General features: G+C 40.2%; 102 protein-coding genes and 7 tRNA genes (2 of these 109 cut by a window edge). 59 read left to right on the top strand and 50 right to left on the bottom strand.

Features of this window, described 5'->3' with window-relative positions:
- From FPK91_RS18705 to FPK91_RS18690, 4 genes are all read right to left on the bottom strand, one after another.
- On the bottom strand, positions 1-125 hold the start of the coding sequence (locus FPK91_RS18705; RefSeq protein ID WP_264371797.1) for an ABC transporter transmembrane domain-containing protein. 1600 nt of this gene lie to the left of the window's left edge; the window shows 125 of its 1725 coding nt (coding positions 1-125); it begins with the start codon at positions 123-125; the stop codon falls past the left edge of the window.
- A 250-nt stretch (positions 126-375) separates the two neighbouring features.
- Complete coding sequence (locus FPK91_RS18700) at positions 376-780, bottom strand: hypothetical protein (protein ID WP_144213245.1); 405 nt, start codon at positions 778-780, stop codon at positions 376-378.
- A gap of 117 nt (positions 781-897) precedes the next feature.
- Positions 898-2595 carry an alkaline phosphatase family protein gene (locus FPK91_RS18695; protein ID WP_144213243.1) on the bottom strand — a complete coding sequence of 566 codons (1698 nt, stop codon included), beginning with the start codon at positions 2593-2595 and terminating at the stop codon, positions 898-900.
- A gap of 157 nt (positions 2596-2752) precedes the next feature.
- Complete coding sequence (locus FPK91_RS18690) at positions 2753-3595, bottom strand: formylglycine-generating enzyme family protein (protein ID WP_227006623.1); 843 nt, start codon at positions 3593-3595, stop codon at positions 2753-2755.
- A 226-nt stretch (positions 3596-3821) separates the two neighbouring features.
- Here FPK91_RS18690 and FPK91_RS18685 point away from each other — a divergent pair, with 226 nt between their 5' ends.
- The gene (locus FPK91_RS18685; protein ID WP_144213241.1) at positions 3822-5123 is read left to right on the top strand and encodes an anaerobic sulfatase maturase; all 1302 of its coding nucleotides are present in this window, start codon (positions 3822-3824) and stop codon (positions 5121-5123) included.
- A 132-nt stretch (positions 5124-5255) separates the two neighbouring features.
- On the top strand, positions 5256-6329 hold the full coding sequence (locus FPK91_RS18680; protein ID WP_144213239.1) for a tetratricopeptide repeat protein: 1074 nt from the start codon (positions 5256-5258) through the stop codon (positions 6327-6329).
- Between the two features lie 99 nt (positions 6330-6428).
- Here the strand turns inward: FPK91_RS18680 and FPK91_RS18675 are convergent, their stop codons facing one another.
- From FPK91_RS18675 to FPK91_RS18645, 7 genes are all read right to left on the bottom strand, one after another.
- Entirely contained in the window at positions 6429-7334 is a 906-nt protein-coding gene (locus FPK91_RS18675) for a LysR substrate-binding domain-containing protein (protein WP_144213237.1), read from the bottom strand.
- A gap of 75 nt (positions 7335-7409) precedes the next feature.
- Complete coding sequence (locus tag FPK91_RS18670; RefSeq protein ID WP_144213235.1) at positions 7410-8840, bottom strand: BatD family protein; 1431 nt, start codon at positions 8838-8840, stop codon at positions 7410-7412.
- A 2-nt stretch (positions 8841-8842) separates the two neighbouring features.
- The gene (locus FPK91_RS18665) at positions 8843-10603 is read right to left on the bottom strand and encodes a vWA domain-containing protein (protein ID WP_144213234.1); all 1761 of its coding nucleotides are present in this window, start codon (positions 10601-10603) and stop codon (positions 8843-8845) included.
- Positions 10596-11699: a vWA domain-containing protein gene (locus FPK91_RS18660; protein WP_144213232.1), complete on the bottom strand. Its 1104-nt coding sequence runs from the start codon at positions 11697-11699 to the stop codon at positions 10596-10598. The genes FPK91_RS18665 and FPK91_RS18660 overlap by 8 nt, the downstream gene beginning before the upstream one ends.
- 1 nt (position 11700) lies before the next feature.
- Positions 11701-12303, bottom strand: a complete 603-nt coding sequence (locus tag FPK91_RS18655; RefSeq protein ID WP_144213229.1) for a DUF4381 domain-containing protein — start codon at positions 12301-12303, stop codon at positions 11701-11703.
- A 1-nt stretch (position 12304) separates the two neighbouring features.
- On the bottom strand, positions 12305-13252 hold the full coding sequence (locus tag FPK91_RS18650; protein ID WP_144213227.1) for a DUF58 domain-containing protein: 948 nt from the start codon (positions 13250-13252) through the stop codon (positions 12305-12307).
- Positions 13253-13258: 6 nt separating this feature from the next.
- On the bottom strand, positions 13259-14239 hold the full coding sequence (locus FPK91_RS18645) for an AAA family ATPase (protein WP_144213226.1): 981 nt from the start codon (positions 14237-14239) through the stop codon (positions 13259-13261).
- 205 nt (positions 14240-14444) lie between these two features.
- On the opposite strand from FPK91_RS18645, the gene FPK91_RS18640 reads away from it, so the two are divergent.
- Together FPK91_RS18640 and FPK91_RS18635 are read left to right on the top strand one after the other, a co-directional pair.
- The gene (locus FPK91_RS18640; RefSeq protein ID WP_144213224.1) at positions 14445-16016 is read left to right on the top strand and encodes an arylsulfatase; all 1572 of its coding nucleotides are present in this window, start codon (positions 14445-14447) and stop codon (positions 16014-16016) included.
- A gap of 177 nt (positions 16017-16193) precedes the next feature.
- A complete protein-coding gene (locus FPK91_RS18635; RefSeq protein ID WP_144213222.1) occupies positions 16194-17330 on the top strand; it encodes a methyltransferase in 1137 nt (378 codons plus the stop codon).
- An 837-nt stretch (positions 17331-18167) separates the two neighbouring features.
- On the opposite strand, the gene FPK91_RS18630 is transcribed toward FPK91_RS18635, so the two are convergent.
- Complete coding sequence (locus FPK91_RS18630; protein WP_144213220.1) at positions 18168-18908, bottom strand: FadR/GntR family transcriptional regulator; 741 nt, start codon at positions 18906-18908, stop codon at positions 18168-18170.
- A 529-nt stretch (positions 18909-19437) separates the two neighbouring features.
- Between FPK91_RS18630 and FPK91_RS18625 the strand changes: the two genes are divergently transcribed.
- The 3 genes from FPK91_RS18625 (at position 19438) to FPK91_RS18615 (ending at position 25138) form a co-directional block, all read left to right on the top strand.
- Positions 19438-21750 (top strand): polysaccharide lyase 6 family protein, encoded by a 2313-nt coding sequence (locus FPK91_RS18625; RefSeq protein WP_227006622.1) that lies wholly within the window; start codon positions 19438-19440, stop codon positions 21748-21750.
- Between the two features lie 2 nt (positions 21751-21752).
- Positions 21753-24029, top strand: coding sequence for a heparinase II/III domain-containing protein (locus tag FPK91_RS18620; RefSeq protein ID WP_144213218.1), 2277 nt, complete (start codon positions 21753-21755; stop codon positions 24027-24029).
- Between the two features lie 170 nt (positions 24030-24199).
- On the top strand, positions 24200-25138 hold the full coding sequence (locus tag FPK91_RS18615) for a sugar kinase (protein WP_144213216.1): 939 nt from the start codon (positions 24200-24202) through the stop codon (positions 25136-25138).
- 244 nt (positions 25139-25382) lie between these two features.
- On the opposite strand, the gene FPK91_RS18610 is transcribed toward FPK91_RS18615, so the two are convergent.
- Together FPK91_RS18610 and FPK91_RS18605 are read right to left on the bottom strand one after the other, a co-directional pair.
- Entirely contained in the window at positions 25383-26255 is an 873-nt protein-coding gene (locus FPK91_RS18610; protein WP_144213214.1) for a sterol desaturase family protein, read from the bottom strand.
- A 65-nt stretch (positions 26256-26320) separates the two neighbouring features.
- Positions 26321-27346 carry a DUF2804 domain-containing protein gene (locus FPK91_RS18605; protein WP_144213212.1) on the bottom strand — a complete coding sequence of 342 codons (1026 nt, stop codon included), beginning with the start codon at positions 27344-27346 and terminating at the stop codon, positions 26321-26323.
- A 238-nt stretch (positions 27347-27584) separates the two neighbouring features.
- Here FPK91_RS18605 and FPK91_RS18600 point away from each other — a divergent pair, with 238 nt between their 5' ends.
- The 4 genes from FPK91_RS18600 to FPK91_RS18585 all read left to right on the top strand — a co-directional run bounded on the left by FPK91_RS18600 (position 27585) and on the right by FPK91_RS18585 (position 30946).
- Positions 27585-28151 carry a YajG family lipoprotein gene (locus FPK91_RS18600; protein ID WP_144213210.1) on the top strand — a complete coding sequence of 189 codons (567 nt, stop codon included), beginning with the start codon at positions 27585-27587 and terminating at the stop codon, positions 28149-28151.
- A 14-nt stretch (positions 28152-28165) separates the two neighbouring features.
- Positions 28166-28750, top strand: coding sequence for a peptidylprolyl isomerase (locus FPK91_RS18595; RefSeq protein ID WP_144213208.1), 585 nt, complete (start codon positions 28166-28168; stop codon positions 28748-28750).
- Between the two features lie 332 nt (positions 28751-29082).
- Positions 29083-29421, top strand: coding sequence for a hypothetical protein (locus FPK91_RS18590; protein ID WP_144214580.1), 339 nt, complete (start codon positions 29083-29085; stop codon positions 29419-29421).
- A gap of 118 nt (positions 29422-29539) precedes the next feature.
- On the top strand, positions 29540-30946 hold the full coding sequence (locus FPK91_RS18585; RefSeq protein ID WP_144213206.1) for an AmpG family muropeptide MFS transporter: 1407 nt from the start codon (positions 29540-29542) through the stop codon (positions 30944-30946).
- A 124-nt stretch (positions 30947-31070) separates the two neighbouring features.
- Here FPK91_RS18585 and FPK91_RS18580 read toward each other — a convergent pair whose 3' ends face one another.
- Positions 31071-31556, bottom strand: a complete 486-nt coding sequence (locus FPK91_RS18580; RefSeq protein WP_144213204.1) for a YajQ family cyclic di-GMP-binding protein — start codon at positions 31554-31556, stop codon at positions 31071-31073.
- Between the two features lie 123 nt (positions 31557-31679).
- On the opposite strand from FPK91_RS18580, the gene FPK91_RS18575 reads away from it, so the two are divergent.
- The 3 genes from FPK91_RS18575 to FPK91_RS18565 are packed head-to-tail and all read left to right on the top strand — an operon-like array spanning position 31680 to position 33881.
- Positions 31680-32123 (top strand): VanZ family protein, encoded by a 444-nt coding sequence (locus FPK91_RS18575; RefSeq protein ID WP_264371796.1) that lies wholly within the window; start codon positions 31680-31682, stop codon positions 32121-32123.
- A 1-nt stretch (position 32124) separates the two neighbouring features.
- Positions 32125-33159, top strand: a complete 1035-nt coding sequence (locus FPK91_RS18570; RefSeq protein ID WP_144213200.1) for a ketopantoate reductase family protein — start codon at positions 32125-32127, stop codon at positions 33157-33159.
- Positions 33160-33203: 44 nt separating this feature from the next.
- The gene (locus FPK91_RS18565; RefSeq protein WP_227006621.1) at positions 33204-33881 is read left to right on the top strand and encodes a phosphatase PAP2 family protein; all 678 of its coding nucleotides are present in this window, start codon (positions 33204-33206) and stop codon (positions 33879-33881) included.
- A 173-nt stretch (positions 33882-34054) separates the two neighbouring features.
- On the opposite strand, the gene FPK91_RS18560 is transcribed toward FPK91_RS18565, so the two are convergent.
- From FPK91_RS18560 to FPK91_RS18550, 3 genes are all read right to left on the bottom strand, one after another.
- Entirely contained in the window at positions 34055-35200 is a 1146-nt protein-coding gene (locus FPK91_RS18560; protein ID WP_227006620.1) for a DUF481 domain-containing protein, read from the bottom strand.
- A gap of 115 nt (positions 35201-35315) precedes the next feature.
- Complete coding sequence (locus FPK91_RS18555) at positions 35316-36212, bottom strand: DMT family transporter (protein WP_144213198.1); 897 nt, start codon at positions 36210-36212, stop codon at positions 35316-35318.
- Positions 36213-36475: 263 nt separating this feature from the next.
- Positions 36476-36886 carry a hypothetical protein gene (locus tag FPK91_RS18550; protein WP_144213196.1) on the bottom strand — a complete coding sequence of 137 codons (411 nt, stop codon included), beginning with the start codon at positions 36884-36886 and terminating at the stop codon, positions 36476-36478.
- Between the two features lie 548 nt (positions 36887-37434).
- On the opposite strand from FPK91_RS18550, the gene FPK91_RS18545 reads away from it, so the two are divergent.
- A complete protein-coding gene (locus FPK91_RS18545) occupies positions 37435-37968 on the top strand; it encodes a hypothetical protein (protein ID WP_144213194.1) in 534 nt (177 codons plus the stop codon).
- Between the two features lie 541 nt (positions 37969-38509).
- Entirely contained in the window at positions 38510-38770 is a 261-nt protein-coding gene (locus FPK91_RS18540; RefSeq protein ID WP_144213192.1) for a hypothetical protein, read from the top strand.
- Between the two features lie 170 nt (positions 38771-38940).
- On the opposite strand, the gene kdsA is transcribed toward FPK91_RS18540, so the two are convergent.
- The 7 genes from kdsA to hemA form a co-directional block, all read right to left on the bottom strand.
- Positions 38941-39789 (bottom strand): 3-deoxy-8-phosphooctulonate synthase, encoded by an 849-nt coding sequence (gene kdsA, locus FPK91_RS18535; RefSeq protein ID WP_144213190.1) that lies wholly within the window; start codon positions 39787-39789, stop codon positions 38941-38943.
- Between the two features lie 53 nt (positions 39790-39842).
- Positions 39843-41096: a DUF819 family protein gene (locus FPK91_RS18530; protein WP_144213188.1), complete on the bottom strand. Its 1254-nt coding sequence runs from the start codon at positions 41094-41096 to the stop codon at positions 39843-39845.
- Between the two features lie 205 nt (positions 41097-41301).
- Positions 41302-42090 (bottom strand): SirB1 family protein, encoded by a 789-nt coding sequence (locus tag FPK91_RS18525; protein WP_144213185.1) that lies wholly within the window; start codon positions 42088-42090, stop codon positions 41302-41304.
- Between the two features lie 8 nt (positions 42091-42098).
- On the bottom strand, positions 42099-42494 hold the full coding sequence (locus tag FPK91_RS18520) for a SirB2 family protein (protein WP_144213183.1): 396 nt from the start codon (positions 42492-42494) through the stop codon (positions 42099-42101).
- A gap of 115 nt (positions 42495-42609) precedes the next feature.
- Positions 42610-43470: a peptide chain release factor N(5)-glutamine methyltransferase gene (prmC, locus tag FPK91_RS18515; RefSeq protein ID WP_144213181.1), complete on the bottom strand. Its 861-nt coding sequence runs from the start codon at positions 43468-43470 to the stop codon at positions 42610-42612.
- A 9-nt stretch (positions 43471-43479) separates the two neighbouring features.
- Positions 43480-44565 (bottom strand): peptide chain release factor 1, encoded by a 1086-nt coding sequence (prfA, locus tag FPK91_RS18510; RefSeq protein ID WP_144213179.1) that lies wholly within the window; start codon positions 44563-44565, stop codon positions 43480-43482.
- Between the two features lie 14 nt (positions 44566-44579).
- Positions 44580-45830, bottom strand: a complete 1251-nt coding sequence (hemA, locus tag FPK91_RS18505; RefSeq protein WP_144213177.1) for a glutamyl-tRNA reductase — start codon at positions 45828-45830, stop codon at positions 44580-44582.
- Positions 45831-46144: 314 nt separating this feature from the next.
- Between hemA and lolB the strand changes: the two genes are divergently transcribed.
- The 3 genes from lolB (at position 46145) to FPK91_RS18490 (ending at position 48942) form a co-directional block, all read left to right on the top strand.
- A complete protein-coding gene (gene lolB / locus FPK91_RS18500; protein ID WP_144213176.1) occupies positions 46145-46813 on the top strand; it encodes a lipoprotein insertase outer membrane protein LolB in 669 nt (222 codons plus the stop codon).
- A 224-nt stretch (positions 46814-47037) separates the two neighbouring features.
- Positions 47038-47892 (top strand): 4-(cytidine 5'-diphospho)-2-C-methyl-D-erythritol kinase, encoded by an 855-nt coding sequence (ispE, locus tag FPK91_RS18495; protein WP_144214574.1) that lies wholly within the window; start codon positions 47038-47040, stop codon positions 47890-47892.
- A gap of 102 nt (positions 47893-47994) precedes the next feature.
- Positions 47995-48942, top strand: coding sequence for a ribose-phosphate pyrophosphokinase (locus tag FPK91_RS18490; protein ID WP_144214572.1), 948 nt, complete (start codon positions 47995-47997; stop codon positions 48940-48942).
- A gap of 687 nt (positions 48943-49629) precedes the next feature.
- Here FPK91_RS18490 and FPK91_RS18485 read toward each other — a convergent pair.
- From FPK91_RS18485 to FPK91_RS18440, 10 genes are all read right to left on the bottom strand, one after another.
- Positions 49630-49704 (bottom strand) — tRNA-Gln (locus tag FPK91_RS18485).
- Between the two features lie 57 nt (positions 49705-49761).
- A tRNA-Leu gene (locus FPK91_RS18480) sits at positions 49762-49846 on the bottom strand.
- Between the two features lie 107 nt (positions 49847-49953).
- Positions 49954-50030: transfer RNA gene (locus tag FPK91_RS18475), tRNA-Met, on the bottom strand.
- Positions 50031-50036: 6 nt separating this feature from the next.
- A tRNA-Gln gene (locus FPK91_RS18470) sits at positions 50037-50111 on the bottom strand.
- 25 nt (positions 50112-50136) lie between these two features.
- Positions 50137-50211, bottom strand: a tRNA-Gln gene (locus FPK91_RS18465).
- Positions 50212-50259: 48 nt separating this feature from the next.
- Positions 50260-50344, bottom strand: a tRNA-Leu gene (locus FPK91_RS18460).
- 123 nt (positions 50345-50467) lie between these two features.
- Positions 50468-50544, bottom strand: a tRNA-Met gene (locus FPK91_RS18455).
- Positions 50545-50747: 203 nt separating this feature from the next.
- Positions 50748-51839, bottom strand: a complete 1092-nt coding sequence (gene ychF / locus FPK91_RS18450; RefSeq protein WP_144213174.1) for a redox-regulated ATPase YchF — start codon at positions 51837-51839, stop codon at positions 50748-50750.
- A gap of 74 nt (positions 51840-51913) precedes the next feature.
- Positions 51914-52501, bottom strand: a complete 588-nt coding sequence (gene pth, locus FPK91_RS18445; protein ID WP_144213172.1) for an aminoacyl-tRNA hydrolase — start codon at positions 52499-52501, stop codon at positions 51914-51916.
- Between the two features lie 272 nt (positions 52502-52773).
- Positions 52774-54015 (bottom strand): FAD-dependent monooxygenase, encoded by a 1242-nt coding sequence (locus tag FPK91_RS18440; RefSeq protein ID WP_144213170.1) that lies wholly within the window; start codon positions 54013-54015, stop codon positions 52774-52776.
- Between the two features lie 282 nt (positions 54016-54297).
- Between FPK91_RS18440 and FPK91_RS18435 the strand changes: the two genes are divergently transcribed.
- The 6 genes from FPK91_RS18435 (at position 54298) to lnt (ending at position 60501) form a co-directional block, all read left to right on the top strand.
- Complete coding sequence (locus FPK91_RS18435; protein ID WP_144213168.1) at positions 54298-54726, top strand: hypothetical protein; 429 nt, start codon at positions 54298-54300, stop codon at positions 54724-54726.
- A 92-nt stretch (positions 54727-54818) separates the two neighbouring features.
- The gene (gene miaB / locus FPK91_RS18430) at positions 54819-56249 is read left to right on the top strand and encodes a tRNA (N6-isopentenyl adenosine(37)-C2)-methylthiotransferase MiaB (protein WP_144213166.1); all 1431 of its coding nucleotides are present in this window, start codon (positions 54819-54821) and stop codon (positions 56247-56249) included.
- Positions 56250-56393: 144 nt separating this feature from the next.
- Positions 56394-57545, top strand: coding sequence for a PhoH family protein (locus FPK91_RS18425; protein ID WP_144213164.1), 1152 nt, complete (start codon positions 56394-56396; stop codon positions 57543-57545).
- Entirely contained in the window at positions 57535-57999 is a 465-nt protein-coding gene (gene ybeY / locus FPK91_RS18420; protein WP_144213162.1) for an rRNA maturation RNase YbeY, read from the top strand. The genes FPK91_RS18425 and ybeY overlap by 11 nt, the downstream gene beginning before the upstream one ends.
- 50 nt (positions 58000-58049) lie before the next feature.
- Positions 58050-58928 carry a CNNM family magnesium/cobalt transport protein CorC gene (gene corC / locus FPK91_RS18415; RefSeq protein WP_144213160.1) on the top strand — a complete coding sequence of 293 codons (879 nt, stop codon included), beginning with the start codon at positions 58050-58052 and terminating at the stop codon, positions 58926-58928.
- A 25-nt stretch (positions 58929-58953) separates the two neighbouring features.
- Positions 58954-60501, top strand: coding sequence for an apolipoprotein N-acyltransferase (gene lnt / locus FPK91_RS18410; RefSeq protein ID WP_144213158.1), 1548 nt, complete (start codon positions 58954-58956; stop codon positions 60499-60501).
- Between the two features lie 117 nt (positions 60502-60618).
- Here the strand turns inward: lnt and FPK91_RS18405 are convergent, their stop codons facing one another.
- Positions 60619-61119 carry a zinc ribbon-containing protein gene (locus tag FPK91_RS18405; RefSeq protein WP_144213156.1) on the bottom strand — a complete coding sequence of 167 codons (501 nt, stop codon included), beginning with the start codon at positions 61117-61119 and terminating at the stop codon, positions 60619-60621.
- Between the two features lie 120 nt (positions 61120-61239).
- Here FPK91_RS18405 and leuS point away from each other — a divergent pair, with 120 nt between their 5' ends.
- From leuS to lipA, 14 genes are all read left to right on the top strand, one after another.
- The gene (leuS, locus tag FPK91_RS18400) at positions 61240-63819 is read left to right on the top strand and encodes a leucine--tRNA ligase (protein ID WP_144213154.1); all 2580 of its coding nucleotides are present in this window, start codon (positions 61240-61242) and stop codon (positions 63817-63819) included.
- A 198-nt stretch (positions 63820-64017) separates the two neighbouring features.
- Positions 64018-64512 (top strand): LPS-assembly lipoprotein LptE, encoded by a 495-nt coding sequence (locus FPK91_RS18395; RefSeq protein WP_144214570.1) that lies wholly within the window; start codon positions 64018-64020, stop codon positions 64510-64512.
- The gene (holA, locus tag FPK91_RS18390) at positions 64512-65543 is read left to right on the top strand and encodes a DNA polymerase III subunit delta (RefSeq protein ID WP_144213152.1); all 1032 of its coding nucleotides are present in this window, start codon (positions 64512-64514) and stop codon (positions 65541-65543) included. Before FPK91_RS18395 ends, holA begins: the two co-directional genes overlap by 1 nt.
- Positions 65540-66271, top strand: a complete 732-nt coding sequence (nadD, locus tag FPK91_RS18385) for a nicotinate-nucleotide adenylyltransferase (RefSeq protein ID WP_144213150.1) — start codon at positions 65540-65542, stop codon at positions 66269-66271. The genes holA and nadD overlap by 4 nt, the downstream gene beginning before the upstream one ends.
- 119 nt (positions 66272-66390) lie before the next feature.
- Positions 66391-66720, top strand: coding sequence for a ribosome silencing factor (rsfS, locus tag FPK91_RS18380; RefSeq protein WP_144213148.1), 330 nt, complete (start codon positions 66391-66393; stop codon positions 66718-66720).
- Entirely contained in the window at positions 66720-67190 is a 471-nt protein-coding gene (gene rlmH / locus FPK91_RS18375) for a 23S rRNA (pseudouridine(1915)-N(3))-methyltransferase RlmH (RefSeq protein ID WP_144213146.1), read from the top strand. Before rsfS ends, rlmH begins: the two co-directional genes overlap by 1 nt.
- Before the next feature lie 99 nt (positions 67191-67289).
- Entirely contained in the window at positions 67290-69146 is a 1857-nt protein-coding gene (gene mrdA, locus FPK91_RS18370) for a penicillin-binding protein 2 (protein WP_144213144.1), read from the top strand.
- Positions 69143-70255: a rod shape-determining protein RodA gene (gene rodA / locus FPK91_RS18365; protein ID WP_144213142.1), complete on the top strand. Its 1113-nt coding sequence runs from the start codon at positions 69143-69145 to the stop codon at positions 70253-70255. Before mrdA ends, rodA begins: the two co-directional genes overlap by 4 nt.
- A 174-nt stretch (positions 70256-70429) precedes the next feature.
- Positions 70430-71434, top strand: a complete 1005-nt coding sequence (gene mltB, locus FPK91_RS18360; protein WP_144213140.1) for a lytic murein transglycosylase B — start codon at positions 70430-70432, stop codon at positions 71432-71434.
- 1 nt (position 71435) lies between these two features.
- Positions 71436-72263: a septal ring lytic transglycosylase RlpA family protein gene (locus FPK91_RS18355; RefSeq protein ID WP_405127373.1), complete on the top strand. Its 828-nt coding sequence runs from the start codon at positions 71436-71438 to the stop codon at positions 72261-72263.
- Positions 72264-72517: 254 nt separating this feature from the next.
- A complete protein-coding gene (locus tag FPK91_RS18350) occupies positions 72518-73708 on the top strand; it encodes a serine hydrolase (RefSeq protein WP_144213138.1) in 1191 nt (396 codons plus the stop codon).
- Positions 73709-73954: 246 nt separating this feature from the next.
- On the top strand, positions 73955-74221 hold the full coding sequence (gene ybeD, locus FPK91_RS18345) for a DUF493 family protein YbeD (protein ID WP_144213136.1): 267 nt from the start codon (positions 73955-73957) through the stop codon (positions 74219-74221).
- 102 nt (positions 74222-74323) lie between these two features.
- Entirely contained in the window at positions 74324-74974 is a 651-nt protein-coding gene (gene lipB / locus FPK91_RS18340) for a lipoyl(octanoyl) transferase LipB (RefSeq protein WP_144213134.1), read from the top strand.
- 1 nt (position 74975) lies between these two features.
- Positions 74976-75941, top strand: a complete 966-nt coding sequence (gene lipA / locus FPK91_RS18335) for a lipoyl synthase (protein WP_144213132.1) — start codon at positions 74976-74978, stop codon at positions 75939-75941.
- A 114-nt stretch (positions 75942-76055) separates the two neighbouring features.
- Here lipA and rimI read toward each other — a convergent pair whose 3' ends face one another.
- From rimI to FPK91_RS18320, 3 genes are all read right to left on the bottom strand, one after another.
- On the bottom strand, positions 76056-76541 hold the full coding sequence (rimI, locus tag FPK91_RS18330; RefSeq protein ID WP_144213130.1) for a ribosomal protein S18-alanine N-acetyltransferase: 486 nt from the start codon (positions 76539-76541) through the stop codon (positions 76056-76058).
- A 137-nt stretch (positions 76542-76678) separates the two neighbouring features.
- Positions 76679-77044 (bottom strand): hypothetical protein, encoded by a 366-nt coding sequence (locus FPK91_RS18325; RefSeq protein WP_144213128.1) that lies wholly within the window; start codon positions 77042-77044, stop codon positions 76679-76681.
- A gap of 72 nt (positions 77045-77116) precedes the next feature.
- Entirely contained in the window at positions 77117-77974 is an 858-nt protein-coding gene (locus FPK91_RS18320; RefSeq protein ID WP_144213126.1) for a GGDEF domain-containing protein, read from the bottom strand.
- Between the two features lie 237 nt (positions 77975-78211).
- On the opposite strand from FPK91_RS18320, the gene FPK91_RS18315 reads away from it, so the two are divergent.
- The 6 genes from FPK91_RS18315 (at position 78212) to FPK91_RS18290 (ending at position 88323) form a co-directional block, all read left to right on the top strand.
- Positions 78212-79918 (top strand): amidohydrolase, encoded by a 1707-nt coding sequence (locus FPK91_RS18315; protein WP_227006619.1) that lies wholly within the window; start codon positions 78212-78214, stop codon positions 79916-79918.
- Between the two features lie 281 nt (positions 79919-80199).
- Positions 80200-80904 carry an oxidative stress defense protein gene (locus FPK91_RS18310; protein WP_144214565.1) on the top strand — a complete coding sequence of 235 codons (705 nt, stop codon included), beginning with the start codon at positions 80200-80202 and terminating at the stop codon, positions 80902-80904.
- A 328-nt stretch (positions 80905-81232) separates the two neighbouring features.
- The gene (locus FPK91_RS18305; protein WP_144213124.1) at positions 81233-82165 is read left to right on the top strand and encodes a dihydroorotate oxidase; all 933 of its coding nucleotides are present in this window, start codon (positions 81233-81235) and stop codon (positions 82163-82165) included.
- A gap of 254 nt (positions 82166-82419) precedes the next feature.
- Positions 82420-84591 carry a cation:dicarboxylate symporter family transporter gene (locus FPK91_RS18300; protein ID WP_144213122.1) on the top strand — a complete coding sequence of 724 codons (2172 nt, stop codon included), beginning with the start codon at positions 82420-82422 and terminating at the stop codon, positions 84589-84591.
- 281 nt (positions 84592-84872) lie between these two features.
- A complete protein-coding gene (gene bshA, locus FPK91_RS18295) occupies positions 84873-86030 on the top strand; it encodes an N-acetyl-alpha-D-glucosaminyl L-malate synthase BshA (protein WP_144213120.1) in 1158 nt (385 codons plus the stop codon).
- A 73-nt stretch (positions 86031-86103) separates the two neighbouring features.
- A complete protein-coding gene (locus FPK91_RS18290; protein ID WP_144213118.1) occupies positions 86104-88323 on the top strand; it encodes a cation:dicarboxylate symporter family transporter in 2220 nt (739 codons plus the stop codon).
- A 113-nt stretch (positions 88324-88436) separates the two neighbouring features.
- Here FPK91_RS18290 and FPK91_RS18285 read toward each other — a convergent pair whose 3' ends face one another.
- From FPK91_RS18285 to FPK91_RS18275, 3 genes are read right to left on the bottom strand one after another with little or no spacing between them, the layout of a single operon-like run.
- Entirely contained in the window at positions 88437-88847 is a 411-nt protein-coding gene (locus FPK91_RS18285) for a GtrA family protein (protein WP_144213116.1), read from the bottom strand.
- Between the two features lie 28 nt (positions 88848-88875).
- Complete coding sequence (locus FPK91_RS18280; RefSeq protein ID WP_144213114.1) at positions 88876-90348, bottom strand: ArnT family glycosyltransferase; 1473 nt, start codon at positions 90346-90348, stop codon at positions 88876-88878.
- Positions 90345-91559, bottom strand: coding sequence for a glycosyltransferase family 2 protein (locus FPK91_RS18275; protein ID WP_144213112.1), 1215 nt, complete (start codon positions 91557-91559; stop codon positions 90345-90347). Before FPK91_RS18275 ends, FPK91_RS18280 begins: the two co-directional genes overlap by 4 nt.
- A gap of 123 nt (positions 91560-91682) precedes the next feature.
- Here FPK91_RS18275 and FPK91_RS18270 point away from each other — a divergent pair, with 123 nt between their 5' ends.
- Together FPK91_RS18270 and FPK91_RS18265 are read left to right on the top strand one after the other, a co-directional pair.
- Positions 91683-92366 (top strand): response regulator transcription factor, encoded by a 684-nt coding sequence (locus FPK91_RS18270; RefSeq protein ID WP_144213110.1) that lies wholly within the window; start codon positions 91683-91685, stop codon positions 92364-92366.
- Positions 92367-92452: 86 nt separating this feature from the next.
- Positions 92453-93763 carry a sensor histidine kinase gene (locus tag FPK91_RS18265; protein WP_144213108.1) on the top strand — a complete coding sequence of 437 codons (1311 nt, stop codon included), beginning with the start codon at positions 92453-92455 and terminating at the stop codon, positions 93761-93763.
- 44 nt (positions 93764-93807) lie between these two features.
- Here the strand turns inward: FPK91_RS18265 and FPK91_RS18260 are convergent, their stop codons facing one another.
- Entirely contained in the window at positions 93808-95166 is a 1359-nt protein-coding gene (locus FPK91_RS18260; protein ID WP_144213106.1) for a metal-dependent hydrolase family protein, read from the bottom strand.
- Positions 95167-95452: 286 nt separating this feature from the next.
- Between FPK91_RS18260 and FPK91_RS20955 the strand changes: the two genes are divergently transcribed.
- Both FPK91_RS20955 and FPK91_RS18250 read left to right on the top strand, forming a co-directional pair.
- The gene (locus FPK91_RS20955) at positions 95453-95755 is read left to right on the top strand and encodes an NINE protein (protein ID WP_157936144.1); all 303 of its coding nucleotides are present in this window, start codon (positions 95453-95455) and stop codon (positions 95753-95755) included.
- Between the two features lie 15 nt (positions 95756-95770).
- Entirely contained in the window at positions 95771-96016 is a 246-nt protein-coding gene (locus tag FPK91_RS18250; RefSeq protein ID WP_102477078.1) for a TM2 domain-containing protein, read from the top strand.
- Between the two features lie 82 nt (positions 96017-96098).
- Here the strand turns inward: FPK91_RS18250 and FPK91_RS18245 are convergent, their stop codons facing one another.
- Together FPK91_RS18245 and FPK91_RS18240 are read right to left on the bottom strand one after the other, a co-directional pair.
- Positions 96099-96692, bottom strand: coding sequence for an outer membrane beta-barrel protein (locus FPK91_RS18245; protein WP_144213102.1), 594 nt, complete (start codon positions 96690-96692; stop codon positions 96099-96101).
- Positions 96693-96923: 231 nt separating this feature from the next.
- Positions 96924-99161, bottom strand: a complete 2238-nt coding sequence (locus tag FPK91_RS18240) for an acyl-CoA dehydrogenase (protein WP_144213100.1) — start codon at positions 99159-99161, stop codon at positions 96924-96926.
- A 306-nt stretch (positions 99162-99467) separates the two neighbouring features.
- Here FPK91_RS18240 and FPK91_RS18235 point away from each other — a divergent pair, with 306 nt between their 5' ends.
- The 4 genes from FPK91_RS18235 to FPK91_RS18220 all read left to right on the top strand — a co-directional run bounded on the left by FPK91_RS18235 (position 99468) and on the right by FPK91_RS18220 (position 101871).
- Positions 99468-100064, top strand: coding sequence for an SOS response-associated peptidase (locus tag FPK91_RS18235; RefSeq protein ID WP_144213098.1), 597 nt, complete (start codon positions 99468-99470; stop codon positions 100062-100064).
- 378 nt (positions 100065-100442) lie between these two features.
- The gene (locus tag FPK91_RS18230; protein ID WP_144213096.1) at positions 100443-100673 is read left to right on the top strand and encodes a cytochrome c3 family protein; all 231 of its coding nucleotides are present in this window, start codon (positions 100443-100445) and stop codon (positions 100671-100673) included.
- A 484-nt stretch (positions 100674-101157) separates the two neighbouring features.
- Positions 101158-101508: a putative quinol monooxygenase gene (locus tag FPK91_RS18225; protein ID WP_144213094.1), complete on the top strand. Its 351-nt coding sequence runs from the start codon at positions 101158-101160 to the stop codon at positions 101506-101508.
- 57 nt (positions 101509-101565) lie between these two features.
- Positions 101566-101871 (top strand): DUF1330 domain-containing protein, encoded by a 306-nt coding sequence (locus FPK91_RS18220; RefSeq protein WP_144213092.1) that lies wholly within the window; start codon positions 101566-101568, stop codon positions 101869-101871.
- Between the two features lie 76 nt (positions 101872-101947).
- On the opposite strand, the gene FPK91_RS18215 is transcribed toward FPK91_RS18220, so the two are convergent.
- On the bottom strand, positions 101948-102592 hold the full coding sequence (locus tag FPK91_RS18215) for a DsbA family protein (protein WP_144213090.1): 645 nt from the start codon (positions 102590-102592) through the stop codon (positions 101948-101950).
- A 150-nt stretch (positions 102593-102742) separates the two neighbouring features.
- Here FPK91_RS18215 and FPK91_RS18210 point away from each other — a divergent pair, with 150 nt between their 5' ends.
- The 4 genes from FPK91_RS18210 (at position 102743) to FPK91_RS18195 (ending at position 107427) form a co-directional block, all read left to right on the top strand.
- Positions 102743-103021 (top strand): peptidylprolyl isomerase, encoded by a 279-nt coding sequence (locus tag FPK91_RS18210; RefSeq protein WP_144213088.1) that lies wholly within the window; start codon positions 102743-102745, stop codon positions 103019-103021.
- Between the two features lie 331 nt (positions 103022-103352).
- Positions 103353-104009, top strand: coding sequence for a sulfotransferase family protein (locus FPK91_RS18205; protein ID WP_144213086.1), 657 nt, complete (start codon positions 103353-103355; stop codon positions 104007-104009).
- A 138-nt stretch (positions 104010-104147) separates the two neighbouring features.
- On the top strand, positions 104148-104867 hold the full coding sequence (locus FPK91_RS18200; RefSeq protein WP_144213084.1) for a YccT family protein: 720 nt from the start codon (positions 104148-104150) through the stop codon (positions 104865-104867).
- 208 nt (positions 104868-105075) lie between these two features.
- The gene (locus FPK91_RS18195) at positions 105076-107427 is read left to right on the top strand and encodes a penicillin acylase family protein (RefSeq protein WP_144213082.1); all 2352 of its coding nucleotides are present in this window, start codon (positions 105076-105078) and stop codon (positions 107425-107427) included.
- Positions 107428-107553: 126 nt separating this feature from the next.
- Here the strand turns inward: FPK91_RS18195 and FPK91_RS18190 are convergent, their stop codons facing one another.
- The gene (locus tag FPK91_RS18190) at positions 107554-108522 is read right to left on the bottom strand and encodes a TDT family transporter (protein ID WP_144213080.1); all 969 of its coding nucleotides are present in this window, start codon (positions 108520-108522) and stop codon (positions 107554-107556) included.
- A 183-nt stretch (positions 108523-108705) separates the two neighbouring features.
- Between FPK91_RS18190 and FPK91_RS18185 the strand changes: the two genes are divergently transcribed.
- On the top strand, positions 108706-109623 hold the full coding sequence (locus FPK91_RS18185; protein WP_227006618.1) for a LysR substrate-binding domain-containing protein: 918 nt from the start codon (positions 108706-108708) through the stop codon (positions 109621-109623).
- A gap of 11 nt (positions 109624-109634) precedes the next feature.
- On the opposite strand, the gene FPK91_RS18180 is transcribed toward FPK91_RS18185, so the two are convergent.
- Both FPK91_RS18180 and FPK91_RS18175 read right to left on the bottom strand, forming a co-directional pair.
- Positions 109635-110015 (bottom strand): hypothetical protein, encoded by a 381-nt coding sequence (locus FPK91_RS18180; RefSeq protein ID WP_144213076.1) that lies wholly within the window; start codon positions 110013-110015, stop codon positions 109635-109637.
- A gap of 189 nt (positions 110016-110204) precedes the next feature.
- Entirely contained in the window at positions 110205-110996 is a 792-nt protein-coding gene (locus FPK91_RS18175) for an alpha/beta fold hydrolase (protein ID WP_144213074.1), read from the bottom strand.
- A 736-nt stretch (positions 110997-111732) separates the two neighbouring features.
- On the opposite strand from FPK91_RS18175, the gene FPK91_RS18170 reads away from it, so the two are divergent.
- Positions 111733-113655, top strand: a complete 1923-nt coding sequence (locus tag FPK91_RS18170; RefSeq protein WP_227006617.1) for a putative bifunctional diguanylate cyclase/phosphodiesterase — start codon at positions 111733-111735, stop codon at positions 113653-113655.
- A gap of 677 nt (positions 113656-114332) precedes the next feature.
- On the opposite strand, the gene FPK91_RS18165 is transcribed toward FPK91_RS18170, so the two are convergent.
- Positions 114333-115343 carry the 3' portion of a carbon starvation CstA family protein gene (locus FPK91_RS18165; protein WP_144213073.1) on the bottom strand. Its footprint extends 459 nt past the window's final position, so 1011 of the gene's 1470 nt are visible here — the last part of the coding sequence; the start codon falls outside the window, past its right edge; its stop codon occupies positions 114333-114335.

Below are 115343 nucleotides of genomic sequence, written 5' to 3'. Positions count from 1 at the left end.
GCAACAAACCCTTCATCAACCATCAGCTTTACGCCTTGGCCTAATGATAACCACGCAAATGAACCAATGAATAAAAATATAATCGCCGCCACAACCTTCATGCGATAAGGCTTAAGGAAGGTCATAATCCAAGGTAATACTGGAAGTTGTGGTTTAGACGAGGGCTTTTTTTCAAACTGAGCTGAAGACGAGTTAGTTGTCAAAATGGATACCAATAAAAACTAAGTAGCCAAATAGTATCAATAAACAAACAGGTATATGAAGGTAAAAAGGAATTTGTAGCAGATAAATAGTGAAAACAAAAAAGCTAACTCTAAATGAGTTAGCTTTTTGTCACGACAAATTATCTGTCTTTTAGTACGAGCTTTATGGGTGTTAACTTATATTCTTATCAATAGTTTTCAAAGAACGTAAAAATATTCCTATCCCACCGATACTTAATACCAATATAACGATCAAATCAAACGCGCTCATATGGGTAAAGCGGAAATTAATTGAGCTGATAACACCAAAAATAAGCCCCACAAGTGAGCCAAAAGTTAAAATCCAGCCAAAGATGTTTTTAGCGTTATAAAACATTAAACCAATACCGAACATAAATGGAATCATAATCATGCCACTGGTCAAGCTCATTCCGCCCATTCTATAAAGGCTATGACCCATACCAAATGAACTGGTAATTTTAATGGCATTCAGTAGCATGTAAAAGCCACCGCACATCATAATTAAACCAATAAAAAACGAACCAATTCCACCTGATGTACCACCTGCACCTTTCATATCACTCCTTGCATTACTGCTATTACAATATTAGCGCTGATAATTTAAGTCTTTCATTATCAGCTATTAAGTTAATGGTACTTAGGCAATAAGCGAATAGCAATCATCAGCTAATGACTATTTACTGACTTCTTCAAGCACCAGACCTGTAGCGCCACTAGGGAGCGTAATTCGCAATTTATTCGATAGCGTTGGCGCAATATCGTATGGGGTCACTTCACGGTCAATTCGCTGGCCTTTGATATTGTATCCAGCAAAAATAATAGGGACATGAGTATCATAACGCCAAGGAGAGCCATGTTTTGATGCAATGACCAAGCCTTCTAAATCATTAATATATTTACGAGGCGCAAAAACAATATAGACATCACCAGAGCGTTGAGGGTGATGATTATTGATCACTAACTGTCCAACACGGCTGTTAGGCACTCGATTAGACTCGATATCAGTACTGGTAATTGCCATTTCAACGCCTTTCACCTTCATCACTTCTTGAGCAATAGCTGCTTGTACGTCAGCAAGTGATAAATTCTTTTTAGCGATAAGTTCACGATTTAAATAGATGTAAGGATCTGAAAATAATGAGATAGCATCATCGCCCAAACCAAACTCTTGCTTTAAGCGTTTTTTAACCCCTTGGCTCAATAAGTTATCTACCTCAAAATAACCCGCATCTTGATAACCAATGTCATGCACATGCGGCGCGGTTTCAGGAACGCCATGATCGGCAGATAAGACGATTAAGGTGTTTTCTAAACCTACTTGCTTATCGACATGTTTAAATAAACCAGCGAGCGTTTTATCGAGATGCAATAAATTATCTTCGGTTTCCAAACTATTGGAACCAAACATATGCACGACATAATCATTTGAAGAAAAACTCACAGCAAGGAAGTCAGTATGCTTGTCTTGTCCAAGCGTTTCTTTGGTTAACAGTGTTTTAGCAAAATCTGCGGTGATTTCATCGCCAGCTGGACTTAAGGTTAATTTAGTCGTGAAGTACTTACTATCACCCGCGCCATAAGGATGCGGGAATTGATTGTTAAAACCTGCAAGGTCAATTTTATGCGAGGCGGATGAATCAACTAAGGTGTAGTCTTGTTTGGCTAAACTTAGTTGCCAATTTTTGTCTGCATATTGTTGAGGCATCTTACGATCATTCCAATCATTGACCCATTGAGGGTATTCGTCGAAATAATAATTACTGGTTGCAAACTCACCTTGTGCTTTTGAAAACCAAAAAGCTTTACCCATATGGCCAGCAAGTGAAATAGCGCCCCTGTCTTTAATTGACACGGAATAAACTTTTGCTTGGCCATTAGTCGCCAGCATCAATTCATCTGAAAAAGTGGTGCTCAACATAGGTATTGGTGAACGACCATCCATTAATGCTGTCTTTTGTGTCGGATCTATTTCAGTACTTTTATCGATACCAGCGCCAGCTGAGAGCATATGATAATTTTCATCTTCAACATTATAAACAAGGCGATCTAAACTGCGGTCATACCACACATTACCCACCATGCCATGGACACTAGGAGTGGTCCCCGTTGCAAGCGACACATGGCCAACTATCGTTTCAGTATTACTGTGCTGATAATGCGCATTGGTATAATGAGTCCCTTTATTAAGCAGGTAATTAAAGCCATCATCGCCAAAATTGTGCTTATAGCGATCCAGTAAATCGCCACGCAAACCATCGACGGTAATCTGTAAAACTAACTTAGGGGCTTTCTCTGCAGAAAGTACACTCAAAGAAGTGCTCGCACTGATAACACAAGCAACAGTGCATAAAGACAAACTCAATTTATTCATTATCCATTCCTTAAAATTTTGAACATCCACTGTTCAACTGTATTTAACGATATTCAATTTAACGATATTCAGCGAGGCCGACACTCACGCTCTGTAAGCTCAATTAATCCAGTACTTGATCCTAGTAAATAGAAGCGAGTACTAAAACAACTGCAACTTAATTGGCATCTCTAGCTAATCGTAGCCCTAAATCAGACATTAAGATCGATTGACTGGCAAAATCACGACGATAGTTTTCTGATTCATCGGCGTCATAAGCAAAACTACCGCCACGGGTGGTTTTATGGGTTAAATTAATATCTGAATGCTGTGCGTTGCTTGGGTTTTCTTTTGGCGAAACACGATAAAATCGTTCGTCAAATTGATCAATCACAAACTCACCAACATTACCGGTCATATCATAAAGTCCCAATTCATTAGGTTGTTTAAGCCCGACTTGATGTGCACGATTATTGGCATTTTTTGCATACCAGGCAACATCGTCAATATTGTTCGAACCGCTATAGATAAATCCTTTGGATTCATTACCGCCGATTGCAGCAAACTCCCACTCAGCTTCTGTGGGTAAACGATAGTTATCGCCCGTTAACTCATTAAGTTGCTCGACAAAATACACCGCCTGCTGCCAGCTAAGATTATTGACGGGTACTTTGGGATCAACAAAAAAACTATTGGAGCCTCCCATAACCGATGCAAATAGCTCTTGAGTAACTTCAAACTTAGCAATATAAAAGCTACTGACACTCACTTCATGTGCTGGCTGCTCCGCCCTTTTAGCGTCATCGGAATCAGAGCCCATGATAAATGAGCCTCCTTCAACTAACACCATATCGGCCATAATGGCTACAGAAATGGGATGATTTGAATTGGATTGAGTTGTACTGCACCCTGCCAAAAAAGCCAATACTACAGCGCCCAAAAGCCCTAATGAATAAGGTCGAACTAATGAACGCGTATTCATCTGAACACCCTTTGAAGAACTTAAATCGGCTAATTTCATACTTATCCCGTCGATGAATACATTATTTGAATGTTGAGTATATGACCCTTTACGCATTAGGTAACCAAACTAATGGTTATATTAGATATAGCCTAATCGGACTTAAATCAACAATGTTAATCGCTTACAATTTAACTCAGTTAGAACATGTTAGTAAACCAATAAGCTTTACCAGCAAAAACGGCTTAAGAACAAAGTAATAGTGAAACATTTAAGAGGTATTAATATGAACATAATCCAAGGCCCACAATATAACGGCAAGGCATCGAAACGCATGCACGTTATGGCAAAACCTATTGGTGCCGTTTGTAATATTGATTGTGATTACTGCTATTACTTAAGCAAACAAGACTTATTGGAATACAAAAAAGGTTGCTCTCCAGAAATGGATGAAGCCATGCTAGAAAATTATATCCAACAATATATTTCTCAACAGAACACCCCCGAAATAGTTTTCTCATGGCAAGGTGGCGAACCGACGATGCTCGGTTTAGATTACTTCAAAAAAGTGGTTGAATTTCAAAAAAAATATTGTCCTGCAGGGGTCGTTATCGCTAATGACTTACAAACCAACGGTACATTACTAACCGATGACTGGTGTCAGTTTTTTAAAGCTAATAACTTCCTTGTCGGACTAAGCATTGATGGACCTGAATTAATGCATAACACTTATCGGACAAACCGCGCTGGGCGTGGCACATTCAGACAAGTGATGGCTGCTGTGGCATTGCTACATAAATATCAGGTTAGATTTGCAACCTTAACCTGTGTGAATAAAGTCACCAGTCAAAGCCCTGTTGAGGTATACCGATTTTTACGCGATGTTGTTAAGTCACCACAAATGCAGTTTATTCCAATCGTTGAACAAAAAACCTTTCGCACTGACGCGCCGCAAACCAAAGCCGATCAGCTGCAATATCGTCAAGGTGATAAGCGGTTAATTCCAGGTAATAAAAACTCAATCATGGAGCCATGGTGTGTTTCGGATGAAGCATGGGGAAACTTTTTAATCGCCGTATTTAACGAATGGGTAATGAATGATTTTGGCAAAGTCATGGTGCAATACTTTGAAGCCAGTGTTGAGGCATGGATGGGCAATAACAATCCATTATGCACATTAGGACAAGTTTGTGGCAAAGGCTTAGCGTTAGAACCTAATGGCGATGTTTATGCTTGCGACCATTATGTTTATCCTGAATATAAGATTGGCAATATCAGCGAGACACCATTAGCAGAAATGGCTTTTTCTAAAAAACAGCAAGAGTTTGGTTTTGCTAAATCTCGTGGGATTAATACCCAATGCAGTCAGTGCGATTACCAGTTTGCTTGCTACGGTGAATGTCCCAAAAATCGCTTTATTAGTAGTCGAGATGGCGAACCCGGACTTAACTATCTTTGTGCCGGTTGGAAAAAGTTTTTCGCCCATATAGATAAACCACTGGCGTATATTTTACGTAATACAGGTCACCCTGTTGTAAACGGTAAATATAATGACCGTTTAATCATGCAGACAGCTCGTCATAAATAACTATTCGAGTTTATGTGTATTTATGTGATTATATTCATTAAGTTAATGACATAGTATTAGCATAAACCACTTTATAGTTATTCATATTGCGGCTTAGCATTAAGCGTTTTCACTCATTGATAGGTATTAACTATGACACTTCGCCCACTGGCATTCATTACTGGATTAGCTGTTTCACTTTTTATACCCGCTTTAAGCATGAGCTTACCCGCAAGTGCTATGGGAGTGTCAGCTCAAACGACTAAAACAGAAAACAAGGCTGTTGTAACGCCACAAGCAATGGCCTATATCGCCCAGAATATCAATGAACCAGCAGAAAAACGTGCCGAAGCTTTACGCTTTATTAGCCAATACCCAAATGAAAATAGCCTAGTTTCTGTGGCAAGAGCACTTAAAGATAAGAACCCGATTGTCCGTGAAGCTGCGATTGCTGGCGCAATGCCATACCCACTTGAGCATCGATACCGCATGGTCTCGCCTTTGCTACAAGATGATATTGAGGCCGTTCGATTTGCTGCAACAGAGCACCTGGTTAAAGATTTTGAGCAACTTCAAATGGGTCAACAAGCAGAACTTCGTAGCCACGCAGATAAGTTAATTACTCATCTCAATTCTCAGCAACTTGAAGTGCAATCTTCTTCTGCACAGCCCACTGATATACAGCATGTTTATTCACAAAAATTATTGCTAGCCGATCTTTATCGTTGGACGTTGCGCCCAAATATGGCGCAAAACATATACCAAGCGTTATTATCATCAAAAGATAAAACATCAGAATTATATTTAAGTTTATCAAATAATTATTATGCTCAAGGTAAAGATCTGCAAGCATTAGATACCTTAGATAAAGGTCTCGAGTTTGATAGTAGCGATGCTAATCTACACTACTCTAAAGCCTTAACGCTGGTGAGATTAAAGCAAAAAGAGGTTGCCGCAATCTCAATGAATAAAGCCACGGAATTGGCGCCAGAAAACGCCTACTACTGGTATTTGAATGGCGTATTGCAAGAGCCGTTAGATATTGACCTCTCTATCAAGTCATTTGAACAAGCCTATTTGATTTCAGGTTCACCAGAAAACTTATATGCAATGTGCGATATCTATATCCGCAATAATCATAAAAATACCGAAGAGTGTATTTCAGCATTGGCAGAAATAGCACCAGCACAAGTGATTAATGACCTTCGCAGTAAACAATCTCATTAGTCGAAATCCATAAGAGCTAACAATAAAAAACCAGCTAACGCTTATCTAATTTAAGCTTTCGCTGGTTTTTTTAAGTTTTTAATGGCTCAATATTTACATTTAAGTCCCGAACAAAGCCCCTTCTTTGACTAAAAAGTTACGCAACCACACATGCCCAGGATCGGTGTCTCTAGAAGGATGCCAATAAAGCATAATACTCAAGGAGTTTCGCTCAAGAGGCAGCGGAAAAGATTTTACGTTATAAGTCGCACTTTGCTGCGCAACAATGCTTTTGGCACATAAACCAACAATATCGGTTTGAGACACTAAGGGTAAACACTCAGTAATGGTACTGGTGCGGTAGGCAACCTTACGAGACTCAAGCTCAGAAATATGGGCAGAGCTCATAATACTACTGCGAACTTGCCAGCCTGAAACCGTCGTATGTTCCTCAGCTAAAAACTGCTCGAGAGTCATTTCATCATGGATTCGTGGGTGGTCAGCATTCATGACTGCCACCACTTCTTCATCGAATAAATAGTGAGACTTAATAAAGGAAGGCGCAAAATGGTCTGCATCAATAACGAAGTCATAACGCTGCAAACGTAAATCTAACTCGGTGTCTTTAGAAAACTTAGGGTGAACTTCGAAATGTAAATTCGGTGCTAGCTGGCGTAGGTGACTAAAAGCTGACGGTAAAAAAGTATGTCCAAGCCCTGATATTACGGCAAACGAATAAACCCGTTCAGCAGTGGCAGAATCAAAACCACCATTAATGTCGATAGTACTAATGTAATTAGTTAAGGCTGCAGCTAATGCAGGATAAATATCAATAGCGCGCGGTGTCGGCACCATACTACTATTATCACGCAAAAATAACGGGTCGTTATAAATATCCCGTAATCGCTTTAACGCTTTGCTCACCGCAGGCTGAGTAATACTCAAACGATCAGCCGATTTTGACAAGCTGCGCTCTTCATAAATCGCTACAAAGATAGGGATAAGGTTTAAATCTGTATTTTTCATATATCGCAATTATTCGCCTAGCTATTAACCCCTTAAGCATAAACTATTTACTAAGGTTCTCATAACTCGACTTTGTTAACCGCTGTGTTTATAACCTTGCTTTTTATCAATTGTTTTTTCTAATTGTGGCAAGGCTTTAGGGAATATTTTTTGGCTTAGCCGTTTAAATTTTCGTTTAAAAAAATCTTTCTCGCTTTGGCTCTCTTTCTCGCTGACGGCAAACCAGAGTTCATAAGCTAAATGTCGTTTAGGTTTATCTTTTTTAGCCTCTAACTCGTCAGTCTCTTGCTGCATCAATAGTGCTTGTTTCTGGTTCTGAGACTTAATGCCTCTGGCTAAGGTTAAGTGCGCATTGGTTTGGCGAACTTTTTTATAAAGTAACCCGCGTGCTTGTGACCACGATTTTGTTCTAACCGCGTTAATATATCGCCACCACATAGGTTTAGCATGTTGTTGATAGTATTTAACTAAGCAAATAATAACGCCCAATAAGCCTATAAATATCAAAACCAAAATCATGAGTGTATTGCCATAGTAAGTCAGCCATGAAGCTAAAGTATGTTTAACCGTGACGGTCTGTCCCGCTAAAACTTGCTGCTGAAGCTGCTGATTTTTGGTATCCCACCAGCTAACAATGACATCCGGAAAGACTATTTTTCCACCTTGCTGAACAATATAGACTTGTTTATCGATGCGACTTGATAAGTAATCACCACGTTGCTCTGTATCCTGTAACTGAACCGGGTCGCTATAAGCTTGAAATTGTTCACTAGCTGAACCTGATGATTTTTTAGACGACTTATTACTTAAAGTATTTGGTGGTTTACTAGGAAGTGTATTGGGCAACAGCACTGACAAGGTATCCGCGGCATTGGTGGTTATTACCCGCGTTAAACTGTCTCCAACATATAACTCTGGATTTGATTGCTGCCACTGTTGCTCAACACTGACTTCTGATGAACTAAACCAATTATTATCAACCAAGCTAGCATTAGGTAATATTGCATCAAATCGTTGAGTTTGACTCACCATCATACCCGCGACCTTTCCATCACTCGGTGACATGACTTCGATAGAGACATCCAATATGGGGACTTCATAACGTCCAGATGCTTGCGGAAACAAAGATATTTGCCACAACTGAAAAGACCAAGTTTCACCGTTTATTCTTTTCGTCGAATTGACTGAGAATTGTTCTCGCTGTTTGCTCATCACGTTAGGTAATTCAACAGCCGATATTTGAGTCCCTCGGGTAAACCATCGATTAGAGCCCACCTGAATATTTAAGGTGAGCTGTTCGCCCACAGCGACAGTTAACAACGAATTCTCGCCCTCGGATAAACGTCGAGTTGAATTGGTTTCGGTCGATAACCAAGTTTCAATAGATAAGGTTTTCTGCGCTTGTAACTCACCGACTGTCATTGCCAATGCCGACGGCGAAATTCCTATCAAGGCTAATATCATGCAACGGCACATAAATGCCTGTATGCGATAAAATAGAAGCATGGTTACTGCTCCTCTATGGATAATGGTTGTTCTAATTCAGTCTGCTGCTGAAGCTGAAGATAAAACTTAGCTTGTAAAAAGCGTTTAGGGTCTGCTTCAACTCTCGATAACCACTTATTAGCAAGTTCTTCACTACCTAATATTTCTCGCGCATTTAAGGTTTCTTTTCCTAACACTTGTTCGGGTGCTATCTCTTCAAAACCATCTGAACTAATCGGTTCATCCTTCCCCAACTCCATCGACTCTTCAAGACCATCAGTTGTGCCTTTTTGGCTTTCACTATAGCGATTAATGTCATCAATGATGGCTTGTATCGCCGCTAAATTTTGCGCGACATCAGCACGTAATTGCACCTCGGAATCAAGAGGGATCTCTGTCATTTTTAAGGTTAAATCAGCAAGCAAGTTTCGCGCGGCGATATACTCACGCTGTCTTGCTAGTGCACTACTGGCATAAAAAAGACTGAGATGGGTGGGTTGCTGCATGAAACTAATATGCGCAGCTTTATATTGAACCGCATAATAGTAGGCAACGCCCTTCCGCAGAGGGTCTTGGTAATATTGCGCCGCTTGTAAATATTCTTGTGCGTTGAATGCTCTGTCGCCTTGTTGATCAGGCGTGAGCCAGAAATCTAACCAAGCCTGTTGAAACGCTTGCCAAATATCGGTGCTGATGGCTTCGGTTTGCGGATCACCTTCAGTCTCTAATGACGTACCACTCAATGCTAGCTGCTGTTGCACTACACTTGGCTCTTCGGCATAAACCGGTGTTGGTGATATAAGGCTACTGCTGCACATGATTAACACCACGCTCCAATGGACTAGCCAGCCTTTTCTAAACCAAAGTAAAAGCAGTAATGACATAGGGAATAACAAGTAATAGCCCATATCTTGCCAAGGCATGATGCTGTCACTCGATATTTGCATATGTCGATCGATTTGCTTCACTAGCCACTGCACATCTTGATTATCAACGGTCACATATTGCAAACTGCCATTGGTTTTACGGGCGAGACTTTCTAATGCTCTAGTATCCAGTGGAATCGTTGCTTCTCGATTGGAATTTCCAATACCTAATACCAATAATTGATGCGGAGAATCAGCAAAATAATTGTCATAAGCAGCAATAGCATTGGGCACCATGCCATCAGTGACTAAAATAACGCTAGCGCCTAATTCATCAGCTAATAACGTATCGACTAAACTCAGTGCTTGCTGTGCTTGTTTACCTTCAACTGGCATTATTTTTGGGGATAAAGCACTTACAAATGGCGTAAACACTTGCTTATCCTCAGTTAATGGCATCACCACATGAGCCGAACCTGCATAGGCTATAAGCCCCGTTTTACCGCCACTTCGCAATTCAATTAAATCGACTATTTTCTGTTGGGCTCTAATGAGTCGACTCGGTGCAATATCTTTTTCAAGCATCGACTGACTTAAATCAACCAATATCACTAAAGCCGCTTTATCTTCATTAAAAGGTGACTCATAACGCGTCCAGGTTGGCCCTGCACTAATTATAATGCCAATAGTCATCAACACGGTAAGCAGTTTTAATGGTAATAATTTACGCCAGCCCAGCTCTCCCACGGTTAGGGCTTTGCGTAAATGCTCTGGTAATGCTTGTTGTGATTGAGCTGATTCATTTTGCTGCCAGCGGATATAGATGATTAATCCCAGCGGCAATAGTAGTAATAAAGCCCATGGGCGAATAAAGTGAAAGTTAGCCCACAGCAAACTAAAAAAAGAGCTATCAAACATCTTGCTCTCCTTTTAATGGATTCCGTTGTTGGTTTTGTTTGTTAGTTCGCACTTTTACATCACTATCGAGTGACCCTTTTTGAATACTTTGATGCTTAATCGTTTTGAGCAATAGACTGGTGCCAAAAGCAAATAGGTAAAGCAGCACAATAAAGAGCACTAAATAGTGATGTAAGGTATTGGTGATTTGATAGGTGGTACTGTTATATAGCTGTGGCTCTATTACTGATACCGCTTGATATGCTGCATCTAATTGTTGTTTATCTAACGCTTTAAAGGTTTTACCACCCGTTTCAGCAGCAATTCGCTCTATCGTTTTCATATCAAGGGCTTGCTCACCAACTGTCTGTGGATCGCCCATAGCAATCACATGAACACGGATCCCCTTAACTGCTGCGACTTTTGCCGCATCAATGGGAGTAACAAAGCTCCCAGTATCATTGCCATCAGTGAGTATAATGACGACTTTTTCTTTTGCTTGCTCTGTCTCAGCTTTATCTTGCTCTGTTTGCTCAAACACTTTAATCGATAAACCAATAGCATCACCAAGATGGGTACTTTTCCCTGCCATGCCCGTATCTGATTGTGTTAATAAGCTCTGCCAAACTGAAATATCGGCAGTAAAAGGAGTCTGTAAAAAAGCGGCATCAGCAAACAAGATTAAACCAAGGCGATCACCTTCTCTACTCGATGAAAAATCGAGTAGAACTTGCTTAGCAGCTTCAATACGACTGATATTGTTACCTGAATCATCAACAAAATCGGTTTCATTCATCGAACCTGATAAATCTAACGCTACCATGACATCTCGGCCCAATTGCTCCCGTAATAATGGCTCACTTAGCTGGACAGGTTTTGTCATCGCCAGCACTAAGCAGCACCAAGTTAGGATTAATACTATGCGCTGCCATAAACGCGGCGAAAGCATACTTGCCCCTGAACTGGGTTTCTCTCCTAAGGTGTGAATGAGTGTTTGAAAAAAAGGGACTTTTAACGCGGTTTGTTTAGTTTTATAGGCTTTAGAAAAGCGCATAACCAATAGCGGTAGCGGCAGTAATAACAAAAACCATGGATAGACTAATTCGATAGAGGACATACTATTGCCCTCTCACTAATGAACGTATTGCAGAAAATAGCTGAGGCTGAGCACTAAAATGATTTCGATGGTATTTGAGCCAAAAAATTGCCTTACGAGTTAATAATATCAACTCATCATCAGACAAGCGCACATGAGGATTATATAAGCTAGCAATCCAGCGTTGCCCTAATTCACCTTGCCACTGTTCAGTATCATGCTTAGATCTATGATTGATAAGTTTATCTAAATTAATGAGTACAGAAGTATCTGCAAGTTTTGCAGATTGGGGCTCGATATAGATCAGCACTTGTTTGAGAATAAAAAATATCTGTTGAGTATTGTGCTGTAAATACTGAGGTGGTTCTGACTCAGTACCATTTTTGCTATTCGTCTGATAAATCTGCTGACGTATCGCATTAATGGCTTCATTGCGGTAACGGTTTTTCCAAACATAATGTAAGCGAATAATCAGCAGTGTCATTAGTATTAAAACACCAAACACCAACACATACCACCAGCCTGTAGGAAGTAATTCAAATCCCGGCCACCACGATACAGGCTCAACAGTGTTGACATCCACAAGGTCGCGTAAAATATAAGTCGATGGCGGGCTATGCTGCATATTATCCACCAATCGCACGTTTAAGTTGGCTTAAATGGTTGCCATCAGTACTTAACTCAACCAAAGGTAAATTATGCCGCGCCATTAAATCATTGAGTGCTTTGGCATTCTGCGCCGCAGTTGCTGAAAACTGTTGATTCACTTTAGAAATTTGCTGACGTTGATGCAAACTCAATTGATAATTTCCATCTCCCATAACCCACTGTGCATCATCAGGAATAGATTGCTCCATAGGATCTGAAATTCTAACCGCTAATAAATCATTGCTGCGCTGAATTTGTTTTAATTTTCCCACATCATTATCATTTAACGATAAGAAATCACTCAAAATAATAACGGTTGATTGACGTAAATCCCGCTGCGCTAATTTGGTTAACGATTCAGAAAAGCTAATTGAATTTGAAGAATTAACATTAAGTGATTGGTTAGTTTGGCTGAGGGTTTTCAATATATGCAGCACATGATTCTGGCCACGCATCGGCTCTGACCACAAACACGCATCAGGTTTTTTAAGTAACATTCCAATGCGATCACCTTCACGTAATACTCGCCACGAAATTAACGCTGCGACTTCAGCGGCTACCACTGATTTCATCGTGTGGGTTGACGCAAAAAACATATTGGCACCTTGGTCGACCAATATCACCACGTTACGATCTTTCTCTTCGGTATATAGTCGAACATGGGGCTGACCGGTTCTTAGTGTCACCTTCCAGTCTAAACAACGAATATCATCACCGACTTGATAATGCTTTAACTCTTCGAAATTTAATCCCCGACCACGAAACTGGGAATGATGTCTTCCGGCCATTAAACTTTTAGCCTGCCATTGAGGTAAAAGTCGGAATGAATGGCTCAAGGCCTGTAATTTCACTAAATGACGATACTCAACATGCAGTCTTGGATCGCGCAATTCCGATTTGGGTTGACGACGCTCAACACTATTCATCTAGGATTATCCTACTGCCACGATATCCAATAACTCATTAACCACATATTGACCATCAACATTATCAGCCAATGCGTCATAACTTAGCGTTATGCGGTGTGACAACACAGAATGCGCGATGCTCCTAACATCATCAGGTAATACATAATCTCTTCCAGATAGCCACGCTTCTGCTCGAGCACATTTATCTAATGCGATTGATGCTCTGGGACTTGAACCTGTCTTTATCCAAGTTGATAACGGTGAGTTTGGATATCTTTCAGGATGACGAGTTGCCATCACTAAAGCCACCATGTATCGCTCTACAATTTCTGACACTGTGACATCAGATAACTGCTTACGAGCAGCAAGAAAAACCTGCGGATCAACTTTCGATATTGTGTTTTTAGCCGCGGTAACTGAATCACTTTCTTCAGCACGAACTAAACGAATAATATCCAATTCAGCCGCATCATCAGGGTAATCAACATTAATTTTCATCATAAACCGATCCATTTGTGCTTCAGGTAACGGATAAGTTCCTTCTTGCTCAACGGGATTTTGAGTTGCTAAAACCATAAACAATTCATCGAGCTTATGAGTCGTATCTCCCACAGTCACAGTTCCTTCTGCCATGGCCTCTAATAAAGCCGCTTGCACTTTCGCAGGGGCGCGGTTGATTTCATCAGCTAACACTAAATTATGAAACAAAGGTCCTTGCTGAAAAGTTAATAGTGGGCTACCGTTACTATCTTGATACTGAATTGTTCCAGTAATGTCAGAAGGAAGTAAATCAGGGGTGAATTGTACTCGACCAAATGAGGCGTTCATCGTATCGGCAAGGGATTTTACCGAGCGAGTTTTAGCTGTACCCGGTAGCCCTTCTAATAGGACGTGGCCTTTAGTTAATAAACCAATAACTAAAGCTCTAATGACATGGGATTGTCCAATGACAGATTTTTCAACTTCGCTGATTAAAGCGGTAATACTTTGTAAGGTATTGTTCACTCGTCACTCCATATCATTGTTTAGTCCTATCTTATTTAAAATAATCATAAACCATTTTAACAATATAGACGTATAACCAAAGGTTATATTCTGTATTCGGTGATTAATTCTATCTACTCAATATAATTTAAGTTGTTATCAAAATAATAGTTTTTAAAACAGTTTCTTAAATAGTCAAACTAAGCAAAGTATAAACGGAGTCCGTATGACAAGTTTCTTTAGTTCGAGTAAAATCGCTCTTTGCACAGGATTGTTAGCAGCATCGGCTGTTGCAAGCGCTGCAGAAAAACCCAATATTCTCGCCATTTGGGGAGATGATATTGGTATTTTCAATATTAGTGCATACAACAACGGCATGATGGGTTATCAAACACCCAACATCGATCGTATTGCAAATGAAGGAGCATTGTTTACCGATCATTATGCTCAACAATCATGTACCGCTGGACGCGCAGCCTTTTTAACCGGACAAGAACCCTTTCGAACAGGGTTACTCACTATTGGTATGCCTGGCTCTGAAGCGGGTATTCCAGACTGGACTCCGACCATTGCTGATGTGTTAAAAGAGCAAGGTTATATGACCGCGCAGTTTGGTAAAAACCACATGGGCGATCAAGATAAACATCTTCCTACCGCACATGGTTTTGATCAATTCTTTGGTAACCTTTATCACTTAAATGCTGAAGAAGAGCCAGAGACTTATTACTATCCAAAGGATCCTGAATTCCACAAAAAGTACGGTCCTCGTGGCGTGATTCGATCGAGTGCTGACGGTAAAATTGAAGATACTGGCCCAATGACGCGTAAGCGTATGGAGCACGCCGATGAAGAGTTTTTAGAAGAGTCGCTAGCCTTTATGGAAAAAGCGGTAAAAGCTAAAAAACCTTTCTTTATTTGGCATAACACGACTCGTATGCATGTATGGACTCGCTTACAAGAGAAATACCAAGGCGCGTCAGGAATTTCTATCTATGCCGATGGTATGTTAGAGCATGATGACCACGTGGGTATCTTACTGGATAAACTCGACTCATTAGGTGTAGCCGATAACACAATCGTTCTTTACACCACCGATAATGGTGCTGAGACAGTTTCATGGCCTGATGGTGGTGCAACATACTTCCACGGTGAAAAAGGTACAACCTTTGAAGGGGGTATGCGAGTACCTCAGCTAGTTCGCTGGCCTGGAGTCATTAAACCTGGAACCAAAATAAACGACATCATGTCACATAAAGATTGGCTTCCAACCTTTGTTGCTGCTGCTGGTGAAGATGACGTAGTCGAAAAGCTTAAATCTAAAAATGGTGCCCGCTATAACGGTAAGAACTGGCGTGTACATTTAGATGGCTACAACTTTATGCCTTACTTTGAAGGTAAAGTGGATAAAGGACCTCGTGACGGCATGCTTTACTTTTCGGCTAACGCGGAGTTGAACGCGGTTAGAACAGGTGACTTTAAAGTCTCGTTTGCAACGCTTGAAGGTAACATTACTGATGCAGTTCGCTTCCAATCAAACTGGCCTCAAGTCGTTCATTTACGCGCTGACCCATTTGAAAAAGCACCACATGAATCTGGAATGTATTTACGTTGGATGGCAGATAACATGTGGTTATTTGTTCCAGTTGGCGGACAAGTACAAGAGTTTATGGCGACACTTGGTGATTACCCTATGCAAAAAAGCCAAGTGTTAAACCCTGGTAACTTCAATCAAAACACTTATATGCTGCAAGGAAAACTCAAAGAACTTGAGCAAATCCGCCAGAAAGTATTGAAGTAACTTTACAAACGACATTTCGTTATAGCGGTAGTTAACCAAGCCCGCTAAAAAGAAACTTACCAAGCCAGTATCACTCAGATACTGGCTTTTTCTTTATCTGGTTCATATCTTCGATTTCAATCTATGCGTTTAACTGCGATAATTACCGACTTCAGTATTTTTAATAAGGTAATTTTCATGACGGCAAACCAATTCTCTTGTGAAGGAATTGAGTTATCACTTTTTCGCTATCCAAAGCAGCAAGAGTCAAATCTTCAAGCTTGGGATGCTGCCGACGAACACCTTATAAAACATATGTTAGATACTGAACAAAAATCAGTAAACACAGCGATCATTAATGATAGTTTTGGCGCACTACAATGCGGCCTAAGTGCGATTGATGCTTCGTGGCCATTATGTGTAGAAACTGATGCTAAAACCAGTTTACTGGGTGCTGAATTAAATTTAGAAGCTAATCAGTTGGTATCAGACAATATACAACGCTTTCATAGCCGGGAATTATTGCCTGACGACCTCAGTTTAGTCTTGATGAAACTACCAAAAAACCTCAGTTATTTTGCCCATCAATTACAGCGTTTGTCACAAGTTTTACCTGCTGGGACTCAAGTATTAATTGCTGCTAAAGCAAAAACCATTAATAAATCTATCTTGAGTTTAATAGAGAAAAACTTAGGTTCCGCCCAAGCCAGTTTAACTTGGAAGAAAACCCGCGTAATCACTTGTATTGCTGACGGTAATAAGCGCCAACTTCCACAAGCTGTCAACTGGCCTGTTGATGAGTTATCACTTAACATCAGTAATTTAAGCAATGTATTTGCCGCTAACAAACTCGATATAGGCGCACGTATCATGCTAGATAACTTGCCAGAAGGTGAGTTCAATACCGTGATAGATCTGGGTTGTGGTAATGGCATTTTAGGTTTGAGAGCAGGCCAGCTCTATCCACAAGCAAGCATTCATTTTGTAGATGATTCTGAAATGGCCGTTGCATCAAGTCGTCATAATTGGCAGCTCAATGGCTTTTCAGCTGAAAAAGCACAGTTTCACTGGGATGATTGCTTAACCCACTTAGAGCCGGAATTGGTGGCAGATCTAGTGCTATGTAACCCACCGTTTCACCAAGGTGAAGCCATTACTGACCATATCGCTTGGCAAATGTTTGTTGATGCCCGCAAACGTTTAGCCCCAGGTGGAATGCTACAAGTCGTGGGGAATCGCCATTTGGCTTATCATGTCAAATTAAAGCGCTTATTTAATAACTGCAAAACTGTTGCATCAAACGGAAAGTTTGTCATTCTACAAGCGATAAAATAACCCCAAGAATATGAGTAGCCAATAATAAAGCCGGTGTATTTGTCACTGGCTTTACGGCTTATCGTAGCCTTCGAAATGCCCAATACCGATACCGATAACGGTTAATCTGTCATCACTACGATTAAAGCTATACGAATCATGTTAAACCTATGCTCGTAAAAGCAATGTCACTCTAGTAACGAAAGCCAAGACCTAACTTCATATAACACCCCCCCCTCCCCGGCATGACATAACCAACCTCACTACTCGCTACCATAAATTGGTAATACAGAAATTGGTAATACATAAATTTAAATTGGTTGACAAAAAAGGTAGAAAACCGCAATTATTGCTTCAACAAACAAGTTAAATGTTAATTATCCAGCAAAATATAATACCCTAGAACTTTAATAAACAGAATTTCTACAATTATAGATTGTTCGCGACAACTGAATAATATGCTTACCAATTAATTTAAAAATACCTAAGAAATTGTATATTGATGAAGTGTTGGTGAGGTTTATTGCTTCTATTTAGTGGTTATATTTGTGGTTATAGATGTTAACCAGCTAATGCATCCCCCTCTTCATGATTCGTTTTGAGGTATACCAACAAGTCTGCAGTTGTTAGTACTGACTAACTTGATAAACGAAAAAAACAAACGTAAGCAATTGATTTATAGAGATTACCATAACATTTATATAACAAGCCTTTCCCCCAAGCTTGTTATAACTTAAAAAGGCCTCTCATCACGAGAGGCCTTTTTAATACCTTTAAGCAACTTGCACTGACGAAGCGATGACTTATTGAACAGACATAAAAAAGGGCGCTAAGCGCCCTTTAAACTAATCCAAAGCCTTAACCGATCCTATTTACCAAGTTATCAATCGAATACAAATCACGCTTCTCACTATTTTTTCGCTTAACTTCTTCTAATGACTTTGCTTCAACGGTATCGAACAATACATTGATTAATCGATTAAAATGTTGATGCATAGCTAAACGAGCTTCAGATGCATCTGCTGCAGCTAACGCCTCATAAATAGCAGTATGCTCATCAAGGGTCTTTTTATTATCTTTACTACACACGCTGTCATAGTCATCAATTATCTTGGTACTCGAGGCGCGTAATGCCCATAAGTTCTCGAAAGATTTTATTAATGCACCGTTACGAGTAGAGTTAGCGATAATGTTATGGAACATTTGATCCGCTTCTTCAACATATGATTTATTTTCCATCATTATCAATGTTTTATTTAACTCAACCAATTCTTCCTTGGTGATAGTATTTGCAGCTAGCGCAGCAATTTCACCTTCAACTAATGCTCTGGCTTGCGTCAATTCAAAGGCATTGATCTTATCTTTATTACTGTTTTGGTTTACCGAGTGTAAAACATATACCCCTGAACCGGTTTTCACTTCAATTTTTTCACGCACTTCAAGTGCGATTATTGCTTCGCGAATGGTTGGCCTGCTTACATCAAACTTCTCAGCCAACTCCCTTTCTGGTGGCAAACGACTACCGGGTGCATATTCGCCGCTAGCAATAGACGCTTCGATCTCTTCTACGATACGCCAAAACATACGTCTATTTTTCATGTCTGGTCCTTCAATGGTTAAAACCAATTACTTTTCTAATTAGTAACATAATATCTATTTAGTCAATCAACGCAAAGCCTATTTGTAAATTTTTATTGTACTTGAACAATTTTGGCATTAGCTTAGGCCAGGTTAGCAAAATGTTATTGGTAATAACAGTATAGTCAATAAACGATAAAAAAGTAACACACTGGTAACACAAAGTGGTTGACAAGATACCTTACCATTGGTTAGTTTCTATTCAGACGCAAGGTTGTATTTAAAGATCATGTTTAAAGTATTGTGTTCTCATTATTAAAAATGATTATGAACTTGGGGATTCATTAGCGTGGAACTTAACAAAATAAATGCGACTAATTTTCTCTCAAGCACAAAGTATTTCCTTGGTGCAAAAGTTAAGTTTTAACCCGCATGTAAAAACTTAACATTGCAACTCCTGCCTCGTACTTGAGGTAGGAGTTTATTTCTCCAAGGCTTATTTATCTGTGAATTAATAGCCCGCTAAAACTACAATAAAAAGAGAGTCATTATGAGTTACCTGCACACTGATACAAGCAATGACAAGAAGTCCTCTAAAACACATTACACCTTAAACAATATCAAAGTGGCATTCGCCCTTAGCCTTACAGCAAGCGCAATAATGCCATTAATGTCAGCCAATGCGGCTACATACACAGTAAAAAATCCAGTTGAATATAATAAAACTGCCAAGAAATTAGTCGCTGGCGATGAAGTCATTCTGGCGGACGGTGTATGGCAAGATTTTGAAATCAAATTTAAGGGTCAAGGCACAAAAGACGCGCCAATAAAGCTATCTGCACAAACAAAAGGCAAAGTCATACTGTCGGGACAATCTAATCTGCGCTTATCAGGTAAATACCTGGAAGTATCAGGACTCGTATTTAAAAACGGCTATACCCCAAGTAATGAAGTTATCGCTTTCAGAACCAGTAAAAATGATTTAGCCAATCATTCACGTGTCTCTGAAGTGGTTATTGATAATTACAGCAATCCAGATCGCCATGAATCTGATTACTGGGTGTCGTTATACGGAAAAAACAATCAATTTGACCATAACCATTTAGTCGGTAAGCGCAACAAAGGCGTTACCATGGCTGTGCGTTTAAAAGGCGAAGATAGCCAAGAAAATCATCATAAAATTGACCATAACTATTTCGGCCCTCGTCCAATTCTAGGTTCAAACGGTGGTGAAACTTTACGCATCGGTACTAGTCATTATTCAATGTCTGACTCTTTTACTCTGGTTGAAAATAACTACTTCGATCGTTGTGACGGTGAAGTGGAAATCATTTCAGTAAAATCAGGTAAGAATACGCTGCGAAACAATACCTTTTTTGAATCCCGCGGCACTCTCACCATGCGTCATGGCAACGGTAATAAAATTGAAGGCAATGTCTTCTTAGGTAATGGTGTTGATCATACCGGTGGCATTCGAGTCATCAACCGCGATCAAACCATCACTAATAATTATCTTGAAGGCTTAAAAGGTTATCGCTTTGGTAGTGGCTTTACCATTATGAATGGTGTGCCAAACTCTCCGATTAACCGTTACCATCAAGTGGTTAATGCTGATGTAAACCACAATAGCTTTATCGATGTAGAACATATCCATTTAGCTGCTGGTAGTGACCAAGAACGTTCTGCTACGCCGCAAAAATCTACTTTTTCAGACAATCTAGTATTTAATAAAAATCAACAAGCACCCTTTTCACTTTTTGATGATATTTCAGGGATTCAATTTTCAAACAATGTTTCAAATGATTTATCAGATAACAAAATAGAACAAGGTTTCACAGTTGAGCCTATAGCGCTTACTCGCGCTGAAAATGGCCTAATGTATCCAACTGATAAAGCATTACGTCAATATGGTGCTACCACTAAACTTTCGCCAACCACCAAAGCGCAAACGGGTGTGAGCTGGTATCCAAAAGATGAACCTGAAACAACTTTCGGTTCTGGCAACGAAATTAAGGTCTCGTCAACTGAACAACTGATAACGGCTATTGAACAAGCAAACAGTGGCGATACCATTGAACTTGCTGACGGTAGCTATGACATTGAGAAAATTATCTTCATTGATAAAGCTATCACCGTCCAAGCCCTAAATACCAAAAAAGCCAAACTAACCTTTAGCAGACCAACATTGTTCGAAATTCAAAATGGCGGTGCGTTAAAACTAGATGGTTTGATTATTACCGGTGAGAACAGCTTAGATTCATCAGGTAATACAGTTATCAGAACCTCGAAATGGGGCATGTTAACTAACTACCGTTTCAGCATGTTTAATAGTGAAATCAAGCAACTTGATATTAATCACTCGTTTCATTTCTTTGACTCAGGCTCACGTGCCTTTGCCAAAAAAATTGAAATCATAAATAACAACTTTGAAAAAATTAGCGGTGATATTTTCAGACTAAATAAAGAGACTGATGACTTAGGTATTTATAACGCTGAATACTTAATAGTCGAGAATAATCAGTTTAAGAACATTGAAGGTGCTTTAGTTAATTTATACCGTGGCGGTACTGATGAAAGTACTTTTGGCCCCCACTTATCATTCATGCATAACGAGGTTAGCAATGTTGGTCAAGGTAAGCGAAATAAGTCTAAAGCCAGCTTATTCTTACATGGCGTACAAGTGACTGATATTGAGAAAAACAGCTTTAAAGATAGTGCGGTAGTCAAAATTGAGCACACCACTGGTGAGCCAGTGACACAAGTCAGTAATAACCAATTCATTAACGCTGGTAGCCCTTCCGTCCAAGAGCTTTATGCGATAGAAAAAACCACCGCGTCAATCACCAACAATAAAGTGCAGTAATTATGAAGACCTCTTACTTATTAAACATCAAAACGCTCAAACGCGTAGTTTGTCTGGTTGCGTTATCAAGCTTAATGCCGATTCAAGTATTAGCAGTATCAACAGCAACTCAACACCCTACATTGGTGGTGAACCAACAAGATGTTGTCACCATGCGCGCTGCAATTAAACAGCCAGGGTTGTTTAAGCAAGCTTTTACTGAAAAAAAGCAGCATGTCGATCACTATATTAAGCAACCGATTATAGTGCCTATTCCTGTTGATGCTGGCGGTGGTTACACCCATGAGCGCCATAAAAAGAACTATCAGCACATGTATGATGCAGGGATGATGTATCAACTAACTCAATCGCCTGTTTATGCTGACTATGTTCGTGACATGCTTCTACAATATGCAGTGCTATATCCTACTCTGCCACTGCACCCAAAACGTAAAAGCCGTAATGAAGGTAAACTGTTCTGGCAAGGGCTTAATGAAGCGGTATGGATGGTTTATACCATTCAAGCTTATGACTTTATCTATGATTCATTATCAGTAGAGCAACGTAAACAGATTGAGTCAGGCATTATTTTACCTGTCGCAGATTTCCTCTCTGTACAATCCCCTCACACTTTTAATAAAGTTCACAACCACGGCACATGGGCAACTGCAGCTGTTGGTATGACCGGATTTGTGCTCGATAAGCCTGAGCTTGTTGAAGTGGCATTACTTGATTTATCTAAAAGCGGTAAAGGTGGTTTTTTACGCCAATTAGACGAACTATTCTCGCCTGATGGCTACTATAACGAAGGTCCTTATTATCAGCGTTACGCTTTACTGCCTTTTGTGACTTTTGCAAAAGCCATAGAACAAAACCAACCTGAACGTAAGATCTTTGAATACCGTAATGACATATTATTGAAGGCCATTACTAGCACTGTGGAATTAAGCTATAACGGCCTATTCTTTCCATTAAATGATGCGATTAAGAGTAAAGGTATCGATACTGTTGAACTCGTAAGAGCGGTCAGCATAGCTTATGGATTAACCAACAATAACGACTTAATCGATATTGCTAGACAACAAGACCATATCCTACTAACTGGCGATGGATTGAAACTCGCTCAAGCCATTGATCAAAATACCCCAAGCAAATATGCATTTGATTCTAGAGTGTTCCTAGATGGTAAAAATGGTGATGAAGGTGCGTTAGTTGTTATGCGCCAGAACGCGCCAAATGCACAAGCTGTCGTGTTTAAAGCCACTGCACAAGGATTAGGTCATGGTCACTTTGATAAATTAACTTGGCAGTTTTACGATGATGGCGCTGAAATTGTATCTGATTATGGTGCTGCACGTTTTCTCAACATCGAAGCAAAAGCTGGCGGTCGATATTTACCAGAAAATATCACTTGGGCAAAGCAAACTGTTGCGCACAATACCCTTGTTGTAGACGAAACTAGTCACTTTGATGGCGAAGTAAAGCGTGGAAATGCAAATCATCCTGACATGGTGTTTTATCACCACGATGATACTGCAACATTAGCCTCTGCAGTAATTGATACTGCCTATAATAACGTCACGTTTGAACGCACCATGGCTTTAGTTACATTACCAAAAAGCCAAGCGCCATTAGTATTCGATATTGTCGATGTTGATAGCTCTACAGCTCATCAATATGATTTGCCTGTTCACTATCAAGGTCAGTTGATTGATACCAACTTTGCCCGTAATGCTTCAGTAAATACCTTAAAAGCATTGGGTGAAGCAAATGGTTATCAGCACCTTTGGTTACGTGCAACGGCAACACCAAAAGCGGCTAATGACAAGTCATCATCTTTGGCTCAAATTACATGGCTCAATGATAACGGTCGTTTCTATACTCATAGCAGCATAGCTACTTCAGAGCAGCAGTATTTGTTTACGCAGCTAGGTGCTAATGATCCTGACTTCAATCTACGCAATGAAAATAGCTTCATTCAGCGTGTATCTGGTGCTAAACAGCACCAGTTTGTCAGCGTATTGGAACCACATGGCGAATATAACCCTTCAGCGGAATATACGCTGAGCGCCACCAGCAAGCTAACAAGCCTTAATTACCAACGCCAAGATGATATCAGCGTGATCAGTTTTCAAATGAAGACAGCATCTGATACTGACAGCACTTATGTGTTAGCGATTAACCATCAACAAACCAAAATTGATGCTGAAAGAAATAACAAATTAACCAACAGCTTTGCTTATAACAACAAGCAATACAGTTTTAGTGGTAGATACCAGCTATTGGAAATCAATAAGTAAAAAAGCACTAAATATAGAAAGTAGGATATACGCGAGTAACCGCGTCTTACAAATGATTAGGGGTGACCACTACACCCTATTCTTTATTCTTATCGCCTGGTTAGCCCACTAGCATTTTTTCGCTATGGCTTGCAGGCAAAACAGTTCCAGTGACGAGAAAAGGTTAATCCGTGAAAAGTATTTTATTGTTGGGTGAATGTATGGTTGAGCTGCGTAATACAGCTCCGAGTACGCTGCATCAATCCTTCGCTGGCGATGCATTTAATACGGCTGTTTACTTAAAAAGGTTATTTACTGAAACACCTGTAAGCTTTGCTACTGCTATCGGTACAGACAGTTTTAGTCAGGCTATGCGTGAATTGTTCAAACATGAACAAATTAACGATAGCTGGGCATTTACATCAGCATCATTAATCCCTGGCTTATATGCTATTGAAACTGATGATGAGGGTGAAAGAAGCTTCACTTATTGGCGTGAAAATTCTGCAGCAAAACAACTGATGACTTTTATCGATGATAAAACCATTGATGCCCTAAGCCAGCAACATCAGATGGTGTTCTTTTCGGGGATATCTCTAGCCGTTATTCAGCAAGAACAACGTCCACTATTTTGGGACATGATCGATAAAATGAAGGCTAAAGGCTTAACCATCGTCTTTGACCCTAATTACCGACCAAGAATGTGGTCAACCCCTGATGCCGCTAAAATTCAGTTTGAATTAGCTTTTTCAAAAGCTGATATCTTACTACCTGGCATTGATGATTTTGAGCAGCTTTATGGTATTGATAATGCTTCTGCGTTGATTGAATTTTGCAGTAAGTACAACGCCAATGAACTCATCATTAAAAATGGTCCAGAAACCGTCATTTCGGTAACCAATGGTTCAAGTGAAGCATTCCATATCACGCCTGCCGATAATGTTGTCGATACCACATCGGCTGGAGACTCATTTAATGGCGCTTACCTTGGTGCAAGACTCAATGGTCACAGCATCAGTGAAGCGATTGACTTAGGCGCTAAAACAGCGGCTTTTGTCATTCAGCATAAAGGTGCAATTGTTGACGCTGATCAATTTAAAAAGTTTAGCCTTACCTTATCTATTAACTAGTTCAATCGTTTAGATATTTAGACAAATGAATTGTCATCATGTTTTGAGCAAACATGTTGTTAATAGATAACTTTAGCTAGGGCTGAACCCAAATGGCCCATTTTTATTCTGATGAATCTGCTCTTTATGGATTCAAGTAACAATTTGGATTGACCTACTCTCTAATTACTTACCCCTTTCAAGTAGTAATTGAGTAGGTTAATCCTCCCCATTCACCATCTTATTTATCCTACTATCAACCATCTTATTTACTGTCTTTAGTAACGTCCTGTGTTTGAGGTGGTGCAAACAACACCTTAAATCGCTCCATGACGGTTAACTTACTGCCTAAAACTTCCTTCAACATATCCCGCCACTCACTAAAACTCACCACGATTGGGTTAAAGCTATTAATTGGTTTAGTGATTCCATAAATTACTGTTTCGTTTTCAGGTTCGAAAGTGCCAAATAGCTTGTCCCAAATGATCAACACACCAGCATAGTTCTTATCAATGTATTGAGGATTACGGCCGTGATGAACCCGGTGATGGGATGGTGTATTAAAAATAAGCTCTAAAGGCCCTACCGATTTAACTGCCTGTGTATGCACAAAAAACTGCAGTCCTAAATTCAGCAGCACCACAAATACCACCCAATTAGGTTCAAAACCAATGATCACTAATGGCAGCCAGAATAACCACATACCAGCCAACGGGTACATTAGGCTTTGTCTGAAAGCGGTGCTAAAGTTCATGTTCTCTGAACTATGGTGTACAACATGGGCAGCCCACATCCACCGTACTCGATGACTTGCTCGATGAAACCAGTAATAGAAAAAGTCTTGGGCAATCAACAATACGATAAAACTGGTAAAGCCCATCTGAATATCAAACAACTTCCAATCAAAAACAGATAAGTATAATTTTGCAATCAAGAGTCCAGCTAAAATATCCGTTAATTGATGCATACCTGCTAGACAAAAGTTACATGCCACTTCGAAGGGATTATAACTTGCTGATGCCGGTAATTTGTTGCGCTTAGCCCCTAAATACCATTCAAGTAAAATACATAAAAAGAACAGCGGCGCTAAAACAAGTAACAGCACTTCGGGATGATTAATCAGTGTATTCAAATCCATTGAAAACCTTTATTTTTATTATTAATTTTTGACTAGGTTGTTTACTTAGTGATTACTACTCATGGTTACCATTTAGCATAGTGATCTTCAGTCAAGCCTAATTGATTTTGTAGCGTATGAATGCGGCCATTATTATCTGTTAACTCTCCGCTGAAATATCCGATGTTCTGTCTAAAGTTACTTTTAAGAAATCCAAAGTTCTTTTTCTCACTGCGGCAATTGAGTGCTTTAAACGTTAACGCTATTTGGTCATCAGCGCTGTTGATATCCCAATAATCATGACGACTATGTCGATTAAATGAGAACTGCACAGCAGGCATGAAGTGACGTTCACCATTTACCCATAAAACGTTTTCAGTCGTCCCAGTTTCATTAACACCTGCGGCTAAATTCAACCCCAATATCCCACTTTCTATTTGGGTATTAATTGATGCCCAACGCCAACTAGTTTCTCTGCGCATATACCCTGCTGAGAAATCATATCCCCCCAAGGCGAAATTTAATGGTTGAGGTTCATTTTTGATGGTTAAACTGCCCAACACTTTTAAGCCATTATGTTTTTGAGTGTAAGTCCAGCCGCTATAACCAGTAGGCGTGCACAAACTCATTGGTAGGCTCAACACTGGCGGGGTTAATGTCAGCTCAGCTTGAATGTCTTTGGTGGCAATATTAAGTGCCCAAAGTCCATCTTTAATGGAAAATTCAATCACACTTTTACCGTGCTTAATACGGGATGTTCCAGCCATTGGGGAAGCTGTAATAGACATCCCCATAGAGAAGGGTTTTAAAGCTTGGGTTTCAGTGAGGCGATTATTAGCAATATCGTACAAATAACAAAAACTGCTGCCCACATAACGGATATCCGCAATAGCGACACCGATAATGTAACGAGGCGTAGTGATATTAATAAACTGAAACTGCTTGAAGTGAAAATACTTGGCCAGTGATGAATTTGGCTTATCCATTTCATTAAAATAGTTAAATTGTTTAACACCAAGATCGGCGACAGCACCATCAAAATGGCCATAAATAGGCTGACCTTCACTATTCATTAATTGTTCAGGGGCTAACTGCAAGTGAGTTAATGGCATTAAGCGTCCAACTTTTTTAATTATTATTTACCTCTAACTTCTATATTTTCTTAAACAATGTCAACGGTTAGTTATTAAGCTTGGCTGTGGCAGGCGCCATCAATGAATTGTTCAGTGAACATCTCAATGAAGACTTGATTACCTATCGCTAAATTAAACCGTTGCAGCATATTGAATAGACTGGCATAGCAATGAAAATCTGTTATTCTGACATCATCATTTTTTATTATTTTTAGTCATGAAATCATTACCATTATTCTTGTGTGCTTCATTATTTTTATCCGCATGTGCAAGTTATACCCCAACTCATATCGCACTAAATCCCAGCGCACCTCAATCAATTAACCAAATTGATCAATATGCTTCTATTGCAGTCAGTACCATTGATGTTCGTAAAGCCAACTTTATTGTCCGTTTCAACAAAGGTGACGATGCCGCTGAATTAATCAGCCCCAGTGAACCTATAAGACAACAACTGGATAGTGTTTTTAAGCAAGCACTGACTAAAGTTGGCTACCAGGTTAATCCCGCGGCAACTAACTCTGTGCAGTTTCAATTAGATTACTTACTAACAGATGTCACAGAGTCTACTTTTGGCTTCGAAGCTAAAACCGCATTAACCATTAATGTGATCGCTAAAAATGAGCGTCAAGAATTCACTAAAATCTACAATGGTAAAGGCACATTAACAGGGCCATTCAGTCCTGATTACGCCACACTAGAATTAGACATGAATAAGTTAATTGATGAGCTAAATACCAAAATCATTAACGACACTGAACTGCACCAATTTTTACAACAATAAACAAGGATGAAGCCATGCATAAGTGGATTTTAGCTAGCGTACTTGCATTAACAACCATGGCTACCCAAGCAGCCATTGATATTCAACCCGATACGCTATACCCAAAGGTTGAGTTTGATACCACTATGGGAAAAGTCATTGTTGAACTTGATAGAACTCGAGCGCCGTTAACTGTAGATAATTTTTTAACTTACGTCGTTAAAGGCGAGTATGACAATACGATTTTTCATCGTGTCATTGCTGACTTTGTGGTTCAAGGCGGTGGATTAACCTCTAAGCTTGAAGAGCTAGAGTCAATGGACCCTATTGTTAACGAATCAGGTAATGGCTTATCCAACAGCATGGGAACGATTGCGATGGCTCGCGATAATGATCCCCATTCAGCAACACGACAGTTTTACTTTAATGTGGGCGACAATAAAAACCTCAACCCTTCTAAACGCCGCTGGGGTTATGCTGTATTTGGCGAAGTCGTTGAAGGTATGGCAGTGCTTGAAGCTATGTCTTATACCCCAACAGCTCATAATGCCCAACTTAACTGGCCAGATGTACCCATTAAAGAAGTCATGCTGAACAAAGCCACACTGCTAGCGAGATAAAGACAGAACCTAGATGATACCTGCAGCCAAATAATGACAATCTCTAAATAAAAGCATTACTATTGTTAAGGTTATAAAATTCAGTTTTTAGCATAGACAGAAATATCATTCTCATAAAAATTTTGCGGAGTTAAACATTGATTTAACTTCGCTTTTTTATAGTTATTTATTACACCCATCATAAAATATCCAGTCAAAAACTCTGAACTTTCATTTACACTGTAAATTGGAGTAAATATTCAAAAAAGCCAACTATACTTATAGTCATTCGTTCACAATTGCTTTTTAATCATTTATTGGAATATTTAAAGGATGTTTTTATGCCACCTAAAATGACGCCAAATGACTTCATCGAAACAAAAGCCCCGCAATTGGCATACTTTGGCAAAGCCTTTCTGGATAACCAGTTAGAGCACAATGAGATCAAGTTATACATGTGGGATGTATTAGAAGAATGGCAAGCCATCAGTTTAGATCAAACACCAGAAGCTGCGACCCCAACTGATACCGAGAAAGTATTCTGGCATTTACTCCATTGTTTTGATCAATGGCCAGATATGGTCATTCGCGGTAATCAATACTTGCGCCAACAAGTTCACGACTGCTGCGATTACATCAATATTGGTGGCAAAATCCCTGATGGATGTATCGGAGTAAGACCAACAACTTAACGATTCATTACTCCAACTTCAATTCATCTGCTATACCTTAAAATTAGCCACAGGAATGGCTTGAACCATTTAGCTGCGCCCCTTAAGCTAGAGCCATTCTCCTTTACTCTGTTGCCTTATGTCAGAACTGTTAAGCCGAACCCGTGAAGCGTTGTCCGTTTATTACCATAAACGTGTTTTTATCTTATTGTTACTTGGGTTCTCGGCTGGTTTACCATTAATGTTGGTTTTTTCAACCTTAAGCTTTTGGTTAAGGGAAGCCGGTGTTGATCGTGCCGCTATTGGCTATTTTAGCTGGATTGCGCTGACCTATGCTTTTAAGTGGGCTTGGTCACCTTTAGTAGACCGCATGTCACTGCCAATATTTACCCGTTTGTTTGGCCGGCGAAGGGGCTGGATGCTGTTTGCTCAATTGTGCTTAGTTGGTGCCATTATGGGGATGTCTTTCAGTGATCCTTTGGTGGATTTAGAGCGCCTCGCCATTTGTGCTTTTTTGTTGGCTTTAGCTTCAGCCACTCAAGATATTGTGATTGATGCTTTTCGAATTGAATCTGCTCCTGAGAAAATGCAAGCTGCACTCGCTGCTGCGTATCAAGTGGGTTATCGAAGTGCGATGATTGTCGCTACCGCGGGCGCGTTAACCATTGCAGCTTGGGTTGATCCAGGCAATGATGGCTACAACCTTGAATCATGGCAAACTGCTTATTTTGCTATGGCACTGCTGATGTCAGTCGGCATATTAACCACCCTTTTCAGCAAAGAACCTGAAGTCGACACTAAGCAAGCAGAAGAACAAGAATTAGCACTCAAACAACAGTTTTCGGAAAAATACCCAGCTCAAATTGCAGCCCCTTTAGCCTGGTTATATAGTGCTAGCGTGTTACCTTTCATCGACTTTTTTAAACGTTATGGTAAAAGCGCTATTCTGATTTTGTTATTAATTTCCTGCTATCGAATATCCGATATTGTCATGGGAATTATGGCTAATGTGTTTTATGTGGATATGGGGTTCAGCAAAGAAGAAATTGCCTTTGTGAGTAAAGTCTATGGCCTGATAATGACTTTAGTCGGTGCCGCTTTTGGCGGATTATTAATAGTCCGTTATGGCACAATGAAAATACTCTTCCTAGGCGCGTTGTTAGTTGCTATCACTAACTTGTTGTTCGCTTGGCAAGCCTATATTGGCTATAACATGCCATTCTTAACCTTCGCGATATCAGTCGATAACTTTAGTGCTGGTATTGCTACTGCAGCATTCATCGCCTACTTATCCAGCCTCACAAGCAGTGGTTATAGTGCGACTCAATATGCGTTATTGTCCTCTATCATGCTACTGTTCCCTAAGTTTATCGCTGGATTTTCAGGGGTATATGTTGATGCCTATGGTTACGTAAATTTCTTTATCGCAGCCAGCTTAATCGGTTTCCCAGTATTGATATTAATTAGCATGCTACAACGCCTAACACCGCCTGATGATGCTCAAGTTGATACCGAACTATCAGCAGAACCCGATGGCAATAAGTGAACGATTCGGTTAGATAGTGATGTGGGTAACAGGATATAAAAATGCTGTAACAAGGCTTTGTTACAGCATTCAAACTAAACAAAACTTAGTTCCTGAAGCTAGTCTCTAAAACTAGTCTCTAAAACTAGTCTCTAAAGTTATTAAATTGAAACGGCTGGCCTAAGTCAGCTTCTTTCGCTAAACGCATAACAGCTTGTAAGTCATCACGCTTTTTACCAGTCACTCGAACTGAGTCACCTTGGATAGATGATTGCACTTTAATCTTGCTATCTTTAATCGCCTTAACTAACTTCTTGGCGATTAATGTTTCAATGCCTTCTTTAAATTTTACTCTAAGGCTGAATGTTTTACCGCTATGTACACTCTTGTCGTCTACATCCATCGCTGATGGGTCTACATTACGTTTACTGAGCTGAATACGTAAAATATCAACAAGCTGCTGGCACTGGAAATCATCTTCTGCTTTTAATGTTACGACATGATCTTTGTATTCAAAATCAGCTTCTTTACCACGAAAGTCAAAACGTCCTGCAAGTTCACGGCGTGAGTTATCAACGGCATTGCGTAATTCAACTTCATCAACTTCTGATACGACATCCATAGACGGCATAGTCATTCTCCAATAGATTATTTAGGTTTATTTTAACACTCTATCGCAATAGTCAAACCCTCCACAAAAGAGAAAACAATAATTAGATGGAATTTAATGACATTAGTCGCTGCATTTTTTATCATGACCCCACGCAAACACGATTGTAACGGGCTAGATAACCACAGCATGAAATTGAAATTATTTTTTACCGGCGCATTTGCTTTAGCTGTTTTGGTTGTCAGTTATTTAGTTTTCTCCAAGCCCAACTACCCAATCACGTTCTCAAATATGGATAAAGTCGGCCATACGGTTAGTTTTCTTGGCTTAGCATTTTTAGCTTACTTTGCGTTTAAGCCAAAGTGGTATTGGATGTGTTCGGTATTAACCGCTTATGCCATATTGATAGAACTAATCCAATCTCAAATTCCTTATCGAAGTGCATCGGTTGCTGATGTGGTCGCCGATATTCTTGGCATCGTGCTTTTTTATCTATTCTTATTTGTATTCAAAAAGTATCAAGCTGCTAGATTATTCTCTAAAGCATCGCCTTCATTTGGCTCAAATGTGACTAAAAAGAAGCGCTAACATGCCAAGTTCATTTGATAGCCTAGCCCATGTTAAATCCCTACAAAATGGGAGAACCGTATCTGACAAGGCACAAATTAAAAAGACGCAAACAGAGATTAAACACCATCAAGCAAATATCGCCATACTAGGTGCTGGCGCCATCGGGCTACTTATTTATACCCAATTAGCCAAATTCAGAGCGCCGCTATTACTGACAAGAAACACCATTGAATCTAATCGTTATATAACAGTAGAAACCCTTTCAGGTGAAATAAAACAGCAAGCTTGCCTTGAAGCCAATATTGAACAGCTAGAGCAAGCGGATTTAGCCAATATCGAATTGGTGATTATTTGCGTGAAGTCTTATCAAATAGCGGATGCGTTAAGTTCTCTGTTGCCTATCATTCCTAAAGCTTGTCATATATTACTGATACATAACGGCATGGGGCCTCATTTAGAGGCTCAAGCCATGCTAAAACCATATGATAAACTCAACCTTGGGATATCATTAGGCACAACATCACAAGCGTCTTTAAAGCTGTCACAGCGACACATTAGACATACAGGTAAAGGTAAGAGTGTTATAGGTCACTTAACTGGCTCTGCAATGCCAGTAGCGGTAATGAGTCAATTAATGTCATCGATTCCAGACATCAGTATTAAAGATGATATTTTAACGGCGCTGTGGCAAAAGCTTATCGTTAACTGCGCTATTAACCCGCTAACGGCAATCAATCAGTGCCCAAATGGTGAATTAGCTCAACAGATCTATCAACAACAAATACACGCAATAGCACAAGAGTGTATTACTGTCGCTAAAGCTGATGGCGTTAACCTTGATTTAGCCGATTCACTCTCAGTTATAGCAGACGTTATTCATCAGACTGCAGCAAACTCATCATCGATGAAACAAGATATTCAATTGGGCAGAAAAACAGAAATAAAGCAGATAAATGGTTATGTTGTGGCACGAGCCAAGTGCCATCAGCTTGCTGTTCCAGTCAATGAGCATATGCTCTGTAACATTAACGCACTTGAAGCCTTGCAGGGTTAATCTGCTGAATGAAACATTGGTTTTAATACTATCTATAAGCAAAAATGACCCTATTCAAGATGACGCTACAACAATTAATTCCCCCCACAACCAGCAGCATTGCTTTTAGTCATCGCGTTTATAGCTACTACTCTATTGCTATCATATTCATGCTTGTTAGTGTGTTGTTCATCGATCGCGCTTTGGCTGAATACCTTCATCAACTCAAGCCTCATTCTCCTATATTGAACACCTGTTATTTGTTGTTATCAAAAATTCCATTGGCACTTGAAGTGCTAGCCGGGGTCATTATCCTTTCAGGTTTATTCAATCAATACAGAGTAAATGTAAAGCAACTCATTAAGCCGATTATCTATGTCGTCATTGCAGCCTCCGTCATCAGAGTCAGTGCAAAAGTCATCTTTGGACGTACTTGGCCCGAAACCTGGACCAACAATAATCCTTCTTGGATTGAGCATGGTGTTGAAGCATTCTACCCATTTTCAATGTCAGTCAGTTATCACTCTTTTCCATCAGGCCATGCCTTATTTACTTTCGCATTAGCCAGCCTGTTTTGGCACTTTATGCCAAAACTATATTGGCTTTGGATAAGCTTGATGGTCGGTGTAATCATAGGGCAACTTGCTCAGAACTATCATTACTTAGGGGATTTACTTGCGGGAGCAATACTCGGAATACTGATAACTCAACTTGTGGTAAATCTGATTGATAAAAGAAAGTGAGCGAAGTAATTCTTAGCAAACTATACCAATAGAAAACTATACCAATAGAAAACCACCCATAAAAAAGCCATCGATAACAACAGATATTGGCTATCAGTGCAGTTATCAATGGCTTCAAAATTCATAGTGTTGAAGTTGAGCTTTAAACTCGGTTTGTAAACTTAGCCGATAAATTAAATATCAATCCCGAAACCAACCACAAATTGATAATCATCTTGTTTAGGTATATCACCCGAAGAGTCCGCTTGTGGCTTATTGGTGTGATCCCAAATAAACGATAAATCTAAATCAAACATATCAGTTAATTCTATTTCGACAGTCGCTAACGCATGGTGAGTATACCCACCCGATTGGTCATCACCATATTGCACGCGATAGGACGTTACAAAGTCGATATCACTGGTTATCTCAGTATCATAAACCGTTTCAATGACCACTGTTGCTGAGCTACTATTGGTATCCTCACCCGCTTCAACATTATTAAACTCTGTATAGGTATATGCGGGACCACCACTGATACTCCATTCTGTTTTAGCGTTATCAATAATGTTATAACCCAAACCCGAACCGACAGTCAGTTTATACTCAATATTGAGAAATTTATCGGTATAGATTTCGGCAAATACCGGTCGTAAATAAAACTGCTTTGATAAAAACCAATCAAAGTTAGTATTGATACGATTGTTGTTTATCTTCTCTTCACTATCAGACTTAGAATAATTACCAATATAATCAAGATTAAAACGTGACTCAGTGGTTCGTCTAACCGTTTTGGCTATGGCGTTATAATCAATTTGATCGGTATTACCAGAACGTAAATTGGCACCCAATGAAATTTTACTGGACCAATAATTAGACTCAGATTGAGTTCCTGCAATGATGGTCAAAATTTGTGATGTATCAAACTCTTGCCCATCTAAATAACTTTTACCATCTTGAACGACTAATTTACCACTTTGGGTCGATAAATCTAAAAATCCAATACTGACAATACCCGCACTTTGCAGCGCTTTAACATCTTCCCAATCAATATAAACCGTATCCAGTTCATCACTTTCAAATTCAAGTTTATCGTCATAAAGGTTTTTAATTTCGCCTTTGAGCAATTCAAGCGAAGAAAGCTGTAACCAATCGTATTGACTATCTTGAGGCATGACGAGTAATTCAGGCGTAAGCTGTTGAGAAGAAGATTCCTGTGAGGAAGGCTCCTGAGGAGAAGGTTCGGCAATAACGGTGGCACTGTATACAAGAGGACTAAACATTAACGACAAACTAGCGCAGCTTAAAGCTAAGCCATAAGAACGAACAAGGTGCTTCATAAAACTCTCCCTGAAAAGCGATTTCCTGTTTTACTTTAGGCCAGTATAGTATGAAAAAACAACAAATTAAAACCGATAGTCGGGATTATTTTTTTTATCTTTCCAAAGCTCTCTTTTAACTCCACATCACCAAAATTGCGGCTACAGCAATTAACACTAAGCCCAAAACTTCATTAATTCTAATTTTCTGTTTCAGCCAAAAAACACTAATTAACATAGTAAAAAACACTTCTATCTGACCCAACGTTTTTACATAGGGCACAGCTTGCAACGACATAGCACTAAACCAACCAATAGAGGCAATACAACTACACACACTAATGAGTAATGTCAGTTTGGGTCTTTGCCACAATGCCAAAAGTGTCATGCGGTCTTTGAGACCGAGATAGGTTACTAATATCAGCGTTTGTAATCCAATAACTGATACCAGCACCCAAGCCGCACGATGGGTAAATGGAATGGGATCTGACAAAGTAGCATCGGTTATCAACAGTAAACTAGCTTCTCTGACCCACAGTGAAGTAAAAGCAAACGCAACGCCACTGCCAATACCGATCACAATAGTATTAAGCGATAAACGTTTAACCCCGCGCTGGGTGCTCAAAAGCATCACAGCGACCGCGCCAATTATCACTCCAATCCAGCCTAATAAGCTCAGGCTAGTACCAAAAAACAGTACCCCTAAAATAGCCGCAACCAGCGCCTCACTTTTAGCCAGCCCTGCGCCAACGGCATAGTTCTTTAATTGAAATAGTTTAACCATCAAACCCGTAGCTAAGATTTGCATCAAGGATGCACCAATCACAAAGCCATAAAATTGATAGGTAAAGGTAGGAATACTGCTGGGTTGCAGTTGATAAAGACTGAAGAGATATATTGCAGCAATAGGCCCCGCCCAAATAAAACGCGCCAAGGTAACACCACTGACTTTCACTTGCTGACTCAGCTCACTTTGAAAAGCATTGCGCCAAGACTGCATAAAAGCGGCAAGAATAGTAAGTGCTATCCACATAGATATATACCCAATAATTCAGAGGTTTGAGGATTAATCTGATAACTAAATTGATGGCTAATTTAGAGACTATTTTTAAAGGCTATTAAAGTATCACAAACTGAGCAGCGGATTGTTGGTAATTTGTTCTAGCTTAGAATCACGAGATAGTTGGTGGCGAACATTATCATTTGTTCGCTTATACAGTTATTTGAAGGAGATAAATGATTTACGCCCAGACATGTTTCTGGGCAGAAACGAATTTGTAACGCCCTAATAGCTACTTATTCTACAGGCTCATTTTCAGCCTCGATTTCTATAAAGTCTTTTACTACATCATCGCCAATTGAGAAATTTATATTCAATGTAATATCTTGGTTTAGGCTAGGTATTTCAAATACTGAAAATTCACCTGAGATTTTATTTAGGTGAACACTACCAAAATTAAAATTATTTACACTACAACTCAACACTCTTGATAAATTAATATTCATAAATTCAGTTGAAGTGTTTTTTATTAAGTAATTGCAGAACTCCTTACCTTCCTCTGTTTCATTATGTTCACAGCTCTTTGAGAAGTTAGCCCAATCATTAATTAATATAACTTTTAGAGGTTTACCGGCTTTTGATTTACTAGCAAAGGAAATTAAGTGTTCGCACAACTTATTATCTTGCGCTGATGCAATAAATGGCATTCCAATAATTGATATTAATAAAACTTGAAAGTTACACCTAAACACTAGAAGTACCTAACGCTCCCATAAGCCGTGAGCAATGCTGGCGCAATTGGTTGCACCTTTTTTCATTTTTAATCAATGTAGTAGCATTGAGAATGAACAAGTGAGATCAGAGTAAACTTCAAATAAGGGAGTTGATTAGCACATCATTATTGAATGGCTTCATCCCTAAATGGCGCTCTCGATATTCTTATTCGAGATTAGCCAACTCTGCCCTTAAGTGGTTTTACTTTAAACTGATTTGTGGCTTTAATTCAATATTTTACTTAATGTATATTGGCTAGGTTAAAAAAGATTATCACTTCAATCTAACCCATTACCTGCCACAAGAGATATATAGCATATACAAATGTCGCGATCACATGGTCAATGGTGTTCCCGACATCATAATGACATTTCCCATATCCCTATGGGTCAGATATGAAAGAGCGACCTTATGTGCAAACACAACTGTGACCCACTGGAAGCTCCAGTTTTAGGTGAAAATAATAACCAAAATGGATTAAGTGAGTGAAATGATACTAAACAAAGGTAAATGGAAAGGCAAAAAGACTCTAGTTATATTGATTCTAGCTATAGTTCCTAATATTCTGTTTTTTGTCTATAAAGATGCGATTCTTTACGGTTATCTGTTTTATAGTCGCGATTATACAGAGGATAAAAAAAGAATATCACTTTCAGGAGAAATTAGGTCATTAGAGCTAAATGATTACTACATGGTTATTAAAGGGGAACCAGATGTAAAGTATTTTGTTTATGGTAGTTTATCTGCATTTCAAAATGGTGTTATCTTAATTGAGAGCATTACCTTTGATAAGAACAGTCTCATAAGAAAATTACGTTCCCAGCATTACATTAAAGATATTTACGCTACCAATAATTGCTCTGTATTTAAGTTTATTAAACCTTTCGAGGGTGTTGATTATAGTTATCTTGCATCGCTAGAGGGCATTCAAGCGGTAATATCATTTAATAGTAGCGATAAAAAAGGAAGTAGGGTTTCTGAAATATGCAATATTTTTAAACACTTAGATAGTTAGTTTGAATGCCAAAGAAAGCTATTGATAACAAGTGGGGTCAATACAAGCTTTAATAAGGTAGTTGGTTGGCTCATTATTATTGAATAGCTTCATCCCTAAATGGCGTTCTCGATGTTTTTGTTCGGGGTTACCCAACTCTGTCCTTAGGTGGTTCTACTTTAAACTGATTTATAACTTTTATTCATTGTTTAGCTTAATGTTTATTAGCTAGGTTATAGAAGACCATCACTTCAATCTAATCCATTGCCTGCCGCAGGCTTATGTGCAGATACAACTGCGAGACGCTGCAAGTACATCCCTGTAAGCTCTGCCAAAACAAATAACATCCATGTTAAACGGCCAGTTCGGCATCCATGCCTCTCGCTCAGAGCGTTTCACAGTGTGAAACTTCGCCATGTTTTGGAAGCTCGCTGCTGCATCTACACTGGGATTATTATCTCTTCGATTTGACTGTATTTGTGGCGATTAAAAAAGCTAAAAAGACCAAGAATCTAATCTGCTAAAAGACTCAATTTGAATTGAGGATGTTGAAGAAAATAGCGTGAGCCTGACAGGACGTCAGGCTAGCTTTCGTCGGGCCATGGATGGCCCATCGGAAGCGTTAGCATTTTCGAATAAGGCTGAAGCAGTCTACAAGCGAAGTAAGAAGCTGGATCAATCCCCATCGAAAATTATGCGCTTTTCAGCATTTTTCGTTAGGGGCGGCAGGGTGATTCAAGAGGGTATTGCTGTTGATACCCTTTTGGCCGGTGCAGGATGGAATCCTGCGATGTTAATCCAAACGGAGTTTGGAAATACTTAAAGAAAACTTGCGTTCAATACCTAGTATGGGCGAAGCGCCACGACCTTGATCTTATTACCAAGTAAAATACCAATAAACTATTTCTTACCCCATCCAAACAACGTTAAGTTCAAGCCACAAAAAAGCCCTGAACTTAATCATAAGTTCAGGGCTTTTAAAAAATCTCTTATCTACTTACTGGTATCAATTGGCTCAAATGACTTAACCAAATCATCAACCGCTTTCATCTGCTTTAAGTAGTTTTCTAACTGGTTAAGTGGCAATGCACACGGGCCATCGCACTTAGCATTATCAGGATCTGGATGCGCTTCAATGAACAAGCCTGCAATACCTAAAGCCATACCACTGCGAGCAAGTTCAGTTGCTTGAGCGCGGCGACCGCCAGCACTATCAGTACGTCCACCAGGACGCTGCAGCGCATGAGTCGCATCAAAGATTACTGGGTAACCTGATTGCTTCATTTCATCCATACCGAGCATATCAACGACTAGGTTGTTATAACCAAAGCTTGAACCACGTTCACACAATAAAATCTTGTCGTTACCGGCTTCATTAAACTTAGTCACGATATGACGCATTTCATGGGGCGCTAAAAACTGTGGTTTTTTGACATTAATAATGGCGCCAGTTTTAGCCATGGCCACAACTAAGTCAGTTTGGCGCGCTAAAAATGCAGGTAGTTGGATAACATCTACAACTTCAGCCACAGGCTGACACTGGTGGATTTCATGTACATCAGTGATGATTGGTACGTTGAAAGTCGACTTAATTTCTTCAAAAATCTTTAAGCCTTCTTCCATACCTGGGCCACGGTACGAATTTACAGACGAGCGATTGGCTTTATCAAAAGAGGCTTTAAATACATAAGGAATGCCAAGTTTTTGAGTGACTTCGACATAGTGCTCAGCAATTGACATCGCCAAATCGCGAGACTCTAATACGTTCATGCCACCAAATAAAACGAATGGTTTATCATTCGCAATTTCTAATGCATTTAAACCAATGACTTTTTGTTCCATAGTAATATCTCTTTGTAGTGCCAAACATGTGTTTGGCGTCATTCAATAATTTTTTAAACGGCAATAATCTGTAATAACTGCCCACATAGCCATGCCATATAAGTCCCTACAGCATAACCCAATACCGCGAGTAATACGCCAACGGGCGCAAGTGCTGGGTGAAACGCAGCTGCAACCACAGGGGCTGATGCTGCGCCGCCAACGTTTGCTTGGCTACCCACGGCCATATAAAACAGTGGCGCTTTAATCAGTTTAGCAACAATCAGCATAAAGCTCGCATGTACAAGCATCCAGATGATACCAATGGCGAAATACCACAAGTTTTGCTCATCAGCGAGCTTAGATACATCCATATGCAAACCAATGGTCGCGACCAGAATATATAAGAATGCAGTAGCGACTTTAGAGGCACCAGCTGCTTCTATTTTTCTCACTGGACTGAACGATAACGCGAGACCAATGGTTGTCGTAATCACCACTAACCAGAAGAACTTCGAGGTTAAACTGTAATCACGGGTCCAAGGGTAATTCACTTCAAAAAATGGCCCTAAGAAGTCAGCGGCGAAATGCGCTAATCCCGTCACACCAAAACCAATAGCCACAATCAGCATTAAGTCACGCAGCGATGGAATACGGGCATTTTCAGCATGGTACTTTTCAACTTTCGCTTTAAGTGCTTCAAGGGCGGTGGTATCAGCGCCTGTTTTTGCATCTATCTCTTTAGCGCGAGATGCCATTATCAGCAGCACAGCCATCCAAATATTGGCCACGATGACATCAACTGTCACCATCACTGAGAAGATATTACCGCCAGCTTCATATATTTCTTTCATCGACGCTTGGTTAGCGCCGCCACCAATCCAACTGCCAGCAAGCGTTGTCATACCGCGCCATACCGCATCAGGGCCATTGCCACCTAATACATCTGGATTGATTGCTGAGATAATTAATAACGCAATTGGGCCACCAATCACAATCCCCACGGTGCCCGTTAAGAACATGACGATCGCTTTAGGCCCCAAACTTAAAATAGCTTTTAAATCGACACTTAAAATCAATAGCACCAAACACGCAGGTAATAGATAACGTGAGGCAACAAAGTAAAGTTTTGAGGTATCACCATCGACAATACCAAAGGTATTCAATAGCGAAGGTAAGAAGTAACACAGTAATAATGCTGGAATAAATTTATAGAATTTGGTCCAGAATGGGTGTGATGATGAACTGGTATAGAAAACTAAACCGAGGATAACGGCTAACAATCCAAGCGCGGTGGCATCGTTAGTGACCATTGGGGTCGCTGTCATGAAAAATCTCCCTTGCAAATGCATTTCATAGTGAATTTATTATTTTTATAGGTGTACTTTTACGCGTACTTTAAAGTACTTATTATTATGGTTTTTTTATTATTTTTATTGTTTTAAATCATCGATTTATTGTAAAAACATATCGTTTTAAATAAAAAAATCAGGCTCATCAAATGAGCCTGAATTAACATCTATTTAGCGAAACTTAGTGATAAGTCTGTGGTTGTTGACTTAACTCTTTTAACTGCAGCTTTACAATTTCAGTGACAGGATCATGTGGACTACTATCAATAAAGTGCTGTAAGTCAGACATCGCCACTTGAATACACCCTAATTGTTGAGCAATAAAAGCACGCTCACGATTTAGGGTCACATCATCAGGATGCCACTGCAGCAGTAAGTTACAACACTCCATCGCTTGCTCGAATTTATTCGACACTATGCAGCCTGCTTTTAACTCATGCAGCATGCGACTGATTAAGCGCTTTAAGCTGGCCGTCTTTAGGTACTTTGGCTTTAACATTGCCGAGTTACCTAATTCTCCACGTACCAATGCATGTAACTGGTGGCGGCTTAATGACTGACCCGTTAGCGGATCAATATAAACCACTTTGTCGTTTATATTACTTCTCACTACCGTTTGCCCAGGTAACAGCACGGCCTCTAAACTGATATCAAGCTGCTTAGCCAATAGAATCATCACTGTTGCTAGTGTGGTGCTATTGCCTTGACGGCTCATAATACAGCTACCAAGATCGGCGGCTTCTACACTGAAGTAATCTTCACGGACGCAAAAACCTAAGTCGTCATAGAACCAACGTAATAAACCGTCAAAACGCTGTTGTTGATCTTCAACATGCAAGCTCATTACTGAACCCGCTATTTCATACCAAGCCCAGAGCGCTTTTTTTTCTTGTGAGAAACCTAGGTGTTGCGTTATTTCAAATGCTGTCTCAGGTATCTGAACAGCATCTTTCATTTGATGTTTAGCCATGAAACTCATTAACCCATTATTACAACTTGTTTAAAATGAGCCAGCCTGGCAGCCAATACGAGCCATCCGATAGCACCTAAAAAGGCGAATACCTTGAATAAATTGTTACGATTACTTTTAAGCGCCATGACGCCTAAACCGATGTAAGCTAAAACAGCGAGGAATTTTTCGGTCATCCAAGCATCAACAAAAGGATACTGTTTGATCATGAAGCACAACGTCAGTCCTGACAATAATAAGAAGGTATCAATCACGTGCGGCGCAACTTTAACGAATTTCTTATCTAAAATTGGAGATTTGCGCATATGCAGTACAAAGCGAGTGACAAAAAATACCACACTTAAAAGAATGAAAGTTAAGTGCGTGTGCTTAACAGCTGGATATAAACTGTAAAAGGTTTCCATTATTGTTTTTCTCTTTGAGCTACAGATAAAATGGCCGCTAGTTTACTCGATCAAGCGGCTTCATAGCAATGTTATGAAATGAGCCTTAGTAAGGCATTGATTACAGCAAGTTACTTTATTTAATTTGATTCCATTGACCTAACGTACAACGGTCATTACTGCCAAAATCTCTGACTGTGGCGACATTGTCATAACCCAAATCAATCAGTTTTTGCCTGACTGTTAAGGCTTGCTCAAAACCATGCTCGAGCAACAAATATCCACCTTCAGATAAATGCTTTGGTGCATGCTTGGCAATATGAAATAAATCAGCAAACCCTGCTTCGCCAGCCGTTAACGCACTTGATGGTTCAAAGCGCACATCGCCCATTGACAGATGTTCATCTGTTTCATCGATATAAGGAGGATTTGATACGATTAACTGAAATTGTTGTTGTTCAACGGCGCTAAACCAATCAGATTGCAAAATCTCGACCTGAGTGAGGTTTAGGTTTTGACGATTAGCTTTGGCCAACTCCACCGCTTCAGCAACTTTATCAACTGCGGTAACTTGCCATTGGGGTCGCTCAGACGCTAATGACAATGCAATAGCACCGGTTCCGGTACCTAAATCAAGTACGCGAGCGGTTGCAGCCAAAGGTAAATTCAAGGCGGTTTCAACTAATATTTCAGTATCTGGGCGCGGGATCAACGTGGTCGAGTTAACAATAAATGGCAGTGACCAAAATTCGCGTTCGCCAATAATGTGCGCCACTGGCACGCCTTGATTACGCTTTTCAATCATCACTTTATAAGCTTTAAATTGATCAGCGGTAAGCACTCTTTCTGGCCAGGTATAAATGAAACTGCGCTGCTTATTGATGCAGTGCAGAAGCAAAGCTTCTGCATCAACATTGGCCGATTCAGATGAATCGACCAATTGGCTATAAGCCCACTGCAAAGACTCCGCAATGGTAGAGAAAGAAGACTGTGACAAGGTTACTCCTTAGTCGTCAGCTAATGCAGCAAGCAAGTCAGCTTGTTCCTCTTGCATTAATGGTTCGATAATGCCGTTTAAATCGCCTTCCATGATTTCATTTAAGCGATATAAGGTTAAATTGATGCGGTGCTCACTCATACGACCTTGTGGGAAGTTATAAGTACGAATACGTTCAGAGCGATCGCCACTGGCAACAAGATTACGACGAGTAGATTCTTCTTCACTACGACGTTTATCATCTTCAACCGCTTGTAAACGAGCAGAAAGAACACTCATCGCTTGGGCACGGTTTTTATGTTGCGAGCGTTGATCCTGACATTCAACCACAATACCTGACGGTACGTGAGTAATACGAATAGCTGAATCGGTTTTGTTGACGTGCTGTCCACCTGCGCCAGATGCGCGGAAGGTATCGACTTTTAAGTCAGCAGGGTTAATGGAAATCTGTTCAGCTTCTGGGACTTCAGGCAATACAACCACGGTAACCGCTGATGTATGCACCCGACCTTGAGATTCTGTTTCTGGTACACGTTGTACACGGTGTCCGCCAGATTCAAACTTTAATTTACCGTAAACGCCTTCGCCACTGACTTGTACAATCAGTTCTTTAAAGCCACCATGCTCACCTTCGTTGGAGTTCATGATTTCTAGCTGCCACTTATTCGACTCACAATAACGTGAATACATGCGGAATAAATCACCCGCAAAAATAGCGGCTTCATCACCACCCGCGCCGGCGCGGATTTCTATGAAGGCATTGCGATCATCATTTGGATCTTTAGGCAGCAATAAGATTTGTAGTTCATCTTCAAGCGCAGCAATGGCTTTTTTGGCATCTTTGATTTCTTCTTGAGCCATTTCACGCATCTCAGCGTCATCTTCAGTGAGCATTTCTTGTGCTGACTCAAGATCACCTTGTGCTTCTTTAAACTCTTTGAAACTTTTTACAATATCTTCTAACTGAGAATACTCTTTTGATAAGCCGCGAAAGCGGTCTTGATCCGCAATTACTTGTGCATCACTGAGTAATGCCAATACTTCTTCATTACGTTCAAGCAAGCCTTCCAGCTTGTTAATAACCGACTGTTTCATTTAGCTTTATTACCTTAAGTTTTATCTAAACCAAGCGTGACCCGTAATTGGCCTAAGGTATTCAAGTCTCCTTGACGACTAGCAGAGGTTAACGCTTGTGTCGGTGCATGAATTAAGCGATTGGTTAACCTGTTGGCCAACTCTAAAATCACTTGCTCATTGTCACCACCTTGAGTCAATTTATTCAAGGCGCGCTCTACTAATTCATCTTTAATGGCCAAACTCTGGCTTCGGTACTCTCGAATACTATCTACAGACTCTAACGAACGAACCCACTCCATAAAGATATGGGATTGTTCATCGGCAATTACTTCTGCCTGCTCGGCGGCTTCTTTACGTGAAGCCATGTTCTGTTCAATGATGCTGTGTAAATCGTCCACAGTATAAAGGAAAGCATCATCTAATTCGCCAACTTCTGCTTCTATATCTCGAGGAACAGCAATATCAACCAATAGCATTGGTTGGTGACGACGTTGTTTCAGCGCCTTTTCGACCATGCCTTTACCTAATATAGGTAGTGGGCTGGCGGTGGAGGATATCACGATATCAGCTTTAGGTAGATAGTCAGGTATCTCTTGAAGCGTTATGGCTGTTGCATTGAACTCTTCGCACATAGCTTGAGCGCGTTCAATGGTTCGGTTAGCAACGACAATACCGGCCACTTCATTATCTTTTAGATGCTTAGCAACCAGTTCAATGGTTTCACCCGCGCCAATCAATAATACATTGGTGGTGCTAAGTGATGAGAAAATGTGTTTGGCCATGCTGACTGCAGCAAAAGCCACAGAAACGGCAGCGGCGCCAATTTCGGTTTCGGTACGCACCTTTTTAGCCACTGAGAAGGTATTTTGAAATAAGCGGTCGATAGTGACGGCTGTAGTGCCCGCCTCTTTCGCTTTAACAAAAGCTTGTTTCACTTGCCCGAGAATTTGTGGTTCTCCAAGTACCAGTGAATCCAATCCAGAAGATACGCGCATTAAATGTTGAACACATTGTTGATTTTCATAACTATAGATACAAGGTAACAACTCTTCGTGGCTAAGATTATGATAATCCTCAAGCCATTCAATGATGTCTTCCTTGGTTCCATTATTACAGTAGAGTTCTGTGCGATTACATGTAGACACGATCACGGCTTCGCCCGAGCTAGTACGACTAGCCAGACTCTTCATGGCATCATGAATTTTATCCGGTGAAAAGGCGACTTTCTCACGAAGGTCGACTGTGGCGGTTTTATGATTTATTCCGATTGCTACTAGGCTCATGTGACTCGTTTTAAGTTCTTCGCAGGATCATTAATTAGGCTATTCTACTTAATTGGTAAAACTAAAAACACAATTGGCTTAACAAAACCGAATAATTGTTTATTTTTTTTCTAATAATTCTATCTTGTTAACAAAATAGATAATCATTTGACAAAATTCACCAATAAAAAGAGCCCTTACAAGTATCTCTTTTTACAGTCGTTGTCCAGAACATGACATTTAAATCATGATATGGGCATTAATTTGAAAAGCATTTTTACAATCACCTTGCTGACCAGTATCATGAGTTATAACATTTAGCCCAGTGAGTTCCTTTGCGAAATTTAACCCATCACCTAAAACACTTACTGCTTTTGAGCTGTTTATTTTTAACAGCGTGCTCTATCAGTCCACCCCATACATTAACCGAAGTTGATGTCAAAAACCCCCACCAAGCACAAGCTTGGGAATTACAAGGTAAACTCGCCTTTCGCTCTGATAGCGACAAATTTAGTACCAACTTATTCTGGCTTCACGATCAAATAGGTCAGCATGATAGAAATGAATTAAAACTGACTACCATGATTGGCACGACAGTGCTGTCTCTCAAGTCTGAAAATGGTCTCGCCAGTATCGATGTGCAAGATAAGACTTATACAGATAGCAATCCAGAACGACTAATTCAGCGCGTTAGCGGCATGACGATCCCTATCAATAAGTTGCCTCTTTGGATTACCGGTCAAGTCACCGAAGAAGATCAAGTAATAGAATATAATGAAGACGGCAGTATTAAATATTTCATCAGTGCTGAAAATGGTGAAAATTGGCACGTCAAATTTGCCAGCTACCAAACACAAAGTGGTGCTCGGTTACCACGACTATTGCAAATCAATCGCGCTGATGTGCAAATCAAAATTCAGATAAACCAGTGGCAAGCACTCGCCGCACAAGCGCCTGAAACTAATATGGCTTTAGATAGTGAACCACGTGAAGTGACTAATTAGAAGTCAATAGCTAATAAGTGAATAGCTAAGACGGACTTAAAGGTGGACGCGCCACTTTTGCGGCAATAATTATTGGTAACTATGATTATTTGTAACCATGAATACGACCAACACAGCTACTATTACGAATAGCACTACTACTTATTACGACCAGCACTACTACTTATTACGACCAGCACTACTTTAATCAAACTAAAAGATGTTCTTTAATGACAATGAATAATGTGAATACAGCAATTTCAAGCAATTGGCCTGCCCCAGCAAAGCTCAATTTATTTCTGCATATTACTGGTCAGCGCGCTGATGGCTATCATGAGCTGCAAACTCTTTTTCAGTTTATTGACCATTGTGACTACTTAGATTTTCAACCAACCAATAATAAACAGATAAGCTTACATTCTGAATTATCGAAAGTTGTCGCAGAAAAAGATAACTTAATTCTAAAGGCCGCAAAATCTTTACAAGAATATTCCGATTATCAAGGTGGCGCAGAGATTTGGTTGCGTAAAAACCTGCCGATGGGAGGGGGTTTAGGTGGCGGTTCATCCGATGCAGCAACGACATTAGTAGCCTTAAATAAGCTGTGGAAATTGAATTTATCCGCCGATAAACTTGCCCAAATCGGCTTACAACTTGGCGCCGATGTCCCTGTTTTCATTAATGGTTTTGCTGCATTTGCCGAAGGTGTTGGTGAGCAACTCATTAACGTCAAGCCAGCCGAATTATACTACTTGGTGATAGTGCCTAAAGTGCATGTATCAACCCAAGCCATATTCCAAGATCCTAATTTACCGCGTAATACCCCTAAACTGGATATTAATAGTTTAATGCAGCAAAATTGGTCAAATGATTGCCAAAAACTTGTCACACTTAAGCACCCTCAAGTTGCCAATGCATTGGGCTGGCTGGTAGAATATGCGCCGTCAAGAATGACCGGAACAGGCGCATGCGTCTTCGGTGAGTTCAAGCAGCAACAAACAGCCCTGGACGCCTTGGCTCAACTGCCAAGCACCATGAATGGTTTTGTTGCTAAAGGCTTAAATCAGTCACCTTTGATGACAAGATTGAGTCAAAATTAAAAATATTTATCTTCTAGAGACGTGTTTAAGCTTAACAATGACATCATTGCTAAGTTCACATTTTTAGCCACTAACTTAAAGCCAACACCTGAGGTTCATAAAGTGCCCGATATCAAGCTCTTTGCTGGTAACGCTACCCCTAAACTAGCCAAAAAAATAGCCGACCGTTTATTTTGCAAACTTGGCGATGCAGTAGTAGGCCGTTTCAGCGACGGTGAAATCAGTGTTCAAATTAATGAGAACGTACGTGGTGCTGATGTATTCATCATCCAATCGACTTGTGCACCGACAAACGACAACCTAATGGAACTTATCGTTATGGTTGATGCTCTTCGTCGTGCATCTGCTGGCCGTATTACCGCTGTAATTCCTTACTTTGGTTATGCTCGTCAAGATCGTCGTGTAAGAAGTGCTCGTGTTCCAATCACTGCTAAAGTCGTAGCTGACTTCTTATCAAGTGTTGGTGTTGATCGCGTATTAACATGTGATCTTCATGCAGAGCAAATTCAAGGTTTCTTTGATGTGCCTGTTGATAACGTATTCGGTAGCCCAGTGTTACTAGAAGACATGTTAGCGAAGAAATTAGATAACCCTGTTGTCGTTTCTCCTGACATCGGTGGCGTTGTACGTGCTCGTGCTGTTGCCAAGTTACTTGATGATTCTGATTTAGCAATTATTGATAAACGTCGCCCACAAGCGAACGTTGCTCAAGTAATGCATATCATTGGTGATGTTCAAGGTCGCGATTGTATTATCGTTGATGACATGATCGATACTGGCGGTACTTTGTGTAAAGCGGCTGAAGCATTAAAAGAACATGGTGCAAACCGTGTATTTGCTTATGCAACCCACCCAGTATTTTCAGGTAATGCAGCGCAAAATATCGCTGAGTCAGTCATCGATGAAGTTATCGTTACTGATACAGTGCCATTGAGCGATGAAATTGCCAAACTTGATAAAGTGACTCAGCTAACAATGTCAGCTGTACTTGCTGAAGCGATTCGTCGCGTAAGCAACGAAGAGTCAATTTCTGCGATGTTCCGTCACTAATCGCTGATTGGTGTCAATGTCGTAAAAAACGCACTCAATTGAGTGCGTTTTTTTATGCGGCTAAACTTATAACATAAGTTTTTATTCCTCACTTTCTATAGTCACTTTCTATAGTCACTTTCTTTTGCAACTCTCTTTAATCACTCTTGAATCACCCTCTTGAATCACAAAGCATGCCGAGCAAGATTCGTTCATAGCCACATTCGTATTTATTGCCTCTTTGCCATAACAAGTTCAAGCTCACTAACCGTTTTACATGAATAGCTTTTACTCAGTTACATTACCCAATTCCACCCACCTTTATTCAAAAGCACCTTTATTGAGAAGGCACAGAAGCTTGAATAGCGAGCCACATTAGCTATTGGTAACCTAGGCTTATCGCAATGGAGAATAATTGCGCCACCACCTTCTGACTGCCCCTTGTACTATTTAATCCTTTAGCTACAGACGAGTCATGCAAAAATAAACTCTGATTGTTAATCGAGCTGTATGAGGCTTAAGAGAGTGGTAGATGTCAATTAGGCGAGAATATAGGGAAAGGGTAACAATCAGTCGAGCAACACACTCGATCTAGAAAAGTTGAAGATAATGAGAAAGGATTTGCGGGGAAATCTAGTTTTACCAAATTACAGGCAACAAAAAGCCCGTCAAAAGACGGGCTGTTTGCTTGATTGCAATAATCAAATTTGGCTGGGATACCAGGATTCGAACCTGGGGATGCCGAGATCAAAACCCGGTGCCTTACCACTTGGCGATATCCCAAAATTTTTAATATGTATTTATTCAAAAAATAAATCACATATTAATAGAATCATTTGATGGTACGGGAAGAGAGACTTGAACTCTCACACCTTACGGCACCAGAACCTAAATCTGGCGTGTCTACCAATTCCACCACACCCGCATCAAATCATTCTCAGAATAAACTCTATTATATATAGAGTAAACCCTGTTTGTTGCTCTTTTCTAACTAAATAGTATAGGGTTTCCCACTATTCTACCTATAAAACATGGTAGCAATGGCGGGACTTGAACCTGCGACCCCAGCATTATGAATGCTGTGCTCTAACCAGCTGAGCTACATTGCCAAAGATTGGCTGGGATACCAGGATTCGAACCTGGGGATGCCGAGATCAAAACCCGGTGCCTTACCACTTGGCGATATCCCAATAATCTATACTACTTACTTTAAAATGGCTGGGATACCAGGATTCGAACCTGGGGATGCCGAGATCAAAACCCGGTGCCTTACCACTTGGCGATATCCCAATCTAAAGCTTTTACGAAAAACCCGCTAATGCCAGCCTTTCTATATAATGGTACGGGAAGAGAGACTTGAACTCTCACACCTTACGGCACCAGAACCTAAATCTGGCGTGTCTACCAATTCCACCACTCCCGCACTGACTCTGTTTAACATCCAGAACACGATGCTCATTTAACCTTGAGAAGGTAGCTAGTCATATGTCTAAAATCTTACGATTCTAACTAACTAGCGAATCTCTAGTTTGACATCTTGAGAAGATGGTAGCAATGGCGGGACTTGAACCTGCGACCCCAGCATTATGAATGCTGTGCTCTAACCAGCTGAGCTACATTGCCACTATGTTTTTCTTTGCCCTCGTTGTGAGGACGGGGCGTATTATGCTTATTCGAGGTATCGAGGTCAACTGCTTTTTTTAGCTAATTTCATCATTTGCTACTGTTCGGCTATAAGTTCACCAAACTGCATGCCAAATCGACAAAAACCACCACTAAAGTTAACCTCGACTCCTTGAATAGCTAATTATAGCCTGAAAAAACTTTTATACGTTGAACAAGAAATGCATTACATCGCCATCTTTAACGATATAAGTTTTACCTTCTACACGTAATTTACCTGCATCTTTAGCGCCAGCTTCACCTTTAAACTCGATAAAGTCGTCATAAGCCATAACTTGAGCACGAATAAACCCGCGTTCAAAGTCAGTATGGATAACACCAGCAGCTTGTGGCGCACTAGCACCAACAGGCACAGTCCATGCTCTTACTTCTTTAACACCAGCAGTAAAGTAAGTTTGTAAGTCGAGTAACTCATAACCACCACGGATAACGCGATCAAGGCCAGACTCTTCAAGACCAAGGTCAGCCATAAACTCTGTACGCTCTTCAGCGTCCATTTCAGCAAGCTCTGACTCAATAGCAGCACAAACTGGCACAACAACCGCATTTTCTGTCGCAGCAATCGCTTTAACAACATCAAGATGTGGATTATTTTCAAAGCCATCTTCTGCTACGTTAGCAATGTACATAGTTGGCTTTAACGTTAAGAAGTTTAAGTAAGCAATGGCTGCTACTTCTTCTTTGGTTAAATCCATTGAACGTAACATTTGGCCTTGATCTAAGATTGGACGCATTTTTTCGAGTATTTCAACTTCAAACTTAGCATCTTGATCGCCGCCTTTAGCGCGCTTTTGCTGACGGAAGATAGCACGTTCTACGCTATCTAAATCCGCTAAAGCAAGCTCAGTGTTAATCACTTCGATATCGCCAGCTGGGTCAATCTTGTTAGCAACGTGAACAATGTTTTCATCTTCAAAGCAACGTACAACATGACCAATCGCATCAGTTTCACGAATGTTAGCTAAGAATTTATTACCTAAGCCTTCACCTTTAGATGCACCGGCTACTAGACCTGCAATATCAACAAATTCCATTGTCGTTGGTAAAATGCGTTCAGGATTAACAATCGCTGCTAATGCTTCTAGACGAGCATCAGGTACTGGCACTACACCCGTATTTGGCTCAATAGTACAAAACGGGAAGTTAGCAGCTTCAATGCCTGCTTCAGTTAACGCATTAAATAGTGTTGACTTACCAACGTTTGGCAAACCAACAATGCCGCATTTAAAACCCATGATCTTTACCTTTATATAATTAAACTCACCGTAATAGTGGTGAGTGTGTCAATTCAATATCTAAAGCGCGTAAACTATTCCGCTTTAAATGTGTGTAATCTGTTCATCGCTTTCGCCATGTCTTCTTTAAGTAGTATTTCAGTGGATCGCACCGCTTCATCTATCGCTGCATCCATTTTTTCTTGATCGCTTGCCGGCGCTTTACCCAAGACATAACCACTGACGCGATTTTTATCTCCAGGATGACCAATACCAATACGTAATCGGTGAAAGCCTTTTTCATTAGCCAGCTTAGCAATAATATCTTTTAATCCGTTATGACCACCGTGACCGCCACCAAGCTTAAACTTAGCAACGCCCGGTTCCATGTCCAGTTCGTCGTGTGCCACTAATATTTCTTCAGGTAAAATCCGAAAAAAGTTCGCTAGGGCACCGACTGACTTACCACTTAAATTCATAAAAGTAGTAGGAATAAGTAATCGTACATCTTTACCATCAATAGTCACTCTAGCGGTTAAACCAAAGTATTTACTATCAGGCGCTAACGTTGCTCCACATAAACGAGCTAACTCTTGTACATACCATGCACCAGCATTATGACGAGTTTGGGCGTATTCCGCACCAGGGTTGGCAAGGCCGACAATTAGTTTAATTTGACTCATTAGCACTCAATTTCAGTGGTTAAATGACCGCGCAACAGCAATATTTACCCAGACCTATATAAGTAATAGACCAAAAAATAATGATTTGATTGCACGAAAGCGCGGCATTTTAACACTCAAAACAGAACTCAACAAATGCAGAGTGAAAAATAGCGCCAATGGAATTCACTTTGGAACTGTTAATAACAGTAATTGATAAAGTAAATCCCATTAAGCACGGTAATAAAGCAAGGCGTTGGAAAGGAGTTTAGCTAAAACACACTAGAGCAAATTTAAACAAGCCCAAGCGCGTACTTAAGCACTTTTTTCTTGATTGGATTATCGTGATTAGCTAATTTCAACAATCCGTTTCTCAATAGTTTCACAGGCAATAAGTCATTACTAAAGCCAGCATAAAAAGCATCCATTGCTGACATCATCAATAAATTATCGCTATAACGTTTACATTGATATTGCTTCAAACATGATTCTGTCCACCAAGGTTTGTCATTACCTACCGCATCGGCAATCGTCGCTATCAACACATCAACATCTTTAAAACCAATATTGACGCCCTGCCCTGCTAGCGGATTGATGGTGTGCGCAGCATCCCCAAGAATGACAATATTATCTCGGCAATAGTCTTGGGCATGACGTCTTGTCAGCGGAAAACTGCCTCTATCTATAACGGTAAAGTTCGGATCAAGCCTTGATGGAAAGTTAAGCTTAATTTGTTCAGCCAGTTGCTTATGATTAAGCTGCATAAGCTGTTTAATGCGACTATTACTGTCATACCAAACTAAGGAAGCGTTATTGCCCGGTAATGGCAGTAATGAGCGTGGCCCCTGTGGGGTAAACTGTTGCCAAGTGATATCTTGCTGTTCAGTTGCTGTTTCAACATTAATAAGCATGGCTGATTGAGCATAATCCCAACCAGTAATACCAATGCCAGCCCATTGTCTTACTTGTGAATTTGCACCATCAGCGCCCACTAATAATGACGCAGTTAATTCCACACCACTTTTAAGCGTCACTTTAATACCCTGAATACCCTGAATACCCTGAGACAGTGATTTAACGTCACTATTGCTCATTTCAATACGTTCGAACGTAGCAACGCTATCAGGGCAATAGCAATGCACGTTATCCATAGTGTCTATTTGCTGCCAAAGACTGAGTTGAATTAAGCGATTTTCAAAAAAGTAGCCTAAGTGTGATTCGCCGATTTGATCGGCATGAAAGCGGGTAATAAAATCATCCATCTCCCAGGTTTCTAAGCCTTTATAAGCAACATGGCGCATAGTGCGTAATTGCTCCATCACGCCTAAGCGTTCAAGTAATTGCTCAGATGCAACACTGATGGCAGACACTCGAAGATCTAATGGTTGTTCAGGTAAATACGCTTTAGGTTGGTATGCTTCAATCATCGCCACATTTAAACCCAGCTGGCCTAAACCCACTGCCACAGCTGCGCCGACCATGCCACCGCCAACGATGACGACATCATATTCAACTACGTTTGATGTTTGCTGCATTGTATATCTACCTTAATAAGAAGCCGTAAGTCTAAAATCGCAAAACTAGAATAAGTAACTTAAATGACGAAAACCAATAAACTAAAACGAATAAATATGCGTTCAAAATATGTACAAAGATGTCTGTAACTGCTCAATCGTGTCGATATGTTTCTATATAGAGGATGAGCAACACCTGCTTACAATGACGAATCAATAGCCTGTAAATCCCTGCATATACTCTAACTGTCTAATGAAAACACCTTGTACAATATTCCTGATAACAAGGTAAGAGAGGATAGTATGTTGAGTCTTAAAACCTATTTACAATCTAGTTCAATTAGCAACCAGTTAACGTTAAGTCATGAACCAGCACACGGCCTTTTCTACAAAAAGATAAGCCGATATCTTGTTGCTGGCGTTATCACAATAGCCGCTATGGTTCCAATCGCATCACAAGCGCAATCATTAATGCAAAATAAAGCTGAAACGCAATCGATGGAAACCATTACCGTCATTCATCGTTCAGCCTTTGATTATGCCTTATATGAACAAACCACGGAAATGCTTACACACTTTAATCGAGAGCTAGCCCAAAAAATAATTGTTCAAGCAAGGTTTAATAACCTCACTATGGCCAAAGAGTTTGGTTTTTTTGCTAATCAATCAAACGAGTTAGCCCTAATAGATAAATACCCTGAAAATATAGGGGTATTGGAGATTTCAGAATAATGCTGACTTAGTGTGCACAAAGGCTAGCCAGCGAGCCTTTGTGCAGTTAAAATACTCGGCTATTTTTCTGTGGTAATAGAACGGCGTAACTGATGAGTAAAAAACTACACATAAAAACCTGGGGCTGTCAGATGAACGAGTACGATTCATCTAAAATGGCTGACTTGCTGGACGATGCTCAGGGTTATACCTTGACTGAGAATGCTGAAGAAGCAGACGTACTGCTACTTAACACATGCTCAATTCGCGAAAAAGCGCAGGAAAAAGTGTTTCATCAGCTTGGTCGCTGGAAAACCTTAAAAGATAAAAATCCTAATTTAATTATCGGTGTGGGTGGTTGTGTTGCCTCGCAAGAAGGTAAAGCCATTAAAGACCGTGCACAGTGTGTCGATATTATTTTCGGGCCACAAACTCTGCATCGTTTACCAGAAATGATTACTCAAATTAATAATGGCGATAAAGCGGTTATTGATGTGAGTTTCCCTGAAATCGAGAAATTCGATCGTCTACCTGAGCCTAGAGCTGATGGTCCATCTGCATTTGTGTCTATTATGGAAGGTTGCAGTAAGTACTGCTCTTTCTGTGTAGTGCCATATACTCGTGGTGAAGAAGTAAGCCGCCCTGCTGATGATGTCATTTTAGAAATCGCACAACTTGCAGAGCAAGGTGTACGTGAAGTAAACCTTCTTGGTCAAAATGTGAATGCTTTTCGCGGTGCTACCCATGACGATGATATCTGCACATTCGCAGAGTTATTGCGCTTAGTTGCTTCAATCGATGGTATTGACCGCGTTCGCTTTACCACAAGTAACCCGATTGAATTTTCACAAGATATTGTTGATGTGTATGAAGACACGCCAGAATTGGTGAGCTTCTTACATTTACCAGTGCAATCAGGTTCGGATCGCATTCTAACCAATATGAAACGTGGCCACATGGCAATCGAATATAAGTCTATTATTCGCCGCTTACGTAAAGCCCGTCCTGATATCCAAATCAGTTCTGACTTCATTATTGGTTTCCCTGGTGAATCAAATGCTGACTTTGAAGATACGATGAAGTTAATCGAAGACGTAAGCTTTGATCACAGTTTCAGCTTTATCTACAGTGCGCGTCCAGGTACACCAGCAGCTGACTTACCTGATGATGTCACAATGGAAGAGAAGAAAAAGCGTTTAGCGATTCTTCAAGATCGTATTACTCAACAAGCGATGCGCTACAGCCGTCAAATGTTAGGTACAGTTCAACGTATTCTTGTTGAAGGCCCTTCAGTTAAGAATCCAATGGAACTTCGCGGCCGTACTGAAAACAACCGTGTCGTGAATTTTGAAGCTGATCCTAAGTGTATTGGCGGATTTGTTGACGTTGAAATTGTTGACGTTTATACCAACTCGCTACGTGGTACATTTATCCGTGGTGAAGATGAAATGGATTTACGTCGTAGCTTACGACCTTCTGATATCGTAGCAAAACATAAAACTGATGATGAAATCGGCGTGACCCAATTTAACCCAGCGGGTTAATTGTCATTGCAGTGATATCTGTAACAAAGATTATCATTCGTTAATAAAGGCGGCCTCGAGCCGCCTTTATTGTGCTTTTAAGTTAATACCGTGGTATTTTAACAGCCACTTATTTAGCATTCATTTTCTTTTGGAGCATTATTTTTGTCCACTAAAGTCACTACCATGAATTTATATCTCGAGCCTTCAGAGAATCGAAGACTTGCCTCATTATGTGGTCCATATGACGATAACATTAAGCAACTTGAACGCCGTTTAGGTGTTGAGATTATCCACAAGAACAACCATTTCACCATCGTTGGCCTACCTAGGCATGCATTCAACACAAATAACCTACTAAAGCAGCTATATATAGAGACACAAACTGTTAAAGGTAGCACCCCAGATTTAGAACCTGAACGGGTACATTTAGCTATTCAAGAAGTTATCAATCTTGAAGCTCACTCGTCAGCTGAAGATGACACGCTACATATTAAAACCAAGCGCGGCATCATTAAACCACGCAATCCAAATCAGTCGGTTTATGTGGCTAACATGGCTAAGCATGACATCACATTTGGTGTAGGCCCAGCTGGAACAGGTAAAACCTATCTTGCTGTCGCTGCCGCTGTTGATGCACTTGAACGACAAGAAGTTAGACGCATATTACTGACTCGCCCAGCTGTTGAAGCGGGTGAGAAGCTAGGGTTTCTTCCGGGTGATTTAAGTCAAAAAGTCGACCCCTATTTACGCCCTCTTTATGATGCTTTGTTTGAGATGATGGGCTTTGAAAAGGTCGAAAAATTACTTGAGCAAAATGTTATTGAAGTCGCGCCATTAGCCTATATGCGCGGCCGAACCCTTAACGATGCTTTTGTTATTTTAGATGAAAGCCAAAATACCACGGTAGAACAAATGAAAATGTTCTTAACCCGGATTGGTTTTAACTCAAAAGCGGTTATCACTGGTGACATTACCCAGATTGATTTACCTCGCAGTCAAAAGTCAGGTCTTCGCCAAGCTATTGAAGTGTTGAGTGAAGTGGATGACATTAGCTTTAACTTCTTTGTCTCACAAGATGTTGTGCGACACCCTATTGTCGCCAGAATCGTGGAAGCTTATGAAGCATTTGACAGTAAAGAGCTGGCATTAAAGGCTGAAAAAGAGCGTCAATATAAACAACGCCAAAATGCCTTAAATGAACAAATGGCTAATACCACTGCAGAAAAAGCCTCAACTGAAAATGCATCTGCAGGAAATCTCCCTATAAGTCAGATTGAAATAAGCAAAGACGGAGCGATTAACAATGAGTCTTGAGCTTGAATTAGATCTGCAAATTGCTGTGGAAGATACCAGTAAGTTACCCACTCAAGCTGAGTTTGAATTGTGGGTTAGAACAGCGCTTGGCAATACCATGGAGCAAGCTGAACTCACAATCAGAATCGTTGAGAATAGTGAAAGCCAGCAGCTTAACAATACTTACCGTGGTAAAGACAAGCCGACTAATGTATTGTCTTTCCCCTTTGAAGCGCCTCCAGGGATAGAGCTACCGCTATTAGGCGATCTCATCATTAGTGTTGAGGTTGTAGAACTTGAAGCAAATCAACAGAATAAGCCCCTTGTTGCACATTGGGCCCATATGGTCATCCACGGCTGCTTGCATTTGCTAGGTTATGACCATATTATCGACAATGAAGCTGAAGAAATGGAGTCATTAGAGACTCAACTCATTGAAGGCTTAGGTTTTTCAAATCCATATAAGGAAGCGTAAATAAATCACAAGACGGCATAAACATGTTTTCTTTGATTTAGTAAAATATTATGAGTGACGACATCCCCCCGAGTACCAACGCCCGCAAAAAAAACTGGATTGACAAAATTAGTCAGATGTTTCAGGGCGAGCCTCAAAATCGCGAAGATCTTGTAGACGTAATTGCTGGCGCTGAAGAGCGTGATTTAATTACTGAAGACACGCGAGAGATGATGAATGGCGTTTTAGAAGTTTCAGGGTTGCGAGTACGCGACATTATGATCCCTAGAAGCCAAATAGTCACATTGCAAATAGATAGCACCGTTGATGTGTTACTAAAGACAGTTATCGAATCTGCACATTCCCGTTTTCCAGTGGTTAACGAGGATAAAGATCATATTGAAGGTATTTTGCTTGCAAAAGACTTACTTAAATATGGTTTTAAACAATCAGAACAGCCATTCTCCCTACATCAAGTTATTCGACCTGCGGTTGTTGTTCCTGAGAGCAAACGTGTCGATGTACTGCTAAAAGAATTCCGTTCACAGCGATATCATATGGCCATAGTGGTTGATGAATATGGCGGTGTTTCAGGCCTCGTCACCATTGAAGATATCTTGGAAGAAATCGTTGGTGAGATTGAGGACGAATTCGATCACAGCTCAGTAGAAGATACGGAAATCAAAAAGATCAGTAATACCGTGTTTATGATTAAAGCACGCACACCTATTGATGAATTTAATGAAGCTTGTGGTACGCAATTCAGTGATGAAGAGTTTGATACCGTTGGCGGCTTAGTTTCTCACGCATTTGGCCATTTGCCAGAACGTAATGAAAGCGTCGTCATCGACAATATTGAATTTAAAGTGACTAACGCAGATACAAGACGTTTAATTCAGTTAAGTGTGAAGTTACCTGATCCAAAACTTCTAGAAGACAACGACGACTAACTCTGTGCAAATAAAAAATATCTCTATGTCATCACTATTAAAGATGGTGACAGCATTTGTCGCAGGTGCTTCAACCACACTTGCCTTTGCTCCTTACTCTATTTGGGCCTTTTATCCTGCTGCATTGCTATTTGTTTTATGGCAAAGCCGCAGATTATCCCCTAAAGAAAACTTCTTTCATTGGTTAAGTTTCGGATTTGGCTGTTTTGCATTTGGCATTAGCTGGGTGCATGTCAGCATGGATACGTTTGGTGGTTTACCGCTAATCGTATCCATGGGGCTTATGGCTTCACTGGCCTTTTACCTGGCTTTATATCCCGCATTGGCCGGTTACCTCACCGCTAAGTTGACCCATTTTCAGCGCAGTCGAAGTTGGCACGTTTACTTTCGTTATTTAGGTTTATTTCCTGCTCTTTGGGTATTTACCGAGTGGATGCGTGGATGGGTGCTAACAGGTTTCCCTTGGTTATGGGCAGGTTATAGTCAAACTCAAGGGCCGTTATCGGAGCTTGGCAGTGTCATTGGTGCTCTAGGATTGAGCTATGTCATCGCTTTACTTTGCGGCAGTGTAGTCCTGGTTTTATATAAACGTTTTGCTAGCGCCATCATCATACTTAGCTTAGTGTTAATCAGTACCTATTTAGCGCCAAAAATATCTGATATCACCCCGAGAAATGAAACGGTAAAGGTCGCGCTGGTTCAAGGTAATATTGCACAAAGTATGAAGTGGGAGCCTGATGCATTATGGCCAACCTTGCTCAAATACATGGATCTTAGTCGTCCCAATTTTGATGCTGATATCATCATTTGGCCAGAAGCAGCCATACCAGCCCCAGAATCTATGGTAGCCGATTTTTTACATAACACAGATAAAGTCGCCAACTTAAATAATAGTGCCATCATCACCGGTATTATTAGTATGCAAAAGAATGATTTTTATAACTCTCTTATTGTCTTAGGGAATGCTAATCATCCTGAACAATCTGAAGGTGATTATGTGGGAAATGGTATTAATGATTATAAGAAACATCATTTATTACCCGTTGGTGAATTCGTCCCATTTGAAACCATTTTACGCCCATTAGCACCATTTTTTAACTTGCCAATGTCCTCATTTGCTCGTGGTACTTATGAGCAGAAAAACCTCAATGCTCTAGGCTATCAAGTCGCCCCCGCCTTGTGTTACGAAATCGTCTTTCCAGAGCAGTTACGGGCTAACGTGAATAAAGACACTGATTTTTTACTCACTGTGTCTAATGATGCCTGGTTTGGTGACTCAATCGGTCCACTGCAGCATATGGAAATAGCCCAAATGCGCGCAATTGAGTTGGGGCGCCCTTTAGTAAGAGCCACCAACAACGGCGTTACCGCAGTGGTTGATATCAAAGGTCGTATCACTCACCAACTTCCACAGTTTAAAGCGGGAGTACTGGTTGCCGATGTGCCTTTATTTGATGGGGAAACATGGTTTAAGCGTATTGGCCAAACGCCATTATTGATATTATGCAGCTTATTAATATTATTTGGTTTTATTCATAAATATTTATTACGCAAGCGTAAAACAAGCAAATAACCTTGGCTAACACTAGCTCAAATAACTAATGCAAACTACTAATAGCAAGCTCACCAGAGCTTGCTATTTTTTATGTAGGCTAATGCATATACAGCATTCAAAAACGCACTCAACAATCTAAGGTGCTAGTGATTCTCGGGTAAACATCTCGTTATCACACTGCGGACAATCTGGGATTAGGCTCGGAAACTCTATGCTCATTTCGTGATTACATTCAGTACAAATCACTTTACCCTGGTTAATTATTTCACCAGACATATAAAATCCTTGATGCTTAAAATCTTGAGCTATCTCATGCCACTCAACTTGGCTCCTATCGGTAATTTCACCCAGCCAGTGCCATAAGGTGTTTTCAATACCTATTACAGTCGGACTAAAACTGAGGTTATCGGCATTTTCCTCTTTTACGTAGCTGGCAATGTCTCGCTTTAAAAATTCTTCTACTAATGCAAGTTCATCTGCTTCTGCAGTCGACTTCAATTGCAAATAGTCTTTACACTGGGTCACTGAAGCAAAAAGGCTCTTTGCAGTCAATGAGTTATCATCATCAAACTGTTGCTTAACTTGCTCGAAAAGCGTCTGGTAAAGTGCCAATAATGCTGAACTTCGTCCACTCATAGTAAATACTCCTTCATCTGAACCTTTTTAATGCATCACTTCTAGTTTATTCTATGCAGATCTTACTCGCGTTTTTTAGCGCTAGATCAAACAATGGGCGGCATTGGCCGGAATAGAGTGATGCAAGAGCAATATAATCCCTCAGAAATTGAAGCCTTGGTGCAAAAGCACTGGGAAGACAAAAAAACCTTCGAAGTAACTGAAGATGAAGACAAAGAGAAATTTTACTGTCTCTCAATGTTCCCTTATCCATCAGGTCGACTTCACATGGGACACGTACGTAACTACACCATAGGTGATGTTGTCGCTCGTTACCAACGTTTACAAGGTAAAAATGTTCTACAACCTATCGGTTGGGACTCTTTCGGCCTGCCTGCAGAAAATGCCGCTATCAATAATAAGACTGCGCCTGCACCTTGGACTTACGAAAATATCGATTACATGAAGAACCAACTTAAGCTGTTAGGTTTTGGTTATGATTGGAGTCGTGAAATTGCTACCTGTACCCCTGAGTATTACCAGTGGGAACAATGGTTCTTCACCCAGTTATTTGAAAAAGGTTTAGTCTACAAAAAGACTGCCTCAGTTAACTGGTGTCCAAATGATGAAACTGTACTGGCCAATGAGCAAGTACAAGACGGCTGCTGCTGGCGCTGTGATACTGAGGTGGTTCAAAAAGAAATCCCTCAGTGGTTTATTAAAATCACCGATTACGCTGAAGAATTATTAAATGATATTGATAATTTAGATGAGTGGCCAGAGCAAGTTAAAGCGATGCAACGTAACTGGATTGGTCGTAGTGAGGGTATCGAAATGACCTTCCAAGTGGCTAACAGTGACCAAAGCTTTGATATTTATACCACCCGTCCTGACACTGTGATGGGTGTAACCTATGTTGCTATTGCAAGTGGTCATCCACTCGCTGAAGCTGCTGCGCAAAATAACCCTGCGCTTGCTGCATTCATTGAAGAATGCAAAAACGTTGATACCACCGAAGCGGCAATGGCTGCGATGGAAAAGAAAGGCGTTGCTACAGGTCTTAATGCAATCCACCCATTAACGGGCAAAGAAGTGCCTATTTGGGTCGGTAACTTTGTATTAATGAACTACGGTACTGGCGCTGTAATGTCAGTTCCAGCTCATGATCAACGTGATTACGAATTCGCTAAAAAATACGGTTTAACCATTGAAGCCGTTATCAAGCCAGCTGATAGCGACGTCGATGTTAGTGAAGCTGCATTCACTGATAAAGGCGTGCTATTTAATTCTGCTGAGTTTGACGGTTTAGACTTCCAAGCTGCATTCGATGCCATTGATGCCAAACTAACTGCACAAGGCAAAGGTAAGCGTCAAGTGAACTTCCGTCTACGTGACTGGGGTGTATCGCGTCAACGCTACTGGGGCGCTCCTATCCCTATGGTTACGCTTGAAGATGGCACTGTAATGCCAACACCTCCAGAGCAACTTCCGGTAATTTTACCAGAAGATGTGGTTATGGATGGTATTCAAAGCCCGATTAAAGCTGACAAAGAGTGGGCTAAAACCACGGTTAATGGCCAGCCAGCATTACGTGAAACAGATACCTTTGATACCTTCATGGAATCATCTTGGTATTACGCACGTTACTGTAGCCCGCACGCAGATCAAATGCTTGATCCTGCTAAAGCTAACTACTGGTTACCGGTTGATCAATATATTGGTGGTATCGAGCATGCTTGTATGCACCTTTTATATTTCCGTTTCTTCCATAAATTGCTACGTGATATCGGCTTAGTTGACTCAGATGAGCCAGCAAAACGTTTACTTACGCAAGGTATGGTATTAGCAGATGCTTATTACTATAACAATGCAAAAGGCGCCCGTGTTTGGGTTTCTCCAGCTGATGTAACAGTTCAAGAAACTGACGACAAAGGCCGCGTAGTTAAAGCCGTTGACAGTGAAGGTCATGAACTGGTTTATACCGGCATGAGCAAAATGTCTAAATCAAAGAATAACGGTATTGACCCGCAAGAAATGGTTGATAAGTACGGTGCTGACACTGTGCGTTTATTCATGATGTTTGCAGCGCCACCAGAGCTAACACTTGAATGGCAAGAGTCAAGTGTTGAAGGTGCGCATCGTTTCATTAAGCGTTTCTGGAAAACGGCTCATGATCATATCGCTCAAGGTGATGTGGTTGAGCTAGATCCAAAAGCACTTGATAACAATCAAAAAGCGCTTCGCCGTGAATTGCACAAGACGATTGCTAAAGTCAGTGATGATGTTGAACGTCGTCAGATGTTCAATACCGCCATTGCCGCGATTATGGAACTGATGAACAAATTGCAAAAAGCCCCGTCTGCTAATGAGCAAGACAGAGCGCTGATGCAAGAAGCATTATCAGCAGTAACACGTTTACTTTACCCAATCATTCCACATACTTGTTTCAGCATGTGGCATGCATTAGGCAATAGCGCTGATATTGAAGAGTGCTTATGGCCAACAGTTGATGAGTCTGCACTTGTTGAAGACAGCAAACTAATTATCGTTCAGGTTAACGGTAAAGTTCGCGCTAAAATTACTGTAGCGGCTGATGCAGCTAAAGAAGAAGTTGAAGCGCTAGGTTTAGCTGATGAAAATGTACTTAAATTTACCGATGGCGTGACAATACGTAAAGTGATTTATGTACCAGGTAAACTACTAAGTATCGTTGCTAAATAATTTAAGTAGCGATTGTTAGCTAACAAATAGTAAGCACGATAGATTGAAGGTTACTAATCCTTAAATAATTAGTAACCTTCAAATTTTACTCAAGCCGTTTAATGGATTATTTCAGCGACACATTGAGTAAATAACCACTACAGAACAATCATACTTTTGGTAATGAATTCGATAAGTAAAAGGATGTCAAAAACAGTGATGCTAACCAAACGCATTAGCTTGGCCATGTTAGCCCTCGTCATTATGACCAGTGCAGGTTGCGGCTTTAAGTTACAACGTAGTTACTCTATTCCAGCCGAGCTTGAAGAGTTACATTTACGTTCTAATGACCAATACAGTGAACTGACTCGACTCGTTAACGACCGACTACGAATTCACCGTATAACAACCGTGCCAGCATCAGACGAAACACCGACCTTAAGACTCATCAATGACTCTCTAGAGCGTGCAACATTGTCGTTATATCCTACTGGTAACGTTGCTGAGTATGAACTTATCTATGTCGTTAATTACGCCGTGATTTTACCGGGTGATGAACCACAGATTTTCATATCAGAAATTAGACGAGATTATCAAGACGATCCACGCACAGCACTTGCAAAAAGCCGAGAAATGGAAATGCTAGTCAAAGAAATGCGTATTCAAGCTGCAGATAATATTATTCAAACTCTGGCCTCAATCGAGGTGAATTGATGCGGGTTTACCCAGATCAAATAAATCAGCACCTCAAAAATCTGCACGGTAGTTACTTACTTTTTGGTGACGACCCTTGGCTCATTGAAAATTGTAAAGCTCAAGTTCTTAAAGCCGCTAAAAAACAAGGCTTTGATGAGCGAGTTCATTTAACTCAAGACAATACCTTTAGCTGGAATGATTTACTGCAAGAATGGCAATCAATGAGTCTTTTTGCCAGCCGCCGAATTATCGAACTCACTCTCCCGCAAGCGAAACCTGGCACCGAAGGTTCTGCCGCATTCATATCAATGATGCAAAACCCCAATCCAGACATTATCTTGATCATCCATGGGCCAAAGCTATCAGCTGAAACCAAGAGCAAATGGTTTAAGGTGCTCGATAGCGATGGGATTTATTTACCTTGCGCGACACCTGAAGGTAAACAGTTCCAGCGTTGGTTAGATAACCGTATTCATCATTACAAGTTACATGTACAGATGGATGCTAAAGCCATGTTGTTTAACTTATTTGAAGGCAATTTATTAGCCGCCGAACAAGCCTTACAATTATTGCAATTATTGAGTCCTGATGAACCGATCCATAGCGATCACTTAACCGATTATTTTGAAGACCAATCACGTTTTACTGTTTTTCAATTAACCGATGCGCTGTTAAGTAACCATCAAAAACATGCTCAGCATATGTTAGTCCAGCTCAACGCTGAAGGAACGGCCATGCCTATCCTGATGTGGGCATTGTTTAAAGAATTAAACGTATTGCTCAGCTTGAAAATGGCAGTAGAACAAGGCGAACAACTCAATAGCTTATGGCCTAAACATCGTATTTGGGATAAACGAAAACCCTTATACCAGGCAGCATTAACACGGCTTACACTCAATCAAATTGAACACATGTTAGCCTTTGCATCTAAAATAGAGCGAAATCTGAAACAGCAGGGGATAGAAGACTGGACGGCGATGAGCCATTTATGTTTGTTGTTCGACCCGAATGCTCACAGACGACTTGCCCATATTGAGTTGCAAACATGAAGATTGGGATTTTAGGAGGCACCTTTGATCCTATTCATTATGGCCACATCAAACCTGCTATCGAAGTAAAGCAACAACTCGGCTTAGACCAAATTTGGTTAATGCCAAATCATATTCCTCCCCATAAAGAATCAACCCGAGTTAGCAGTAAACATCGATTGGCAATGGCGACGATGGTTTGTCAGCAATATGCCGATTTCGATGTATGCGACATTGAAGTTAATCGCGACACCCCATCTTACACAGCAAAAACCCTTGAATTATTAACTGAGCGCTACCCTGAACATCAGTTTTATTTCATCATGGGCACAGATTCATTTCTTCAATTAGCCTCATGGCATCAATGGCAGAAATTATTTGAACTTTGTCATTTAGTCATTTGCCGTAGACCGGGTTGGTCAGCTAATCGTGATCACCCTATGATGCAATTGTTGATAAAGAATCAATTAGATTTTTCAAAAAGGGTGATCGAAGGAAAAACTGAATTCAAAACAGGGCAAATATTTCCCGTTGATGTCACTGAACAAGATATTTCATCAACCGAAATAAGACAGCAACTAACGCCAACTGCAAAAAGTACTGTTAATTTCCCTCCTAAATCGTCATTGAAAACTGATAATGGAAATTTATTAGTTGAAGGCGCACCTTTAATAACTGAACAGTCTTTAAAAAATAAACTGCCTCCTTGTATCCAAGCCTATATTTTACATCATCAATTATACCAATAGCCCCCTTCAAGTGAGCCCTCAAAAAGATATTCACTTGAAATCAATTTCAGCTTCAATTGCGCTGGCATAGGTATTTTGCGTATAATGCCCCGTTATTTTTATATATCAAGGTAAGTGACGTGCAAAGCACAGAATTAAAAGATTTTGTTGTTGATAAAATCGACGACCTAAAAGCCAAAGACGTTTTTGTTTTAGACGTTTCAGAACAATCTCAAATCACTGATTTTATGGTTGTTTGTACTGGTACATCAAAAACACACGTTCGCGCAATTGCGGAAAACATGGTTGTTGAATCTAAAACTGCTGGCACTCAACCATTAGGTGTTGAAGGTCGCGAAAGTAGTGAATGGGTACTTGTAGATCTAGGTGGTGTAATCTTACATGTGATGCAAGAGCAAACACGTGAGCTTTACGAACTAGAAAAACTATGGTCTGAACACGACGCATAATGAAGTTACAACTGATTGCTGTTGGCACAAAGATGCCAGATTGGGTAACCCGCGGATTTGAAGAATACCAACGTCGTTTTCCTCGTGATATGGCGTTAGAACTGATTGAAATCCCCGCAGGAAAGCGCGGTAAAAATGCTGATATAGCACGCATTCTTCAAAAAGAAGGCGAATTAATGCTAGCAGCAGTACCCAAGGGCAATCACATTGTAAGCCTAGACTTGCCAGGTAAGAATTGGGTCACCCCACAACTTGCCGAGCAACTCAGTAAGTGGCAACTCGACGGCCGTGATGTCAGTTTATTGATTGGCGGTCCTGAAGGTCTTTCTCCTGCATGTAAAGCAGCTGCAAATCAAAGTTGGTGCTTATCAGCACTTACCTTACCCCATCCATTAGTTCGTGTACTGGTTGCCGAAAGTCTTTATCGAGCATGGAGTATAAATAACAACCATCCCTACCATAGAGAATAACCTTATTGGTAAAGCCTCTGGTAAAAGCAAAGCTAATTCAGCTAAGATAGCAAACCGTAATCTTTTATTACTATTCTGAATCTATCGGAGATAGCTTAAGTGTCGCCAAAAAAGCGCATTGCCATGCACGACCACGCTGCCGAGGCGTCGCTATTCAAACGTCGTGCTTTGTTCACTTTCCTGTGCGTGTTTATTCTCATCAGTCTACTGTTGTCCAATTTATATCAACTGCAAGTAGTTTCCTATACTGACTATGAAACCCGCTCTAACGATAACCGTATTCGTGTTGTACCTGTTGCACCAAGCCGTGGTTTAATTTACGACAGACATGGCCAACTACTCGCTGAAAATCAACCTTTTTATACCCTAGAACTCATACCTGAAAAAGCCCAAGATATTACGGCTACATTAGATCGATTAAATGAGGTTATTGAACTCAGTGCAGATGAACGTGAGAATATTACTGAAAGGTTACGCTATCATCGACGCTTTAAGCCGCTAACAATTAAAACCCGCTTAACTGAAGAGCAAGTCGCTATCTTTAGTGTTAATCAGCATCAGTTCCCAGGATTTAGAGTCGAAGCCGGTCTTAAACGCCATTATCCTTACGAAGGCTTGATGACTCACGTGTTGGGTTATGTGGGTAAAATTAATACCCGTGATCGTGCATCATTAGAAAAATCAGGCTCCTGGAAAAACTATGCCGCTACTAATGATATTGGTAAGCAGGGTGTGGAGCGATACTATGAAAGTTTGTTACTCGGCACACCCGGTCACCTAGAAGAAGAGGTAAATAACCGCGGTCGCGTCATTCGTACATTAAAAGTCACCCCGCCAACACCAGGGCAAGATATTTACCTCACTTTAGATTTAAAATTACAGCAAAAAGCCATGGAGTTATTAGATGGCCGCCGTGGATCAGTGGTCGCGATTGACCCAACAGATGGTGGTATCCTGGCTATGGTGTCCAGCCCAAGTTATGACCCAAATTTATTCGTTCACGGAATTAGTAGTAAAGCCTATAACGGCCTGTTAAATGACAAGTCTCGACCGCTCATTAACCGTGCGACACAAGGACAATACTCCCCAGCATCAACTATAAAACCGCATATTGCGCTACTAGGCTTAGAAGAAAAAGCCATTAGCGAAAAGACCCGAATCTGGGACCCAGGTTTTTGGCAAATCCCCAATGTTGAACGTAAGTACCGTGACTGGAAGCGCTGGGGACATGGCTGGGTTGATGTGTACAGTGCAATTATGGACTCCTGTGACACCTTCTTCTATGACCTAGCTTATAAAGTGGGTGTGGATAAAATGGCTGAGTTCATGTCCCAATTTGGCTTTGGTGAATCCAGTGGCATTGATCTATATGAAGAAGCTAATGGCATAATGCCATCCAAAGATTGGAAGCGAATGCGCTACAATCAGCCTTGGTATATTGGTGACACGATCTCAGTGGGAATCGGGCAAGGTTACTGGACCACAACACCATTACAGCTTTCTAATGCCGCTACAATTTTAGCCAATAAAGGCCTGCGTTATACCCCTCATCTCTTAAAATCATTTAAAGATGACACATCTACAATCGATCGCCCCATAGATGAACGGGAACCGATTAAATTAAATGATGACAATAACTGGGAAATCATTAATGAAGCGATGCGTAAAACTGCTGATAAGTCTCGCTTTACCGATGCCACATATACCGCAGCAATGAAAACCGGTACGGCACAAGTATTCAGTGTGGCTCAAGATGAAAAATATGATGCGGATACCGTGTCTGAGTTTTTACGAGATAATGCATTAATCATTGCTTATGCGCCTTACGAAAACCCTAAAATCGTGCTTGCTGTCGTAATTGAAAACGCTGGTTGGGGTGGTGTCAATGCTGGCCCTGTTGCCCGCGCTTTATTGGATGAATACATGTTACGTGATGAATTGAAGGTGACAGAATGAATCCCTCTCACCACTCCCACAGAAAAAATATTTGGCAAAAACTACACATAGACTTACCACTTTTATTAGGCTTGTTAGCCCTAATGATTTTTGGTCTCTTCGTTATCTACTCTGCCAGCGGCGAAGATGCTGCCATGATGGAAAGACAATTTACCCGTCTTGGCCTGTCTTTATTCGTGATGTTCGTGTTTGCTCAAATTAACCCAGAAATACTGAAACGCTGGGCTTTCCCCATTTATATTATGGGGATAATGCTTCTGCTGGGTGTACACTTTTTTGGCACCATCAACAAAGGCGCACAGCGTTGGCTAAACCTCGGTTTTATGGAGTTTCAGCCCTCAGAATTAATCAAACTCGCCTTTCCTATTACTATGGCGTGGTACATCAGTAAGTTCCCTCTCCCACCTAAGAAGCGCCATTTGATGGGCGGTCTAGTCATTTTATTGATACCAACACTGCTCATTGCCAAACAGCCCGATTTAGGAACTTCAATCTTAGTCGCAGCTTCAGGGATATTCGTACTATTTTTATCAGGCATGAGTTGGTTCATTGTTGGCACTTGTGTCGCGGCGGTATTAGCATTACTCCCGATCCTGTGGTACTTCTTAATGCATGATTATCAGCGAACTCGTGTATTGACCTTGTTTGATCCAGAACGTGATCCACTCGGTGCTGGCTACCATATTATTCAATCAAAAATTGCCATTGGCTCCGGTGGGCTTTGGGGCAAAGGCTGGCTTCAGGGTTCTCAATCTCAATTAGAGTTCTTACCCGAACGTCACACCGATTTCATCTTTGCAGTGATTGGTGAAGAGTTTGGTTTGGTCGGTAGCTTGGTGCTGTTGAGTATATACATGTACATTATTGGTCGCGGTTTAGTTATCGCGTCAAGAGCACAAACATCATTCGCTCGTTTATTAGCAGGCAGTATTACCTTAACCTTCTTTGTTTATATTTTCGTTAACATTGGTATGGTGTCAGGCATCCTTCCCGTTGTTGGGGTGCCATTACCGTTAGTGAGTTATGGCGGTACTTCCATGATGACGCTGATGATAGGTTTCGGAATTCTAATGAGTATTCATACTCATAGGCGATTTGTTGATAGATAAATTCTGTCATCATTAGCGCAATCAATGATAAAACAATAACCGTCGTTATATTGATTGATAACAGATACGCTAATACAAAACTATTATTGCTATCAACAATAAAATAATAAGGCAAAAAACTGTCGTTATACTCAAGCTCATAATGCTGACGGCAGTACAAAAACAGGACCTTTAATGCAAATTACAACTAAACTCGCAACTGGACTCGCACTACTACTGAGCGCTACAACACTTTTTGCAGCTCCTAGTCAGCCTACAGAACAAGAAGTGACCGCTCTCAAGCAGGCTTTTATCACTGAACAAGTGAGTAAAGGGTTTACTGAACAAGAAGTGCAACAGTTCCTCTCTTCAGCAAATCATAACCAAGCGGTACTTGATGCGATTTCAAAGCCTTGGGAAGCCAAACCTTGGCACCAGTATTATCCTATATTTTTGACTGAAACCCGTCTTGAAAAAGGCTTAGCGTTTTGGCAAGAAAATGCAGAGACAATCAAACAGGCCTCTGAAAAGTTCCAAGTGGACCCAGAAATCATCGTTGCGATCATAGGGATTGAAACCTTCTACGGTGGCTACATGGGTAACTATAAAGTGCAGGATGCGCTTTATACATTAGGATTTTATTACCCACCGAGAGCCACATTTTTCAGAAAAGAATTTGGCAATCTAATGTCGTTAATCAAAGAAGAGCAATTAGATAACAACAATTTAAAAGGGTCATATGCTGGCGCTATGGGGTTCGGTCAATTTATCCCCTCAAGTTACCGCCATTATGCGGTTGATTTTAGTGGTGATGGTCGTCGTGACTTACTTAATAATAAACAAGATGCGATTGGCAGTGTTGCAAACTACTTCCACCAACATGGTTGGGAAAAAGGCGCACCAGTCACACTTAAACTAAACCACACTGTCGATACAGATCCTAAAGCAGCAGTTTGGGTTAAAGGTAAACCAACCCAAACTGTCGCAGATATTCTTACGCCAAGCTTATCGTTAGCAGTTGCAAAAGATATTGATGTATCGCAATCAGCATTGTTAGTAAAATTAGAGCAACCAGAAGCCAATGAATATTGGTTAGGTCTCAATAACTTTTATGTCATTACTCGTTATAACCGCAGTCCCCTTTACGCCATGGCCGTTTATGAATTTAGCCAACAATTAGCGGCAGCACGTAATGATTAATATGATACAAAACGACATGTTAAAAAAATCACTATTAAGCTTAAGTGCTATCGCTTTATGTGGTGCTCTTAGCGCTTGTTCAAGTTCATCACCCACTAGTCAAGATGACCGTTATCAGCTGAAAGACGACCGCGCACCTAAAAGTGCCCCTGATGTCAGTAAAGTTGAAGACGCACATCCAAAGTATGAACCTTATAGCCGTCAAGGTAACAAGCAAAAATACACTGTGCGCGGAAAATCTTACAATGTGCTTCCTAGTGCCAAAGACTTCAAACAAAGTGGTAATGCTTCTTGGTATGGTTCTAAGTTTCATGGCCACCTCACCTCAAACGGTGAAACCTATGACATGTACTCAATGTCCGCGGCGCATAAAACCTTACCTTTACCCAGCTATGTGCGCGTAACCAATGAAGCGAATAACAAACAAGTGATCGTGCGTGTTAATGATCGCGGTCCATTTCATGAAGGTCGAATCATTGATTTATCCTATGCTGCCGCATACAAAATTGGCATGCTTGACCATGGGACAGCCAAAGTCAGTATCGAAACTATCCATATAGAATCGCCTGAATCGATGGCACTAGATGGTCTTAAAGATACCAGTGAACATGTTATTCAAGTGGTTGCTTCTAAAGATCAAGTGCGTATTAATGTGCTCGCGAAGCAGTTAGAAGCAAAATACCAAGTAACGGCAAGAGTGGAATCCGCCAATGGCTTCTATCGATTGCAGCTAGGCCCTATTGGCCAAAGTTACTTAGCCAATAAACTGTTATTACAGCTTAAACAAGATGGCTACCCAAATAGCTATTTGCTAGCGCCCAAAAAGTAATCAACCTTTTATAAAAATCTAGTCGACCTAACAATTTCCGGATGTTAAGGAACCTTAATGCCAAATTAGGGTCGACTAATGATACAATATATTTAATTGTGTCGTTTACCGATTTAAACCTACTTAAGATGCTTTAGCGATAATAATCTTGCTTGGTTTAATGCGATATTTCATTAATGCTTTTATAAAGCAATTGGGGATTTATCGCCCTAAACGACCTCACCTTTTACATTGACCAGAGATGTGCATTATTAATGATGAATCTTGTTAACACTCCCCTAAAATCGTTGCTGCTGCTTTCTGTAGTATCTTTTTCATCTCAAGCAGCCAACGTAGCTAATGCCCCCATGGTTATGCCTAATGCGCCGACTGTAGCCGCTAAAGCCTATGTTTTAATGGACTACAATTCAGGACGTGTTATTGCTGAAAGCAATGCGTATGAATCATTGAATCCTGCCAGCTTAACTAAGATGATGACCAGTTATGTTATTGGTCACGAAGTTAAAGTGGGCAACATCTCGTTAGAAGACGAAGTGACCATCAGTAAAAAAGCCTGGTCTAAAAACTTCCCTGACTCATCTAAGATGTTTATTGAAGTGGGTAAAAAAGTCACGGTCGAAGATTTAAACCGCGGGATTATTATTCAATCAGGTAACGATGCATGTGTGGCTATGGCTGAACACATTGCAGGCACCGAAGATGGCTTTGTCGACTTAATGAATTCATGGTCAAAGCAACTTGGTATGACACAAAGTTACTTTGAAAACTCTCATGGACTTGATTCTGACAATCACAAAACAACCGCTTATGACATGGCGTTACTTGGCGCAGCGTTAATTCGTGACGTACCGGATGAATACCGTGTTTACTCTGAAAAATCTTTCACTTTTAACGGCATCAAACAATACAACCGAAATGGTTTGTTGTGGGACAACAGCTTAAACGTTGATGGTATCAAAACCGGCCATACATCGGGCGCAGGTTACAACTTAGTGTCTTCAGCGACCAATGACGGCATGCGTTTAATCACTGTTGTGATGGGAACTAACAGCGAAACAGCCCGTAAAGCTGAAAGTAAAAAGCTGCTTAACTACGGTTTCCGTTTCTTTGAATCGATTACTCCGTACAAAGCGGGTGACACTTTTGTTACTCAAAAAATCTGGTATGGCGATCGTGCAACGGTAGATCTCGGTGTAGTAACAGACACGCCTATTACCATCAATCGCGGCCGAGCTAAGAATTTAGAAGCAAACTTTGAACTGACTAAACCATTAACGGCGCCGTTAGCAAAAGGCGAAACTGTAGGACGTATCTTCTTCCAATTAGATGGTAAAGATGTTGCTCAGTTTCCATTAGTGACCTTAAATGAAGTCAATGAAGGCAGCTGGTTTAGTAAATTAATGGATTACTTCAAGCAAATGTTTGAAGGTTGGTTTGGCGAATAACCCGCTAAATTAGATCATTCCATCAAAATAAAGCTACCCTCGGGTAGCTTTATTTTTATCAAACATAACAAGCCTCAATCGGAAAGTTTGGTATTAAATAGCAATAGTGCATTAAAAACGACCAACAAACCCTACCCGCAGACTTGTATTACAGTATAATTACCCCATATAGAACTGATAGCAGCACTAACTCTGTTTATTACCGATTAAGTTGTAATAAACAAGACAACAGTAGAGAGCAAACACATGTTAGAAACAAACTTTGGCGAACTAATGGATTTTCCGAATGCTTGCCCATTCAAAGTCATTGGTACTGCAGATGACACTTTAGCCGACCGCATTGTGGCTGTAGCACAAAAGCTGGCTCCTGGTGATTATGCCCCTACCGTTAAAGCATCAAGCAAAGGCACTTATTACGCAATTTCGATTCGTATTACTGTCACAAGCAAAGAACATATTGAGCAAGTTTATACCGATTTAGCCGCAATTGAAGGCGTAAACCGCGTACTGTAAAACCTCTTAAAGCGTATAAAATGTGATCCACCTATCACTTTGATGTCATTTCGGTGATAGGTGCGTATAATAAGCCAACTTTTTTGAGGGGAGAGGTTGCCCTTGCAAACTCAAACGTTACATATCAGACATCTCGGCCGTCAAGATTACGAGTCGGTGTGGCATGCAATGCAAGCCTATACCGATAATCGTGACAGTGACAGCCATGACGAGCTATGGATAGTAGAACACTCACCCGTATTCACCCAAGGCCAAGCTGGCAAAAGTGAGCATATTCTCAATCCTGGCGATATCCCTGTGATCCAAGTTGATCGCGGCGGACAAGTCACCTATCACGGCCCCGGTCAGCTAGTTGTCTATCCACTTATTGACATAAAACGTAGTAAACTCGGCGTCAGACAATTAGTGAATAACATCGAGCAAAGTATCGTTGATATGTTAGCCATGTACGATGTAAACGCATACGCAAAAGCGGATGCACCCGGTGTATATGTAGACGAACGTAAACTTGCCTCATTAGGATTACGTATTCGTAAAGGCTGCTCATTCCACGGTCTTGCATTAAACGTTGATATGGATTTAGCACCATTCCAGCGCATCAACCCTTGTGGTTATGCAGGGCTTGAAATGGTGCAATGCAAAGCTTTAGGCGGCCCAAAAACTGTCACTGAAGCTGGCGATAAACTGATTCAAACATTAAGCCAAATATTAGGCTACGAAGAACTTGTACATCATCAAGGATTAGCAGAATAAAATGAATAGGCCTGAAAGATTACAACCCGGAGTTAAGTTACGCGATGCTGAAAAATTAGCGCGTATTCCTATTAAAGTGGTTCCATCTGAAAAAGCGACCATGCTGCGTAAGCCCGACTGGCTTCGCGTCAAATTGCCAGCATCTAACCAACGTATTACTGAGATTAAATCAGCACTACGTAAAAATGGTTTGCACTCAGTTTGTGAAGAAGCATCATGCCCTAACTTGGCAGAATGTTTTAACCACGGTACAGCAACCTTTATGATTTTAGGTGCTATCTGTACTCGTCGTTGTCCTTTCTGTGATGTTGCCCATGGTCGCCCACTTAAACCTGACGGTGCAGAGCCAAAGAAATTGGCGCAAACTATTCAAGATATGAAGCTTAAGTATGTGGTTATTACCTCAGTAGATCGTGATGATTTACGTGATGGCGGTGCACAACACTTTGCTGACTGTATTCGTGAAATACGCATATTAAACCCACAAATCAAAATCGAAATTCTCGTTCCTGATTTCCGTGGTCGTATTGATGCAGCATTAGATATCTTGACAACTGAGCCACCAGATGTATTCAATCACAACCTTGAAACAGCGCCAATGCATTACCGCAAAGCGCGTCCAGGTGCTAATTACCAATGGTCATTAGATTTGTTGAAGCGTTTTAAAGAACGTCATCCAAATGTGCCTACCAAGTCTGGTTTAATGATGGGCTTAGGTGAAACTAACGAAGAAATTGCAGACGTATTGCGTGATTTACGCAGCCATAACGTTGAAATGCTAACCCTTGGTCAGTACCTACAACCATCAAAGTTCCATTTACCAGTAGAGCGTTATGTACCGCCAGCTGAATTTGATGAGTTAAAAGCTATCGCTGATGACTTAGGCTTTAGCCACGCAGCATGTGGGCCGCTAGTTCGTTCAAGCTACCACGCGGATTTACAAGCTCAAGGTAAAGAAGTGAAGTAAGCTTTTACTAAACTTTTACTAAAAAAACACAGTAAAAACGGCGCCTAGTGCGCCGTTTTTGTGTCTTACGATGAATAAATTTCAGTCGCCTTCACAAAGGCTGAAATTAAAGGATTAAAGAGAACCAGAACCCGAATTCAATTGTAAATCCATCAAAATGGCATCTTCACGCCCAGCTTCACTAGGGTAATAACCCGTTCGACGGCCCGCTTCAATAAATCCTATTTTTTTATACAAACCAATCGCTGAATGATTAGATGCTCTAACCTCTAACATCACCACTACAGCCTTTTTAACAGCTGCATCATTAACAAGGTGATTCAGTAGCTGTTTACCTAAACCTCTACCTTGCTGACTCGGCGAAATACAAATATCGAATAAAGTCACTTCATCGACAATTTGTTGCACGATAGCAAAACCGATAAGTTCTTCACCATCAAAGGCGCCATACACACTATAAAAGCGTCCAAAACAGCCTTCTAAGCTACTTAAACTGCTAGGGTGAGAATGTGCAGCGGATTCTATAACAAACATCGCCTTAGCACTATCTGGGGTTAATATCGAATAAACTAAATGTGGGAAGGTGTGATGAGAAGTCATAATTTTCTTTATTTGAAAAACTGGGTTTACGCTGAATACATGATTAGTAATACAATTAATTTATAAAGCGATTATTTATAAAGCAATAGGTTACTAGGTAAGGCGATTTTTTAGTGCCAAGATAAATAAGCGCAGCGTTAAGCTGACTTTACTGACTCATTCGAGGCAGATTTATCAATATGCAGGCAGATTTGTTGCCATAATTCTTTCTTACCTTGATGGCCTTGCTCTAAAGCGCTAATAGGGTCGGTAATAATCCACGCCACTCTTGGGCGAACGCGCAGTTTACGCATATCCCAAACCACCTGCATGCCCTTGACCATTTCGGTATCAAATTCACATTGGGATTGATCAATATTTAATAACGCCAACACGCTTTTAACTAGCCCATGCTGGCTAATATCAACATCGTCGTCATGAATAATTAAATAGGGTTTGCCTTGGGTATCAGCACTTCGCCAACGGGTCACACCCATCGCATCTAAAAAAGCTGACTTTTCCATAGTAATTCTCTTAAAAATATCTCGGTATTAGAATAACAGTTCATCGCTAAACATGTGAGAACAAATCGACAGTTAAAACTTAGTATGCTCAGGTTCAAACTCTAAATCAGGAAATGGAGTGGACTGAAGATGAGACTGATAGTACTGATGAGTAATCTCATTCTTTTTAGCATGATACATCGCAATATCGGCGTTTTTAATTAACGATTTTCGGTCTTGTCCATTGTTCGGATATTGAGAAATCCCAATACTCGCACCAATCACAATCATATGACCAGCACAGGGAATATCAATCAATAATGCCTTTTCTATTTTATTCGCAATAATGGAGATATCAGTACCTTCCACATGTGGAACAATAATCGCAAATTCATCTCCACCTATTCTCGCGGCAAGACTTTCATCAGGAATAACCTGCTTAATTCTTTCGGCAATCACTTTAAGTATCCGGTCTCCTTCAGAATGACCAAAGGTATCATTAATCATTTTGAAGTTATTAATATCCAACATCATGCAATAAAAAATAGCTGGCTTTTCAGCTAAAACCTCATCCATATGGCGATAAAAATGCTGGCGATTTGGCAGTGCCGTTAATAAATCATGGTTTGCTTGATGATTTTTTTCTTGGAGGAGGTGATCAATTTCTGAAATAGTCTGCTTACTAAGGTGCGTAACCAAATAGACAAACCAGCCACCAGCAAAAAATATGGCTGCAACAATAAGCTGAATAACATTAAGGTTATCGATGGAAGTCAGCAGCAATGAAAGATAGCTAAGATAACTGACAATAAATAAACCGATGAGTAGTAATAGCGTCAGCCAGCCTTTATTACTGAATTGAGAATAAGCACAAATTGCGTAGGCTGGTCGCAATGATAAAATAAGACCTACTATCCCAAATAAAACCAACACTGAAGCAATATAATCCATAGTATATCCAAGATGTTAGCTGAATAGGTATGTTCCATCGACTTAATTATTTAAGTCTATTGAAACGTACAAAATGACCTAATTCATATTGCGATGAAACACATTGCCCCATCAGGAATAAAGTGTAGCACTTATGGATTAATTTGTGTGTCCAAGTTTTATTCAATTAAGCCCCCTCTTTAGCAACTATCCCTTCCAATAAAAAACAGTTAACATCGACGCAACAAGGTTATCATTATGTCTCGCGATACCCATCAAATAACAACCCGATCATGGATCTGTTCAGTCATGCAAAATAACTATAAAAAACTGCTTATCACTTGTCTTTGTTTTACATCATTTACGGTATTAGCCCAAAGTAAAATCATTAATAATATCCATGGCTACACAGTCAATAATGGCAAACTTGTTGAGTTTAAAGCCTTGCAATTTAATGACGATATAATCGAAAAGATATACATCGAAAATGAACACCTTCCTTACAGTACTGACTCAAATATTGTTCGTATTGATGGCAAAGGGAAAACCTTATTACCAGGACTAATTGATGCCCACGGACATGTATTAAGTTACGGTTTAAGCCTTATGCGAGCGCAATTACGCGGCAGTATGACCGAGCAACAAGCGGTAAACAGCGTCATTAAATTCAGAGAATCACAACCATCCATGCAATGGATCCAGGGGCGTGGCTGGAACCAGGTATTATGGCCACAACAAAACTTCCCTATTGCAGCATCACTGGATAAAGCTTTTCCTGACACACCTGTTTGGTTAGTGAGGATTGATGGCCATGCAGGCTGGGCAAACACTGCCGCGATGAAAATAGCAGGTATTAGCGCAACAACGATCAGCCCTGAAGGTGGAGAGATTATTCGCCAATCTGATGGACGCCCTACTGGTGTATTTATTGATAACGCCATGAATTTAATTACTAATAAAATTCCTCAGCCGTCTATTGATGAACAACAAGCCATATTACTAACGGCGTTAACTTCACTTGCTAAGCAAGGGTTAACCAGTGTCCATGATGCGGGGATCCGCAGTGACACCATCGAAGCATACAAAGCACTGAACTATGCCGATAAATTACCTATTCGCGTCTACGCCATGATTGATGCCGAAGACCCAAACTTTGATAAGATGATGCAAGCAGGCCCGATACGTTTAGGCTCCGACAAACTTAACATTAGTAGTGTTAAAATTTCTGCCGATGGCGCCCTTGGTAGCCGCGGCGCCGCATTAATAGAAGATTACAGTGATTTAGTCGGCCACAAAGGCTTATTGTTATACTCAAAAAAAGCACTTGGCGATACCATCAACCAAGCTATGAAAGCAGGTTTTCAAGTAAACACCCATGCGATTGGGGATCATGCTAATCAGATTGTACTCGATCATTACCAAGCCAATATTGCTAGCAGTAAAACTCGCGATTTACGTCATCGCATTGAGCATGCACAGGTATTGCGCTTGTCTGACATTTCTCGCTTTGCAGAACTTAACGTTATTGCTTCAATGCAAGCAACCCATGCCACCAGCGATAAAAATATGGCATTGGATAGAATTGGTAACGCTCGAATTCAAGGTGCTTATGCATGGCGAAAGTTGCTTACTGCAGGAGCTGTAATTGCTGCGGGTTCTGATTTTCCTATTGAGTCTCCTAACCCATTTTACGGCTTACATGCCTCTGTCACTCGTCAAGACCATGATAACCAGCCAGTTGATGGATGGTATCGACGCGAAAGCATGAATCTGACCGAAGCCCTAGCAACCTTTACCACAAATGCCGCTTATGCCGCTCATCAAGAGAAAATGATTGGCCAGCTTGCGCCAGAAATGAAAGCGGATTTCATTCTGATTGATAAAGATATTTTTAGTGTTAGCCCAGAAGATATTTGGAAAACCACAGTTCATGAAACGTGGGTCAATGGTGAGCGAGTAGAATAACGCCGCAACCATTTTGGATATGCCTAACTTAAAAGCCTAGCGATTAATTTAGCTAGGCTTTTTTACGCCCATATTTAGCATTAAACGCCTAACGCCTAACGCCTAACGCCTAAGAGTGCCTCGTAAAAACTGATTTTTCATCATTAGGTTTTATCTCCTCAAAAATAAAATTCAATAAATTAACCCTTTTCAAATTTGCTCTCGTTTATAGCTATAACAAGGTTACTAACAACCTCATTTATTGTTTGGAGCACGACATGACAACATCAACACATCGCATTATAAAAACAACGTTAATGAATGGCTTGCTAGCAACTGGGCTACTATTTGGTTCGCTGTCTCAACATGCTATTGCTGCTGATTACAATTTCCCACACCTTGAAACTGTTGGGTCGAGTCAGATAAAAATAGCCCCTGATATGGCTGAAATTTCAGTTCAAGTCAGCCTGACTAAAAATGATGCTAAACAAGCGAAAGTCGCTGTTGATCAAGCTGTCGCTAAATTCATCAATCGACTAAAAGATGCAGGTGTTGATAAAAACGCGATATCAAGCGCTAATTTGAGTATTCAACCGCAATACCATTACCCTTCAAAACAACCTAAAGAGTTAGTGGGTTACCGCGCTAGTAGGCAGGTAGTGGTGACGATTAATCAACTCGCAAAACTTAATGACATTCTTGATTCCGCGTTAGAAGAAGGGATTAATCAAGTACAAAATATCAGTTTGAAATCATCAGATGAAACTGCAGCGGTCGAACAAGCAAGACAAGCAGCCATTAAAGATGCCAAACAAAAAGCACAATCCCTTGCCCAAGGGTTTGATCGAAAACTTGATGGCGTGTGGGAGATTAGATATCTGAATCAACGTCCAGTGCAGCCAGTAATGATGCGAATGGAAGCAATGCAAAGCGATGTTGCTGAGAGCTATCAATATGGTCAAGTCAGCGTAGAAGAACGTGTTGAAGTGGTTTATAGATTAAAATAGTACCTATTTAAAGACTGTGCCGCAAAGCAGTCAATATCCGTAATATTCAAACAACAATAAAAACTCAAGGATGAGTTCTTATTAATCCCCTTCGTAACGTCTTCCTTTTGTGCGTTCTAGTTAACACTCCTTATAAATAATTCGATATTTCACTATTTTATTGTTTTTAATCAATACCTCTATTGTCCTGCTGAATAAACTATTGTGCAATTTGCCAGCCTACGATTTTAAGCTGACATAACAGGTCAACATCATTCCAAATTGATGAATACAGGGACTTATTCAATCAACGATTGGTTTATTATTTATACATAAAAGAGGTAGCTTAATGAAAATCGATTTATCCACTCAAATTGCTGGCATTAACTTAGACAGTTATTTGATGAATGCCTCTGGCCCTAAATGTACAACCTGGGATGAATTACATACCATCGCGCAATCTCACTCAGCAGCAGTCGTGACTAAATCTTGTACCCTTGAATTTCGTGAAGGCAATCCAGAACCTCGCTACCAAAATCTCCCTTTAGGCTCGATTCAATCAATGGGCTTACCTAACTTAGGTTACAAGGCCTATCTTGAAATGGTGCCAAAACTTAAAGCGCTTGGTAAACCCGTTGTCGTGAGTATTTCAGGCTTTAGTATTGAAGATAATATTGAGATGGTTACAGCATTTCAAAATAGCGACGTTGACCTAATTGAAGTCAATTTCTCATGCCCTAATATTCCAGGTAAAGCTCAAGTTGCTTATGATTTTGAGCAAACAGACAAATCCTTAGCCGCGCTAACGGCGTTAGGTAATAAGCCCATTGGTATCAAGCTTGCTCCTTATTTTGATATGTCTCACTTCGTTGCTGCTGCTAACGTTATCAAAAAATACCCAGTGAAATTTATTACCTGTATTAACTCTATTGGTAATACTTTGGTCATTGACCCGTATACAGAGCAACCGATCATTAAACCAAAAGGTGGCTTTGGCGGCTTGTGTGGCGACTATATCAAGCCGATAGGGTTAGCCAATGTCCGCGCATTTAGAGAGCTACTGGATGATGACGTACAAATTATTGGTGTTGGCGGAATTAAAACGGGTATCGATGCATTTGAATACTTGTTAGCGGGCGCTGATGCCATTCAAATCGCCACTTGTTTTGAAAAAGAAGGTGAATCTTGCTTCGCCCGTATAGAAGAAGAGCTCGCCGCTTTCATGCAAGTGAAAGGCTATCATTGTATTAATGATGCAAAGGGTAAATTAAAACCTCTTTAATGATTAAACCTTAGTTGCATTCACTTTTAAGCCACTGTATTCACGGTGGCTTTTTATTACCTCTGTAAAACTTGAGCAATAAAAATTATTCATCTAATTATCCCCAATCCAAACCAACACTGTTAATATTAAAGAGTATTAACAGCTTCACAGCATTAACTGCACATTGGAGTAACAGCAAGGTTCTCACCTTACAATAAGAGTTGAGCAAGACTCAGCCTCCGCAGGCATAACATAATAAATGGAACATAACCGTGTTTAAAAAATTACTTGCGATGACCAGTTCAACCCAAATGCTGGTAGCCATGTTTGTTGGCTTTGGTGTGGGTCTATTTTTTGGCGAGTCCGTTGGCTGGCTAAGCACCATTGGTAATAGTGTTATTTTATTAATGCAAATGACGGTATTACCTTACATTGTCGTTTCACTTGTTGGCGGGATAGGCAAGCTTCAAAAAAGCACGGCAATTTTAATTTTCAGTCGAGCCGGCGCCATCATGTTACTGCTTTGGCTGGTTGGTATTGTGCTAACCGCGCTCATGCCGCTGTCGTTTCCATTTATCGAATCAGCATCATTTTTCAGCACCAGTAGTATTGAACCCACAGAGCCGATTAACTACTTCAAACTCTACATCCCATCCAACCCATTTGAGTCTATGGCTGCGGGTTATGTGCCTGCTATGGTGGTGTTTAGTATTGCAATGGGTTTAGCTTTAATTGGTATGGAAGGCGATAACAAGAAACAAGTATTGTCATTCATGCATACCATTACCGAAACATTTTCGCGCATAACTCAAGGACTCGTAAAAGTGTTGCCAATTGGCATTTTTGCTATGTCGGCATCAGCGGCGGGTACCATGGGCGTTGATGAGTTTGCCAGTATGCAGGTTTATTTAATAAGTTATTTTGCGCTGTGTTTATTACTGACATTTGGGGTATTACCTTGGATAGTCTCTTCACTGACGCCCATCACCTATATGCAAGCCATCAATATCAGTAAAGCGAGTTTAGTCACCGCGTTTGCTACAGGTAATATTTTTATTGTCATTCCTGTGATTATTGAAGAATGTAAGCAAATTATGCGTGAGCATAATAATTTAAGCGAAGACGGCTTAACCCTCATTGAGATATTGGTGCCGATTGCATTCACCTTCCCTAACATTGGTAAGTTGACCGTTATTCTATTTGTGTATTTTGCCGGTTGGTTTAATGGCACCCCTGTAGAAGTGACCAGTATGCCGTCATTGTCAGTGAGTGGTTTACTGTCATTATTTGGCAGTGTGTATGTGGCAATTCCGTTCATGTTGGATTTGGTTCACTTGCCTTCTGACCTCTTTCAGCTGTTTGTCATGTCGGGCTTTATCACAGGTAAATTTAACTCTATTGCAGCTGTGATGAATCTGTTTGCCTTAACCTTATTAACGGTTTGTTTATTCCAAGGATCGTTAAAAGCTCGCGCACCGCAATTAATCAAAATGTCTCTTGGATTATTAATCAGCACCGTAGTCACCATTGTTGTTTGCCGTGTGGGTATGGGACTGTTTATACATAGCCCTGATGTGACCAGTGGTGTTATTGCCAATATGAAAGTCGCCGATAAAGTTCCCACTAAAGTACAACGTCAGTTCCCTGAAGTCGGTAAAACCCCATCACAACCCATTGCTGATGTGCAAACCATTAGACAACGTGGCGTGTTGCGTGTGGGCTATATCCCAAGTAACGTGCCTTTTAGCTATTACAATAATTCAGGGCAATTGGTTGGCTTTGATACCGCGATGGCCACCAAACTCGCAGAAGATTTAAAGGTCGAAATAGAGTTTGTGCCATTTCATAAAGATAAACTTGCCGCTTCATTAAAAGCCGGTTTTTTTGATGTCGCTATGTCTGGGCTTTCAATGGATATCAATCAAATGGATAGGCTCAGTTATAGTGACCCAGTGCTTGAACTTAATATTGCTATTGCCACCCAAGACCATCGTGTGAACAGCTTTAAAAGTAATGAATCGATTCTAGAGATGGAAGATGACATCACTATTGCCTATGTTGAACATGATGACAAAATTGCTGACGCTAAGACAAAGTTACCGCATATTAACTTTGTTAAAATTGACGCTTATAAAGATTTCTTTAGACAGAAGAAGGTAAAATATGATGCTGTGGTGATCAGTGCTGAAGCGGGTTCTGCTTGGACGCTATTTTTCCCAGGTTACGGTATCGCTATTTTAGAAGATAAAAACAAATATCCCGTCGCTTATGCCGTAGCCCAAAGTAACCAATCATTATTGAATTATATTAATAACTGGCAAAAGCTACGAAAAGTTGATGGCCACCAACAACAGTTTTATGACTACTGGATGTTGGGTAAAGGAGCGACAACGCCTCAACCGCGTTGGTCAATCATTCGTGATGTGCTGCACTGGGTCGATTAGGCTCTATCACCTTAACAAAACAACATCGCGCCTAAAGTGACAATTAAACTTTAGGCGCATCAATATTATTATCACTAACCACCCCTTTAAAAAACTCACCTTAAATTGTCACAAAGCCCAATTACAGTAGAGTCGCCAATTTTAGTCAGCAAAGTCATTCATTTGTTCGTATTAAAAAATGTCATAGTGCTGCTAACATAAAATCGTTGCAAATTTCATCTAGTTAGCCTAAAAATATAAGTAAGTAGAATCAATTTCATTAGTAAGGAAGCTAGCGAAGAATGATATCGAAATTACGCATAGGTATTGTATGTCACCCTAGTATTGGCGGCTCTGGATTAGTTGCTACCCAGCTAGGTATTGGTTTAGCAAAGCTAGGCCATGAAGTGCATTTCATTGCCAGTAAGCGACCATTTAAATTGGCTAATGAATATAAAAATGTTTTCTTCCATGAAGTTGATGAAGTAAATTATCCCTTATTTGATGGTCCGCTTCATACCTATTCGTTAACGGCAAAAATCATTGAGGTTGCTGAAGAGCATGCACTTGATTTAGTCCACGCTCACTACTCCATCCCCCATAGCTTATGCGCTCATTTAGCCAGTAATATTAGCCAACATTCTTTCCCCGTCATGACCACTATCCATGGTACTGATGTCACCATCGTCGGCCAAGATAAAGCCATTAAACGGCTTAATACTTACAGCATGAACCAATGCGCTTTATTAACAACAGTGTCTGACTTTCAACGAGACTATATTCTTCAAGAATTTGATATCAGACAACCTATTAGCGTCGTGCATAATTTTATTGATTCTGTGGATTTCACCCCAGACTTAGTCGATATCAATCTGCGTCGAACCCTGGCCGAAGATGATGAAAAAATTCTCATGCACGTTTCCAATTTTAGGCCCCTTAAAAATACCCATACTGTCGTTAAAGCTTTTAGCCAACTACAGTGTGATAGTAAAACAAAGTTGGTGTTAGTCGGCTCAGGTCCTGATATCGAAAAAACGAAATTACAATGCCAACAACTCGGCATAGCTGAACGGGTTTGTTTTCTAGGTTCTGTCACCAAAGTGGAGCGCTTTATTGCAAACGCTGATTGTTTAATTCAGCCAAGTTTCAGGGAGTCATTTTGTATGGTAATTCTCGAAGCTATGTCATGTGGCGTACCGACGGTGAGCAGTAATGTAGATGGAATACCTGAAGTGGTTGATAACGGCAAAACGGGGTATATGTATCCCGCAGAAGATGCCCAAAGTATGGCAAGTGCCATTGAACACATATTTTCAGATCCCGCCATTCAACAAGCTTTAGGTCAAGCTGGCCGTCGTCGAGCAATAAATGAATTTAATACCGATGTTAAAATAGATCAGTATATCGATTGTTACCATCACGCTATCGCTTTACACCAACAAAATGCGACTGCTTGCTAGTGCTAAAAGGTGAAGAATCTAAATCATCATGATGATTTAGAGGCGCTCAAAATACACGACATAAAGGATTATTATGACAGCAGTAAAAGAACCTGAAACCAGCAAGCCTGAAAACAATCAACATAAAGCAGCTGTACCAGAAAAGAAAAAAATCAGCATGTCTACATGGGTTCTTCTCTCGTTTGCGGGAGGCATAATCGCGGGATTATTTTTCGGGGAAATGCTCGCCTGGATGTCTGTTATTGGTGATGCCTTTATCAAGCTACTGCAAATGACCATTATCCCTTATATCATTGTGTCACTGATTTCGAGCTTAGGGAGTTTAACCCTAGAGCAAGCTAAATCAATGGGCGTCAAAGTCGGAAAATTAATGCTCGTCATTTGGTTTTTGGGTCTGATCAGTATGTACTTAATAAAATATACTTTTCCTGATTGGCAAGCTGGTGAATTTTTTAGTTTAACCGCTCTGCAAGACCCAAACTCGGTCAACTTATTGGATTTATACATCCCATCAAATCCCTTTTTCTCACTATCAAATAGCTACATCCCCGCCATTGTATTGTTCTGTGTCGCGACGGGTATCGCGCTGATATCGATTAAAGACAAAGAATCCTTGATGCGTCCTTTACAATTATTGGGTGAGTCATTTAATAAAGTCACCCAAAGCATTGTTATGTTGATGCCAATTGGTATTTTTGCCATGACAGCAGCAACTGCAGGCACCATGGATTTTGATGAATTTCAAAAGCTTCAAGTGTATTTTGTTGCTCATGTTGTGATGACTATTATCCTCACTTACTGGGTGTTACCAGCCATTATCATGGTGATTACGCCCTTCTCTTATCGTGATATCACTGGTATTGCCAAAGACGCGATGATTACCGCTTTTGCTGCGGGTAATATTTTTATTATTTTACCTTTGCTCATTCAACGCACTAAAGAATTATTCCATAAATACAATGTAGGTAATGATCAGACTGACGATTATGCCAATATCATTATCCCTGTGGTGTTTAGTTTCCCTAATTTAGGCAAGTTATTAACCATTGTATTTGTATTATTTGCGGCGTGGTTTTCAGGTAAAGATTTAGACTTTATCAGCTACTTCCCTATGTCAGTAAATGGACTTATCAGTTTATTTGGCAGTGTGTATTTAACCATCCCAATGCTATTAGATTCATTAGAACTGTCTTCCGATTTATTCCAGCTATATATGGTTTCAAGCTTATTCACCAGTCGCTTTACCTCCCTATTGGCAGCTATGAACATTTTTATTTTGGCCATTGGCGGTACTGCTATGCTGGCCGGTATAGCTAAAGTCAGTATGAAAAAATTGATCATATGCAGCGCGTTAACGCCTATCATTTTCGGCCTGATACTACTTGGTACGAGTTGGGTATTAAGCAGCATTGTTAATACTGAATATAATATGGACAAAGTCGTTGCGCAGATGAGTTCAGCAGCCGACTTACCTGATGAAGTCACCACCTTTAATCCATCAGAAACACAAGATGTAAATGGACCTCGTACGATAGAACAAATTAAAAAAAGTGGTACATTACGTGTTGGTTATAATCCTGTTCAAGTACCCTTTTCTTATTACAATGCCGAACATGACCTCGTCGGTTTTGATATTGAAATGATGAAAAAGCTGGCGGCTGAACTCGACATCAAAGTCGCATTTATCCCCTACAGTTCAGACAATGTGCTTGATGGCATTAACAGCGGTTTATTTGATATCACTATTTCTGGACTGCAAATGACCACGTTTAGAATTGGACTTGTTGATTTCACAAATCCGGTGCTAGATTTACATTACGCTTTTGTGGTTAAAGATTATCGAGCAGACGAGTTCAAGACGGATGAATTAATCAAAGAAGCTAAAAAAATAACCGTGGCTTCAGTGGGGGACTATTCAATAATTCCACACTTAAAAGAGAAGTTTTCCAATGTTGAATTTGTTTCGATTGATTCTGATAAGCTTTACTTTGAAGACGATGGGAAAACTTATGATGCTTTATTAATTAGCTTAGAGGCAGGTAAAACCTGGACCATTCTGTATCCTGATTACACAACAATGTATAACCGGGAAGAAATTAAATCATTCCCTGCATCTTATGTTGTCGCGAAAGGCAACCAGTCATTACACACCTTCCTAAATAGCTGGTTATCGATTCAACACTCATCAGGTTATGTTGATACGCTTTATAGTTATTGGATATTGGGTGAAAACGCCCAGCCCAAAGAGCCGCGTTGGTCCGTGATTAAAGACGTTCTACATTGGGTTGAGTAATCATATAAAACCCTGAAAGCATTTGTTAAAAGCCTTGATGCAAGTTGCATTAAGGCTTTTTTATTACTTATCCGTCACCTGTTAAATCCACTATTAAATCCACTAACAATAATTCAAGCAGGCAGTGACTTATATGTAATGAGGTTTGAACCTAGCCAATTGACCACGAGTCCTAGTAATACGCCAATCGCTACACTGACCAGCATAAATAGTGGCTGCTTACCTAAGATCTGCGTTATCAGATAAAAACTCGATAAGTTAACCCCTGCAGAGATCGCGGCAATGATAACGACCCACCTAAGTTGCAATAGCGTATTAAGCTGCTTTCGATGTCTAAAGGTGAATAATCGATTACCTATCCAAGTGAGTATTAAACCAACACAAAAACCACACACCCTCGCAAGCATGGGTTGCCACTCTGCATAAACAGACAAAGTCAGAAACACCGAGATATCGACAATAAAGCTGCAACCACCAACGAGCAAAAACGCCAGTAACGAAGAACGCTTTAGTGCTTTGCTCATTGGGCTTATCAATTTTAATACTGCTTGATTAACCTTCATTATGCTTATTCATCAATTGAGTGTTCAGTTTGCTTTCACTGGTTAACTGAGCTTTTGAAAGTGTTAAATCATTACACAGTAACAGAACTTTTTTACGCGTTTGTACCTCGACTTTACATTGAGAAAACGAATTAAAATGCTCAAGTTGCTTTTTTGTCACAACCATATAAAAGGCCTGCTTTTTAAGTGACTGCAATTGTTGTTCATCACTGATTACACTCGCTTTCCCATCACTATAATAGCGCGAAGAAAACGGCTGCTGAAGCCAATAAAAAGTATCAAGACTGTCTACGCGCTGTGCTAATAACCACTTGTCACTTTTATCTTGGCTAACACCAGAATTAAGTACGATTACTGCCATTATCAGTAAGGCTGGAGTCCCCACAGCCATCAGATTAAACTTCAAAATCGGACTATCTTTCCAAGCATGGGCAATTAATAATGCTAATGCGGGTGAAGCGGGCAATACATAGGCAGGTAAAATGTTTCCGGCAAACGTAAATAATAATAGCGGCGCTATCATCCAACAGATTAAAAACTGAGTTAGCGGATCAAATTGTTGTTCACCTTGATAAATTCGATACAAGGCGCGTGGTAAAAATAACGTCCAGGGCAAGCAAGCAACGGCGAAATATAGCCAAATAGTCCCTCTAATTTCATCATGAGCAGAACCATATAAATCACCTTGCCAGCCACTGTCTATAAATCTTAACCAGTGCTCGCCGACAATAAAGTATTGAATAAATCCTGGTGTTGCCTGCTCAGCCATAACATACCAAGGTAAGGTTAAACTGAGCATTAATAGCGAGCCTGAAACTAATGGAACTCGTTGCCATAGTAGCGACCACATTTTTATCGGCCCTACCGACCACAGCATAAATAGAGCCGTCGCAATACCAAATATGACAACGGAGACAGGGCCTTTAGACATCAGTCCAATCGCCAAACCAACAAAGCCAACATAGCCCCAAAAATATTGCCCCTGCCAAGCAAGGTAGAAACTCAACAAAGCAATTGATAGCCCCAGTAATAGTCCCATGTCAGTCATCACAGTGCCGATACAGACATAAAAGACCACTGTCGTGGTTAAAATGATGGCAGCTTTGATCCCGTTAATGGCAAACCTTTTAGCGAAATACATCATCAAAAGCAGAATGGCGATCCCTGCTAAGAAATGTGGTAAACGCAAAAAGAACTCGCTGTTATGAAACAGTTGAATAAAGCTGGCACTCATCCAATTCTGTAGTGGTGGCTTACCCCAAAATGGCACGCCATAATCAAATTGCGGTGTTAACCAATTTGTGGTTTCTACCATCAAACGAGCCATTTCACCATATCGTGCTTCAGTGGTATCCATTAATGGATACAGAGCGAGTGACACTAATCGAACCAATAATGCAGCAACAAGTATTAGAAACAGTTTTGAAGACGTGACCTTTTTAGATAGCGCTAACGATGTCATTTTGCGTGTTCCTGCATTGAGTATTGGCCATTAAAGTATTGAGGGTTTATTTGCTGAAATTGGCGAATAAATGAATCGCTAACATGGGTAATATCAGCTTCATCAGATGCGATATGAGTATTTTTCTGACTGATGTTAGGCACTACTTTAGAAATTGATTCTACAACGGCTAAACGAGCGGATTTATCAGTGTAAGTCGATGCAGTGGAGGCAGAAGTAGGTTTAAATGCAATAACAGAATTAGGCATACCGACTTGATGGTGAACATCTTCGATAATAAATATTGGCCGCTGTTTTACTTCCATAAATACGCGCCCCAAATATTCGCCAATTAAGCCAAGTGCCAGCAATTGAATCCCAGCCAAAAATAATTGTACCGCCATCATTGAAGCGTAGCCTGCGACAGTTTCACCATAAATTAATGTTTTGGCGACAATCCAGCCGCCATAAATTAATGAACTTAGCCCAATCGTTCCCCCAAACCACGTCGCTAATCGCAACGGTTTAAAACTAAAAGATGTAATGCCGTCCATCGCGAGACCCACTAACTTGCCATAGTTCCACTTTGTTTCACCTAAGCTACGAGGATCGCGATCAAACTCTATTGTTGTTTGGGTAAAACCAGGCCAGCTTAATATGCCTTTCATAAATCGATTACGTTCAGGCATGGCATTTATGTGGTCTACAACTTGTCGGCTAAGTAATCTGAAATCACCCACATTTTCAGGGACGGGTGAATCTGACATCCAATTCATTAGTCGATAAAAACACGCCGCAGAAAAGCGTTTAAACCACGTTTCGCCCAAGCGTTTTTTACGGCGCATGTTGACCACTTCAAATCCTGAACGCCAAGCCTCAAGCATTTGTGGTATTAACTCAGGAGGATCTTGTAAATCTGCATCCAACAATATCACCGCTAAACCTCTAGCTTGAGCAAGCCCCGCAGACATCGCAGATTCCTTGCCAAAATTGCGACTTAATTTAATGCATTGATGTTCGCTATGAGTAAACTTGAGTTGTTGCAGCATTTCCCATGTATTATCAGTACTACCGTCATCGATAAACACCAATTCACATCTATCATTGATAGTAGAAAGCACTTTTTCAACTCGGTTCATTAACAAATCAATGCTTTCTGATTCGTTATACATTGGGATGATAATTGAAAGACATATTTCAGTTGGCTGATGTTGAGATTTCAAATGTCTCATGGACTATTCCTAAAGAATAAAATATGCCAACATCGTAAATAGCCTTAGGTGTAAAAAATGTCATTGACATTTTTTCGACAAAAAATTTGAGATGATAAGCCCTTACTATCTCGGAGCATTAAATTGAATAACATTAAGTTACTTATCATCGAAGATAATCACGATGTCGCAGGCATTTTAAGTGATTTTTTTGAAGCACAAGATGCTGAACTTGATTTTGCCGCCAATGGAGAATTAGGCCTAGCATTGGCTCTAGCAGAAGATTTTGATGCTATTATTTTAGACTTAATGTTGCCTAAAATGGATGGGCTGAGTTTATGCCGCGCCTTACGTTCACAAGGCTGTACCACCCCCGTATTAATGCTTACAGCCTTAGATAACAAAGCTGACTTAATGTCAGGTTTTGATAGCGGTGCTGATGACTATTTAGGCAAACCATTCGATTTAGATGAGCTCGACGTTAGGATTAAAGCACTGATTAAACGTCACCGTGGCAATGTGGCTCAGGCATTACTTAAATTTGGTGAACTTGAGCTAAATATTGCTCGTCACCAAGTGAGGCGTAAAGGCATGTTATTACCATTAACGCCCACAACTTACCAAATACTCTTACTGTTAATGAAAAACGCCCCCAATATTGTCACCCGAGAACAATTAATTGAGAGTATCTGGGGACAAAATCCACCAGGCCAAGATATTTTACGAAGCCATGTTTATCAATTACGTAATCAACTAGACAAGCCGTTTGAGCAACCCATGCTAGTTACCGTCCCTAAAGTAGGTCTAAGGCTTCAGCATGGGGAATAATCGACACCTTATCTCATTGGTTGCCTGTAATCAGCTTCGGTCATTGAGTGTATTTGCAAACTTAACACGACAATAAAGACGATATTATGAATCATGAACCTGTGACCACGAGCAATAGCTCAACAAGCTCTTTTGTAGGCCAACTCAGTGTCTACTTTGGCATAATCACCATCGTCACTGCTGCACTTATTTATTTAATGATGCAGTTCATGTTGCAATGGGTTGAGGATGAAGTGAGTTTAAATAACTTACGTGATAGCGCTAAATATGTGATCAGCGAATTTCAAAGTGGCGCTGCAGAACCTCTAGTGCTTCCTCCTAATATCACCGCCTATTATTCAGTCCAATATATTCCAGAAGACTACGGTCAACTACAAAACTACCCACTGGGTTTCAATGCTGAGATAAATGATGATTTCACTGAACTTTTTTTATATCGCGATGAGTTTTTACTTGATGGAAAACTAACCCCGCTTTATATCACCATGCCAGCAGAAAACATTGAGCTATCTCCACAACAATGGCGCAGTATGAGCCTCTTTACTCTAAGCTTTATCATTGGTTTATTCATTTTATTTGGCTACGTTATCACTAAGTTGTTCAGACGTTTAATCGAACCCATTAATCAACTCAGCTTACAAATGAGTCAAGCTACCTGCCCTAAAGAGTTTACCGTCAGCTCAAAGGCTGCCAAAGAATTTGGCATTTTAACCGACAGCTTAAACAGTTATCGTCAGCAAAATGAAACACTGATGAAGCAAGAGCAAGCTTTTGCCCGCTATGCTAGTCACGAACTAAGAACCCCACTGAGTATTGTTTTAGGATCAGTTAAGTTACTTGGTAAAAATGCTGAAACGGAATTTCAACTGCGACAACGAGATCGTATTACTCGCGCAGCACAAGATATGCAGAACACCGTCGATGCGCTACTAAATATTGTAAAACAAGAGAAGTCGGCAGATGAAAACCCGCCTAGAGAACTCAGTGAGCAAGAGCTAGAACAAGCCATTGAAACCTCAATAGCTCAAGCGAAACAACAAGACATTGAATTCATTATTGAGTGGCATCAAACACCTGTAATTCAGCCCAATAACGCGGTGCTAAAAATGCTGCTGACCAATCTCATTAATAATGCGATTAACGCCAGAATAGAACTATTAGATACCAATAAGCAAAGCTATATCAAACTGATTGTCGATGCTGACAGCATTACCCTTGAAGACAATGGCCAAGGCTTATCGATGACAGAAAAAAATACTCAAGGTCATGGATTGGGATTGGTCATTATCGATACATTATGTCAACGTTATCAGTGGCAGTTCTCACTGACAGAGAATAGCCCTAATGGCTGTATTGCTAGGCTAAAACTGCCTAAAAATGTCAAAAACAATCAATAAAAAAGGCTCCCTAAAGAGCCTTTATTGACATAGAAACACCAGTATTACTGTTTATGTACTGAGCCCGATTTCATTACAAAGTGAACATCAAGTAAGGCACTAATATTATCAAGTGGACTGCTTTTCATCGCTATAATATCCGCTTGCTTGCCTTGCTCTAAAGTCCCTAAAGAGGCTGACATATCAATCAGGTCAGCGCCGTTAATGGTGGCACTTACTAGAATATCTTGATTACTCATTCCGCCTTGGCTCATCAAAATAGCCTCTTTGGCATTATCTCCATGATGTGACACACCACTATCAGTACCAAACGCTATTTTAACGCCCGCTTTATAAGCGCTGCTAAAATTATTCTGCATATCATGCCCAACTCGGATGGCTTTCGCCTTAATCGCATCAGACATAAAACCGCCTTCAGCCTTCGCCATTTGCACCACGGTATCGCCGGCCAATAATGTTGGCACTAAATAAGCGCCCGATTTTTTGAATAATTTAATCGACTCTTTATTGGCGTAACTGCCATGTTCGATACTATCAACCCCCGCGCGCAGTGCGGCATTAATTCCTTCTGCAGCATGGGCATGACTAGCAACTTTACGCCCTAGCGCATGTGCAGCATCAATGACTTCTTTTAATTCGTCATTGGCCATTTGTTGGCCAGTACCGGTATTGGTATCTGATAGTACGCCGCCTGTGGACGTTATTTTAATCACATCTGCGCCATACTTAATCGCTCGGCGAGTGGCGCGGCGGCAATCAAATGGCCCATCACAAATGGTTTTAGAGGTGAGCATATCCAGTAGATCTGGGCTTTTACCATCGACATCACCATGACCGCCAGTGACTGATACTCCGCCGGACGCAATGATCCTTGGCCCAGGTATCCAGCCTATATTAACCGCATCTCTGAGTGCATATATCTGTTCAGGCTTGGCGCCTAAATCTCTAACTGTGGTAAAACCAGCTAACAGTGTTTTATTGGCAAAATAAGCACTTTTCATTGCAACATCGGCATCAGACATCCTTAATGACTCACTGTCATTATTAGGCCCTAATTCACCCTGTAGGTGCACATGCATATCCATCAAACCAGACATCACAAAACTGTTTTTAAGGTCAATGTATTCCAGCGTGTCGTTAGCGGTAATTTGATCTGCGGCTAAATCGATATAACCTTTTTTGATCGCAGTGATTTTGCCATCTTTTATCAAAATTGATTGTTGCTTAGTGGATTTTTCACCTGCAATAGAAAGCAATTCTCCTGCGTGGATGACTTTAAAATCTGCAGCTTGTATTGAAGGTAATACGCTACATAAACCAAAAATAATCACTAAGTTAAACGACTTTTTATAACTCAAATAATAATGAAATCGTCTAATTGCTGCTATCGCTAAATTTGACATAAAGTCCTTCTTATATTTTAACTTTTCCCGATGCTTAACATGCCTAACTTAATCATCATTTACAACCTCTGCATATTAGCGTTAGCAGAAACGGGATCGAAAAAACCATTATTGAATGCCCAGCACCTCGGATATAAGTTCTCATTTATTTAGCCTATCGTTATTCAAATTTTTTATTAAACCTAGATTTGTGACACAAATTAACTTATTTGTTAACAACTTTAGATTGATAAAGCTAAGCCTTTGCTATATAAAAGCTTTAAGATTTTCATCAAGGAGGTTGAAAGTGACTGATTCTGTCAAATCAGAAAAAAACTACGCTGTAGCAGTTATCCTATCCGGTATTTTCGGAGTGCTAGGAATTCATCATTTTTACTGCGGCCGTATTAGCCATGGTGTATTTGATTTATCTTTGGCCATTGTAGGGCTAACACTCATGCAGTTTGAAGACGTCACCCTCGCGCTACTTGGTTTAGGTCTCATCGTTATCGATGTTATTCACACTATAGTGGTCACTTTTATGCTTCTAGTTGGAAGCTATAGGGACGGGAAAGGTAAGTTAATTACCTATCCAGGACAAAAATTATAATTAAGGGATTTATTTATGTCAGAAGTACAAACAGCAACTGCAGATGTCCAAGTAAGCGACAAAGGATTCGTACCAACGCTACTATTATGTTTTTTCCTAGGTATGTTCGGTGCACACCGCTTTTATGCAGGTAAAATTGGTACTGGTATCTTAATGCTATTAACTTTAGGTGGTTTTGGGATTTGGACACTAATCGACTTTATTATCATAGCCGTTGGTAGTTTTAAAGATTCTGAAGGCAAGTTTATCAAAGCAAGTTAATTGATAATGGGTTAATAACGTTAACCCACTTAGCTTTAAAGCCGCATCAATTCATTTTGATGTGGCTTTTTATTACGACCGATTAAAAGGTAAAATCAATACCGAAGTATATTTGCTCAGCATCATTAACCGATAAATCAGAGCTGTTGTACTCCATCGAAGAAGTGACATTATGTTTTAAATATCGAAAACCTATTTCAGATGTAAAATCATGCCCCAAATCAAATAGAAAACCCACTTGTCCGCCATAAACATAGCTGCTGCCAGAGTCCTGATAACTTCGATCTAAATCGGTTAATTGAATTTCATTACCGCTAAACCCTGCAGAAGCACCAATAAACCATTTAATATTATGTGTATCATCAACTGAAAAGAGTCGGTCATAGGAGACTAGTAGTCCTTCATGCTGAGTCATATCGTCAGAATTATAGGAATAAGCACCGTATAAACGGTTACTTGGGTTTAAGGTTATTGCGCTTCTATATTGATAATTTATGCCACTTTCTTGGGTATTGGAAAGCCCCGCAGAGGATGCATTATAATTAGCGTAGCCAACTGTACCGCCAATAATAGACTCTGCGGCATGACTCAAATGAGGAACTAAACACATGAACGTTACGTTTGTCACCAAGGCCAGTTTGGTCATATAGAATCGAGTGATTGAAAGTCGAGTCATATTTCCTCCAACGTTAATGACCTTAATTCATTATCATCCTTAATCGCTGAACAAAAACTGAACAAACCTCAAAGTTTTACGATTAATAATTTTACAAAATGCATCTTTAGCCCCATTTCGTGATCAGGTTAAAGTTTAATGATTCGTATATTAGAAAGGCAAAGCTGTAAACGTAAAAAAACCGCTATTAAGCGGCTTTTTTTGTGCAAACTAGATCGAGGTTAATTGATATTAGTTCGCAATTTTCAAATCTGCTTTATCAGAAATTAAGTTCATATCAAAATCGAACTCATCAACACGAATCGCACGTTCACGTTTCAAGTTGTAATCTTGCAGTTGTTGATGCTCATCAGCAGTAATCACTTTAGCTTCGAGTGCTGCATCCAATGTAAGAGAGAATTTAATTCCCGCTTTAAATACTCGCTGTTTAAGTGCTTTTTTCACTTTAGCTAGCATAGGTAAACAAGCCATTTTAGCTAAATATGCTTGCTCATTAATGTAATTACCATCACCTGCTACAGGCTTAACTAAATGGGTTAGCTGCTTTTTAAATGTGGTATCAAGCTGTGCTTGATGCGCAAGTTCTCTAACCAAATCATCGTTCACTTTTAGCATTTTACCAGAGTAAGTCATGGTAATTAAACGCATAAACTGACGTGTAGGCTTAGATGGGAAGTTTTCTAAGAAAGCGAGCAACGCTTCTTCAGCTTTACATAATGCCCAGCGTGTTGCGTAATCAAAATATGGCTTAGCTTGCGTGCGCTCTTCTGCTGATACTTTATTTTCGTAAAAACGAATTGACGCCATAGCAGCATATAAGAAGCTCATCACATCACCTAAGCGCGCTGATAACATTTCAGCTTGCTTAAGTTTGCCCCCAAGTACCAATAGTGAAAAGTCAGCATAAACAGCAAGTTTAGAAGCAAGCTTATGCACTGATTTTTCATAACCGATAACTTCTGGCAACGCAGATGAAGCTGGAGCAGTAAATGGCAATACACCTAATTTAAATGCGCGTAAGCTATTACCAACACTGTAACTTACGGTTTTTCTAAAGATACTGTTGAAGGTTTTGTCAGCATCACTTGCATCGCTATGAATTGATTCAACCATGCTTTGTAAATGTGGATGACAACGCATCACCCCTTGACCAAAGATCATCAAGTTACGGGTTAGAATGTTGGCACCTTCAACGGTGATAGCAATCGGTTGAGCTACATAGCCAGATGCTAAGGTATTCTGTGGTCCGCGCTGAATCGCTTTACCCGCCTGAATATCCATTGCAGAGTTCAACACATCACGTCCAAGCTCTGTCATGTGATACTTAGCAATTGCAGTGACTACAGAAGGTTTTAAACCTAAGCCTAGACCTTCTGTTGTTAGCACACGCATTGCTTCTTGTAAGTAAGTTTTACCCGCAATGTCTGCAAGCTTTTCTTGAATACCTTCAAACTTACCAATTGATAAACCAAACTGCTCACGTACTGCTGCATATTCAGCAGAAGATTTAAATGAACATTGGCTAACTGAAACACCTAAAGCTGGCAGAGAAATACCACGACCAGCGCCTAAACAGCTAACCAGCATTTGCCAACCGCGACCAATTTTTTCTTGTCCGCCGATAATGAAATCCATCGGGATAAATACATTTTCACCACGAGTCGTACCGTTGTAAAAGCGACAACCCATAGGATCATGACGGTTACCTAGTTGTACGCCAGGGTGAGCCTTAGGAATAAGTGCACAGGTAATACCAAGCTGTTCTTTGCCGCCTAATAAACCTTTTGGATCTTCTACTTTAAACGCTAAACCGAGTACAGTAGCGATAGGGGCTAAAGTAATATAACGCTTATCCCATGTTACTGATAAACCCAATACTTGCTCGCCTTGGTACTCACCGATAGTGACAGTACCAATATCAGGGATACCACCAGCATCAGATCCCGCTTCAGGACTTGTTAATGCAAAACATGGAATTTCTAAGCCGTTAGCTAAACGTGGCAACCAAAAATCACGTTGGCTATCTAATCCGTAATGCATTAATAACTCACCTGGGCCTAGGGAGTTAGGAACCATAACAGTCACCGCTACAGCAGAACTTTTAGCTGCGATGGTGGCAACAATCGTTGAGTTTGCATAAGGGCTAAACTCAAGTCCGCCATATGACTTAGGAATAATTAAAGAGAAAAACTTGTTCTCTTTAAGGAAGGTAAGAATATTGTCTGGTAAGTGCTTTTCATTTTGAATGCCAAAATCATCAACCATTTCAATTAATGTTTGAACTGGGCCATCTAAGAAAGCTTGCTCTTCAAGAGTCAGCGCTGCACCTGGAATATCACGTAAGGCAGCAAAATCAGGAATACCTTGATAAATTGATCCCTCTAACCAAACATCTCCAGCGTCTAACGCTTCTTGTTCTGTCGTTGAAATACTTGGCAATACTTTTTTAAATGTTGTTCTTAAGCTCATAGTTTTACACTCATCAGACCAGAATAATAGTGTGCATTACGTCACAAAAATCAAATTAGATCAAATATTCTAATTGTAAAATAAAGCTAATATTTACAGTAACAAAGCAACATATAAAAATAATTTCCAGAATTTCATTAACTTACACGTGTACGCTGAAGGTAAAAATAATTTAAAAATTTATACGCTCGTTTGAATTTTTTGTATTATGAGCAATAATCACACAAGTTTTTTATAAAGATAAGCACTGTGACATCCATAAAAATGCTACTTTAAATTACAGGTCCAGTACTAGAGAGTTGAAACATGTGCGGTAGAATAGAAGTGTTATTTGATAGAATGAAAGCTACGCTTGATAATTTATTCGATATTCCTCTCTCTATACAAACAAACCTAGATTTACGGCCTACAGATCAAATAACGGCTATAACGTCATCCGCAGAAACGCTATCACCACATTGTTCAATAAAAACTGTACCCGCTCTCTGGGGAATTCAGCCAGCTTGGTCAAAGAAAATCATCATCAATGCACAAGCAGAAACGGTTAATGAAAAAGCAACTTTTGCCAGTGCTTTTAGACAACAGCGATGTATTATTCCATGTAGTGGGTGGTTTGAATGGCGTGACGAAGGCCAGGCTAAGAAACAGAAATATCGTTTCAGTCATACGGCTAATAAGCCGTTATTTATGGCAGGGATACTTTATCCTGCTCAGCAATCAGAGCTCCAACAACTAGTGACATTAACAATTGCGCCCAATGATAAGTGCGCCGAATATCATCACCGTATGCCATTGTTTATACCTTCAACTGAAATCAATCCTTGGCTGCATCAAGATGCCGTACAAGTTAAATCACTGCTTACAGCCTTGCCTGATAAATGGATAAATGTGAGTGCGGCATGATTGGTCAAATGGAGACGAGTATTTTCAAATACCTTAAATATAAGCCCTTTGACACATTTAAAATTTTTAGTATTTTATTAAGCAGATCACAACCTTGGCATTTAAATATGCTAGAAAACGCAAAATTGTAGCTTTAAAGCGTATTTTAAGTTTCAATTAACATAAATCGATAAGATGGTATGTAAGTAAGACAGTTAAACCTGTATTACACGTACTAATTTAATAAAGTGCTAACCAATTTTCAGTGTTCTTAGTTTTGAAGTAACGGATTTATTTTCATTAAGAGATTTGTTCATTGAGTATGCGCGATTTGTTAAGGCCATAGTATTTGGTACTTAGCATGGGCGATAAAGCCCCTTAACTGATGATGGAGTTACTATGAAATATTTAGCTATGATTGCTGCCCTTGCTTTTGCTGGTTCTGCTTTTGCTGTTGATTGTGTGGATTGTCACAATACTATCAATGTTGAAGAGCATACTGAAATGGAAGCAAACATCGCAACTTGCGATGATTGTCACGGTTTTACTGACCACCACGAATTAGATACAGACATACACACACCAGACCTAACTATCGCTGAATGTGCTGATTGTCACACTGTAGAATAATCAATTTAGCCTTGATGTAGATTGCCCATAATCCAGATTTGGCCAAGCTAGTGTAAACATCAAAAGTTAAAGACTCTGTAAAGAGAACTAAAAACCAGTTGTCGCTCAACTGGTTTTTTTGTGCCTAAAAATCAATAATCCCCTGATCCCTTAATTAGCTGACGATTCCTTATTAGATCGCAATTACCATCAAGTAATACCTTTCAAAAACAGCATCATTAATTGGCGATTCATCCTACACGCAATACCTCAGTGTTTCTTAGGTCATATCAACTAAAGCTATTATCAATAAAAACTAAAAACTGTTTAGATAAACATCGGTATTATCATTTTTTTATAAATTGTTAATCTATATCCAAGTTGTTGAGCACTGCAGGTTACTAATAACTCACAGTCGCAAATACGGATATACCAAGACGGGTTCTTCTTATATCCATTAAATAAATATCAGAAATTTCTGATAAATATGAAATTGGAGCTGATTATGTTTACTAATATTGGTTGGATTGTTGAAGCAAAATTGAAAGATGGCAAACGTGAAGAGTTTGAAGCTGTCATGAATGAAATTGTTGCTGAAACAGAAAAAGAACCGGGGACAATTAACTATCAATACTATGTTTCAGATGAAGGCGATGTGATGGTGTATGAACGTTTCGCCGATATTGAATCAGCCCATATACATATCACTAACTGGGATAATTTCGCTGAGCGTTGGGTAGCTGCGGCCGAACCGACTCGTATGGTTCATCTTGGTGATTTACCTGACGAATTACGCGCTCGCCATGCCGTATTAGCACCATTATGGCTTAAGCCTTTCGGTGGCTTTGCACGCTAGTTATTAAAGAATCAATCACTTTCATTCTAACGATAAAAATTTTGGAGCATCACTATTATGTCAACTTATTACTCTGTACTTGAAGTGACCCCGACTACCGACACATGGGTAGCCGATTATATTGGACTAGCTAATGAATTAGTTGCTAAATACGGCGGAAAATATCTTGCAAGAACTAATAGCCATGAACGCCTAGAGGGCGTAGGTGAAGATCCAGCCTTACGTATTTTAATTGAATGGCCTTCAAAAGAAGCTGCAATGAACTTTATGAGTGATCCTGGTTATGTACCCCATTTGAAAGCGCGCACAACAGGCTCTGTCAGCCATCATGCGCTCGTTGAAGCAAAGGATGATTTAGCTTAACGCTCAGTTACTCATACAAAAGCCTATAAGAGAGATAACCCGCTGATTTAAAAAAGCCTTACCGTTCACTCATTAGTTAGCGTGTACATAAGGCTTTTTTAATGGCATCCAAACTGGTTTGAAAATTGACATAATCGATAGGAATCGAAAAGTGATTTTGTTCAATACTTAACACCAGCGATGGAAACCCTTGAATGGGTAACGAATGCGTTAATTGCAGTTCTTCTTTAAATTGCTGCTTAGTTGCCAGTGAAGTTAATTGCTCACTAAAGCGCGCCACATCAATACCAAGTTTATTGGCCAGTGCAATTAACGTACTGTCATCTGATGGGTTTTGCGCATCTAAATAATACGCTTGCTGGATAGCAGCATACATTTGTGACTCTAAGCCATATTCCCTAGCAACAAGACATGCCCGACATGCAGGATAAGTCGACCGCCTTGGCTGACATTGCGTCCAAAAATCAAAGTTGAATTGAGTCCCTAATTGATTGGCAATTTTGTGCCATGTTTGCACCAAAAATTGCTGCATCTCCTGTGGCATTGGCACATCAGAGTCTGGGGCTAAACCGCCCAGACGGTAGCAAATATTGACTTGCGGTAATTGCTCTTTAATTTGCTGTTCTAACGCCAGCCAAGTAGGGCGATATCCCCAACACCAACTGCACATTGGATCATAAACATAAGAAAGTTGTATTTGAGTATGTGATACCTGTTGCATGTGCAGTCCTAACAATAAATAGTCTTTGAATTAAACAGTTATAACATCAATTCAATGAGAAACCTGACGGAATTTTCGGCAATTAAATTCGGTTCAAATTTTAACGCTAAACAAGGTATAATCGGCGCATTAATGATCGGAGAGTCCCCCATGGCCAGAACTGCCGCTGCACTGCATATTTTAGTAAAACATAAAACCCAAGCTGAAGACTTAATGAAGCAACTTGCTAACGGCGCTAAGTTTGACGTACTAGCACGAAAGCATTCATCTTGTCCTTCAGGAAAAAGTGGCGGAAATCTTGGTGAGTTTAAAAAAGGCCAAATGGTACCACCGTTTGATCGCGTCTGCTTTACAGGTGAATTACTCACCCCCCATTTAGTTAAAACTAAATTCGGCTGGCATGTGATTAAAGTTTTGTACAGAACATAAATTAGCCAACCAAGTTACTGGCAATGTTTACGTTGCTAAAGTGTTGTACAGAACATAAATCAGCCAACCAAGTTACTGGCAATGATTACGTTGCTAAAGTGTTGTACAGAACATAAATCAGCCAACCAAGTTACTGGCAATGATTACGTTGCTAAAGTGTTGTACAGAACATAAATCAGCCAACCAAGTTACTGGCAATGATTATGTTACTAAAGTGCTTTACCGTACATAAGGTTTTTGCTCACCACTTGAACAAGTCATTTAGCATAACGTTACTTCATCATACCCAAGCCTAACATCAGTGTTTCTTGTGTATTATTTGAGAGAAACAATGAACAAAGTGTTTATTATTGGTTTGCCAAGAACTGGCACCACCAGCATCAGCGTAGCGTTACTTCAACATGGCTTGAAAGTGGCGCATATAGGGTTAACTAAACGCGCATTTGAAGTCGCTGATGTGGTTTCTGACGTGCCCTGCTTTTGTGACTACCCGCAATTAGATGTGTTATTTCCTAATGCCAAGTTTGTCTATATTGACCGCCCGATTGACAGCTGGGTGACATCAATACAAATGTTGCTCACTAAAATGCGCCCAAACCTTGCCGATAAAACAGGGACTTTTCATCCCATCCTCAAGCGCTGCTTTAAACAAGTATTTGGCCCGTTAACGGCTGACAACCTTCTTGATGAAGCGCGCCTAAAACAGTGTTACCTAGACCATCAACAAGCCGTTAATCGTTATTTTGAAAATAGAGACAACTTTTTATCGATCAAGCTAAAAGATGATAATAGCTTGCAAACGCTGCTGGCATTTATTGGTATTGAAGATAGCGACATGACCGAGTTTCCAGTGCTCAATGTCGGCACGCATGTGGCAAGTTGGGGGGAGTATAAACACCCCAATAAAATCAATACCAACCTAGCAGGTCCTGAACACAGAAAGTTCTTCGATTACAAAACACCTTCAATTAAAAATGCCATTTTGTAACTGATTTTTGTAATCGATAGTAGGTTTGCTATAACTTGTTTGCTATAACTTAGATGTGTTGCTCACGCTTTGAAAAGAAGCACCAGCTAATAAGATATTCAACTTTTGCACACCTTTAGAAACGAGACAGGGAATACAATGAAACTAAGACAGCTTTCAATCGGATTACTCACCATTCTGACTACGCCATTTGCATTAGCCGCTGGCGTATTAGACATTCCCAATAGTGTTGAAGTTATTGTATTAAATGGCCAAGAAAAAACATTTGACGATGAAGTACCGCTTGTGGAAGGTGAAAACCAACTGGTCTTTCGTTACCTGACTTATTACCGTGATCATGGCACACAAACCCAATTTAAATCTGAAGCTGTCATCCTAAAGTTTAATGCTCAAGATGAACGCTATGAAATCTCATTACCTAATATTCGCAATAAAAATAATGCCAATAGTTTTAATCAATCTCCCAAATTCACGCTGGTAAATAGCCAAAATAAACCGGTGAATTTTGAACAAGGATTATTAAAAAAAGAAGGCCTGCAACTTGGGCGTGAATACCAGCTAGAGATTAACGAATATAACCTCACTAATCAGCCTGCTGCCATGGCGAGTATTTCAGAAACAGTCATGAAACCATCCTCTGAATCGATAACAACCCCTGTCTCCCAAACAATAACGGCCCCAGCTGCGGTTGCAGCAGCGGTAGTGGCAACCACCTCAACGACTCAGCCTATTGTAAAAGCCCCAAAAACTATCGCTGAAGATCAGGCAGAAATAACTGAAATGCTCGACTATTGGTATAACAAAGCCAACGACGAGACCAAGGCTAAGTTTAAAGCTAAAGTGAATAACAGCCATTAGACAGTTTTTATTTGTGTGAGCAATTAAAACCGCCTCATTCTCAATAGTTAAGCAGTTCAAAGGATTAAAACCACCTGAGCTGCTAACGCATCCTGCAATTCTTCTAATCCTATTCTCTCTTTAAATGTAAACTCTATCCATAAAGTGCTGTTAACAAAGTAGTAACCTTGGTTATGATAGACGGCAATATTCTTTAGGACCGTCAAAAATGTCTATTAGCCTTGCCAAGGTGCTGCAATCAAAAATTACTCAATACACTGTAACCATCATCGTTTTGCTATTCATGCTGACATTGCTGGCTATTTACGCTGTGTTACGTCTAAGTATGCCAGACCTAAATGCTCAGATTAGTAGCAAAGATATCTCTTCTAAAGTCACCATTGAACGTGATCAGCTTGGAAGCGCCATCATCACAGCAAATAGTCGCCTTGATGCATCATATGCGCTTGGGTACGCCCACAGCCAAGATCGTTTCTTTCAAATGGACTTATTACGTCGTAATGCGGCTGGTGAATTATCTGAAATATTTGGCCCTATGGCGCTTGAAAGAGATAAGAGTCGACGTTTCCACCAACTCCGAAAACGATCCCAAACCATTTTTGACGGCTTACCATTAATCGAAAAAAATACGCTTACAGCCTATACCAAAGGGGTGAATGCTGCGTTAAATGATCAAAACTTGTCATCGTTTGAATATTTACTCACTAGCTCAATACCACGTCCTTGGCATGAAACAGACAGTATATTGGTGATTTACAGCATGTACCTTGATTTACAAGGTAATACAATCAAGCGCGATATGGCCTTAACTCAGCTGCAAGATGCTTTTGGACAAGAGATGCTTGAGTTCATTACACAAGCTAGTCATCACCAAGTCTCCCTAGATTACAGCCAAGTACCTTATTACGAGGGCAACATTCCAGAGCTAGAGTCTCAGCTTTTAGCCCAAGCCACTATCACCGAGATCCCTGAACCATTAGAAGTGGGCAGTAATAACTGGGCTGTTACGGGTCAGTTGACGCAATCTGGCCATGCGATGCTATCCGACGATATGCACCTTTCATTTGCAGTGCCGATTATTTGGTATCGAGCTCAACTGAATTACCCTCTTAATACAGACAATACAGATAAAACGCCTTCGAAAAGTAGCATGGCGCAGGTAACAGGCGTCTCCCTGCCAGGTGCACCTGCTATTGTTGTCGGTTCTAATGGCAAGCTGGCTTGGGGTTTCACTAATAGCTATGTCGATACTGCAGACTGGGTGGAGATTGACGATAATACTGAAATTAACATTGAATATGAGCCAATTCAATTACCAGAATCAGAAATTATGCATACTGTGCAAGTCACAGAGTTTGGCCCAATAAAAAGCATTAATAATAAAAATTATGCCCTAGCGTGGGTCGCTCACCAAGATTTTGCCGTTAATATGACGCTGCTGTCGCTTGAACAAGCAACCTCAGTTGATGAAGCTGCCCTACTCGCCAGTAGTATAGGAATACCCGCACAAAACATGCTTATTGTTGATAGTAAGGGCAATGCGGGTTGGAAAATTGCTGGTGCTTTGCCAGCACGTTCCAACCCAGCTAATACCGCACAAGTTCCACAAGAGGTTCAGACCCAAGCGTGGCAGCAGCAAAGAATAGCGTCTCCAAGTTTTATTAACCCACAAGATCACCGAATTTGGACCGCAAACTCACGAGTCATCTCAACACGTGACTTAGCTGAATTTGGCGATGGTGGTTATGCCCTTGGTGCGCGTGCTGAACAAATTCGTGACCGATTGCATGAACAAGAGCAATTTAACGAAAGCGACTTTTTTAACCTACAACTCGATAATGAAGCCAGGTTTCTACAACCTTGGCAAAAATACTTGCTGACATTACTCAGCCAACAACCTAAGGCCTTTGCTGAAGATATAAAATTTATCAACCAGTGGGGCAATTGTGCTTGTGCTGACTCTGTCGGCTATACCTTAGTCAGACATTTTAGAACGACGATGATAGATAATACTTTTGCGCCGATTGAAACTCAATTAACACTGCAAGACAGCGGCTTATCAGTGATAAAAAGTGTTTTAGAAACACCGATGTGGCAACTCATTCAACAGCAACCACAAAGTTGGTTACCAACACAGCACAACAACTGGGATGATTTTGCTATTAGCGCATACCAACAAGCTAGAACAAGATTATTAGATCAACACAGTGAAGAGAATAACTTGAGCGACTTGCGCTGGGGAGAGGTTAATAGGCTTGCTATTAAGCATCCATTTTCTAAACAAATGCCCTTGCTGAGTCAATGGCTAGACATGCCATCGGTGCAAGGTTACGGCGACAGCTTCATGCCAGCAGTTCAGCGTGAATCCTTTGGTGCATCACAGCGTTTTATTGTGCAACCTGGTAATGAACAAGATGCCATCATGAGTATTCCTGGCGGTCAGTCAGGCCATCCATTGTCACCCTATTATCGAAGCGGCTATAAGCAATATGTTCGTAATGACCACACCCCTTTACTGCCTTTAGAGATTGAACATAAGCTGGTCATTAACCCTCTGTAAATTGCACAATAAATGGCAGCGAAGATAGTCATTTAAACGGATGTAAATGATGCTTCTATTCATTATTTATTCTATTTATCTGTACTATTTATTTATCTGTACTATTTAATTAACTGTACTATTTAATTAAGTTAGTGCCGTTTTATTACGAAGCGGCTGATAGAAATGGATATAACGCGCTGCCACATATACCACTACCACTGTCGCTATCGATAATTCGATGGTGGCAAGTACGCGCACTTGTTGAATATACTGTTCTGCCATATTGATGCTTTCCATCCAAGTAACCATGTTAAATAATGCCGTCGCACCAATCACCATCGGAAAAGTAAATGCAGCATAGCCTGGGCTAAAAGGTAGGGTTAATAACTTGAAGAAGGCTAAGTAAATGATACTGGTCATGAGTACTGCAATGCCAAACAACAAAGCAATAATAATCGGTGATGGTGTCGCTGTAACAGTTAAGTACCCTGCTAACGATAAGCTTGCAGGAGCGGCTAAAATGGCCAATGTCGGTTTAGCAGCATCAGGCACTTCATGGGTAAACAATAATCGATAAATCATCATTGGCAACATCACTGCATAAGCAAGCATACCGAAGGCTAATGCAGCATGAGCAACAAGTGTTAATTGCGGGTTCCCAGAAAATGACACATCAGCGACAATAATGCCCACTGGCGGCACAAACCAGCTTGGCACCATATGATGTAATTCGAACACTTTAGCGCGATGATATAAAAAGCTAATCAGAAATACGATATGAAGTCCAACAGCAAATAGCCATAAAGCATCACCGGCTTGAGGATAAAATTGCCCAAGAGAATTAGACACCACCATGGTTGCCATAGCGAATGTTGGTACCACGCTACCCACAACAGGATGAGCTAGGTCGTCCTTTAAAGTATGAGATAACAACAAAAATTTCCCCCCAAGAATCCCCAATAACACACTGGCTATAACTGCACTGCACCACTGGCCATAACCTTGTAGGTCTGCGAGATTTTCCCAACACCAACCCAAGCTTGCAATACCTAGTGCTAAACCTGCCATAGGTGTAGGGGTTGCCATTAGTTTACGTTTAGCAATGTTTATCATAGTGACCTCAACTTAGCTCTGTCGGTGGATACATCAACGATTGAACCAGCATTTTCAAATTGTTTAACTGTTTTAAACTTGAGTTGATTTTACTCTTGCTGTTCGTTCGAATACATCCAATAATTAAAAACAAAGGTTAAGAAAAACTAAACGTAATATTGAAAGATAGAAGGCAGAATGGCGATGAACATCTCTTTTAAGCAGCTCAATGTTTTCAACTCCATTACTCAACATAAAACCCTGACAGCAGCAGCTGAGAAACTATTCTTATCTAAAGCCGCCGTTAGCATGGCATTAGCTGAACTTGAAAAGCACCTAGGTCATCCTTTATTTGATCGCGTAAACAATCGACTGGTGCTTAATCAAGAAGGAAAAAAATTATTACCTCTTGCTGATGAGTTATTAAATCGTGCTAAGCATATCCATAAGTTATTTGATGATAATCAAGCTTTAACTGGGCAACTAAGATTGGGCAGTAGTGACACTATCGGCAATCACCTGAGTCCCTATTTATTGAGTCAATTTAGACTACAACAGCAACACTTTTCACAGAGTTTAACTATTTCAAATTCAGCCTCTATTTGCCAAAAGCTATTAGACTTTGAATTAGATGTGGCCTTGATTGAAAGCGAAAACCATCACCCAGATCTTATCTCGATTCCATTTAGTCATGATCAAATGTGCATTATTAGCGCTGCAGATCACCCATTAGCAAGGTGTACTAAACCAACTGTGGCAGACTTAGAAAGTAATCAATGGGTGTTAAGAGAGGCAGGCTCAGGCTCAAGAGAATGCTTTATCAATACTTTGGCACCAAAGCTAGACAAGTGGCAGCTGGCATTTGAGCTTAATACCACAGAGGCACTAATTAGCAGCGTATCTGCAGGCTTAGGTTTGGGGTGTTTATCGACATTAGCGGCCCGATATGCGGTTGAAAGTGGCCGAGTTAACTTACACAAACCCCCGATTGAAATGCCACGGACCTTTTGGCTATTGGTACATAAAGATAAATATCAAAATCCGCTGCTTAAAAGCTTTATGGCCTTTTGTCAGCAATGGCAACAGACCTCAATACACGGCGCGAAAAAGAATACCTGTTAAGTAATTTGAGCTTAAGGAAGCTCCACAGATGAAGATGCTACCGTTATACGTTCTTGATTTGACAAGCGGATTTGAATGCCATCAATAGTGGTGATCCGCTGCGCTTCGATATCTTTTTTGCGCACTTGGTAAGTGGTTGACATGGCTTCAACTGGCGATGAGATAGTGACTTCCACGATCGTATTATCGTCATACCATGACCAGCCCCAAAAGGCGGCTGTCGCCAACATAGAAACCGCGATCATCGGATATATAATCAATTTAGAAAATAACGGCGAAGAATCACTGCCCATTGAAACTAATGCCGGCGATTCTTTTTTCGCGCGACCGCTACGTATATACATCACGCAAGCAAGTATCACTAATAAGGTTACGATTAATTTTGTCAGCACAGCTTTTTCCACGATTGATAGGCTTAAGCATGATTATACTGGTTTTTAAAATATAAACCGTTATCTCAAACACAGCTCGTTAAATGGAATATTGATAAATACCATTTTTAGTAAAATCTGGATATTAAAGGCTGCGATCACAGCACTGAATGATGACTCATTAGTCATCGACTAAGACTAAGATTACGATTAACGCGGTAATATTTTTTGCAATAACGACAGCACATACTCAGGTTGGTCTAGGGTCACATCATGTCCGCCATTTTCCACACGCATAAGTTTCGTTTGATAGAAACTCGCCAAAGCTTCGCTGCACTTAGGATTAGCTAAGTTATCTTGATTTGCGGCAATAATAAAAACCTCTGCAGCAATATTTTTAGGGCAGCTAAACTTAGCCGCAGCCAATAGTTGCCTTGCGCCATTAACAATACTCGTATGGTTTTCGCGGCGCATTAGGCTCCAGTCGGCTAATACCAATTCATCTGTTCCCTTAAACATTGTGGTGTAGTTTAAGGTACATGATTCAACAAAATTGAGATGTGCCCGTTGTAATCTTCCTTTTCGACTCAATCTCAATTTATCTAGAATAATTCGCCAATTCGCTCGACCAATGGCTTTTATTAACGGGATAACTTGAAAGCGTTGATACCATGGAGAAACATTACCCGCACTGGAATTAATCATCACAACTTGGTTAATTTTTTGTGGTCGCTGTTTGGCCATTTCAAGCGCAAGCATACCGCCCATCGACACCCCGATAAGGCTACATTGAGTATCTTCGCACACTTGCGCATCAATTTGGCGCCACACATCATCAGCATATTCTTCAATAGTCAGCGGACTTGTTAAATCACCAAGAGTACCATTACCTGTCACATCAGGTGTCAGCACCTCAATGCCATGTTCTTTGATTAAATCATCAAAGCCATACCAATGACGGCTATCACGCATCAAGCCTCTAAGTAATACCCATGTAGTCATTAGTCTGTTGTCCTATCGAGATATGGTTATTTTAATATTCACATTCGTTATATTTATCACACTAGCTATTTTGTTCACACAAGCTATCAACCACGTAATGCACAATAAACCTAATTGACTAAATTAGCGTGAAATTGAGACAGATTGATGACAAAAATAGAAGTTACAAATTAAAGGTTTTCAAGTATCTGTAACCCCAATAGTTTCTGACTAAGCTAACAGCAAGTTAAGCGCCGTAAAATGTACGATTAAGAACAGACTTCTTTACTCAAAAAAATTATAGTCATCATAGTTGACTAAAAAGAGAACTATTACTCTAAAGTAAATAAAACCACTTATATAAAAAAGCCGTAGCAAGCAATTATCAACAAGAATTTTAGGCCATACTGGAATTAAAAACGCCCTAACTAAAGCTACCGTTTGCCATAAACTGGGATAGCAATGTTGGCTTTATAAGCGACTACAATGGCTCTATCGTTAAGCTAAAATCAACACCTCCGCATTAATTTTGTTTATATAATTAATGGTGTATCTCTGCATTTTAAATATAGCCACTTACCTCTAATCCATTAAATTTACTCATTTTATTAACAAGTGTAACGCCCCAAAGTAGTTGTAAGCACCCTACATAGAGCCTATAATCACACCGTTACAACCATGAAACAAATATGCCACCTACACAAAACTAAAAACGAACAAACCTGAACTTACTTTGAGACTTTGATTAAGAAATTCTATGACTAAAATTACCAAGTTCATATTCATGATAATTAGCTTTTTTATGATGTTGAACATACTACTAGTTATTAGTTTTAGTCAGGGACTTGATGCCATTGATAATGAAAACTTTCATCATAAATTTAGGACACTAAACGCCGCCAATGTTGTCGATATTAATGAGAGTTTAGAAGCGTTACTTTTTTTAGAAAATGACATTGTTAAATCTAAAGAACATTACTTTGCCGTACTCGATCGCACCGGTGATGAACTCAGCGTAGTAAAAGTTAAAGATGTTTTTCTGGCGATGATGATGTTTAGTAATGTCCCGCTGCTTTTGATGTTTTTTCTTGCCTGTTTTATCCCTTTTTATATCAAAGCTAAATCTGATAGGAAAAACAGTGCATCACTGGATTTTATCAGTAATGAAACAGACAAATTATTAAGTACCTTTAAGATTAAACTCCCCAATGGCCCTTCTAAAAGTACACTGTCACAAATTAGTGTCGCCTTAAACGAGCTAAATAAGCATGTAAAGCAACACAATATAGACACTCAAATTACTATATTCCAAGATAAACTTACCGGCCTTGCCGATCGTCACGCTTACCTAGAACATCTAGCAAGTCAGTTACAGCGGGCACAAGAAGAAGGTATAAAACAAGCATTATTGTTTATTGATTTAGATGGTTTTAAACAGGTTAATGACTCTTTTGGTCATAGCTTTGGTGATGAAGTATTGATTCAAGTCGCTAACCGGTTATCGACTGTTATAAGAAATCATGGCCTAAGCAAAGTGGGGGCTTCAATAAATCTCGAACTCAATTTAGCTCGCTTGGGTGGTGATGAGTTTTCTATATTTATTGATGATATTACAGATGATGATCGTGCAGTGGATGTTGCTAAAAATGTATTACAAGAAATTGAACGTGATTTTGTATTAGGCAATAAAATTATTAAAATTGGCGCCAGTATAGGTATCGCAGTTTATCCTGACAGTGCTTCTAACCCCAATACGTTACTGCAAATGGCCGATGTTGCCATGTATCGCGCCAAAACTGATGGCCGAGGCATTTTCCGTGTTTACTCGCCAGAAATGGGCAATAAACTTCGACGCTACCACTATTTATTAGAAGAAATGCGTTTAGCTATGGCCGCACAAAACTTCACTCTATCTTTCCAACCCATTGTGAGTGTTGAGGATTGCAGTATCGATTACTTTGAATGCTTAGTGCGCTGGAATCACCCTGTCGAAGGACCGATTACCCCAGCTGAATTTATCCCTATTGCTGAAGATTCAAACCTCATACTCGAGTTAGGTAATTGGATTTTATTTGAAGCATGTCGTCAAATGTCTGCATGGCATAATGCCGGCATGAATAAGGTCCGGATGGCGGTCAATATTTCTGGGGTTCAATTAAAGCATATACCACTGTATGACTGGGTTATGGATACCTTGAGTAAAACAGGTTTACCGCCAAGAGCTTTATTACTAGAAATTACTGAATCATGTTTAATTCATGCATCAGAAGCCATAATTAACGACCTACAAAATCTACGTAAACAAGGTGTGTTAATTGCTATCGATGATTTCGGAACCGGCTTTAGTTCACTTTCAACATTGGCCAACTTACCTGTTGATGTAATTAAAATTGATAAATTATTTATTGATCAAGCAACGATTAACCCTAAATATGAGAAAATTTTAAATTCAATAAGCGACCTCGGTAAGACCTTAGATTTGAAAGTGGTTGCTGAAGGGGTCGAAGTTGCATCTCAATTTGAGTTAATCAAAAAACTGGGGATTAATTGTGTTCAAGGCTATTTGATTAGCCGCCCAGAAACCTCATATGATGTCGGTTCAAAAGTAATTAAAAATAACCTTAATCATATTGCGCTTACCGGTACCGGTGTCTGCAACCCGTCTCCTAGTGAAGAGTAATTAATCTATCAGTGAGGAATAAACCATCTGTCAGTAAACAGTCATCAAATACTGAATGTAAACCTCGTTGGATACACTCCAGCCTTAATATAGCCTATATCTAAATATCAAATCATTCGTTGCCAGGCCATGGGCGCTTTTTTCCATGAGCACTTTTTTCCATGAGCGCTTTAGACTATGAGCGCTTAAATAACAGCCCCAACATGGTGTCAGATTGATTTTCAGGAGATTAGTGCTGGTCTCACATATGTAAATACCCATCAACACATTATTAAAAAACCTTCACTATAAAAGCGATGAAACGATCTTTGTCTTCTGACTGAGAGACCTGTTTTTATACTAAAGCTCGTGAGCTCCACTCCTATCGTAAAAATAATTTAAATAAGCTGTGCCTATCGAACCAGTCTACGGCCTCGTGTAACCCTTGCAAGCGGCTATAATTAGCTCTTAGAACGAGAGTTTGTATCTAAAACTTAGAACTAGAGTCTATTTATTCAGGCTATATCTACAAGCTATAACTAAAACCCATATCTAAAAACATAACGACAAAAAAACATAAAGACAACAAGACAAAAAGACAAAAAGACAAAAAGACAAAAAGGGCTGCACAATGCAGCCCTTAAATCATTCATCACGCACTCAACAATATTTGATTACATGATTAAGCAAGTTAATACTTATGAAGCAGCAATCACTTTGCGTTTAGTATGCGCAAAAATAAGCCCTATTAAGCAGATAACGCCCACTGCGATACCTACTGGTTGGCTCATTTGTTGTGGCAAACCAAGACCTACACCAGCAGTCATAATATAAGATACCGTGATAGACGTACCAATAATGGCAGGTAAACTCACAATCCAATGGAATGTGCCGCGGTCAAATAAGTACTTAGTCGCTAACCATAAAACACTGGTTGAAAGTAACATGTTTGAGAATGCGAAATAGCGCCAGATTAATGAGAAGTCAATCTTAGTCATGAAGTAAGCAATCACAAGAATGGGTATCGCTAGTAACAAACGGTTACGCATACTTTGCGGAATTTTAAACGCATCAATAATGGTTAAACGCAATGAACGGAACGCAGTATCACCTGAGGTAATTGGGAAAATAGCGACCGCTATAATTGCCATAATACCACCAGCGACGCCAAGGTAAGTTGTCGCTACTTGGTTAACTACAAGGCCTGGCCCACCCGCATCAAGGATACTCTTAAGCTCTACATATCCACCAGGGAATGCAGCAATACCCGCTGTAGCCCATACACAAGCAACAATACCTTCTGACATCATCGCACCGTAATAAACCGGGCGAACATATTTTTCATTGGTCAAACAACGCGCCATGATAGGTGCTTGTGTTGAATGGAATCCACTGATTGCACCACAGGTAATGGTAACAAATAACAATGGCCAAACGGGTAACCCATCAGGATTAGGTTCAAGCAAATCATTGTTGTAATGGCTATGATCAAAGTAGGCAAAAATGTCGCCAACTTCAGGTAATTGAGGCGCGCTAATAAGTAGTGCAACTGCAATAGATACTGTCATCACTATCATTAACAACCCAAATAATGGGTATAATTTAGTGATAATTTTATCGATTGGTAACATTGTCGCAAGGAAGTAATAAGCTAAAATCAGCAATACCCAGAAAGTATTGTTAGCAAAAATAGTCCCTTCAAAGAATTC

This window comes from Shewanella donghaensis (assembly GCF_007567505.1).
In the GTDB taxonomy this organism is placed as follows: Bacteria; Pseudomonadota; Gammaproteobacteria; order Enterobacterales; family Shewanellaceae; genus Shewanella; species Shewanella donghaensis.
This window is presented reverse-complemented; position numbering and strand designations above follow the sequence as displayed.

Coding starts and splice junctions, on each gene's coding strand:
- FPK91_RS18700 (WP_144213245.1), bottom strand. CDS start 780: ATGAAAGGTGCAGGTGGTACATCAGGTGGAATTGGTTCGTTTTTTATT.
- FPK91_RS18695 (WP_144213243.1), bottom strand. CDS start 2,595: ATGAATAAATTGAGTTTGTCTTTATGCACTGTTGCTTGTGTTATCAGT.
- FPK91_RS18690 (WP_227006623.1), bottom strand. CDS start 3,595: ATGAAATTAGCCGATTTAAGTTCTTCAAAGGGTGTTCAGATGAATACG.
- FPK91_RS18685 (WP_144213241.1), top strand. CDS start 3,822: ATGAACATAATCCAAGGCCCACAATATAACGGCAAGGCATCGAAACGC.
- FPK91_RS18680 (WP_144213239.1), top strand. CDS start 5,256: ATGACACTTCGCCCACTGGCATTCATTACTGGATTAGCTGTTTCACTT.
- FPK91_RS18675 (WP_144213237.1), bottom strand. CDS start 7,334: ATGAAAAATACAGATTTAAACCTTATCCCTATCTTTGTAGCGATTTAT.
- FPK91_RS18670 (WP_144213235.1), bottom strand. CDS start 8,840: ATGCTTCTATTTTATCGCATACAGGCATTTATGTGCCGTTGCATGATA.
- FPK91_RS18665 (WP_144213234.1), bottom strand. CDS start 10,603: ATGTTTGATAGCTCTTTTTTTAGTTTGCTGTGGGCTAACTTTCACTTT.
- FPK91_RS18660 (WP_144213232.1), bottom strand. CDS start 11,699: ATGTCCTCTATCGAATTAGTCTATCCATGGTTTTTGTTATTACTGCCG.
- FPK91_RS18655 (WP_144213229.1), bottom strand. CDS start 12,303: ATGCAGCATAGCCCGCCATCGACTTATATTTTACGCGACCTTGTGGAT.
- FPK91_RS18650 (WP_144213227.1), bottom strand. CDS start 13,252: ATGAATAGTGTTGAGCGTCGTCAACCCAAATCGGAATTGCGCGATCCA.
- FPK91_RS18640 (WP_144213224.1), top strand. CDS start 14,445: ATGACAAGTTTCTTTAGTTCGAGTAAAATCGCTCTTTGCACAGGATTG.
- FPK91_RS18635 (WP_144213222.1), top strand. CDS start 16,194: ATGACGGCAAACCAATTCTCTTGTGAAGGAATTGAGTTATCACTTTTT.
- FPK91_RS18630 (WP_144213220.1), bottom strand. CDS start 18,908: ATGAAAAATAGACGTATGTTTTGGCGTATCGTAGAAGAGATCGAAGCG.
- FPK91_RS18625 (WP_227006622.1), top strand. CDS start 19,438: ATGAGTTACCTGCACACTGATACAAGCAATGACAAGAAGTCCTCTAAA.
- FPK91_RS18620 (WP_144213218.1), top strand. CDS start 21,753: ATGAAGACCTCTTACTTATTAAACATCAAAACGCTCAAACGCGTAGTT.
- FPK91_RS18610 (WP_144213214.1), bottom strand. CDS start 26,255: ATGGATTTGAATACACTGATTAATCATCCCGAAGTGCTGTTACTTGTT.
- FPK91_RS18605 (WP_144213212.1), bottom strand. CDS start 27,346: ATGCCATTAACTCACTTGCAGTTAGCCCCTGAACAATTAATGAATAGT.
- FPK91_RS18600 (WP_144213210.1), top strand. CDS start 27,585: ATGAAATCATTACCATTATTCTTGTGTGCTTCATTATTTTTATCCGCA.
- FPK91_RS18595 (WP_144213208.1), top strand. CDS start 28,166: ATGCATAAGTGGATTTTAGCTAGCGTACTTGCATTAACAACCATGGCT.
- FPK91_RS18590 (WP_144214580.1), top strand. CDS start 29,083: ATGACGCCAAATGACTTCATCGAAACAAAAGCCCCGCAATTGGCATAC.
- FPK91_RS18585 (WP_144213206.1), top strand. CDS start 29,540: ATGTCAGAACTGTTAAGCCGAACCCGTGAAGCGTTGTCCGTTTATTAC.
- FPK91_RS18580 (WP_144213204.1), bottom strand. CDS start 31,556: ATGCCGTCTATGGATGTCGTATCAGAAGTTGATGAAGTTGAATTACGC.
- FPK91_RS18575 (WP_264371796.1), top strand. CDS start 31,680: ATGACCCCACGCAAACACGATTGTAACGGGCTAGATAACCACAGCATG.
- FPK91_RS18570 (WP_144213200.1), top strand. CDS start 32,125: ATGCCAAGTTCATTTGATAGCCTAGCCCATGTTAAATCCCTACAAAAT.
- FPK91_RS18565 (WP_227006621.1), top strand. CDS start 33,204: ATGACCCTATTCAAGATGACGCTACAACAATTAATTCCCCCCACAACC.
- FPK91_RS18560 (WP_227006620.1), bottom strand. CDS start 35,200: ATGAAGCACCTTGTTCGTTCTTATGGCTTAGCTTTAAGCTGCGCTAGT.
- FPK91_RS18555 (WP_144213198.1), bottom strand. CDS start 36,212: ATGTGGATAGCACTTACTATTCTTGCCGCTTTTATGCAGTCTTGGCGC.
- FPK91_RS18550 (WP_144213196.1), bottom strand. CDS start 36,886: ATGCCATTTATTGCATCAGCGCAAGATAATAAGTTGTGCGAACACTTA.
- kdsA (WP_144213190.1), bottom strand. CDS start 39,789: ATGGAACAAAAAGTCATTGGTTTAAATGCATTAGAAATTGCGAATGAT.
- FPK91_RS18530 (WP_144213188.1), bottom strand. CDS start 41,096: ATGACAGCGACCCCAATGGTCACTAACGATGCCACCGCGCTTGGATTG.
- FPK91_RS18525 (WP_144213185.1), bottom strand. CDS start 42,090: ATGGCTAAACATCAAATGAAAGATGCTGTTCAGATACCTGAGACAGCA.
- FPK91_RS18520 (WP_144213183.1), bottom strand. CDS start 42,494: ATGGAAACCTTTTACAGTTTATATCCAGCTGTTAAGCACACGCACTTA.
- prfA (WP_144213179.1), bottom strand. CDS start 44,565: ATGAAACAGTCGGTTATTAACAAGCTGGAAGGCTTGCTTGAACGTAAT.
- hemA (WP_144213177.1), bottom strand. CDS start 45,830: ATGAGCCTAGTAGCAATCGGAATAAATCATAAAACCGCCACAGTCGAC.
- ychF (WP_144213174.1), bottom strand. CDS start 51,839: ATGGGTTTTAAATGCGGCATTGTTGGTTTGCCAAACGTTGGTAAGTCA.
- pth (WP_144213172.1), bottom strand. CDS start 52,501: ATGAGTCAAATTAAACTAATTGTCGGCCTTGCCAACCCTGGTGCGGAA.
- FPK91_RS18440 (WP_144213170.1), bottom strand. CDS start 54,015: ATGCAGCAAACATCAAACGTAGTTGAATATGATGTCGTCATCGTTGGC.
- FPK91_RS18435 (WP_144213168.1), top strand. CDS start 54,298: ATGTTGAGTCTTAAAACCTATTTACAATCTAGTTCAATTAGCAACCAG.
- miaB (WP_144213166.1), top strand. CDS start 54,819: ATGAGTAAAAAACTACACATAAAAACCTGGGGCTGTCAGATGAACGAG.
- ybeY (WP_144213162.1), top strand. CDS start 57,535: ATGAGTCTTGAGCTTGAATTAGATCTGCAAATTGCTGTGGAAGATACC.
- corC (WP_144213160.1), top strand. CDS start 58,050: ATGAGTGACGACATCCCCCCGAGTACCAACGCCCGCAAAAAAAACTGG.
- lnt (WP_144213158.1), top strand. CDS start 58,954: ATGTCATCACTATTAAAGATGGTGACAGCATTTGTCGCAGGTGCTTCA.
- FPK91_RS18405 (WP_144213156.1), bottom strand. CDS start 61,119: ATGAGTGGACGAAGTTCAGCATTATTGGCACTTTACCAGACGCTTTTC.
- leuS (WP_144213154.1), top strand. CDS start 61,240: ATGCAAGAGCAATATAATCCCTCAGAAATTGAAGCCTTGGTGCAAAAG.
- FPK91_RS18395 (WP_144214570.1), top strand. CDS start 64,018: ATGCTAACCAAACGCATTAGCTTGGCCATGTTAGCCCTCGTCATTATG.
- holA (WP_144213152.1), top strand. CDS start 64,512: ATGCGGGTTTACCCAGATCAAATAAATCAGCACCTCAAAAATCTGCAC.
- nadD (WP_144213150.1), top strand. CDS start 65,540: ATGAAGATTGGGATTTTAGGAGGCACCTTTGATCCTATTCATTATGGC.
- rlmH (WP_144213146.1), top strand. CDS start 66,720: ATGAAGTTACAACTGATTGCTGTTGGCACAAAGATGCCAGATTGGGTA.
- rodA (WP_144213142.1), top strand. CDS start 69,143: ATGAATCCCTCTCACCACTCCCACAGAAAAAATATTTGGCAAAAACTA.
- mltB (WP_144213140.1), top strand. CDS start 70,430: ATGCAAATTACAACTAAACTCGCAACTGGACTCGCACTACTACTGAGC.
- FPK91_RS18355 (WP_405127373.1), top strand. CDS start 71,436: ATGATACAAAACGACATGTTAAAAAAATCACTATTAAGCTTAAGTGCT.
- FPK91_RS18350 (WP_144213138.1), top strand. CDS start 72,518: ATGATGAATCTTGTTAACACTCCCCTAAAATCGTTGCTGCTGCTTTCT.
- ybeD (WP_144213136.1), top strand. CDS start 73,955: ATGTTAGAAACAAACTTTGGCGAACTAATGGATTTTCCGAATGCTTGC.
- lipA (WP_144213132.1), top strand. CDS start 74,976: ATGAATAGGCCTGAAAGATTACAACCCGGAGTTAAGTTACGCGATGCT.
- rimI (WP_144213130.1), bottom strand. CDS start 76,541: ATGACTTCTCATCACACCTTCCCACATTTAGTTTATTCGATATTAACC.
- FPK91_RS18325 (WP_144213128.1), bottom strand. CDS start 77,044: ATGGAAAAGTCAGCTTTTTTAGATGCGATGGGTGTGACCCGTTGGCGA.
- FPK91_RS18320 (WP_144213126.1), bottom strand. CDS start 77,974: ATGGATTATATTGCTTCAGTGTTGGTTTTATTTGGGATAGTAGGTCTT.
- FPK91_RS18315 (WP_227006619.1), top strand. CDS start 78,212: ATGTCTCGCGATACCCATCAAATAACAACCCGATCATGGATCTGTTCA.
- FPK91_RS18305 (WP_144213124.1), top strand. CDS start 81,233: ATGAAAATCGATTTATCCACTCAAATTGCTGGCATTAACTTAGACAGT.
- bshA (WP_144213120.1), top strand. CDS start 84,873: ATGATATCGAAATTACGCATAGGTATTGTATGTCACCCTAGTATTGGC.
- FPK91_RS18290 (WP_144213118.1), top strand. CDS start 86,104: ATGACAGCAGTAAAAGAACCTGAAACCAGCAAGCCTGAAAACAATCAA.
- FPK91_RS18285 (WP_144213116.1), bottom strand. CDS start 88,847: ATGAGCAAAGCACTAAAGCGTTCTTCGTTACTGGCGTTTTTGCTCGTT.
- FPK91_RS18280 (WP_144213114.1), bottom strand. CDS start 90,348: ATGACATCGTTAGCGCTATCTAAAAAGGTCACGTCTTCAAAACTGTTT.
- FPK91_RS18275 (WP_144213112.1), bottom strand. CDS start 91,559: ATGAGACATTTGAAATCTCAACATCAGCCAACTGAAATATGTCTTTCA.
- FPK91_RS18265 (WP_144213108.1), top strand. CDS start 92,453: ATGAATCATGAACCTGTGACCACGAGCAATAGCTCAACAAGCTCTTTT.
- FPK91_RS18260 (WP_144213106.1), bottom strand. CDS start 95,166: ATGTCAAATTTAGCGATAGCAGCAATTAGACGATTTCATTATTATTTG.
- FPK91_RS18250 (WP_102477078.1), top strand. CDS start 95,771: ATGTCAGAAGTACAAACAGCAACTGCAGATGTCCAAGTAAGCGACAAA.
- FPK91_RS18245 (WP_144213102.1), bottom strand. CDS start 96,692: ATGACTCGACTTTCAATCACTCGATTCTATATGACCAAACTGGCCTTG.
- FPK91_RS18240 (WP_144213100.1), bottom strand. CDS start 99,161: ATGAGCTTAAGAACAACATTTAAAAAAGTATTGCCAAGTATTTCAACG.
- FPK91_RS18235 (WP_144213098.1), top strand. CDS start 99,468: ATGTGCGGTAGAATAGAAGTGTTATTTGATAGAATGAAAGCTACGCTT.
- FPK91_RS18230 (WP_144213096.1), top strand. CDS start 100,443: ATGAAATATTTAGCTATGATTGCTGCCCTTGCTTTTGCTGGTTCTGCT.
- FPK91_RS18225 (WP_144213094.1), top strand. CDS start 101,158: ATGTTTACTAATATTGGTTGGATTGTTGAAGCAAAATTGAAAGATGGC.
- FPK91_RS18220 (WP_144213092.1), top strand. CDS start 101,566: ATGTCAACTTATTACTCTGTACTTGAAGTGACCCCGACTACCGACACA.
- FPK91_RS18215 (WP_144213090.1), bottom strand. CDS start 102,592: ATGCAACAGGTATCACATACTCAAATACAACTTTCTTATGTTTATGAT.
- FPK91_RS18210 (WP_144213088.1), top strand. CDS start 102,743: ATGGCCAGAACTGCCGCTGCACTGCATATTTTAGTAAAACATAAAACC.
- FPK91_RS18205 (WP_144213086.1), top strand. CDS start 103,353: ATGAACAAAGTGTTTATTATTGGTTTGCCAAGAACTGGCACCACCAGC.
- FPK91_RS18200 (WP_144213084.1), top strand. CDS start 104,148: ATGAAACTAAGACAGCTTTCAATCGGATTACTCACCATTCTGACTACG.
- FPK91_RS18195 (WP_144213082.1), top strand. CDS start 105,076: ATGTCTATTAGCCTTGCCAAGGTGCTGCAATCAAAAATTACTCAATAC.
- FPK91_RS18190 (WP_144213080.1), bottom strand. CDS start 108,522: ATGATAAACATTGCTAAACGTAAACTAATGGCAACCCCTACACCTATG.
- FPK91_RS18185 (WP_227006618.1), top strand. CDS start 108,706: ATGAACATCTCTTTTAAGCAGCTCAATGTTTTCAACTCCATTACTCAA.
- FPK91_RS18175 (WP_144213074.1), bottom strand. CDS start 110,996: ATGACTACATGGGTATTACTTAGAGGCTTGATGCGTGATAGCCGTCAT.
- FPK91_RS18170 (WP_227006617.1), top strand. CDS start 111,733: ATGACTAAAATTACCAAGTTCATATTCATGATAATTAGCTTTTTTATG.